Source organism: Bacillus sp. AK031, from assembly GCF_053903065.1.
On sequence record NZ_CP096424.1, the window covers coordinates 690031 to 805373 of the forward strand.

The 115343-nt window shown below is 42.9% G+C and carries 114 protein-coding genes, 2 tRNA genes, 3 rRNA genes, 1 pseudogene and 1 riboswitch (1 of these 121 running past the window's edge); of the genes and pseudogenes, 75 read left to right on the plus strand and 45 right to left on the minus strand.

Translation table 11 applies throughout. The features are described from left to right. The 10 genes from sufB to M1E09_RS03305 form a co-directional block, all read left to right on the plus strand. Positions 1-333, plus strand: the 3' portion of a protein-coding gene (gene sufB, locus M1E09_RS03260; RefSeq protein WP_456273458.1) for a Fe-S cluster assembly protein SufB. It extends 1065 nt beyond the left edge of the window; only the last 333 of its 1398 coding nucleotides appear in the window; the start codon falls outside the window, past its left edge; its stop codon occupies positions 331-333. 283 nt (positions 334-616) lie between these two features. Then, entirely contained in the window at positions 617-1459 is an 843-nt protein-coding gene (locus M1E09_RS03265) for a DUF72 domain-containing protein (RefSeq protein WP_456273459.1), read from the plus strand. Positions 1460-1526: 67 nt separating this feature from the next. Then, complete coding sequence (locus M1E09_RS03270; RefSeq protein WP_456273460.1) at positions 1527-2351, plus strand: sulfite exporter TauE/SafE family protein; 825 nt, start codon at positions 1527-1529, stop codon at positions 2349-2351. 54 nt (positions 2352-2405) lie between these two features. Next, the gene (locus M1E09_RS03275; RefSeq protein WP_456273461.1) at positions 2406-3776 is read left to right on the plus strand and encodes a bifunctional metallophosphatase/5'-nucleotidase; all 1371 of its coding nucleotides are present in this window, start codon (positions 2406-2408) and stop codon (positions 3774-3776) included. Between the two features lie 64 nt (positions 3777-3840). Beyond that, positions 3841-4140, plus strand: a complete 300-nt coding sequence (locus tag M1E09_RS03280) for a YunC family protein (protein WP_456274887.1) — start codon at positions 3841-3843, stop codon at positions 4138-4140. Positions 4141-5260: 1120 nt separating this feature from the next. Further along, positions 5261-6373, plus strand: a complete 1113-nt coding sequence (locus M1E09_RS03285; RefSeq protein ID WP_456273462.1) for an HD-GYP domain-containing protein — start codon at positions 5261-5263, stop codon at positions 6371-6373. Positions 6374-6432: 59 nt separating this feature from the next. Beyond that, complete coding sequence (gene yunB, locus M1E09_RS03290) at positions 6433-7191, plus strand: sporulation protein YunB (protein WP_456273463.1); 759 nt, start codon at positions 6433-6435, stop codon at positions 7189-7191. A 104-nt stretch (positions 7192-7295) separates the two neighbouring features. Continuing rightward, positions 7296-7488, plus strand: a riboswitch (Lysine riboswitch). Positions 7489-7602: 114 nt separating this feature from the next. Continuing rightward, positions 7603-9165 (plus strand): Na+/H+ antiporter NhaC family protein, encoded by a 1563-nt coding sequence (locus M1E09_RS03295; RefSeq protein ID WP_456273464.1) that lies wholly within the window; start codon positions 7603-7605, stop codon positions 9163-9165. 344 nt (positions 9166-9509) lie between these two features. After that, positions 9510-11036, plus strand: a complete 1527-nt coding sequence (locus M1E09_RS03300) for a sodium-dependent transporter (RefSeq protein ID WP_456273465.1) — start codon at positions 9510-9512, stop codon at positions 11034-11036. 1 nt (position 11037) lies between these two features. Beyond that, positions 11038-11136, plus strand: a complete 99-nt coding sequence (locus tag M1E09_RS03305; RefSeq protein WP_456273466.1) for a methionine/alanine import family NSS transporter small subunit — start codon at positions 11038-11040, stop codon at positions 11134-11136. Between the two features lie 120 nt (positions 11137-11256). On the opposite strand, the gene M1E09_RS03310 is transcribed toward M1E09_RS03305, so the two are convergent. Beyond that, positions 11257-12201, minus strand: a complete 945-nt coding sequence (locus tag M1E09_RS03310) for a M23 family metallopeptidase (RefSeq protein ID WP_456274888.1) — start codon at positions 12199-12201, stop codon at positions 11257-11259. Positions 12202-12486: 285 nt separating this feature from the next. Here M1E09_RS03310 and lipA point away from each other — a divergent pair, with 285 nt between their 5' ends. Beyond that, a complete protein-coding gene (lipA, locus tag M1E09_RS03315; protein WP_456273467.1) occupies positions 12487-13404 on the plus strand; it encodes a lipoyl synthase in 918 nt (305 codons plus the stop codon). Positions 13405-13449: 45 nt separating this feature from the next. On the opposite strand, the gene M1E09_RS03320 is transcribed toward lipA, so the two are convergent. Then, entirely contained in the window at positions 13450-14172 is a 723-nt protein-coding gene (locus M1E09_RS03320) for a YhcN/YlaJ family sporulation lipoprotein (protein ID WP_456273468.1), read from the minus strand. A 139-nt stretch (positions 14173-14311) separates the two neighbouring features. On the opposite strand from M1E09_RS03320, the gene M1E09_RS03325 reads away from it, so the two are divergent. Then, positions 14312-14587, plus strand: coding sequence for a YutD family protein (locus M1E09_RS03325; protein WP_456273469.1), 276 nt, complete (start codon positions 14312-14314; stop codon positions 14585-14587). Between the two features lie 93 nt (positions 14588-14680). Here the strand turns inward: M1E09_RS03325 and M1E09_RS03330 are convergent, their stop codons facing one another. Next, positions 14681-14995, minus strand: coding sequence for a cytosolic protein (locus M1E09_RS03330; RefSeq protein WP_456273470.1), 315 nt, complete (start codon positions 14993-14995; stop codon positions 14681-14683). A gap of 132 nt (positions 14996-15127) precedes the next feature. Between M1E09_RS03330 and M1E09_RS03335 the strand changes: the two genes are divergently transcribed. Both M1E09_RS03335 and M1E09_RS03340 read left to right on the plus strand, forming a co-directional pair. Next, complete coding sequence (locus M1E09_RS03335) at positions 15128-15565, plus strand: DUF86 domain-containing protein (protein WP_456273471.1); 438 nt, start codon at positions 15128-15130, stop codon at positions 15563-15565. A 34-nt stretch (positions 15566-15599) separates the two neighbouring features. Then, complete coding sequence (locus M1E09_RS03340) at positions 15600-16364, plus strand: TIGR01457 family HAD-type hydrolase (RefSeq protein ID WP_456273472.1); 765 nt, start codon at positions 15600-15602, stop codon at positions 16362-16364. A 368-nt stretch (positions 16365-16732) separates the two neighbouring features. Here the strand turns inward: M1E09_RS03340 and M1E09_RS03345 are convergent, their stop codons facing one another. Next, complete coding sequence (locus M1E09_RS03345) at positions 16733-17233, minus strand: phosphatidylglycerophosphatase A family protein (protein ID WP_456273473.1); 501 nt, start codon at positions 17231-17233, stop codon at positions 16733-16735. A 283-nt stretch (positions 17234-17516) separates the two neighbouring features. Here M1E09_RS03345 and yutH point away from each other — a divergent pair, with 283 nt between their 5' ends. After that, positions 17517-18518, plus strand: a complete 1002-nt coding sequence (gene yutH, locus M1E09_RS03350) for a spore coat putative kinase YutH (protein ID WP_456273474.1) — start codon at positions 17517-17519, stop codon at positions 18516-18518. A 73-nt stretch (positions 18519-18591) separates the two neighbouring features. After that, positions 18592-19569, plus strand: coding sequence for a 2-hydroxyacid dehydrogenase (locus tag M1E09_RS03355; protein ID WP_456273475.1), 978 nt, complete (start codon positions 18592-18594; stop codon positions 19567-19569). Between the two features lie 38 nt (positions 19570-19607). Here the strand turns inward: M1E09_RS03355 and M1E09_RS03360 are convergent. Further along, positions 19608-19826, minus strand: a pseudogene (locus M1E09_RS03360) (NifU family protein); the annotation flags it as partial. A gap of 231 nt (positions 19827-20057) precedes the next feature. Here M1E09_RS03360 and M1E09_RS03365 point away from each other — a divergent pair. Continuing rightward, on the plus strand, positions 20058-20384 hold the full coding sequence (locus tag M1E09_RS03365; protein WP_456273476.1) for a YuzD family protein: 327 nt from the start codon (positions 20058-20060) through the stop codon (positions 20382-20384). Positions 20385-20686: 302 nt separating this feature from the next. On the opposite strand, the gene M1E09_RS03370 is transcribed toward M1E09_RS03365, so the two are convergent. Further along, positions 20687-21754 carry an NAD(P)/FAD-dependent oxidoreductase gene (locus tag M1E09_RS03370; protein ID WP_456273477.1) on the minus strand — a complete coding sequence of 356 codons (1068 nt, stop codon included), beginning with the start codon at positions 21752-21754 and terminating at the stop codon, positions 20687-20689. Positions 21755-22268: 514 nt separating this feature from the next. Between M1E09_RS03370 and M1E09_RS03375 the strand changes: the two genes are divergently transcribed. Together M1E09_RS03375 and M1E09_RS03380 are read left to right on the plus strand one after the other, a co-directional pair. Continuing rightward, entirely contained in the window at positions 22269-22505 is a 237-nt protein-coding gene (locus tag M1E09_RS03375; RefSeq protein WP_456273478.1) for a YuzB family protein, read from the plus strand. Positions 22506-22993: 488 nt separating this feature from the next. Continuing rightward, positions 22994-23383 carry a VOC family protein gene (locus M1E09_RS03380; RefSeq protein ID WP_456273479.1) on the plus strand — a complete coding sequence of 130 codons (390 nt, stop codon included), beginning with the start codon at positions 22994-22996 and terminating at the stop codon, positions 23381-23383. Between the two features lie 31 nt (positions 23384-23414). On the opposite strand, the gene M1E09_RS03385 is transcribed toward M1E09_RS03380, so the two are convergent. Then, a complete protein-coding gene (locus M1E09_RS03385) occupies positions 23415-24107 on the minus strand; it encodes a DUF2225 domain-containing protein (protein ID WP_456273480.1) in 693 nt (230 codons plus the stop codon). Positions 24108-24325: 218 nt separating this feature from the next. On the opposite strand from M1E09_RS03385, the gene M1E09_RS03390 reads away from it, so the two are divergent. Next, positions 24326-24688: a HesB/IscA family protein gene (locus tag M1E09_RS03390; protein WP_456273481.1), complete on the plus strand. Its 363-nt coding sequence runs from the start codon at positions 24326-24328 to the stop codon at positions 24686-24688. A 131-nt stretch (positions 24689-24819) separates the two neighbouring features. Here M1E09_RS03390 and M1E09_RS03395 read toward each other — a convergent pair whose 3' ends face one another. Both M1E09_RS03395 and M1E09_RS03400 read right to left on the minus strand, forming a co-directional pair. Then, positions 24820-25461 (minus strand): SDR family oxidoreductase, encoded by a 642-nt coding sequence (locus tag M1E09_RS03395; RefSeq protein ID WP_456273482.1) that lies wholly within the window; start codon positions 25459-25461, stop codon positions 24820-24822. Positions 25462-25654: 193 nt separating this feature from the next. Further along, positions 25655-26650: an NAD(P)/FAD-dependent oxidoreductase gene (locus M1E09_RS03400; protein ID WP_456273483.1), complete on the minus strand. Its 996-nt coding sequence runs from the start codon at positions 26648-26650 to the stop codon at positions 25655-25657. 421 nt (positions 26651-27071) lie between these two features. Between M1E09_RS03400 and M1E09_RS03405 the strand changes: the two genes are divergently transcribed. The 5 genes from M1E09_RS03405 to M1E09_RS03425 all read left to right on the plus strand — a co-directional run bounded on the left by M1E09_RS03405 (position 27072) and on the right by M1E09_RS03425 (position 30718). After that, positions 27072-28289: an NAD(P)/FAD-dependent oxidoreductase gene (locus M1E09_RS03405; RefSeq protein WP_456273484.1), complete on the plus strand. Its 1218-nt coding sequence runs from the start codon at positions 27072-27074 to the stop codon at positions 28287-28289. Between the two features lie 109 nt (positions 28290-28398). Then, positions 28399-28899, plus strand: coding sequence for an NUDIX hydrolase (locus M1E09_RS03410; protein ID WP_456273485.1), 501 nt, complete (start codon positions 28399-28401; stop codon positions 28897-28899). A 163-nt stretch (positions 28900-29062) separates the two neighbouring features. Beyond that, positions 29063-29191 carry a YuiA family protein gene (locus tag M1E09_RS03415; RefSeq protein WP_456273486.1) on the plus strand — a complete coding sequence of 43 codons (129 nt, stop codon included), beginning with the start codon at positions 29063-29065 and terminating at the stop codon, positions 29189-29191. Between the two features lie 195 nt (positions 29192-29386). Further along, on the plus strand, positions 29387-29710 hold the full coding sequence (locus M1E09_RS03420) for a YuiB family protein (RefSeq protein WP_456274889.1): 324 nt from the start codon (positions 29387-29389) through the stop codon (positions 29708-29710). Positions 29711-30004: 294 nt separating this feature from the next. Further along, positions 30005-30718: a 3D domain-containing protein gene (locus M1E09_RS03425; protein ID WP_456273487.1), complete on the plus strand. Its 714-nt coding sequence runs from the start codon at positions 30005-30007 to the stop codon at positions 30716-30718. 76 nt (positions 30719-30794) lie between these two features. On the opposite strand, the gene M1E09_RS03430 is transcribed toward M1E09_RS03425, so the two are convergent. Next, positions 30795-31583, minus strand: a complete 789-nt coding sequence (locus M1E09_RS03430) for a cobalamin-binding protein (protein ID WP_456273488.1) — start codon at positions 31581-31583, stop codon at positions 30795-30797. 16 nt (positions 31584-31599) lie between these two features. Then, positions 31600-32073, minus strand: coding sequence for a divergent PAP2 family protein (locus M1E09_RS03435; protein ID WP_456273489.1), 474 nt, complete (start codon positions 32071-32073; stop codon positions 31600-31602). A gap of 189 nt (positions 32074-32262) precedes the next feature. On the opposite strand from M1E09_RS03435, the gene M1E09_RS03440 reads away from it, so the two are divergent. The 3 genes from M1E09_RS03440 to M1E09_RS03450 all read left to right on the plus strand — a co-directional run bounded on the left by M1E09_RS03440 (position 32263) and on the right by M1E09_RS03450 (position 35715). Then, on the plus strand, positions 32263-33768 hold the full coding sequence (locus tag M1E09_RS03440) for a leucyl aminopeptidase (RefSeq protein WP_456273490.1): 1506 nt from the start codon (positions 32263-32265) through the stop codon (positions 33766-33768). Positions 33769-34004: 236 nt separating this feature from the next. Continuing rightward, positions 34005-35321 carry a Na+/H+ antiporter family protein gene (locus M1E09_RS03445; protein WP_456273491.1) on the plus strand — a complete coding sequence of 439 codons (1317 nt, stop codon included), beginning with the start codon at positions 34005-34007 and terminating at the stop codon, positions 35319-35321. Positions 35322-35505: 184 nt separating this feature from the next. Next, entirely contained in the window at positions 35506-35715 is a 210-nt protein-coding gene (locus M1E09_RS03450; protein WP_456273492.1) for a hypothetical protein, read from the plus strand. A 76-nt stretch (positions 35716-35791) separates the two neighbouring features. Here M1E09_RS03450 and M1E09_RS03455 read toward each other — a convergent pair whose 3' ends face one another. Continuing rightward, the gene (locus tag M1E09_RS03455) at positions 35792-36187 is read right to left on the minus strand and encodes a hypothetical protein (RefSeq protein ID WP_456273493.1); all 396 of its coding nucleotides are present in this window, start codon (positions 36185-36187) and stop codon (positions 35792-35794) included. A gap of 259 nt (positions 36188-36446) precedes the next feature. Between M1E09_RS03455 and M1E09_RS03460 the strand changes: the two genes are divergently transcribed. Together M1E09_RS03460 and M1E09_RS03465 are read left to right on the plus strand one after the other, a co-directional pair. Beyond that, a complete protein-coding gene (locus M1E09_RS03460; protein ID WP_456274890.1) occupies positions 36447-36794 on the plus strand; it encodes a PaaI family thioesterase in 348 nt (115 codons plus the stop codon). Positions 36795-36913: 119 nt separating this feature from the next. Beyond that, the gene (locus M1E09_RS03465) at positions 36914-37282 is read left to right on the plus strand and encodes a DUF2188 domain-containing protein (RefSeq protein ID WP_456273494.1); all 369 of its coding nucleotides are present in this window, start codon (positions 36914-36916) and stop codon (positions 37280-37282) included. A 90-nt stretch (positions 37283-37372) separates the two neighbouring features. Here M1E09_RS03465 and mnhG read toward each other — a convergent pair whose 3' ends face one another. From mnhG to M1E09_RS03500, 7 genes are read right to left on the minus strand one after another with little or no spacing between them, the layout of a single operon-like run. Then, the gene (mnhG, locus tag M1E09_RS03470) at positions 37373-37735 is read right to left on the minus strand and encodes a monovalent cation/H(+) antiporter subunit G (RefSeq protein ID WP_456273495.1); all 363 of its coding nucleotides are present in this window, start codon (positions 37733-37735) and stop codon (positions 37373-37375) included. Further along, positions 37719-38003 (minus strand): Na(+)/H(+) antiporter subunit F1, encoded by a 285-nt coding sequence (locus tag M1E09_RS03475; protein WP_456273496.1) that lies wholly within the window; start codon positions 38001-38003, stop codon positions 37719-37721. Before M1E09_RS03475 ends, mnhG begins: the two co-directional genes overlap by 17 nt. Continuing rightward, positions 38003-38479 carry a Na+/H+ antiporter subunit E gene (locus M1E09_RS03480; protein WP_456273497.1) on the minus strand — a complete coding sequence of 159 codons (477 nt, stop codon included), beginning with the start codon at positions 38477-38479 and terminating at the stop codon, positions 38003-38005. Before M1E09_RS03480 ends, M1E09_RS03475 begins: the two co-directional genes overlap by 1 nt. A 6-nt stretch (positions 38480-38485) precedes the next feature. Beyond that, entirely contained in the window at positions 38486-39967 is a 1482-nt protein-coding gene (locus M1E09_RS03485; protein ID WP_456273498.1) for a Na+/H+ antiporter subunit D, read from the minus strand. Further along, on the minus strand, positions 39960-40301 hold the full coding sequence (locus tag M1E09_RS03490; RefSeq protein WP_456273499.1) for a Na(+)/H(+) antiporter subunit C: 342 nt from the start codon (positions 40299-40301) through the stop codon (positions 39960-39962). The genes M1E09_RS03485 and M1E09_RS03490 overlap by 8 nt, the downstream gene beginning before the upstream one ends. Further along, positions 40301-40723, minus strand: a complete 423-nt coding sequence (locus M1E09_RS03495; protein WP_456273500.1) for a Na(+)/H(+) antiporter subunit B — start codon at positions 40721-40723, stop codon at positions 40301-40303. Before M1E09_RS03495 ends, M1E09_RS03490 begins: the two co-directional genes overlap by 1 nt. Beyond that, positions 40720-43110 carry a Na+/H+ antiporter subunit A gene (locus tag M1E09_RS03500; RefSeq protein ID WP_456273501.1) on the minus strand — a complete coding sequence of 797 codons (2391 nt, stop codon included), beginning with the start codon at positions 43108-43110 and terminating at the stop codon, positions 40720-40722. Before M1E09_RS03500 ends, M1E09_RS03495 begins: the two co-directional genes overlap by 4 nt. Before the next feature lie 392 nt (positions 43111-43502). On the opposite strand from M1E09_RS03500, the gene M1E09_RS03505 reads away from it, so the two are divergent. The 4 genes from M1E09_RS03505 (at position 43503) to M1E09_RS03520 (ending at position 47418) form a co-directional block, all read left to right on the plus strand. Further along, positions 43503-43748, plus strand: coding sequence for a hypothetical protein (locus tag M1E09_RS03505; protein WP_456273502.1), 246 nt, complete (start codon positions 43503-43505; stop codon positions 43746-43748). Between the two features lie 118 nt (positions 43749-43866). Next, a complete protein-coding gene (locus M1E09_RS03510) occupies positions 43867-44445 on the plus strand; it encodes a DUF5366 family protein (RefSeq protein ID WP_456273503.1) in 579 nt (192 codons plus the stop codon). A 293-nt stretch (positions 44446-44738) separates the two neighbouring features. Further along, positions 44739-45008 (plus strand): DUF2188 domain-containing protein, encoded by a 270-nt coding sequence (locus M1E09_RS03515; RefSeq protein WP_456273504.1) that lies wholly within the window; start codon positions 44739-44741, stop codon positions 45006-45008. Between the two features lie 328 nt (positions 45009-45336). Further along, positions 45337-47418, plus strand: a complete 2082-nt coding sequence (locus M1E09_RS03520; protein ID WP_456273505.1) for a DUF4179 domain-containing protein — start codon at positions 45337-45339, stop codon at positions 47416-47418. A 749-nt stretch (positions 47419-48167) separates the two neighbouring features. Here the strand turns inward: M1E09_RS03520 and M1E09_RS03525 are convergent. Together M1E09_RS03525 and M1E09_RS03530 are read right to left on the minus strand one after the other, a co-directional pair. Further along, entirely contained in the window at positions 48168-50018 is a 1851-nt protein-coding gene (locus tag M1E09_RS03525) for a transglycosylase domain-containing protein (RefSeq protein WP_456273506.1), read from the minus strand. 33 nt (positions 50019-50051) lie between these two features. Beyond that, positions 50052-51260, minus strand: coding sequence for an MFS transporter (locus M1E09_RS03530; protein WP_456274891.1), 1209 nt, complete (start codon positions 51258-51260; stop codon positions 50052-50054). 324 nt (positions 51261-51584) lie between these two features. Here M1E09_RS03530 and kapD point away from each other — a divergent pair, with 324 nt between their 5' ends. Next, positions 51585-52202, plus strand: coding sequence for a 3'-5' exonuclease KapD (gene kapD / locus M1E09_RS03535; RefSeq protein ID WP_456273507.1), 618 nt, complete (start codon positions 51585-51587; stop codon positions 52200-52202). A 48-nt stretch (positions 52203-52250) separates the two neighbouring features. On the opposite strand, the gene M1E09_RS03540 is transcribed toward kapD, so the two are convergent. After that, positions 52251-52652, minus strand: a complete 402-nt coding sequence (locus M1E09_RS03540; protein ID WP_456273508.1) for a kinase-associated lipoprotein B — start codon at positions 52650-52652, stop codon at positions 52251-52253. A gap of 121 nt (positions 52653-52773) precedes the next feature. Here M1E09_RS03540 and M1E09_RS03545 point away from each other — a divergent pair, with 121 nt between their 5' ends. The 3 genes from M1E09_RS03545 (at position 52774) to M1E09_RS03555 (ending at position 54601) form a co-directional block, all read left to right on the plus strand. Further along, positions 52774-53541, plus strand: coding sequence for a peptidylprolyl isomerase (locus M1E09_RS03545; protein WP_456273509.1), 768 nt, complete (start codon positions 52774-52776; stop codon positions 53539-53541). Positions 53542-53666: 125 nt separating this feature from the next. Next, a complete protein-coding gene (locus M1E09_RS03550) occupies positions 53667-53876 on the plus strand; it encodes a hypothetical protein (RefSeq protein ID WP_456273510.1) in 210 nt (69 codons plus the stop codon). 191 nt (positions 53877-54067) lie between these two features. After that, complete coding sequence (locus tag M1E09_RS03555; protein ID WP_456273511.1) at positions 54068-54601, plus strand: superoxide dismutase family protein; 534 nt, start codon at positions 54068-54070, stop codon at positions 54599-54601. A gap of 39 nt (positions 54602-54640) precedes the next feature. Here M1E09_RS03555 and M1E09_RS03560 read toward each other — a convergent pair whose 3' ends face one another. The 4 genes from M1E09_RS03560 to M1E09_RS03575 form a co-directional block, all read right to left on the minus strand. Then, positions 54641-55804, minus strand: a complete 1164-nt coding sequence (locus tag M1E09_RS03560) for a MalY/PatB family protein (protein WP_456273512.1) — start codon at positions 55802-55804, stop codon at positions 54641-54643. 186 nt (positions 55805-55990) lie between these two features. Further along, positions 55991-56878 carry an alpha/beta fold hydrolase gene (locus M1E09_RS03565; protein ID WP_456273513.1) on the minus strand — a complete coding sequence of 296 codons (888 nt, stop codon included), beginning with the start codon at positions 56876-56878 and terminating at the stop codon, positions 55991-55993. 396 nt (positions 56879-57274) lie between these two features. After that, positions 57275-57646 (minus strand): helix-turn-helix domain-containing protein, encoded by a 372-nt coding sequence (locus M1E09_RS03570; RefSeq protein ID WP_456273514.1) that lies wholly within the window; start codon positions 57644-57646, stop codon positions 57275-57277. A 199-nt stretch (positions 57647-57845) separates the two neighbouring features. Then, on the minus strand, positions 57846-59195 hold the full coding sequence (locus M1E09_RS03575; protein ID WP_456274892.1) for a sodium-dependent transporter: 1350 nt from the start codon (positions 59193-59195) through the stop codon (positions 57846-57848). Between the two features lie 167 nt (positions 59196-59362). On the opposite strand from M1E09_RS03575, the gene M1E09_RS03580 reads away from it, so the two are divergent. The 3 genes from M1E09_RS03580 (at position 59363) to yugI (ending at position 61720) form a co-directional block, all read left to right on the plus strand. Beyond that, positions 59363-59920: an RNA polymerase sigma factor gene (locus M1E09_RS03580; protein ID WP_456273515.1), complete on the plus strand. Its 558-nt coding sequence runs from the start codon at positions 59363-59365 to the stop codon at positions 59918-59920. Continuing rightward, the gene (locus tag M1E09_RS03585) at positions 59913-61148 is read left to right on the plus strand and encodes a hypothetical protein (protein ID WP_456273516.1); all 1236 of its coding nucleotides are present in this window, start codon (positions 59913-59915) and stop codon (positions 61146-61148) included. Before M1E09_RS03580 ends, M1E09_RS03585 begins: the two co-directional genes overlap by 8 nt. A 158-nt stretch (positions 61149-61306) precedes the next feature. After that, positions 61307-61720 carry a S1 domain-containing post-transcriptional regulator GSP13 gene (gene yugI / locus M1E09_RS03590; protein WP_456273517.1) on the plus strand — a complete coding sequence of 138 codons (414 nt, stop codon included), beginning with the start codon at positions 61307-61309 and terminating at the stop codon, positions 61718-61720. Between the two features lie 287 nt (positions 61721-62007). Here yugI and M1E09_RS03595 read toward each other — a convergent pair whose 3' ends face one another. Then, complete coding sequence (locus tag M1E09_RS03595; RefSeq protein WP_456273518.1) at positions 62008-63405, minus strand: sigma-54 interaction domain-containing protein; 1398 nt, start codon at positions 63403-63405, stop codon at positions 62008-62010. Positions 63406-63764: 359 nt separating this feature from the next. Here M1E09_RS03595 and pruA point away from each other — a divergent pair, with 359 nt between their 5' ends. The 4 genes from pruA to M1E09_RS03615 all read left to right on the plus strand — a co-directional run bounded on the left by pruA (position 63765) and on the right by M1E09_RS03615 (position 69808). Further along, positions 63765-65315: an L-glutamate gamma-semialdehyde dehydrogenase gene (gene pruA, locus M1E09_RS03600; protein WP_456273519.1), complete on the plus strand. Its 1551-nt coding sequence runs from the start codon at positions 63765-63767 to the stop codon at positions 65313-65315. Positions 65316-65449: 134 nt separating this feature from the next. Then, entirely contained in the window at positions 65450-66646 is a 1197-nt protein-coding gene (locus M1E09_RS03605) for an ornithine--oxo-acid transaminase (RefSeq protein WP_456273520.1), read from the plus strand. A gap of 92 nt (positions 66647-66738) precedes the next feature. Further along, complete coding sequence (locus tag M1E09_RS03610; protein WP_456273521.1) at positions 66739-67983, plus strand: Glu/Leu/Phe/Val family dehydrogenase; 1245 nt, start codon at positions 66739-66741, stop codon at positions 67981-67983. 424 nt (positions 67984-68407) lie between these two features. Beyond that, the gene (locus M1E09_RS03615) at positions 68408-69808 is read left to right on the plus strand and encodes an aldehyde dehydrogenase (RefSeq protein ID WP_456273522.1); all 1401 of its coding nucleotides are present in this window, start codon (positions 68408-68410) and stop codon (positions 69806-69808) included. 59 nt (positions 69809-69867) lie between these two features. Here the strand turns inward: M1E09_RS03615 and M1E09_RS03620 are convergent, their stop codons facing one another. Next, entirely contained in the window at positions 69868-70101 is a 234-nt protein-coding gene (locus tag M1E09_RS03620) for a DUF378 domain-containing protein (RefSeq protein ID WP_456273523.1), read from the minus strand. A 226-nt stretch (positions 70102-70327) separates the two neighbouring features. Here M1E09_RS03620 and M1E09_RS03625 point away from each other — a divergent pair, with 226 nt between their 5' ends. From M1E09_RS03625 to M1E09_RS03635, 3 genes are all read left to right on the plus strand, one after another. Next, a complete protein-coding gene (locus M1E09_RS03625) occupies positions 70328-71491 on the plus strand; it encodes an iron-containing alcohol dehydrogenase (RefSeq protein ID WP_456273524.1) in 1164 nt (387 codons plus the stop codon). 635 nt (positions 71492-72126) lie between these two features. Beyond that, positions 72127-73476 (plus strand): glucose-6-phosphate isomerase, encoded by a 1350-nt coding sequence (locus M1E09_RS03630; protein WP_456273525.1) that lies wholly within the window; start codon positions 72127-72129, stop codon positions 73474-73476. A gap of 433 nt (positions 73477-73909) precedes the next feature. Continuing rightward, positions 73910-74314: a YugN-like family protein gene (locus M1E09_RS03635; protein WP_456273526.1), complete on the plus strand. Its 405-nt coding sequence runs from the start codon at positions 73910-73912 to the stop codon at positions 74312-74314. Position 74315: 1 nt separating this feature from the next. Here M1E09_RS03635 and M1E09_RS03640 read toward each other — a convergent pair whose 3' ends face one another. From M1E09_RS03640 to M1E09_RS03650, 3 genes are all read right to left on the minus strand, one after another. After that, on the minus strand, positions 74316-75326 hold the full coding sequence (locus M1E09_RS03640) for a potassium channel family protein (RefSeq protein ID WP_456273527.1): 1011 nt from the start codon (positions 75324-75326) through the stop codon (positions 74316-74318). A gap of 88 nt (positions 75327-75414) precedes the next feature. Further along, positions 75415-77625: a beta-propeller domain-containing protein gene (locus M1E09_RS03645; protein ID WP_456273528.1), complete on the minus strand. Its 2211-nt coding sequence runs from the start codon at positions 77623-77625 to the stop codon at positions 75415-75417. A gap of 78 nt (positions 77626-77703) precedes the next feature. Then, positions 77704-78756 (minus strand): class I SAM-dependent methyltransferase, encoded by a 1053-nt coding sequence (locus M1E09_RS03650; RefSeq protein WP_456273529.1) that lies wholly within the window; start codon positions 78754-78756, stop codon positions 77704-77706. A 171-nt stretch (positions 78757-78927) separates the two neighbouring features. On the opposite strand from M1E09_RS03650, the gene M1E09_RS03655 reads away from it, so the two are divergent. From M1E09_RS03655 to M1E09_RS03665, 3 genes are all read left to right on the plus strand, one after another. Continuing rightward, a tRNA-Ala gene (locus M1E09_RS03655) sits at positions 78928-79000 on the plus strand. Positions 79001-79116: 116 nt separating this feature from the next. Next, positions 79117-79296: a hypothetical protein gene (locus M1E09_RS03660; RefSeq protein ID WP_456273530.1), complete on the plus strand. Its 180-nt coding sequence runs from the start codon at positions 79117-79119 to the stop codon at positions 79294-79296. Positions 79297-79490: 194 nt separating this feature from the next. Beyond that, entirely contained in the window at positions 79491-80441 is a 951-nt protein-coding gene (locus M1E09_RS03665; protein WP_456273531.1) for an SGNH/GDSL hydrolase family protein, read from the plus strand. A gap of 149 nt (positions 80442-80590) precedes the next feature. Here M1E09_RS03665 and M1E09_RS03670 read toward each other — a convergent pair whose 3' ends face one another. After that, positions 80591-80785, minus strand: coding sequence for a hypothetical protein (locus tag M1E09_RS03670; RefSeq protein ID WP_456273532.1), 195 nt, complete (start codon positions 80783-80785; stop codon positions 80591-80593). 244 nt (positions 80786-81029) lie between these two features. Between M1E09_RS03670 and M1E09_RS03675 the strand changes: the two genes are divergently transcribed. From M1E09_RS03675 to M1E09_RS03685, 3 genes are all read left to right on the plus strand, one after another. Then, the gene (locus M1E09_RS03675) at positions 81030-81548 is read left to right on the plus strand and encodes an RNA polymerase sigma factor (protein ID WP_456273533.1); all 519 of its coding nucleotides are present in this window, start codon (positions 81030-81032) and stop codon (positions 81546-81548) included. Further along, on the plus strand, positions 81538-82737 hold the full coding sequence (locus M1E09_RS03680; RefSeq protein WP_456273534.1) for a hypothetical protein: 1200 nt from the start codon (positions 81538-81540) through the stop codon (positions 82735-82737). The genes M1E09_RS03675 and M1E09_RS03680 overlap by 11 nt, the downstream gene beginning before the upstream one ends. Positions 82738-82920: 183 nt before the next feature. Beyond that, positions 82921-83757 carry a manganese catalase family protein gene (locus M1E09_RS03685; RefSeq protein ID WP_456273535.1) on the plus strand — a complete coding sequence of 279 codons (837 nt, stop codon included), beginning with the start codon at positions 82921-82923 and terminating at the stop codon, positions 83755-83757. Positions 83758-84242: 485 nt separating this feature from the next. Here M1E09_RS03685 and M1E09_RS03690 read toward each other — a convergent pair whose 3' ends face one another. Beyond that, positions 84243-85118, minus strand: a complete 876-nt coding sequence (locus tag M1E09_RS03690) for a TetR/AcrR family transcriptional regulator (protein WP_456273536.1) — start codon at positions 85116-85118, stop codon at positions 84243-84245. Positions 85119-85299: 181 nt separating this feature from the next. Here M1E09_RS03690 and M1E09_RS03695 point away from each other — a divergent pair, with 181 nt between their 5' ends. Further along, entirely contained in the window at positions 85300-86829 is a 1530-nt protein-coding gene (locus M1E09_RS03695; protein ID WP_456273537.1) for a DHA2 family efflux MFS transporter permease subunit, read from the plus strand. 499 nt (positions 86830-87328) lie between these two features. Here the strand turns inward: M1E09_RS03695 and M1E09_RS03700 are convergent, their stop codons facing one another. The 4 genes from M1E09_RS03700 to M1E09_RS03715 are packed head-to-tail and all read right to left on the minus strand — an operon-like array spanning position 87329 to position 89528. After that, positions 87329-87550, minus strand: a complete 222-nt coding sequence (locus M1E09_RS03700) for a hypothetical protein (protein WP_456273538.1) — start codon at positions 87548-87550, stop codon at positions 87329-87331. A 19-nt stretch (positions 87551-87569) separates the two neighbouring features. After that, a complete protein-coding gene (locus M1E09_RS03705) occupies positions 87570-88277 on the minus strand; it encodes a hypothetical protein (protein WP_456273539.1) in 708 nt (235 codons plus the stop codon). Beyond that, a complete protein-coding gene (locus M1E09_RS03710; RefSeq protein ID WP_456273540.1) occupies positions 88267-89154 on the minus strand; it encodes an ATP-binding cassette domain-containing protein in 888 nt (295 codons plus the stop codon). The genes M1E09_RS03705 and M1E09_RS03710 overlap by 11 nt, the downstream gene beginning before the upstream one ends. Then, complete coding sequence (locus M1E09_RS03715) at positions 89151-89528, minus strand: GntR family transcriptional regulator (protein ID WP_456273541.1); 378 nt, start codon at positions 89526-89528, stop codon at positions 89151-89153. Before M1E09_RS03715 ends, M1E09_RS03710 begins: the two co-directional genes overlap by 4 nt. Positions 89529-90280: 752 nt before the next feature. Between M1E09_RS03715 and M1E09_RS03720 the strand changes: the two genes are divergently transcribed. Together M1E09_RS03720 and M1E09_RS03725 are read left to right on the plus strand one after the other, a co-directional pair. Further along, entirely contained in the window at positions 90281-90877 is a 597-nt protein-coding gene (locus M1E09_RS03720) for a class I SAM-dependent methyltransferase (protein WP_456273542.1), read from the plus strand. Between the two features lie 242 nt (positions 90878-91119). Further along, a complete protein-coding gene (locus tag M1E09_RS03725; RefSeq protein ID WP_456273543.1) occupies positions 91120-91944 on the plus strand; it encodes an aldo/keto reductase in 825 nt (274 codons plus the stop codon). Positions 91945-92023: 79 nt separating this feature from the next. Here M1E09_RS03725 and M1E09_RS03730 read toward each other — a convergent pair whose 3' ends face one another. Beyond that, complete coding sequence (locus tag M1E09_RS03730; protein ID WP_456273544.1) at positions 92024-92701, minus strand: FHA domain-containing protein; 678 nt, start codon at positions 92699-92701, stop codon at positions 92024-92026. Between the two features lie 148 nt (positions 92702-92849). On the opposite strand from M1E09_RS03730, the gene M1E09_RS03735 reads away from it, so the two are divergent. Both M1E09_RS03735 and M1E09_RS03740 read left to right on the plus strand, forming a co-directional pair. Beyond that, on the plus strand, positions 92850-93824 hold the full coding sequence (locus tag M1E09_RS03735; RefSeq protein ID WP_456273545.1) for a glycerophosphodiester phosphodiesterase family protein: 975 nt from the start codon (positions 92850-92852) through the stop codon (positions 93822-93824). A 135-nt stretch (positions 93825-93959) separates the two neighbouring features. Next, complete coding sequence (locus tag M1E09_RS03740; RefSeq protein ID WP_456273546.1) at positions 93960-94271, plus strand: hypothetical protein; 312 nt, start codon at positions 93960-93962, stop codon at positions 94269-94271. Positions 94272-94311: 40 nt separating this feature from the next. Here the strand turns inward: M1E09_RS03740 and M1E09_RS03745 are convergent, their stop codons facing one another. Further along, on the minus strand, positions 94312-94647 hold the full coding sequence (locus M1E09_RS03745; RefSeq protein WP_456273547.1) for a hypothetical protein: 336 nt from the start codon (positions 94645-94647) through the stop codon (positions 94312-94314). A 397-nt stretch (positions 94648-95044) separates the two neighbouring features. Between M1E09_RS03745 and M1E09_RS03750 the strand changes: the two genes are divergently transcribed. Together M1E09_RS03750 and M1E09_RS03755 are read left to right on the plus strand one after the other, a co-directional pair. After that, positions 95045-96433, plus strand: a complete 1389-nt coding sequence (locus M1E09_RS03750) for a bifunctional metallophosphatase/5'-nucleotidase (protein WP_456273548.1) — start codon at positions 95045-95047, stop codon at positions 96431-96433. A gap of 68 nt (positions 96434-96501) precedes the next feature. Continuing rightward, positions 96502-96930 (plus strand): hypothetical protein, encoded by a 429-nt coding sequence (locus M1E09_RS03755; protein WP_456273549.1) that lies wholly within the window; start codon positions 96502-96504, stop codon positions 96928-96930. 123 nt (positions 96931-97053) lie between these two features. Here the strand turns inward: M1E09_RS03755 and M1E09_RS03760 are convergent, their stop codons facing one another. Further along, on the minus strand, positions 97054-97221 hold the full coding sequence (locus M1E09_RS03760) for a hypothetical protein (RefSeq protein ID WP_456273550.1): 168 nt from the start codon (positions 97219-97221) through the stop codon (positions 97054-97056). Between the two features lie 214 nt (positions 97222-97435). On the opposite strand from M1E09_RS03760, the gene M1E09_RS03765 reads away from it, so the two are divergent. Together M1E09_RS03765 and M1E09_RS03770 are read left to right on the plus strand one after the other, a co-directional pair. Then, positions 97436-97705, plus strand: a complete 270-nt coding sequence (locus M1E09_RS03765; RefSeq protein ID WP_456273551.1) for a hypothetical protein — start codon at positions 97436-97438, stop codon at positions 97703-97705. Between the two features lie 219 nt (positions 97706-97924). After that, positions 97925-98977 (plus strand): mechanosensitive ion channel family protein, encoded by a 1053-nt coding sequence (locus tag M1E09_RS03770; RefSeq protein ID WP_456273552.1) that lies wholly within the window; start codon positions 97925-97927, stop codon positions 98975-98977. A gap of 431 nt (positions 98978-99408) precedes the next feature. Here the strand turns inward: M1E09_RS03770 and M1E09_RS03775 are convergent, their stop codons facing one another. Together M1E09_RS03775 and M1E09_RS03780 are read right to left on the minus strand one after the other, a co-directional pair. After that, entirely contained in the window at positions 99409-100284 is an 876-nt protein-coding gene (locus tag M1E09_RS03775; RefSeq protein WP_456274893.1) for an IS3 family transposase, read from the minus strand. 11 nt (positions 100285-100295) lie between these two features. Further along, positions 100296-100580 (minus strand): transposase, encoded by a 285-nt coding sequence (locus tag M1E09_RS03780; protein ID WP_456273553.1) that lies wholly within the window; start codon positions 100578-100580, stop codon positions 100296-100298. Positions 100581-101096: 516 nt separating this feature from the next. Here M1E09_RS03780 and nagE point away from each other — a divergent pair. The 5 genes from nagE (at position 101097) to M1E09_RS03805 (ending at position 106289) form a co-directional block, all read left to right on the plus strand. Next, positions 101097-102473, plus strand: coding sequence for an N-acetylglucosamine-specific PTS transporter subunit IIBC (nagE, locus tag M1E09_RS03785; protein WP_456273554.1), 1377 nt, complete (start codon positions 101097-101099; stop codon positions 102471-102473). A gap of 60 nt (positions 102474-102533) precedes the next feature. After that, positions 102534-103451: a DUF7916 family protein gene (locus tag M1E09_RS03790; RefSeq protein WP_456273555.1), complete on the plus strand. Its 918-nt coding sequence runs from the start codon at positions 102534-102536 to the stop codon at positions 103449-103451. A 144-nt stretch (positions 103452-103595) separates the two neighbouring features. Further along, positions 103596-103685, plus strand: coding sequence for a putative holin-like toxin (locus M1E09_RS03795; protein WP_456273556.1), 90 nt, complete (start codon positions 103596-103598; stop codon positions 103683-103685). 407 nt (positions 103686-104092) lie between these two features. Continuing rightward, complete coding sequence (locus M1E09_RS03800; protein WP_456273557.1) at positions 104093-105418, plus strand: copper amine oxidase; 1326 nt, start codon at positions 104093-104095, stop codon at positions 105416-105418. A 217-nt stretch (positions 105419-105635) separates the two neighbouring features. Further along, a complete protein-coding gene (locus M1E09_RS03805) occupies positions 105636-106289 on the plus strand; it encodes a class F sortase (protein ID WP_456273558.1) in 654 nt (217 codons plus the stop codon). Positions 106290-106326: 37 nt separating this feature from the next. On the opposite strand, the gene M1E09_RS03810 is transcribed toward M1E09_RS03805, so the two are convergent. Beyond that, positions 106327-106524: a cold-shock protein gene (locus M1E09_RS03810; RefSeq protein WP_409251765.1), complete on the minus strand. Its 198-nt coding sequence runs from the start codon at positions 106522-106524 to the stop codon at positions 106327-106329. A gap of 246 nt (positions 106525-106770) precedes the next feature. Further along, the gene (locus tag M1E09_RS03815; RefSeq protein WP_456273559.1) at positions 106771-106989 is read right to left on the minus strand and encodes a hypothetical protein; all 219 of its coding nucleotides are present in this window, start codon (positions 106987-106989) and stop codon (positions 106771-106773) included. A gap of 291 nt (positions 106990-107280) precedes the next feature. Between M1E09_RS03815 and M1E09_RS03820 the strand changes: the two genes are divergently transcribed. The 3 genes from M1E09_RS03820 (at position 107281) to M1E09_RS03830 (ending at position 109610) form a co-directional block, all read left to right on the plus strand. Further along, complete coding sequence (locus tag M1E09_RS03820) at positions 107281-108000, plus strand: MgtC/SapB family protein (protein ID WP_456273560.1); 720 nt, start codon at positions 107281-107283, stop codon at positions 107998-108000. 139 nt (positions 108001-108139) lie between these two features. Further along, the gene (locus tag M1E09_RS03825) at positions 108140-109048 is read left to right on the plus strand and encodes a DMT family transporter (protein ID WP_456273561.1); all 909 of its coding nucleotides are present in this window, start codon (positions 108140-108142) and stop codon (positions 109046-109048) included. 4 nt (positions 109049-109052) lie between these two features. After that, positions 109053-109610 carry a GNAT family N-acetyltransferase gene (locus M1E09_RS03830; RefSeq protein ID WP_456273562.1) on the plus strand — a complete coding sequence of 186 codons (558 nt, stop codon included), beginning with the start codon at positions 109053-109055 and terminating at the stop codon, positions 109608-109610. Positions 109611-109676: 66 nt separating this feature from the next. Here the strand turns inward: M1E09_RS03830 and M1E09_RS03835 are convergent, their stop codons facing one another. Beyond that, a complete protein-coding gene (locus tag M1E09_RS03835; RefSeq protein WP_456273563.1) occupies positions 109677-109853 on the minus strand; it encodes a hypothetical protein in 177 nt (58 codons plus the stop codon). A 394-nt stretch (positions 109854-110247) separates the two neighbouring features. Here M1E09_RS03835 and M1E09_RS03840 point away from each other — a divergent pair. The 4 genes from M1E09_RS03840 to M1E09_RS03855 all read left to right on the plus strand — a co-directional run bounded on the left by M1E09_RS03840 (position 110248) and on the right by M1E09_RS03855 (position 115326). Next, positions 110248-111799 (plus strand): 16S ribosomal RNA (locus M1E09_RS03840). Between the two features lie 257 nt (positions 111800-112056). Next, positions 112057-114992: ribosomal RNA gene (locus tag M1E09_RS03845) — 23S ribosomal RNA — on the plus strand. Positions 114993-115125: 133 nt separating this feature from the next. Next, positions 115126-115242 (plus strand): 5S ribosomal RNA (rrf, locus tag M1E09_RS03850). Together the 16S, 23S and 5S rRNA genes with 1 tRNA gene alongside form the textbook arrangement of a ribosomal RNA operon. 8 nt (positions 115243-115250) lie before the next feature. Next, positions 115251-115326 (plus strand) — tRNA-Val (locus tag M1E09_RS03855). Positions 115327-115343 lie beyond the last annotated feature (17 nt).

A 115343-nucleotide genomic window follows, 5' to 3' on the forward strand; every position in this document is an offset into this window, starting at 1 on the left:
TACCGCGGAATCGTTCATTTTGGGCGCAAAGCTGAAGGAGCACGTTCAAACATCGAGTGTGACACGCTGATCATGGATAACCAGTCCACTTCTGATACAATTCCTTACAATGAAATCCTTAATGACAACATTTCATTGGAGCACGAAGCGAAAGTTTCGAAAGTATCTGAAGAGCAGTTATTCTACTTGATGAGCCGCGGTATTTCTGAAGAAGAAGCGACAGAAATGATCGTAATGGGCTTCATCGAGCCGTTCACAAAAGAACTTCCTATGGAGTACGCGGTTGAAATGAACCGTCTGATCAAGTTCGAAATGGAAGGTTCAATCGGTTAATAAAGCAAATCCCGCATGTATTACGCATGCGGGATTTTTTTGTGGCATTCGGGTGGTGACTGTCACACCCCGGGATTTGTCGAATGGCCGATAAGAAGCTGGAAAGCGCCGATAAAACGATGATTTCCGCCGATAGATCTCGAAATACCGCCGATAACACCCGGAATTCCGCTGATATCCAAGAGCCACTCCAGAAGCGCACCCCAATTGTGCAAGGCGTTTGCCCAATCCTCGCAATCAGTGGTATGTTAAAGTAAATGACAGTAGAAACGGGGTGCTGTTTTTGATATATATCGGCTTGACTGGCTGGGGAGACCATGATTCGCTGTATAACACTACATCACAAAAGGATAAGCTGAAAGAGTACTCAGCCCACTTTCCCATTGTTGAAGTGGACTCGACTTTTTATGCTGTCCAGCCGCTTAGAAATGCAGAAAAATGGGTAAAAGAGACGCCGTCAGAATTTCAGTTCATTGTGAAAGCCTATCAGGGGATGACCGGGCATAGCCGCGGAGACATCCCGTTTGAAAACAAAGAGGCAATGTTTCAAGCATATCGGGATTCCTTGGCACCCTATCTGGAAGCTAACAAGCTGGGAATGGTGCTTCTGCAGTTTCCGCCATGGTTTGACTGCAGGAAAGAAAATGTAGACTATTTGCGTTACTGTAAAAAAAACTTGGCAGATTTGCCGCTTGCATTGGAATTCAGGCATCAGTCGTGGTTTTACCCGCAATACAAAGAGAGAACTCTTTCCTTTATGAAAGAAGAAGGCTGGATACATAGTATTTGTGATGAACCCCAGTCAGGAGAAGGATCTGTTCCAACGGTACTTCAAGCTACTCGGGAGGACATGACGTTGATCAGGTTTCACGGAAGGAATGTTCATGGCTGGCAGAAGCCCAATGGAGACAACTGGCGGGAGGTTCGCTACTTATACCGTTATAATGAGAAAGAGCTGTTGGAATGGAAAGAAAAGCTGCTTTCTTTAAAAGAACAAACAGAAGATATCTATATTGTATTCAATAATAATTCCGGCGGGGATGCAGCGGATAATGCAAAACAGTTTTTAGATTTGCTTGACATCCAGTATGAAAACCTTGCACCCAGACAACTGGACCTATTTTGAAATAGGCTGTTTTTAAACTTTGCTGCTATTTAAAAAGGCGGTATATTCATGATTTGGAGATGACAAGATGGAGTGGATACTTTTAGTGCTGATCGGCCTTTTTGCAGGTGCGCTTGGTTCATTGGTCGGCCTTGGCGGCGGCGTGATCATCGTCCCTGCATTGGTTTTCTTTGGGGGATATACAAGTCTCCTTGAGGATTTAGGCCCTCAGGTTGCTGTCGGTACTTCTTTGGTGATTATGATTTTTACCGGCCTTTCCTCAACTCTCTCTTATGTTAAGCATAAGACGGTTGATTACAAGAGCGGTTTGTTGTTTTTTGCCGGGGCAGGTCCGGGTTCCATCATTGGTGCCCTGGTAAATAAATCTTTTGATATGGATTCATTTAATATGTACTTCGGGGTTTTTATGATTATGGTTTCGGTCGTTTTGATGATCAGAAATAAGATCAAACCCATAGAGGCTTTCAAAGAGAGCAGATATCAAAGAAGCTTCACTGATTCACAAGGCAGATCTTATACATATGGTTTTCCTCCCATCCTGGGAGTGGCGATCGCTTTTATCGTGGGATTTACTTCAGGATTATTCGGAATCGGCGGCGGTTCGCTGATGGTGCCGGCGATGATATTGATTTTTCTTTTTCCACCGCATGTGGCAGTGGCAACGTCAATGTTCATGGTGTTTTTATCGGCATTGGTCAGTTCAGCGACACATATCTATTTAGATAATGTTAATTGGCTTTACGCTCTGGCGATCATTCCGGGTGCCTGGTTCGGAGCGAAAGCGGGTGCTTATTTAAACTCAAGGCTTCAATCCGCTGCCTTGGTTAACATTCTGAGAATTATCCTGGTATTGATCGGCATCAGGCTTGTTTATCAGGGGTTGACCGGTTGAAATTGATGCTAAGAATGAGGCGCTTGCGCTTTTAAAATGGAAGAAGGTGAAAGAGTGAAAGAAACAATGCATATTTATCATACGAATGACTTGCACAGCCACTTTGAAAACTGGCCAAGAATTCGGGATTTTCTTAAGGTAAGAAAGCAATGGCATCTTGATGAAAAGGATGAAGTTTTTTTATTTGATATAGGCGACCACGTTGACCGATGGCACCCATTTTCTGAAGGCACGCTGGGGAAAGGGAATGTGCAACTGCTGAATGAGGTCGGCTATGATGCCGTTACAATAGGCAATAACGAAGGTATTACGTTCTCCTACGATGAATTGAATGACTTATATGGAGAAGCGGGATTCGATATCCTGCTGGCAAACCTTTATACAGAGGAAGGAGAAATCCCATTATGGGCTAAGCCTCATCATATATATGTGACGAAAGCAGGCGTAAGGGTTGGAGTACTGGGATTAACAGCTCCTTTTACTCCTTTTTATAAACCGCTGGGGTGGAACATCGTATCTCCGATTGACCAGTTGGCTAAAAGCCTTGAAGAGCTTTCTGATAAGACGGATATGATTATCCTGCTTTCCCATCTTGGCATAAGGGATGATGAGTGGATAGCGGACCAATTTCCCAATGTGGACATTATCCTGGGTGCCCATACCCATCATATCTTTCATGAAGGCAAGGAGATGAACGGAACTTTGATGGGGGCTGCAGGGAAGCATGGCCACTATGTTGGGCATATCATTCTGGAGTTTGATACGGAAACAAAAACGGTTACTTCACGAAAGGCACAGCTTTATGAACAGGATCATCTTCCGGCTTCCCCAAATGAAGAGGAACAGATCCGGGGCTGGCACACCAAGGGGCGAGCCTTGTTAAATGAAACAGTTGCCGAACTAAATACGAGCTTGGAAGCGGATTGGTTTATGCCTTCAGCTCTGCCTCAAATTCTCTGTGATGGGCTGCTCGAATGGTGTAAGGAAGCGGACTGCGCTTTTATTAATTCCGGTTTGGTATTAGAAGGGTTAAAGGAAGGGCCGGTCACCCGCTTTGACTTGCATCGAATCCTGCCGCATCCCATCAATCCATGTGTCATTGAATTGAAAGGATCGGAATTAAAGGAAGTTATTAAAGCTACACGTGACGAAAAGCTGCACCATCTTCAGGTAAAAGGACTGGGATTCCGCGGGAAAGTGATGGGTGATTTTATCTACAGCAATATTTCTTTTGGAAAAGATGTTCAGCATATTTTTATAAACAATGCCGAGATTAATTCACAGCAGACTTATAAGCTGGCAACGACCGATATGTTTACATTCGGCCATTTCTTCCCGGAACTTCAACGGGCAGAAAAGCATTATTACATGCCTGAATTCCTGAGAGATGTGCTGTCCTGGAAGTTAAAGCACATTAAAGCCTGACACGCTGTCACCTCTTCTCCCTTCTTCTCATAAAATAGGAGTTGAAAGGAGAGGATTGACAGTGATGAATCTTTCCCCTGTGGAGATCGACGGCCACACTTTTCTTGCGGTTTCTGTCCAGCTTCCCAAAACCAATCTGCTTGTCGTAACCAGTGATAAAGGATATATAATGTGCGGTGCCCTGGATGTAGGTTTGCTGAACGCAAAGCTCAAAGACAGGAAGATTATCGCCGGCAGAGCAGTAGGAGTAAAAACAATAGAGCAGCTGATTGAAGCGCCGCTTGAATCTGTCACCCATGAAGCCGAACAAAGAGGCATTACCCCGGGGATGACCGGCAGAGACGCTCTGCTTAAAATGATATAAGGTAAAAGGCCTGGACATTGGTTCAGGCTTTTTTTGTTGGCTGGTGAAGGTCATTAAGGGATATGAAGGAGTAATTGGATTCGGATGGCAGAATCTAAGGAGGCAGCTGGTGGATAACCGGGGCCTAAAGACCATCTAAGGTTTATTAGAAAGTGCTGGGTGGTGGATAACTGTGGATATAGGCCATCTACGCAGCTTGAAAAAGAGGTAGCTGGTAGATAACCGGGGCCTAAAGACCATCTAGGGTTTATCAGAACGTGCCAGGTGTTGTATAACCGGTGGATATAGGCCATCTGCGCAACTTGAAAAAGAGGCAGCTGGTAGATAACCGGGGCCAAAAGACCATCTAGGGTTTATCAGAACGTGCCAGGTGTTGTATAACCGGTAGATAAAAGCCATCTACGGAGCTTGAAAAAGAGGCAGCTGGTAGATAACCGGGGCCAAAAGACCATCTAGGGTTTATCAGAACGTGTCAGGTGGTGTATAACCAGTGAATATAAGCCATCTACGCAGCTTGAAAAAGAGGCAGCTGGTAGATAACCGGGGCCAAAAGACCATCTAGGGTTTATCAGAACGTGCCAGGTGGTGTATAACCGGTGGATAAAAGTCATCTACGCAACTTGAAAAAGAGGCAGCTGGTAGATAACCGGGGCCAAAAGACCATCTAGGGTTTATCAAAACGTGTCAGGTGGTGTATAACCAGTGAATATAAGCCATCTATGCAGCTTGAAAAAGAGGCAGCTGGTAGATAACCGGGGCCTAAAGACCATCTAGGGTTTATCAGGATGTGCCAGGTGTTGTATAACCAGTGAATAAAAGCCATCTACGCAGCTTGAAAAAAGGCAGCTGGTGTATAACCGGTAATATAGACCATCTACGTAACCACAAAAAGAGCCAGCTGGTAGATAACGGAGAAATAAAGACCAATGTCTTAAGGGACAACCAGACATACAAAAAAACAAAATACAGCGAACTGGGAATAAAGAACCATTTTCGCTAATCAAAGTAAGAATGCACACAAAAACAAAATCAGTTCGGTTGAAAATACCTTTAAATGCTTTATAATGAAGATATTACTAAAAATTGTCGAAAAATGATGGGTCATGCATAGGAGAATTCGATGAGATTTATATCAACCAAAACTCTAAAACCAGGAATGACCATGGCTTCAACTGTCTATAATGGAAACGGCCAGGCACTGATTAAGTCAGGTGTCTCCGTGACCGGACGGATGATTCAAAGGCTGGTCGACTTAAATATCCAGTATGTTTATATTGAAGACAGCTTATCTGCCGGTATTGAAACATCGGATTCCATTCCTGCAAAAGTCAGGCAGGATGCTGTTAATAAAATCGATTCTACCTTTACTCATTTAGAAGGGAATTCTATAACCAATAACATTGTCGCTCTTGAGCAAAGTGCTGCAAGCTTCAAAGAGGTTGTTGATACGATTCTAAAAGAAATAAAAGGGAGCAACGATTTATTAACCTTGCTGACAGATGTGTTTACCTATGATTCTTATGTATTTCATCATTCCTTCAATGTCACTCTGTATACTTTGGCGATTGGCATTGAACTTGGGATGCCGCCTAAACAACTCGATATGCTTGGCCTTGGAGCCATCCTGCATGATATCGGAAAGATGAAAGTCCCGGAAGAGATATTGATGAAACCCGACAAGCTTACATATGATGAGTTCACGGAAGTTCAAAAGCATTCAGAGTATGGTTTTGATATACTCAGGCAGCTGCATAATGTTTCGCTGCTGGTTGCCCATTGCGCTTTTCAGCATCATGAGCGTCTGGATGGGTCCGGTTATCCGCGCGGACTAAAGGGAGACGAAATACACCCCTATGCCAAAATCATCGCAGTTGCCGATGTGTTTGATGCCTTGACTTCCAATAGAGTGTATCGCGAGGCTATGCTGCCGCACGAAGCTCTTGAAATCCTTTATGCAGGTTCCGGTACCCTTTTTGATTCTAACGTCATTCAGGCTTTCCGGAAGTCTGTGGCCATTTACCCGAACGGCATGGTTGTCGTCCTTAATGACGGCCGCAGAGGAATCGTTGAAAAACAAAATAAAAGTCTCACACACAGGCCGCTAATCCGTATCATTGCAGATAAGGAGGGGGACCTTGAACAGCCATATACTTTGGATTTGGCTGTCAGGCTTGATGTTCTCATTACTGATTTTGATCCGGAATATGAGGCAGGCCTGCTGGAAGTTAAATAAATTTTTTGCGTTAATCCTCTGCTTACAAGCATACATATAGCTTGTAAGGGGGGATTTTTTTGATTAAAAATAAAAAATATAAACCCCGAAGAGGACCATTGCCTTTTCGATATGTATTTTTATTAACATTTGTATTTTTTATGTTTTCCACTGCGGGAGGCTTGTGGATTATCAATGAAGGGTTAAAACCTACATTAGTCAGTTACGCTGAGACCCAGACCAGCAGAATCGGAACCTTGGTTATTAATAAAGCGGTCAGTAAAAAAATTGCAAATGTCATGGATATAAATGAAGTAACGCAGGAATCGGATTCGGCCGATGGTGACAGAGGATACAGGCAATTTAACACAGAAATCATCACCCGTGTCCAAAATGAGATTGTAAACCTTGTACAATTGAATTTGCAGGAGGCTGAAAGGGGAAATTTAAAAGACCTCGAATTCCTGACCGAAGTGGAAATAGAGAATGAAGCAGCAGAAGGAGACGAAGGGATCGTCTTCTCTGTTCCAATCGGGCAGGCAACGAATAATGCTCTTTTAGGTAACTTAGGGCCTAAAATTCCGGTGAGATTCAATGCTATCGGTGATGTGGAATCAGATGTCATAACGGAGGTTGAAGAGTTTGGAATTAATAATGCTCTTGTGAAGGTATACATTCACATCAAGGTTAATGTCCAAATCATTATTCCCTTCGCAACAAAAACGAAAACCATCGAACAGAATGTCCTTGTGGCAATGGGATTGATGGAAGGGGAAGTACCTCAATTTTTTAACAGCGGGGGTGATTCTGCTCCTTCGATTGAAGTACCTTTGAATTAGTTTGGACATAAATCCAGGAGAAGAAAAAAATTCTTCTTGTCATCCCCTTGCAATGCTGATATATTAATTTAGTAAATTGAATATTTACTACAATCATCTAAATCCGATGGGGTAGAGGCTGCACCTGTTCATTACTAAACCAAGTGAGGATGACAACTGTGATCTTGGTTGAAAGGGGATATGTGCCGAAGCAGATGAAGATTGGTCTGAATCTTTTCTGCTGGGGTTACCTTGAATAAGGGTAACACTGTCATTGTTTGGCTGTCGAAGCCATTATAATGGGGAGCTACAGATCGTGATGGAGAAATGACTATATTACAAAAGGTAATGATAGGATTCTCTATTGTTGCCTTTTTTATTTTCTTCTATCATTTTCGATTGTTCCCTCCCTGTCTTTATAGGAGGAGAAAAATGGAAAACACTATTTATTCTTTATTACCACCCCTTTTAGCCATCCTGATGGTTATCCTGACAAGAAGAGTGCTTTTGTCACTTGGGGTCGGCATTGTCACTGCGGCATTGCTTCTTGCAGAATTCTCTATTGGCGAAACGGTTTCAATCATCTGGGATGCATTTAAAGGCATCTTTGTCGATGGTGGGGAACTGAACACCTGGAACGTCTACATCATTTTATTTTTACTGCTTCTTGGAGTCATTACTGCTTTTGTCAACATTTCCGGTGGAAGCAGAGCGTTTGGCGAATGGGCAATGAAGCGTGTGAAAACAAGAGCCGGCGCACAGATTTTAACTGCAGTATTGGGAATTATTATTTTTATCGATGACTATTTTAATGCTTTGGCAGTCGGGCAGGTCTCAAGGCCGATAACAGACCGCCATAAAATTTCGCGTGCCAAACTGGCATATATCATCGACTCGACATCGGCACCGATTTGTGTGGTGTCACCCATTTCAAGCTGGGGAGCCTTTATCATTGCTCTTATCGGCGGAATTTTAGCGGACCATGCCATCACTGGCTATACGGCATTTTCTGCATTTATTCAAATTGTTCCTATGAATCTTTACGTATGGGCAGCAATCGGCCTTGTATTCATTACTTCTTACAGAGGGATCGACTTTGGGAAAATGCGCGAACACGAACAGCGCGCGATGACTACTGGAGAAGTTTATGACCCAAACAAGGAAATTCCCGGTGAACTTAAAAATGACCTGCCGGTTAGCGAAAAAGGGACAGTCGGAGACTTGATCTGGCCTATCGCTGCATTGGTCGCTGGAACTGTTGGGGCCATGCTTTGGACAGGATATAATGCACTCGAAGGAGATGCCTCACTTCTGGTCATCCTGGAAAATACAGATGTTGCCACTTCATTAGTGTATGGAGGATTGATCGGCCTTGCAGCGGCATTGATTTTCTTCTTCAGACAATATTCCTCTTCTTCAGCTATTGGAGGTAAAGCTCTGGCAGCCGGTTTTGCAGAAGGAATCAAATCCATGCTTCCAGCTGTATACATCCTCGTGTTTGCCTGGACGATCGTTACATTGATTGGTTCATTGCAAACGGGAGAATACCTGGCAGGACTTGTGGAACAGTCCAACCTTAACATCGGGCTGCTTCCGGTAATCCTGTTCCTTGTAGCAGGTGTTATGGCGTTCTCAACAGGAACTTCTTGGGGTTCATTCGGTATCCTGCTTCCAATTGCAGGGGAAATCGCTGCTGCTACAGACGTGAGCATCCTTCTTCCTGCTATGGCAGCTGTTCTTGCTGGATCTGTGTTCGGTGATCATTGTTCACCGATTTCCGATACAACGATTCTTTCATCGACAGGGGCAGGAAGCAACCATATCGACCACGTCATCACCCAGCTTCCTTATGCCATCACAGGAGCGGTTATCGCTTCGGTTGGTTTCCTGGCACTGGGACTGACTGGCAGCACGTTGGTTGGACTAGCTGTTACAATCATACTGCTTGTGCTGTTTGCTGTAATTGCGAAAAGAACTGTGAGTGCAACACATTAAATAGTATTAAGAGGAGAGACAACTTCGTTATGCGATGTTGTCTCTCTTTTTTTGGTGAAATCAGGAGAAAGACAAGCACATTTAATGATGTTTTTTGTGTTTTCAAGCCATATGCACAAAAGCCTTCTACAAATTCCTCATCACAAGTTATTTGTTATCTCGAAATAGCTTCCATGTGGTTTCGACCCTATCGGCATGCATGATTAAAAGCATCTGAAAAAATGATTTGCAAAAATCAAATAATACTTTGACATTCGTCCTAATACTAGCTATACTGATTTTAGATTATCTAAATAATCTGAAAATACTAAAGATTATTAAATTGTATTCAGGGGGGAGTTATCATGGAAAATCGTGCACAATGGGGTACGAGAGCCGGATTTATTCTGGCAGCGGTCGGTTCCGCAATCGGCCTCGGGAACATTTGGCGTTTCCCTGCAGTAGCTTATGAGAACGGCGGAGGGGCATTTTTCATTCCTTATTTATTTGCTTTGCTAACTGCGGGTATTCCACTTTTGGTCCTTGAGTTCACTCTTGGCCATAAGTACAGAGGTTCTGCACCGCTTTCATTTTTCAGAATGAGCAGAAAATCAGAATGGATCGGCTGGTGGGCAGTCTTTGTATCATTTGTCATCTCCACCTACTATGCAGTTATCATTGCGTGGGCAATGTCTTACAGTGTGTTTTCGTTCAACCTCAGCTGGGGAAGCGACACGGAAGGATTCCTTTTTGGCGATTACTTAAAACTAGCTGAAACACCGGGGACGACTGGAAGCCTGGTGCCGGGAGTATTCATTCCGTTAATTCTTGTTTGGGCCATTACACTTGGAGTCCTGTTCAAAGGGGTTAAAAAAGGAATCGAAGTGGCAAACAAAATTTTCATCCCTGCACTTGTGGTCTTGTTCCTGATCATTGTTGTCCGCGCTCTTACATTACCTGGGGCAATGGACGGTTTGGATGCATTCTTCAAGCCTAATTTTGATATGATTATGGAGCCAAGCGTATGGATGGCTGCTTATGGACAGATTTTCTTCAGCTTATCCATTGCATTCGCTATCATGATTACGTATTCAAGTTATCTTCCTAAGAAATCAGATATCACAAACAATGCCTTCATCACTGGATTCAGTAACTCCGGTTTTGAATTGCTTGCCGGTATCGGGGTATTCGCTGCTCTGGGCTTCATGGCCAACCAGCAGGGAATGACAGTGCAAGATGTAGTAAGCGGCGGTGTCGGACTTGCGTTCGTTGTATTCCCGCAAATCATCAACGAGTTCCCGGCACTTAACGGCCTGTTTGGATTCTTGTTCTTTGCATCACTTGTGTTAGCCGGATTATCTTCATTAATCTCTATCACAGAAACATATGTGGCAGGATTCTCGGAGAAATTTGGAATTTCCCGTAATAAAGCAATTGCTTTTGGAGGAGGAGCTTCAGCTCTTATCTCAATTCTTTTTGCTACACAAGGAGGGCTTTTCTTCCTGGATGCAGCAGATTACTTCATCAATCAGTTTGGTGTAGCTTTCGTAGGACTTGTGGAAGTTGTGGCCATTGCCTGGTTCCTTCGCAAGCTTAACAGCTTCCAGGAACATGCGAATATCGCTTCTGACATTCGTCTTGGCGGCTGGTGGAAAGTCTGCCTTGGTGTAATCACGCCAATCGTACTTGGCTACATGATGTTTGGTTTGTTCAAGCAGAACCTTCTTCAAGAGTTTGATACAGAGACAGGAAACTACGAAGGGTATTCAGATATGTTTATCCTGTTTGGTGGATGGTTTGTAGCAGGTTTTGCACTCCTTGCGGGTGTAGGGTTGATGTTCAAACGCTGGCATGCTAAAACTGAAGCTGAGAGCTACAAGGAGGTAAGCTAATATGTCAGGAAGCGCAATTTTTATGATGATTGTCGGTATGCTGATTATTTGGGGCGGCTTGGCTGGAAGCATTCTTAATGCGGTGAAAAAATCAAAATAACAGACAGAGAGCTCCGGGATACCCGGGGCTCTTTTTTAGATTATTTATTCTCGTTTGTTGTTATCATTCTTGAGCCTGATATAAAAACGTTGATCTCGGCCAGCCGCTGCTCAAGAAAGACTACCGCTTCTTCTGCCTCTCCTGTCTTTCCCACACTCTCAGGTATGGATACGGATCAAAAGACCACTCTGTATATCCATTGTCCTTGTACATTCCATAATGAAGGTGAGGAGGGAACTTCCCTGAAGTACCCGGAGGACCGTAGCCTGAGCTGCCGACTCCGCCGATCAGCATGCCGGGTTCTACGGCTTGCCCGACCTGGATGTCTTTTGCAAATCCGCTTAAATGAGCAAAGTAGTGATAGGTATTATTGATGTCACGGATTCCGATCCGCCACCCGCCAAACCGATTCCAGCCTTTCATCTCAATTATGCCGTAACAAGTAGACCGGACGGGAACGCCATAGTCGGCGAATAAATCGGTCCCTTCGTGTATCCTTCTGCCGCCCCACCCACGGGCATCTCCCCAAGTGTTTTTGTAGCTGTAGTTAAACCGTAAAGGAAGTGGAAATGCTTTTCCGCCTAAATCAAGATGGCCATAAGTTTTATACAGCTTGGCTTTTCCCATGATGATGCTGACGGTTTTATCTCGCTTATAGTAATTCCACAGGGCGATCTTAAAATTATCCTCATCGATCCCATAATCTAATATATAACCGGCAAAAGCAGCCAATATATCTTCATCGTTGGTGTGGTCGGCAATTCCATCGCCATTCCCGTCTTTCCCGATTCCATCGAAAAAGGTGATGGTCTTTGGATTCTGATCCTCGGTGTTTGGATTGAGAGGACCAGCCCATTCTGATGGGGGAAAATATATTGAAATAGGATTTTCGGGCTTCGGCAAATCTTTTCTGGAAAAGCGCAGACTGCGTTCATATTGATCGACTGCAGCAAGGTAATACCAGGGAATCTGGGTTGCAGCTTCCATCTTTCTGAACAGTTCCATTCTTTCCGGCAAGTGTTCTTCCTCTCCGGCTGCCTGAACATCTATAGTGAAGGATGCTATAAAAAAGCTGCATATAATAAGAGCGATGATTTTTTTATACAAAGTCGTTTCCACCTTTCCTTAAAGTCCTACCATTATTGTGTTACAGTCTTACGTTTTCATAAATATCAATTACTGGTAATCCTCATATTGAAGGCTTGTCTAAAGAATTTTAGTGTGATAAAGTGTCTAAGGAACGCGTTATTTTACTTTTTGATATTTTTTTACATATATAAAGCGTTGTTGATAAATAGCGTTTTACTCTGTTTGCTTTAGACAGTGACTTCATTGAATGGAGATGAAATTATGAGTAAAAAAGAAGAACATATCCGCAAACCCGATTGGCTTAAAATCAAGCTGAATACGAACGATAATTATATGGGCCTTAAGAAAATGATGCGTGAAAAGAATCTTCATACGGTTTGTGAAGAAGCACGGTGCCCTAATATCCATGAGTGCTGGGGAACAAGGCGTACGGCAACTTTCATGATCCTTGGGGATGTCTGTACACGTGCATGCCGTTTCTGTGCTGTTAAAACAGGTCTTCCGAATGAGTTGGATTTGCAGGAACCGGAACGTGTTGCTGATTCTGTTCAGTTAATGAACCTTAAGCATGTCGTTGTTACGGCGGTAGCCCGCGACGATCTGAAAGACGGAGGTTCTGCTGTATTTGCCGAAACGGTAAGAGCGATCCGCAGAAAAAATCCATTTACGACAATTGAAGTACTTCCATCCGATATGGGCGGTGTGTTCGACAATATTAAGACATTGATGGACTCAAAACCGGATATCATGAACTATAACATCGAAACGGTTCGCCGCCTGACTCCAAGAGTTAGAGCGCGTGCAACCTATGAGCGTACGCTGGAATTCCTGGCTCGTGCGAAAGAACTTCAGCCTGAAATCCCAACGAAATCAAGCATCATGGTCGGCCTTGGTGAAACAAAGGAAGAAATCATCGAAACAATGGATGATCTGAGAGCCAGCAACGTGGATATCATGGCGATAGGCCAATATTTGCAGCCGACAAAGAAACATTTGAAGGTACAGAAGTATTACCATCCGGATGAGTTCGCCGAGCTTCGCAAAATTGCGATTGAAAAAGGCTTCAGCCACTGTGAAGCAGGTCCTCTTGTACGTTCTTCTTACCATGCTGATGAGCAAGTTAATGCCGCTGCTAAAGCCAAGCAGGAAATGGGAGAGGCAGAAGCCCAAAAGGCATAAATTTAACAAAGGACTGACCCGCTATGAGGGATCAGTCCTTTTTCATTAATCAGTCAGGCTATCTTGATCGGTATTATCATATCGTTTTTGTCTGTCACGTTTAATTCGGTGTACGTCATCCTCATTCATGTCATTCATTTCATCATTCATTACACCATTTGGGTCTTCACCCTCATCAATTCTGCGTCCCTGGGGTGAGGCTTGCAGCATCTGGTTGATGGTATCATCAATGGCCGTGTTTACATTGGCCATGTCTGTATCCATGGAAGCGAGGTTCTCGACATTTTGCATTAAGTTAGCGTCATCCGTGACATAAACGTGGTACCAGCGCGGCACGACAGACAAGGCTGTTTTTTTGACCTGATCGGCAACTTCAAAACGCAGGTCTTTATCTTTTGCATCCGTTTTATAGGATACGAGTACTTCTTCATCCGTCACAAGCGTAGCAGCATCCTGTACCTTTGGAAGCGTGACACTCATTCTGCTGATGGAGTCCGCTACTTTTTCGCGGTCAATCGTATACATGTCGTCTGTTGATATTGTTCTTCCTGCGATAGGGCTTTTCTGCTGGCGAACGTAACCAAACTGTTCTCCTCGGGCGTGTTCATTGTCTGCTACTTTATTGAAGATATCTTCATCTTCAGTGACGTTAATCGTGTTGCCGTTATCATGAAAAATCTCATCGCCATCTGAGGCAAGATCATCGGCACATCCCGCTCCCAGAAGCGAAAAACTGATTACTCCTGCGGCTAGCATTTTTTTCTTCAATTAAAACACCTCCTCATTTGTTATGATGACCCTGATAAATGTATTTTTCTCTTAGTAATTAATGGACAATCAGTTATAATTTAATTAAGTGATTTTTTATCATCGGAAAAGATGTAATGTGGAAAGTAGGTGAAGGAACATGGTGTGCATCAATAATGTGTGTTACGAAGTAGTGGAAGAGTTCCGTGACGGCTTCAATGAAGAGGCTTTCCGAACCCGATACAGTGAAATTCTGAACAAGTATGATTATATTCTTGGTGACTGGGGCTATGGCCAGCTCCGTCTGAAAGGCTTCTTTGATGATCAAAATCAAAAAGCGACATTTGATACCAAGATCACGACAATTAAGGATTACTTATACGAATACTGTAACTTTGGCTGTCCATACTTTATCGTCAAGAAAACGAAACAGTGACTTTAATGCTTTAACGTGTTAAGAGGGACTGTCCCTTTTAGTGCTTTAAAGTGATAAAGCCGGCGCTGCCCAATAGGGGGTGCCGGCTTTTGTTTATTTATTTTCTGTATAAGGTGGCTCTTCGTTACGGTCAGGGTCGGCATGGACAGGGTGGGAGCCCGGGTCCTGCCTTGGTATATCCTGATGGAGCGACTTGAATTCATAGTTGAACGCGCTGTAGTAACGCTGGCCCTCACGCCAAGGTGTTGACTTGTTTTCTACAGGAGTATATTTACCCCTCGGAGCGCCATAAGGACCCTCCGGAGTTTGTTCAGGTACGATGAAATTTCGCTGTGTTTCCACATTTGAAAAGTCACTATACACTTCTTCTTCTTTATCGAGAGTGCGATCTTTTTTGTTGAAAAACATATTGCCACCTCCGATTGTCTTTAGTATATGGAGGTGGCGGGATATCATGCAGGACGACGAAGGAAGAAGAATTTTGAAGGAATATGTTACACTATAAGTTGAAAACTAGACATAAGAGACGAGGTGCTGCAGATGTATTTTGTTGACCGTGAAAAAATTGAAGAGATTCTGAAATATATGGAAAAACAGCTTCACCTATTTCAAGAAAAGGACAGCTGGAAGACTGATGTTGAAATGCTCGCTTTGGAGCGGGTTTGCCATACAGTGATTGAATCGATCCTCGATACAGGGAACGCAATGATTGATGGTTTCATTATGAGGGACCCGGGAAGTTATGAGGATATTATTGATATTTTACTGGATGAAAAGGTCATTACAAAGGAAATGGAAGTCAGCCTGAAGAATGTTATTTCCTACCGTAAAATGGTTGTCCAGGAATATACACAAATCAATCATGAGGCAGTGGCAAAAAGCATGAGCGAAAATATCGAATCACTGCGCCTGTTTCCGGTATATGTGAGAAATTACCTGACGAATGAGCTGGGCCCGGTTTCAGCTTTTAAAAACTAACATAACAGACATACTTGAATTGCTGGAGGTTACCATGAAAGATTATCAAGGATACTTAATCGATCTCGATGGGACGATGTACAAAGGGAAAGAGAAAATAGAGGAAGCTGGTGATTTTGTAAACCGCTTGATTGAAAAAGGGCTGCCATACCTTTTTGTCACAAATAATTCATCCAGGACACCTGAGCAGGTTTCAGCAAAATTAAGGGACTTTGATATTCCGGCTGAGCCTCATCAGGTATTTACCACTTCCATGGCCACAGCAAGTTTTATAGCCGAAAAGAAAAAGAATGCCACCGCCTATGTAATCGGAGAAGAAGGAATCCGTTCTGCATTGGAAGAAAAAGGTCTTCGAATTGTTGAGGAAAAACCTGACTTTGTGATTGTCGGCATCGACCGGTCGATTAATTATGAGAAGCTGGCACTGGCATGCCTTGGGGTCAGAAATGGTGCAACCTTCATTTCAACGAATGGAGATATTGCCATCCCGACAGAGAGGGGGCTGCTTCCAGGCAACGGTTCACTGACGTCTGTCATCACCGTATCTACCCAGACACAGCCCATCTTTATTGGAAAGCCTGAATCCATCATCATGGAACAGGCCCAGGAAGTGCTCGGTGTGCCAAAAGAGAAAACACTCATGGTCGGCGACAACTATGATACGGACATACTTGCGGGTATCAATGCCGGACTGGATACATTGCTTGTCCATACAGGTGTGACAACGAAAGAAATCCTTCGTGAAAAAGAAATACAGCCGACATATACGATCAACTCGCTTGATGAGTGGGATATATAATCCAAAAAAGAGGTTGGGACAAAACAATAATAAAAGGCTCTTTTCGCAATGATTGTGGCTGTTTAAAAGTAATGGCTTTCCGCTCCAGCCGTACGACTCCGCGGGGCGGGCGGTGAGCCTCCTCGGCTTTGCCTGCGGGGTCTCACCTGTCCCGCTAGTCCCGCAGGAGGTCGCACGACTTCCGCTCCAAGCCTCCTACGTAAAAGGGTATGGGGTAAAATAGCATTTAAAGTTACACTCTTTTAAAAAGAGCCTGATAAAATGAATAAAACCTTATGAAGTCAAGTAAATAATCTTGAACTCATACGGTTTTATTTTCGTTATTTCACCTTAAATTAAATAGTTTTCAACTTATGTCCCGTCCTCTTTTAATCTGTTTCCTCATAACGATGAGCCAGCCTTGATGAAGCCGCCGCAGCGATTGCGCCGACAATATCATCCAGGAAGGTATGGCACTTATCTGATGATTTATCATTCAATTTTTCCAGGATGCCCGGCTTTTGTTTATCGATATATCCATAGTTAGTAAACCCGATTGAACCATATACATTGACGATGGAAAATGCCAGGATTTCATCTACTCCGTACAATCCTTCATCCACTTCAATAATTGATTGAAGAGGTTCTTCAAGCATTCCTTTTTCAGCAAGCCGGTCTAACTGGATTCCGGTCAGGATCGCATTTTGCACTTCGCGTTTTGATAGTACCCGTTCAATGTTGTTGCGGCACTCTTCCAACTCCAGGTTTGGATGATACTTCTTCTGGAGGAACAAGACAAGCTCTGCGATATCATCAATTTCAACTCCACGTTCATGAAGCCATCTGCGAGCAGTTTCTTCGGATAATTTTCTTGAAGCTTTATCTTTCATCTCAGTCACCTTTTCCTGTAATTTTTTTTGCGTCTGCCGGTGAACCAGTATTCTTTCATTAGACCCGTCCCATTCACTTATCTATTATTGCCACCGGCCGGTAAGTATAGTAATGAATCCCCAAAAAAGTGTGGTATTTAAGTGTGTACTTATAGATATATGTTTGCGGGTGCCCTTTTAGAAGTTATATTCTCTTTTTGTCCCCAAACCGTTTTCTTATTCATGAATGCTCCTTTTTCTTACATATACTTGATGTAAAAGGACGTTCGGGAGGAGAAGCAGGATGGAAGATATTCTGACAAAGCATTATGGATTGCAGCCGGAGAGGTCGTTTAAGGATGGCAGAGAAGAGAGATATATGGCAGATGGGTCAATATATACTATTGTCAATGTTACGAACATGGAACAGGAGAATCTTGTCGAGCTGTATAAAATTACAGAGCATATGAAAAAGTACGGAGACCGCTATGTTTCCTCATTTGTTCCTACAAAAGAAGGCAGATTTCTTGTCTCGGAAAATGAGCAGGATTATACTGTGCTCAAAAATGAAAACCACAGGAGCAGCAATGGCGCAAAGGTGGGAAGGAAGCTGGGAAAATTCCACCAGCGCGGCCGGGCGGTTGAGGAAAAGATCACGAACATCAGCAGAATCGGGCAGTGGAAAACTCTTTGGGAAAAAAGAATAGAGCAAATGGAAAAAGCTTATCAAGGGGTGTTGCAAAACCATCCAGGTGATGAATTTGAACGGATTTTCATTGACAGCTGTCCATACTATATAGGCATGGCGGAAAATGCTGTTCAATATCTTGTAGATACGGAAATGGATGATAATCCTGTTTACACGGATGCGGGAACCGTTTGTCATGAGAGGTTTTTAGATGGAGTCTGGGGAAATGAAGTCAGCATTCATAATCCATTTGACTGGGTATTCGATCACTGTGGCAGGGACATTGCTGAACATGTCCGCGAACGATATTTTAAAAGGCAAAATACTCATCAGCCGGAAATTCTTCAATTTCTTCGTGAATATCAATCCGTCACGCCGCTGTCTTCTTTTTCATGGAGATTGGTTTACGCAAGGCTGTTGTTTCCGCTTCATTACTTTGAAGTCATTGAAAACTATTACCTCTCAGATTCAGAGGGACAGCATTTCAGGCTGGGCGAACAACTGCAGAGCCATCTTAACACAACCCGCCAATATGAAAGGTTTCTGGGAGGCTTTTATCAGATGGCGGAAGTGCCGGTAAAGAAATATTCCATTCCCGGAGTAGCCTGGCTGTTTTGATTCTAGCTGCTTTGCATCAATCCCTGATATTGCTAAAATAGAAAAAAGTAAGCAGAAAGCAGGGATTGGATTAATGAAACCATATATTTATGTCACAAGGAAATTGCCTGAAGAGGTTTTAGCACCCCTTCAGGATACATATGAAGTGGAAATGTGGGAGGATGAAAATAATTCTGTACCTCGCGAGACATTGCTGGCTAACGCTGAAAAAGCTGCAGGAATACTGTCCATGCTGTCTGACCCGATCGACAGGGAATTGTTTGAACAATCGCCACATTTAAAGGTTGTTGCAAACCTTGCAGTCGGATTTGACAATATCGATGTGGCAGCCGCAACAGAAAAAGGGATAGCTGTCTGCAACACACCGGATGTCCTGACCGATACAACCGCAGACCTTACGTTCGGCCTGATGATGGCAACGGCACGCCGGTTGATAGAAGCGGATGCCTATATTAGAGAAGGAAAGTGGAAGAGCTGGTCTCCTTTGTTGATGGCAGGGAGTGATATCCATCATAAGACTGTTGGAATTATCGGCATGGGAAGCATCGGAGAAGCTTTTGCGAGACGAGCTAAAGGATTTGACATGAATATTCTCTACCATAACCGTTCCAGGAAACCAAATGCAGAAGAGGCGTTAGGGGCAGAATACGCGAGCCTGGAACAACTCCTGGTGAATTCCGATTATGTCGTCTGTCTCGCACCGTTGACACCGGAAACGAAGGGTCTTTTCCAAAAGGAGCAATTTGATATGATGAAATCCTCCGCCATTTTCATTAATGCCGCCAGGGGACCGATCGTCAATGAAGGTGCTTTGTACGAAGCGCTGGTAAATAGGGAAATCGCAGCAGCTGGTCTCGATGTTTTTGAAAAAGAACCAATCGATGAGAGACACCCATTGTTGTCATTGAAAAATGTGGTCGCCCTTCCTCATATCGGCAGTTCCTCCGTGGAAACAAGAATGGAAATGATGGAACTGTGTGTGAGCAATATCAAATCAGTCCTGGAAGGCAGCAAGCCGAAAACACTTGTCAATAAAGAAGTTGAACAATAAAAAAGGATGACCTGCCTGTGCGGGTCATCCTTTAATCATTAAAATACTTGTTCTACTTCTACAATCCCTGGAACTTCTTCCAAAAGTGCACGTTCAATACCGGCTTTCAACGTAATCGTTGAGCTCGGGCAGCTTCCGCAAGCGCCAAGAAGACGAAGCTTTACAATGCCATCCTCGACATCGACCAATTCACAGTCCCCGCCGTCACGAAGCAAGAAGGGACGCAATTTATCTAACACCTCTTGTACTTGAGGTACTAATTCTTGTTGTGTCATGTAAAATCGACTCCTTTCCTTACTCTCTATTATAATAATATATGAGGAAAAAATCTATTGGTTGAACCAATTTTACGTGTTAAATTTTCCCTTGTGAAATAATCATGAAAGCGGTGTATCATGAAGGTGGAAAGAAAATTTTAGGCACCTGACAGTTTTGCAAAAATCGAAAGTTTTGTAAAATAGGAGATAGGAAGATAAAGGGGTGGAGAAATGGAAAGAAAAGAAGTGGAAATCATCGTTTATGGAGCAGAGACCGTCTGTGCAAGCTGTGTCAACCTGCCGACATCCAAGGAAACATATGAGTGGCTGGATGCAGCAATAGCGAGGAAGTTCCCTGAACAAACATTTACAATCAAGTATGTCGATATATATAACCCGCCGGCTGAACAGGATCTGCAGGAGTTCGCATCCCGTGTCATAGAAGAAGACATGTTCTATCCTGTCGTCTCCATTTATGGAAAAGTAGTTGGAGAAGGAAATCCAAAGCTGAAAACTGTTTTCTCCGAGCTTGAAAAATACGGTTATCAAGCAGGATAAGAAATCCCCGTACGCCTGAGTTGGTGTGCGGGGATTTTTTAAAAAAAAGGAGAGAATGCTCATAAAAATGAAATTTGGCTCATAAATTCAAAATTATGCTCATAAAAAAGATTTTTGGCTCATATATGAAAAATTTGGCTCATAAAAGCTGAATCTGGCTCATAAGTGAGATTTTACTGGATTGGATCCCCTCTATTGATTGCGATTTCGTCTAATTTGACATAATTTCATCAAGTCCGCATCCGGTTACACTCAGGATACAAAAAAACAACGGCACCAGGGCCGTTGTTTTTTCAATTTCATCATCCGTTATGGTATTTATACATCCAAAGTACGCCGGATTTAAGCAATCTTGCCACACGCCCGGTAATGGAACGTTCGTTTACTAATCCGAATCCATGTTTTTTCCCGAGTGATCCAAGGATGCCTTTCAATTTAATGCGTGGCAGTTCTTCCGGAAGCTCTTCGCCTTTCCATCGCTTCAGTAGAACCTGGACAATCTGCTCAGCTTGTCCCTCAGCCAGTTGTGCACTCGGTGCCTGAGGAAGGGCAGCGCAATCCCCGACTACATAGACGTTTTCGTCGGTTGGAAGGTTGTGATACTTTGTCAGCACTACTCTTCCTTGCTTATCTTTTTCCACATCCCATTCACGTACGATGCGAACCGGCTGGATTCCTGCCGTCCAGACAATGGCATCACAATGGATGCTTTCTTCGTGGTTAAAAAGAGTATTTGGTTCAACCTTTGTAATGCTCGAATTATTGACGATGTCCACATTGTTCTCTTCAAACCACTTGTGGACATAAGAACTTAATCTTTCCGGGAAAGTCCCCAGGATGCGGGAGCCGCGGTCGAAAAGCTTAATGTTTAAATCTGTCCGGCTCTCTCTAAGCTCACTGGCAAGCTCAATCCCGCTCAAACCAGCACCGACTATTCCGACTACAGAGCCGGCCGGTAAATTACAAAGGGCTTCGTACGTTTTGCGGGACTTCTCGATCGATTGAATGCTGTAAGTGAATTCATCTGCACCCGGCACTCCATGGTATTTGTCTTCACAGCCAAGGCCGATGACGAGATCATCATAGCTTACCGTCTCCCCGCCGTTTAAGTGAACAAGTTTATTGGAAGAATCTATTTCCGTAACTTCCCCATACTTAACCGAAAGCCGGGAATGCTCTGGAAAGTCAACGCGCACATGCTGATCGGAAATCGTTCCGGCAGCCAATGCATAATATTCAGTCTTTAAACAATGATAAGGAACCCGGTCAATCAGGGTGATGGATACATCTTCAGGAAGCTGGTTGGGCAGCAGGCGAAGCAGCACCCGCATGTTACCATAGCCGCCACCGAGCAGGACTAAATTTTTCATAAAGTAATTTCCCCTTTTTGCACTTTAATAATGAACTCATTTTCGTCTTCACTATGCAGAAAGCCCTGCTGATAGAATGCGGGGAGATGCAAAGCTTACGAAATGAGGGACAGGTTAGGTAAGCACTTTCAATAATAGACATTTATTTTTATTTATATAGTTAATAACAAAACGTAATCATTAAAAAGTATATCGAAATAATAGCTTTTTCACAACTGAATAAGACAAATTATTCACAATGGAACAGGGCTTTTACCTATTAAAGTGAATTTATGAATGTATTGGAGCAGAAGGCCCGCGCCTTGTCTGGAGATTTGTGGAATATTAGGGTTCAGGATAGGGATCGTTCCTCTGGAAAGAATCCTTCTGTTCGAGGAAGTCACTATCCGCTCCCGGGCAGGGAAAAAAGCAGCCCCAAACTCTTTTATCTATACGACTCTTTTAGTGCACTATTCGTTGACGTTATCGGGGAAAAAAGGTAGCATAAGCATGTAGTATTAGCGAGGTGAAGAAAGTGAAACCTATCATTGAGTTTTGCATTAGCAATCTTGCAAGCGGGTCGCAAAAAGCGCTGGAAGCATTGGAAAGAGACCCGAATCTTGATGTAGTCGAATACGGCTGTCTTGGATACTGTGGAAAGTGTGCTTCATCCTTTTTCGCTCTCGTTAATGGAGATGTCGTGCAGGGAAACAGTCCGGATGAGCTTGTGGAAAATATCTATCAATTTTTAGAAGAGAATCCAATGTTTTAACAATAAATCCATTCAACTTGAACAGGCAGAGAAGAAAGCTTCTTTCGCCTGTTTTTTTATTTTTATGCTCTGTTAGTTGATGATGTTGTTATTCCACTTAAAATGCGGAACATCTTATTTATTAACTGCATTAGTTTTGTGCCTACTTTTGTTATTAGTGAATTGGTTTTCTTGGAGCTTATTATTGAAGTAGAAGTTTTTCATTTCTAAATCTTAATCTTTCAGTAAAATATTGAAACAACAGCTGATTGGAGCGGAAGGTGTACGACCTCCTGCGGGACTAGCGGGACAGGTGTGACCAAGGTTACGTACCCACTGGAACGTAACCCCGCAGGCGCAGCCGAGGAGGCTCACCGCCCGCCCCGCGGAGTCGTACACCTGGAGCGGAAATCATGCAGGACCACCTCCAATGGATCCATTTAAACTGAATAACAACATCATTAACTAACAAAACCATTTTTAAAAAATAAATTTGGGAGGAATTTGATATGTCATTTTTCACAGGGCTTTTACAGACAAACTTATATGTAAGGAACATCAATGAAGCAGCAAAATGGTATGTGGATACTTTGAGGTTGAATGTTGCAGCGGATTATGGAACGACGGTTGTTTTGGCCTTTGGGGAGTCTCCTACTTATGATGAAGGAAATGGCGGAAGTCCTGTACTCTGCCTGATAGAAAACAATGAGCTTGCTGGAGGACATAACACAACCCATCCGGTACTCGGCATCTCCGGGGAGTACTGTCAGGATCTATACGGGGTTCTTAAAACTCAAGGGGCAGAGGTAGAGGAAAATCCTTCACACAAAGGTCACTTCAAATTTTTTGACCCTGACGGTAACATGCTGGAAGCTTATTGTCCCGGAATTTATGATTGAATTATAAAAAGCTGGATTGCTCCAGCTTTTTTTACTTAGCATTCTTATAATCTTCCCGGAGGTCTTCCCAGCGGTTCCTAGCCATTTCTATGATTCTTGGTTCTTTGGCATGTTTTTGCAGCCGAAGGACTTTTGAAAAATAGATCGATGCCTGTGAGTAATTTCCAAGGCGGTAATACAGCTCTGCTATCACGTAGAGCAGACGGGCATTGGACATTTGCGTATCTATAAAGTCTTCATTACTGTATGATGAGCAATAAGCTTCTACTGCAAGGTTCATGAAGCGAAACTCCTGTTCAGCATTGGAGATTGACCGGTACAGCCAAGCTGTTCTCAAGTATAAGCCGGCTTTTACAATCGACTTTTCTCTTTTTATGTTGGCGCTTAAAATCGCGAGTTTATATGTCTTAATACCTTCATCAATGGTTCGGTAACCGCCAAGGTCCTGTTTGCTCCAATGATTTGTTATGTGTTCCCTGATTTCATTTCTAATGACCGGAACGATATGCTTGGAAAAACTGTCGGTAAAAGAGAAACCGCAATGAGGACACACATTTACATTATATAGAAGCGGATTCAATTCAGCTGATTGATAATCTGGACAAAAATCGGTGTCAAGCTGATGATATTTAATGAACCTGGAGCGGATTTTTGTTGTCTTGAATCCTTTTTGACATGAATAGCATGTCAAATTGCGGTGATAAAAAGGAGTAACCTCTGCCATGTATATTCACTCCGATTCTTATAGGTAATTATGCTTATATTATACATCAAAATAGTTTAAAAGCACTATATAAATTTCCATTTTTTATAAAATGTTCTTATTATGTTCATATTGCAGATTGGTTGAGGATAGGGCGAAAAAAGTATATACTGTACACTAAATAGACATAAACTATAGTGAGAAGATAGATGTTTAAAGGTAAAGCGGAGGTGAGAAACATGGAAGAAGTAGTCATCATTACAGAAGCAGCAGCCCTGCAAATCAAGGATATGATGAAGCAGAATGAGGAAGAAGGTGCATTCATTCGTGTATCCATTAAAGGCGGCGGATGCAGCGGTCTCTCTTACGGCATGGGATTCGAACATGAAGCAGGGGAAGATGACATGCAGCTTGAACTGCACGGAATCAAAGTGGTTGTCGACAAAAAAGATGCCCCAATCCTTAACGGTACCAAAATCGATTACAAGCAATCGATGATGGGCGGCGGCTTCACCATCGATAATCCCAATGCAATCGCGAATTGCGGATGTGGATCCTCGTTCAGAACTGCTAAGGTTGCAGGTACGCCTGAGAATTGTTAATCGATAATGAAGTATCAACCTTTTGGAGTCAGTTGAGACTGATTCCGAAAGGTTTTTTTGTTTGTCAAAATGAGGACAGGCATCAATAAAACCAGCTGACCTGCAAATCAGATCAGCTGGTTCCCATATATTCAAACACTCTTAAGTGCTTCATCAATAGGCGTATCGCCATTGAGGATTTCAAATGTTTTGTGATAGGTTTCCGGCATGGTAAGGCAGGCAGTCAGTACTTCAGCCACGTCTTCCCGTGTAATGCTGCCGCTCTTATCTTCAATGGAAGAAGACGCAATGATTTTTCCGGCAGGATCACCATCGACAAGAGCTCCCGGACGGACAATCGTATAGTTCAATCCGCTTTCAACCAGGTGCTGGTCCGCTTTTCCTTTTGCTTCAAGGTAGTGCTGCAGGCCGTGGGGACCCATTGAAGGCTGGTTCGCTCCCATGGAACTTAACATGATGAAGCGGTCCAAGCCTTTTTCTTTTGCATAATTGATAGCTTTGATGGCTCCCTGTTCATCGACTGCGGTTGTCTTATCCTCACCTGTAGAGCCTCCGGAGCCTGCTGCAAAGATGACGGCATTAACTTCATCAAACACATAAGAAAAATCCTCTTCCAGATCGCCTACAAGCGGCTTTGCCCCCAGCTCTTCCATGGTATCGATCTGCTCCGCTTTGCGGATCATCGCCTTGGCGAAATGCTGGTTGCTGTTTACTAATGAGGAAATGGTCAGTTTTCCAGTTTTTCCGTTGGCGCCTATTACTAATACGTTCATGAGAATCATCCTCTTAATTAAAGATTTCTTAGTATTTTTCTCTACCCGTACAGGCTGTCGTTAAACTATGTCTCTAAGCACTCTGTTAGAATTGCTCCGCTGAAAAATTTTATTCTGGGGGAACGCATACAAAAAAACAGCCGGTACCGAGAACATGAAGTGTCTGCGGTACCGGGCTGATATTAGGAAAGATTTAGCTGAACAGTGAAGTACTGTGCAGCGGCTGAACGCGGGCATCAGGATCCATGTATGCCTTTGCGTTATTGACAGCAGTCGGTGCCTCACCAAATCCGCTGGCAATCAATTTAACTTTTCCTTCATAAGTTGAAACATCTCCGGCTGCGTAAATTCCAGGAATGTTTGTTTCCATTTTGGAGTTCACGACAATCGAGTTTTTCTCAATGTTAAGTCCCCAGTCTTTGATCGGGCCAAGAGAGGATACGAAACCGAAGTTTACGATCAGTTCATCAAGGTCTAAGGCCTCTTTAGCCTCTCCGCGAACTTCTTCCAACACCAATTGGTTCACTTGTTCTCCGTCGCCAATCACTTCAGTTGGAACGAAAGGTGTTTTGATCTCAACGGATGAATTGTGCAGCTCATCTACACTATGCTCATGGGCGCGGAACTTATCGCGTCTGTGAACAAGCGTTACTTTTTCAGCAATCGGCTCAAGCATTAATGCCCAGTCGACTGCAGAGTCCCCGCCGCCGCAGATAACAACTTTTTTGCCAGCGAAATATTGCATATCATCTATGAAATAATGAAGATTTTTTCCTTCATATGTAGAAGCACCTTCTAGATCAAGTCTTCTTGGCTGGAATGCACCGTTTCCGGCTGTAATAATAATGGTTTTGGAATAGTGGACTTCTTTATCTGTCGTCATCTTAAAGACGCCGTCAGCTTGCTTCTCAACATTTTCCACCGCTTGCTCAAGGCAGATAGTAGGTTCAAACTGATTCATTTGTGCTTTTAAGTTATTGACAAGATCTTGCGCTTTCACCTTTGGAAAGCCGGCCACGTCATAAATATATTTTTCAGGGTATAATGTGGACAGTTGTCCGCCAAGCTGCGGCAAGCTTTCAATGATTTTGACGCTGGCTTTTCTCATCCCTCCGTAGAAAGCAGTGAACAGGCCGGTCGGGCCTCCACCGATAATTGTAATATCATATACTTTTTGATCCTCTTTCAAATGATATCCCTCCATTTTGTTTTGCACTATAGTTTCTATTCTACCATATGAGTTCACTACTTCACAAAATATGTATCAAGATTTTGAATAGTCAGTCTTCTTTGGAATCGCTTCCAATCTGATTAGGAAGATACTTGTAGCTTTTTTAGTTTTTTAGTCTTTTTTCAAAATTTTCTTAAGTTTTATTCTTTAAGGATATATCTTGAAAAACAAAAGTAAAAAGAATAATATGTAATGTAGGGCATAATGTTAAGATTTTATGACATTTTTCATCTTTTTATATATTGTTTCGTGAAATCTGTCACATACTTATTTATTTTCTTTATTTATTTCATATTTTTTCAAATAAAAATCTTGCCTGCGGTGGATGCTAATCTTAAAATTCATCGTAAATTCTAAGAAAAAGGTGGATGTGATTTAGTTGAGAAAGCCAAAAATAGTTGTATTAGGTGCTGGATATGGCGGTTTGATGACAGTAACTCGCCTGCAAAAACAGTTCAGTAAAGATCAAGCTGAAATCGTATTGATCAATAAGAATGATTACCATTATGAAACAACATGGTTGCACGAGGCTTCCGCAGGAACAATGCATCATGATAAAGTCCGCTATGATATCAAAGATGTCATTGACAGCCACAAAGTGAATTTCATGCAAACGACAGTAGAAGACATCAAAACGGATGCCAAGAAAGTCATTACGGCAGACGGCGAAGTGGAATATGACTATTTAGTTGTCGCGCTTGGTGCTGTATCGGAAACGTTCGGGATCAAAGGCCTTCATGAACATGCTTTCATGATCGCTAACATCAACTCTGCGCGTCAGCTTCGTGAACATATCGAATATCAATTTGCTACTTATAAAAATGAAGAAGACAAAAAAGACGAGCGCTTGACGATTATTGTCGGAGGAGCAGGCTTCACGGGAATCGAATTCCTCGGCGAATTAGGCAACCGTGTTCCTGAGCTATGCAAAGAATACGATGTAGACTTTAAAAAGGTGAGAATTGTTTGCGTTGAAGCTGCACCAATGATCCTTCCTGGTTTCGATCCTGAGCTGGTTAAATATGCTCGTGCAAAACTGGAGAAAAAAGGTGTGGAATTCCGCATCGGAACGCCGCTTAAGGAAGCTACTCCTAATTCCGTCATCATCTCCAAAGGTGAAGATGAAGTAGAAGAAATTCAAGCTGGAACGATTGTATGGGCTGCGGGTGTCCGTGGAAACCCGGTAATCGAAAAGTCAGGCATCGAAAACATGAGAGCGCGTGTTAAAGTAGGAAAAGACTTGAGAGCTCCTGGCCATGACGATATCTTCATCGTTGGTGACTGTTCACTGATGATCAATGAAGAGACTGATCGTCCATATCCGCCGACTGCTCAAATCGCGATGCAGCAAGGTGAAACATGTGCACGCAACATCACTGCCCTGATCAAAGGCAATGATGCTCTTGAGCAATTCACTCCGGATATCAAAGGAACTGTATGTTCTCTTGGTGAAGACGATGCGATCGGACTTGTGTTTGGCAAGAAACTAATGGGTTCTAAAGCTTCATTCATGAAGAAAATGGTCGACAACCGTGCACTTTACATGGTTGGTGGCGCAGGACTTGTAATGAAAAAAGGTAAATTCAAGTTCTTTTAATTGATAAAGCATCACAAGCAGAGCGAATAATTCGTTCTGCTTTTTTGATTTAAGAAATACATTTGAGTGTATTTGAGCCTGGCTCAATCACTGGCAAATTACTCACTGAATGATAGGAGGAAATAATGTGAAACGGGGAAATGTCTGGCTTGCAGCAGCAGGTCTGCTCATAGATGAACAAGGACGCTGGCTGGTGGTCAAAAAGAAATACGGAGGATTAAAAGGCATGTGGTCATTGCCGGCAGGCTTTGTGGATGAAGGGGAGAACCTGGAGCAGGCAGCACAACGTGAAGTGAAGGAAGAGACTGGACTTGATACTGAGGTGGCGGGAGTAATCGGAATCAGGTCAGGCGTCATAAAAGATAAAATCAGTGACAATATGGTTTTGTTTTTACTTACTCAGAAAAAGGCATCACAAGCCCCTGTTCCATGTGAAGATGAAATTGAAGAAGTCCGATGGATGACGAAGCAAGAACTGCTCCAATGTAACGAGACATCGGTCATGATCCATGAGATGATCAAGAATGATTTCAGCTTGCTGAAGTCAGGATTAGAGCCAATTAATCCTGGAGATCAGTTCGGCTATACAAGTTATAAATTATTTTTTTAATTTTCTGAAATTTAACGAAAGAACGAGATATCGCGCGAAAAAACAGGATGTATTCGTTTTCTTCGAGGTACACGCATTTTTTTGTCCCTTTTCTAAAGATTCAAACGGTGTTATATTATCAGAAATCACCAAAAAACACTTTAAGTGAAGGGGAGAGAGAACGATGAGATCAACGCTTGATAGTGCAACAAAAAAATGTGTGTATTGCTCAGGAAAAGGGTATTTCCAGCTCGTTCTTGGCGGCTCTGAAACATGTCCATGCTGCAGCGGCAGCGGAAAAAATAATAAATAAAAGCAATTATTCTCGATTATACGGGGTCAGCCAATGGCTGGCCTTTTTTGTTGTGGGTGACTAAGGCTTTCAGTTATCCCTTTGCCTGTAAATATGTTGATTTTGTGAAGAACCTCTATTATTAGCCAATGTTTGTTGACGGCGGAATAAACATTGAGTACACTAAACTTTAGTGTCTATGGAGGTGCTGCAGGAATGCAAATGGGAATCCCGGTTGTTATTATATCAATGTTATTATTTTTCGTTTTGTTCTTTGGTATCGGCTTTTTGCTGAACATGCTGCTTAGAATGACATGGATTATGGCTGTTATTTATCCTCTCATCACCATTTTGATTGTGGATGAAGTGAGGTTCATACAATATTTCAGAGAGTCTGGAGAGTCCTTCACAGCGTTGGGCAATAAGTTTACAGCTCTTACAGCTGTTGATCTTCTGATTCTATCATGCGGACTGGCTGGTGCTATTGTATCCGGAATTACAATGAAGATCCTAAGAAAAAAAGGATACCAAATGTTTTAAGAGAATTCTTATATATTTCACAAAACTCTTTGCCTGCGGGCAGAGAGTTTTTTTATTGGTTTTTAATGAAAAAAGAGCAATTTAAATAATGTGGTTTTTTCTATATAATTCCTGCTGAATTTTACATTAGCCGATTGGAATCACATGCCTGGAGCGGAATTCACTATCAACCTGTTGAATAGCAACAATAACTCTCTCAATTCAGAAAGTTTAAACTTTTAGACTTTTTAACTAATTCCTGAATATATTTTTTCCTTTTGGGAAAGTAATAGTGTTGGGAGGAGTGATTCTTACATGAATAATTTTAAAAAGTGGTCTAAGAGGCTGGCGATGGCTCTCTTGTTTACAGCAGCATTGTTTGTAACATTCCAATCAATCTCTGGTGTCAAAGCACAGACCTTTTCCGGCTGGCTGTCAGAACAAATAGACGCACAAGATAAAGAAAACAGCGTTTATAAAGAACATTCAAATAAAAAGTTATCGTTAAAAGAAAAGTTTCTTAAAAGAGCAAAGAGCCTTCGTACACTGATTTCAGCAGTTGAGCCGGTAGTGGCTAAACCGAAGACGCTTGAGGACGCAATTGACTGGTCCAAATACCCGAAGTCCATTGTGACAGCAACGGGTTATACGGCAGGGGTGGAGTCAACAGGCAAACACCCGGATGACCCGGCCTATGGCATTACATATTCAGGAGTAAAAGTGAAAAGAGATTTATATTCGACTGTGGCTGCCGACCCGGATATCTTTCCGATCGGAACGGTCCTGTTCATACCGGGTTATGGATATGGTGTAGTCGCCGATACGGGCAGTGCCATTAAAGGGAATAAGCTTGATTTGTATTATGAAACGGTAGACGAAGTGTATGAGCACTGGGGTAAAAAACAACTCGAGGTCTATATCATCACAAAAGGAACCGGCAAGCTTACTGAAGATGAATTAACCGCATTGAATGAAAATGAGGATATGCAGGTATTCAGGCAGCAATATATTCAGAAGATAGAAGAATAAATGATAAAAGGGAAGTGCATTTTCTGCACTTCCCTTTTATCTTTGAACATTCATCTGTCAGACCGCTTGCGCTTTTTTATTTAATGGATTGAAATTGCTCTGGATGAAGCAGCTTTCCGAGTTTCAAAGCTCCGTCTAAAAGCCTTGGGGATGGCCTGCAATAAAGTTCTTCCTCAAGTACGAGGATTCGCTCCCCGGCAACAGCATCAAGGCTGTCCCAGCCCGGCCGTTTTTTGACGATCTTCGGGTTCACTTTTTCGCGGCGTACCCCGACCCATGCCAGGCAGATATAATCAGGATTTCTGTTGTAGACATCCTCCCAATCGGTCTGGATGCTAGCGAGGTCAACATCTCTATAGATATTCTTAGCTCCTGCCAGCTCGCTTAATTCAGTAAGCCAATTGATTTTTCCAGGAGTAAAAACAGGCTTAGGCCACCATTCCCAATAGAGTTCAGGGAGTGATGTGACCTTATACGCAGCTTCTTTAAGAGACTGTACTTTTGCCTTGAAATCCTGCTTCATCTCTTCCGCTTTATGTTCGATGCCGCACGCCTTTCCAATCGTCAGCAAGTCCTCGGCTATGTCGTCGAAGCTTTGGGGATTGGTGACGATGTATGGAAGGTTTCGTTTATTTAGTTCTTCTATATTTTTTTCCATTCCGGGCACACTTAAAGAGGCAAGTATCAAATCAGGAGAAAGTTCCTCAACCTTATCCATATTGATGGAAAGGTCGGGACCGAGCCGGGGGAGCGAATTGACTTCCTCTGGATAGTCAGAGAAGTCATCCACCCCGATTAAGAAGGAGGTCAATCCCAAGTAGTCCACGACCTCGGTATTACTTGGACATAACGAAACGATTCTCATCACGGTTCCTCCAATCTTAGGCGAAATAATAAATGACAAGGGTCAGAAGAATGCCGGAAAGCCCGCCGAAGAAGACTTCTATCGGTTTATGGCCGAGCAATTCTTTTAACTCTTTTCGTTTTACTTCTTCAGGCTTATTCTGCCAGCCTTTTGCCTCACCGACAAATCGCTGGAAGTCGCCGACAAGCTTGTTCAGTACAATCGCCTGTTCACCTGCCTGCCTTCTAACGCCTGTTGCATCGAACATGGTAATGATGGCGAAAATCGCTGCCACGGCGAAAACAGGAGAGTCAAGGCCGGTTTCAAGCGCTACTCCTGTGGACAGAGCCGTAACGGCTGCAGAGTGTGAACTCGGCATTCCGCCCGTAGAGGTGATTAATGACCAATCAAGCGTTCTCGTTGCCATAAATTGAATCGGCACTTTGATGAATTGGGCGAAGAATATCGCAAACAAAGCTGCCCATAATGGGAAATTTGTGAGTAATTCCATGCTGTCTGTAAACACCCTTTCTAGCGAAGAATTTAGTCGAATATCCGATCATGTCTTATTAAAATGTATTTCCAATTATACCATAGGCACTTATGTAATTAGAAATCATTGGCATAATCGAATTTCAGAAATGCTCTCATTCGAAATATGCGGAAAACTTTTATATAATTACCTTGGAGGTGTTTTTAAATGAAATTCACAGTTGATAATAATGGTTTCTTTAACAATGAACAAGAATGTATTCTCGTTGGATTGTTCAATGCTCCTGAATTTTCAGGTGAACTGGCTGAACTGGATGAAAAGTTTGAAGGCCAATTAACGGAGTTAGTAAAAGCAGGGGATCTTTCCTCTAAGCTGAAAACTGTTTCAAAAGTACATACTTTCGGTAAAATTCCTGCGAAACGTTTGGTGTTTGTAGGGCTTGGAAAACAAAAGGAATTGTCATTCGACGAATTGAGAGAGGCAATCGGTGCGGCTTCTAAAGCCATCCAGGGCATGAGGATTTCTTCATTTGTTGTCGCTCTTGATACAATGACGACAGACCAGCTTGATGCTTCCGATATTGCTCACGCAGTCAGTGAAGCATTCACAATGGCGACTTATGTATTCCCGGGCTACAAGCATAAAGGGAATGTTCCTGAAACATTCATTAAGAGTATAACAGCATTTTCTAAGGAAGACAGTGCTGAAGTAGAGGCTGCCCTTCAAGTCGGTTATGCCCATGGAAGAGGAACTAACTCTGCGCGTGCATTGGTCAATGCACCAGGTAATATCCTGACTTCGACCAAGCTTGCAGACTATGCTGCAGAAATCGGGAAGAAGTATGAATTTGAAGTGGAAATCCTTGATAAGGAAGAAATGGAGAAGCTCGGCATGGGTGCCTTGCTGGCAGTCAACCAAGGTTCAACAGAGCCCCCGAAAATGATTGTATTAAAATATCAAGGCAAAGATGAATGGGATGATGTCATCGGCTTGGTCGGAAAAGGTATCACCTTTGATACAGGGGGTTATTCCCTTAAGCCGAAAGATGGCATTGTCGGCATGAAAACCGACATGGGAGGAGCTGCAGCTGTTCTTGGCGCAATGGAAATCATCGGTGAATTGAAACCTGAACAAAACGTTGTAGCGGTCATTCCTTCAACTGATAACATGATCAGCGGTAATGCATTCAAGCCGGATGACGTTATCACAGCAATGAACGGTAAAACCATCGAGGTGCTGAATACAGATGCCGAAGGAAGACTCGCTCTTGCAGACGGCATGACGTATGCAAAACACCACGGAGCAAACTACCTGGTAGACGTAGCAACCCTGACAGGCGGTGTAATCGTCGCTCTCGGCCTTGATAAAACAGGTGCCATGACAAATGACGAAGCATTGTTCGAACAGGTTCTAGAAGCATCCTCAGAAGCTGGTGAGTTCATCTGGAGACTTCCTTACACTGAGAATGACAAGAAACGAGTAAGAGGCAGTAAAATCGCCGATCTCAACAACTCTCCAGGAAGAGAAGGACATGCCATCATGGCAGGAGCTTTCGTTGGGGAATTTGCAGAAGGGACTCCATGGGTTCACCTGGATATCGCAGGAACAGCGACATCCAAGTCTGACCATGACCTGGGGCCTTCCGGAGCAACAGGCGCAATGGCTCGTACCCTTGCCCTGCTGGTTGAACGCTTTGAAGCATCATCTAAATAATATTCTACCTAAGGCTTGTCTCTTATGAGGCAGGCTTTTTTGTTGTTTTTGAAAGCAAGGGGCAAAAAATGATTTTGGGCTGGTTCCTGGGACCTTGCAATTAACATTTTAGTAATTTACCAGACTAAAGCATTGACACAAAAACAGCCATCTGATAGATTAGTAAAAGTAATTTAACGCTCTACCAATTTAGCGAACTAAAGTATATTAAATAAACACGTAAAGGAGATTTCATCATGAATGCAGTCATCATAGCGGTCTTGATCATGCTGGTCCTGAGTTTGCTGCGGGTCAATGTCGTATTCGCCTTGATAGCCGGAGCTCTTGCCGGCGGAATTAAAGGTGGATTGGGATTAAATGAAACAGTCATTGTGTTTACAGAAGGATTGGGCGGCGGTGCGAATATTGCCATCAGTTACGCCTTATTGGGAGGATTTGCAGTTGCCATATCCTATACGGGCATACCAAGTCTTTTGGTTGATTTTGTTATCAAGCTGGTCGGTAAGGAAAAGGATTCCAGAAAAAAAGCATTATCTAAAGCACTTATTGTATTCTCTATTTTATTAATGGCTTGTTTTTCCCAGAATCTGATTCCGATTCATATAGCTTTTATCCCGATTCTGATCCCTCCATTATTGAAGGTTATGGCTGAGCTGGAGATGGACCGCAGGCTGATTGCGTCTGTTTTGACATTTGGCCTTACGGCGCCATATATTTTATTGCCATACGGTTTCGGGTTCATGTTCCATGAAATCATTGCGCAGAACATGGAGGCAAGCGGGCTTGCCATTTCTATGTCTGATATCCCTAAAGCAATGCTTCTTCCGTCAGCAGGTCTTGTCACCGGTCTCATAGTAGCTGTATTTTTCAGCTACAGAAAACCTCGTCAATATAAAAATATTGAAGTCACCGAAGCTGAGCCGAAGACCGTTTATTCTAGAAAGGCGGTTTCATTTGCAATCATTTCGATTATTGCTGCATTGTATGTTCAGCTTGCGTTGAATTCGATGATTTTCGGAGCGCTGGCGGGAATAGCCATTCTGTATATTTCAGGATCTGTCAAATGGAATGAAGCAGATGGTCTTATGACTGAAGGAATGAAAATGATGGCTTTCATCGGCTTCGTGATGATCGCTGCGAATGGATTTGCTGAAGTAGTGCAAGCAACGGGGCATGTTGATACATTGGTTGAGGCAACTTCAGACATCATTGGCGGGAATAAAGCGCTCGCTGCCTTGCTTATGCTTATTGTCGGATTGCTGGTTACAATGGGGATAGGATCTTCTTTTGCTACAATCCCAATTATTGCGGCCATTTTTGTTCCGCTCGCACTGGAACTTGGCTTCAGTCCTTTGGCTGCCATTGCAATTGTTGGTACGGCAGGGGCTTTGGGGGATGCAGGGTCTCCAGCCTCAGATTCGACGCTCGGTCCGACAGCAGGGTTGAATGCTGACGGACAGCATAACCATATCTGGGATACATGTGTACCGACCTTCCTGCACTTCAATATTCCGATGATTATTTTCGGCTGGATTGCAGCTGTTATTTTATAAAAGCTCTTATCTTAAACTTAGTTGCTATTTTAAAATAGACGGACACTTCCTGGGAGGTGTCCGTTTTTTTTCTGGACATACAACCAGAAAAACCCCTGTTTCATAGGGGATTGCCCATGCGGCATGGGTCTTTTTCGCATACATAGATAGTGAAGCCTTAAATAAATTAGGAGGTATGCTTTTTATGAATGATTTCAGAATTTATGGCAGACGGCGTTTCTATGGAAACCGATTCGGCTGGGGATTCGGCCTTCCGTTTCTTGGTGGTGTTTTAGGCGGCGTCCTTGGCGGCGCATTGGTTAGGCCGCCATACTATCGCCCGCCGTATTATGGTTATGGCTACGGTTATGGTTACCCAGGGTATTATGGACCTTCTCCATACCCGTATTACTAAGAAAAAGGAGCTGCTCACAAGCGGCTCCTTTTAATTCTATGGAACATTTCGATATGCACACATAACAATCCTCTTTCTAACTCCATCTCAATATTATCTTTAAATGGCAGCAATCGAGTTCTCCGGTTTTGTTGCTGAATTCCAAAGTGAAGCCATCTGGATTGAAATGGATGTCAGGTCTGCTTTTGATGCCGGCACCATTGATAATTTGGTGAAGTTGATTCATGTTTGACGTTTGGGCTGCAGCCATTAACTTGGATGAAAACTCTTTGGAGTTTTTTACCCTTTCCATGATGGTTTGGGCATCATCCAGCAGGGGAATCATTTTATCGGCGGATTCCATAAATTGTTTGGGCTGGACCGGCGGATAATCATATGGATGGCGCTGCATCGCATAGTACGGGTTTACCGGTGGCCACCTGGGTGTTTGCGGACGCTGTATTGGAGTATAGAAAGGATGGTATCTATTCATCTTTTGACCCCTTTCAATGAACTGGTAAGGATGTGTAACCCTTTTTTTGCATGCTTCAGGTTTCCTACACAAACATATGCATCAGCCGTCGTCCATATTCTCACTCGTTGTTTTTATACATTTAACGAACAAGCTAATAATTAAATAATTCAGTGCGAAAAGAGGATTTTTGGGCTTAAGTCGAGAAAGTTAGCTTAAGCAATCAATAGAAGAGGTGGACATATTGAATAGAGAAAACACACTGATCAGTGCATTGGGAATGGAATTTATCGAACTGGGAAAAGGCAGGGTAGTGGCGACGATGCCGGTGGATGAACGAACAAGGCAGCCTTTTGGATTCCTACATGGGGGTGCTTCTGTAGCTTTAGCTGAAACCGTTGCAAGTGTAGGTGCGGTTGAACTGATTGACTTGGAAAAAGAAATTTGTTTTGGGCTTGAAATCAACGCCAACCATATAAAGGCTAAAAAAGATGGGGTCGTTACAGCAACTGCGACGGTCATTCATCAGGGGAAGAGCACGATGGTATGGGATATCCGTATTACAGATGAAGAGGACAGCCTGATCTGTGTATCCCGTTGTACAATGGCGGTCGTTCCAAAAAAATAATAGCTTTAGCGCGGTGAAGGGGACTGTCCCTTTCACCGCTTTACTCTGTTAAAGGACATGTTTACCTTCTCTGGAACAGGGAATTTTAAAAGTAAAATATGTTTTAAGGAGAGGATCTCATGCCTTGGTCAAAAAATGATTATCCTGCTTCCATGAAGAACCTTTCGTCAGACGTCCGAAATAAGGCGATTGAAATCGGTAATGCGTTGCTGCGTGAGGGCTATGAGGAAGGAAGAGCGATTGCGATTGCCACGGACCGAGCAGAAAAATACGTAGATGGTGATTCAGAAGATAAACTAAAATTCCACGTTCAATCCAATGGAGATGGCTGGGAATTGAAGAAGGAAGGCAGCGACAAGCCGATCTATACCGAAGGCACGAAAGAAGACTTGCTTGAGAAAGCCAAACCTTATGTGAATGACCATGATGGCGTACTGATCGTCCACAAGTCGGATGGAGAAGTATCTGATCGTTTATATGATAATTGATAAAAAAGGACAGCAGAATCGGAGTACCGGTTCTGCTGTCCTTTTTTTATGGCTATTTTGGTAAATATGATTTCCACTCCTGCCAGAGCCTTACTGCATATTTTTTTCTTCGTACTTTTGCTTACCTTTTAAATCATCACGTACACTTTTATCCCAAAGGGGGACACCGCTGTTATAGGCAGCTCTTGAAATTAAATGGCCTGCAACAGGGGCGGTGATGAAAATGAAGATGATCCCAAGAATCAACCTTGAGTTGAAATGCCCTTCTTCCAAGAAGAAAAATAAGAAGGTACCGAGCAGGATGCACATCACTCCGAGCGTGGCGCTCTTGGAGGCCGCATGGTTACGCGTATAAACATCCGGAAGGCGGATTAAGCCGAAAGCGGTGACCAAGGTAAGGAATGAGCCGGCAATCAGGAAAAATCCAATGATGAATCTAATTATTTCGGTCATGCTCGATGATCTCCCCTTTCTCTAAGAATTTGGAGAAGGCCACTGTCCCAATGAAGGCCAGAATCCCAATCAACAAAATGACTTCAAGAAATGACTTTGAATGCAGCACCATGGATGCCAGGGCGACAATGGCAATCAAGTTGATCCCCAGGGCATCCAAGGCAACCACCCTATCCGGAGTTGTCGGACCGACAATGACACGGTAAACAAGTCCGAGCATGGAAATGGAAACGGCGAGCAGTGAAATCTGGATGATTGTATGAAGCATCAGCGGCTCACCTCCATAATAGCTTTTTCAAAAGTACTCTTGATATCGTCGATAGCTTCATCTACATCCGGGATATCAAGTGTATGGATATAAAGGATCTTATTATCATAAGAGATATCCACAACCAGTGTTCCCGGTGTAAGAGTGATCAAATTGGCAAGGAGGGTGATTTCCCAGTCCTTTTTAAGATCTGTCGGTAATGCGAAGATTCCTGGTTTAATATCCAACTTCGGTTTGAGAAGTGTTTTTAATACTGAGATATTAGAGAGAATCAGCTCTTTTAGAAATAATAGAATCAAGCTGATGACCGCAAAGACGCGCTCCATATAGAATCGGGAGTTAAAGAATCTTCTGAAGGCAAACGTAACGATCAACCCAAGAATATACCCGATGATAAAGGATGTTGATGTAAAGGATACTTGCAAAAACATCCAAAGAAAAGCTAGAAAGAAATTCAATAAAATTTGAAAGGCCATTCTACATTACTCCTTTAGTACTGCTTGTATATAGATTCCCGGATCTGACAGGGCCTCTGACGCCTGCGATATGAGCGGACGGACAGCTTCGGCACCTACTCCATAGCTAACAGCAAGGATGACCAGGAAGACGGCGGAGCCCCATAGATAAAAGGCATTTTGCTTGTTTCTTCCGTCATATTCCTTGGGAACCCCCCATACTCCATTCAAGAAAATTTTGATGACCGAATAAAGGACAAACAGACTGGAGAGAAGAATAAGGCCGCCGCCAATATAGGCTTCTGCCGCAAAGCTTCCTCTCACTAATAGAACTTTTCCGATAAAACCGCTGAAGGGAGGAATCCCTGCCAGTGTCAAAGTAGCAATCAGGAATGTCCATCCAAGCCATGGGTAATCTTTGATCAGGCCGCCCATCTTCCTTAAGTTGCTCGTTCCGGTTATGGCAATCATGACACCCACAAGCAGGAACAGGGCCGCCTTGATGATCATGTCATGAATTAAATAATAGACAGATCCTTCAAGAGATTCAGGAGACATGACGGAAACACCAAAGAGAATGACACCCACAGCAATGATGATGTTGTAAATAAGGATTTTTTTAACATCCCAGTAGGCAATGGCACCGATGCAGCCCACCACAATGGTAAGGATCGCAAGCCAAGCCAGGATGGTATGTGTATAGCCTGTGTCATGATAGAAGAACAGGGTGTATGTCCTGATGATGGAGTAAACTCCAACCTTGGTGAGCAGTGCACCGAATAATGCCAGTACCGGTGTCGGGGGGGCATAATACGAACCGGGGAGCCAGAAATATAACGGAAAAATGGCTCCTTTCAGTCCGTAGACTACCAGGAACATAACGGCAATGACGGTAAGAATTCCGGGCTGGTCGAACTCTGCTATTTTCACCGAGATATCGGCCATGTTCAAGGAGCCGATCACCGAGTACAGATAGGCGACCATCACAACGAATAGTGCTGATGAAATGATATTCACCAGGATGTACTTGATGGATTCCCTCAGCTGTACTTTTGTACCTCCCAATACGAGAAGAACATATGAAGACATCAGCATGACTTCAAAGAATACGAACAAGTTGAATATATCTCCGGTTGTGAAAGCCCCGTTTACCCCGACGAGCAGGAACTGGACGACGGGATAAAAGTAAAATCTTTCTCTGTCTCTCCCGATGGAACGGAAAGAGTATAGAAGGACAAAGAACGTAATGATGCTTGATGTGGTAACAAGCAGGGCTGACAGCATATCAGAGACCATTGTAATGCCGAATGGAGCCTGCCAGCTTCCGAGATCGACGGTCTGTATTCCTTCTGTATGCACAACATTCACCAAAATGATAGAGGCGGCTATCGTTCCTACTGTTGCAATAGCCCCGATCCATTTTTGCAGGGTGATGCTCTTTCCAAAAAACATAAGGATAATCGCAGTAAATAACGGGATTAAAATTGGTAATATCGGTAAATTAATCATTTCCTTCGTTTCCTCTCATTTGATCCATGTTATCAGTCCCAAGTTCCTGATAGGCACGGTAGGCTAGTACAAGAAAAAAGGACGTGACACCGAAACTGATAACGATTGCCGTCAATATTAAAGCCTGCGGCAGAGGATCTGCATATGATTCGGCATGTTCACCCAAAAGAGGGGGCGCACCGGCTTTCAGGCCACTGATGGAAAGGAGCAGCAGATGTGCTCCGTGGCTGAGCAGTGCTGTGCCGATGATGATGCGCAAAAGGCTCTTAGAAAGCATCAGATAAACAGCACTTGTAAATAAAATGCCAATGACTATGGCCATTAAAATCTCCATTATTCGCTCACTCCAATCGTTTGAATAATGGTCATCGTTACTCCGATAACAACTAAATAAACACCTGTATCAAAAATTACGGCAGTATGCAGTGACGTTTTCCCCAGCAAAGGAAGATGGAAATAGTTGTATGCATGTGTCAGGAACGGTACATCAAATAGTAATGCCCCCGCTCCAGTCCCGACCGCCAGCAGCAAGCCGATAGCGGTCAGCAGCTTATAATCAATAGGCAGGATAGTGCTCACTGTTTTGATATCATAGGCGAGCAGCAGAAGCACCAGGGCTCCGGCCGTCATGAGTCCGCCTATGAATCCTCCTCCAGGTGTATAGTGTCCTGCGAAGAAAAGCTGGATTGAAAACAGGATAATGATAAAACTCACAATAGTTGTTACGGTTTGGAGGATTACATCGTTGGTTTTCATCCTTCTTTCCTCCTTGTCATCCTCAGTTTAATCATTGAGAAGATTCCTAATGCAGCAATAGCGAGTACACAGATTTCAAATAAGGTATCAAATCCGCGGAAGTCAACCAGGATTACGTTGACCATATTCTTTCCTGCAGCTTCTTCATAAACATTTTCAATATAATATTCCGAAATGGAACTGGACAGTTTTGTGCTGTAGGCAGCAATAGTGATTAGTGTTACAACCACTCCGACCCCGATTGCTACCAGTGCATTCCCCAACTTAAAGGTCATTCTTTCTTCATGCCTGCTTAAAGGAGGCAGATGATAGAAGCACAGCAAGAACAGCGCAACAGAAACGGTTTCTATTACGAGCTGTGTCAACGCCAGATCCGGAGCACGGAAAAGGACGAAGAACAATGCAACAGAATAACCGACAGCCCCCAATGCAATGATGGAAGTCAGACGGGATTTTGCGAATAGTATCGTTACAGCACTGATCACCATCACCAGGGCAATCAGGACTTCATATACTCCAATGGATGCAAGGTCCGATGTATCAATGACAAAAGCATCTTTGACAATCATCGTGACGGTAAGAATCCCAATAAAGAACGTGAATATATATACAAGATAGGTCCTAATAAAACCTGTCATATAGGAACTGGTCAACTTAAATGCACCGCGTTCACCATTGACCAGGCCTTTGTCATAGAACGAATTCAAGGCCAGCTTTTCCGGGAACTTGCTGTAGATGCCCTTCCATTTTGGAAGAAGGGTGTACAGCAGGACACCGAACAGAATGACACCCAGGGTCATGAACAGTTCGATGGTGAAACCGTGCCAGAAGTAAATCCCGGACTTCCCCACTTTCATCTTTGTAATAGCTGAAACAGCGGGTTTGATCATTGTATTCGTAAGGATATTCGGGAAAAATCCGAATACGATGACAAGCGATGCCAGGATGACGGGCGAAATCAGCATTCCAAGTGGTGCTTCATGCGGTGTCTTGTCAAGCTTTTCAGGATGGTGCTTACCTGTGAACGGCTTGAATACAACGATCATACTGTAGATGAACGTGAAGACACTTCCGACCCATGCTAATACAGGGAACAAAAAGCCCCATGTTTGCAGGTTGAATATATCCATTTCAAGAACCTGGACCATTCCTGTAAAGAACATTTCCTTACTAAGGAAACCGTTGAACGGAGGAAGTCCTGCCATCGAGAAAGCTCCGATAATGGAGACGGTAAAGGTAATCGGCATAAAATTCATCAAGCCGCCAAGTTTGCGGATATCCCTTGTGCCTGTTTCATGATCAATAATCCCTACCACCATGAAGAGGCTTCCCTTGAAGGTCGCATGGTTAATCAGATGGAAGACTGCTGCCATTGTGGCAACACCAAAAATATTGTTATCCAGGTGATCGTAATGTAAAGCGGCTGCACCGATGCCTAACAGTGACATAATCAGTCCAAGCTGGCTGACGGTTGAAAAAGCGAGAATGCCTTTTAGATCCGTTTGCTTAACAGCATTGAACGAGCCCCAGAAAAGGGTTACGATTCCGAAGCTTGCGACAAGCCAGAGCCAGACACCGGATTCGGCAAATACAGGACTCATGCGGGCAACAAGGTATATCCCCGCTTTAACCATTGTGGCTGAATGCAGGTAAGCACTGACAGGTGTCGGTGCTTCCATTGCATCAGGCAGCCAGATATGGAATGGGAATTGAGCAGACTTTGTAAAGGCTCCAAGGAGCACCAGGAGCAAGGCCGCAAGGAAAAGAGGCTCATTGATAAGTTCTCCTGCAATCCCTGCCAATTCCCGTATACTGAATGTGCCTGCCATCAAATAGAGGAGCAAGAACCCTCCAAGCATGGAAAGCCCGCCAAAGACAGTGATTAACATCGATTTTTGTGCTCCATAGCGGGAACGTTCACGATGGTACCAATAGCCGATCAGCAGAAAGGATGAAATGGAAGTGAACTCCCAAAACATATAAAGGACAATCAGGTTATCAGAGAGAACAACCCCGAGCATGGCTCCCATAAATAGAAGCAAGTATACATAGAAATTGTGAAGCTGTTCTTTCTCTTTTGATAAATAGTAAATGGAGTAAAGAACAACAAGTGATCCAATTCCCGTAATCAGCAACGCAAACAGCAAGCTTAATCCATCTACATATGCTGTGAAGTTGATACCAAAGGAAGGCATCCACTCAGCAGTTTCTTTAATCGCTTTTCCATCTGATGTCAGTGAGAGAAATTGAAAAAAGTAAAGAAAAAGCACTGCGGGAAGAATGAGGACAAACCAGCCGGTATGTATGGAACGCAGTTTTTTATATAACAGCGGAATCAGTAATGCCGCCAAAAATGGTGAAATGATGGCCCAATGTAATAATGTCACCGAAAAACCCCCTTATCAATTTGTGTATATGAATACCCTTATATGTATAGAATGTAACTCTTCTTGGTCCTCCTGCCTTTGAAGTCAAACCTAAAATGAATTATAACGTAAAAAAAACATGCTTGCATTTATGAAAGTCTGCAGTGCTGTTAGGGTTCTCAAAAAGATATTAAATATGAAAGAACACGGCAAAACCCTGCTGAAATTTTTTTTGTTTCCATAGCTTTTCTGCTATTTAAACTGATTTTTTGTTTAATCTTAAGGTAGACCATTTGGCTTAAAAATCTTCAATTTCTCATGTGATTCAAATTTGTATTCTCTTATAAAATGTCCATCTCTGCGAATAGTATGAGTGAAAAACGCACATGCTATCGTTAGGTGGTGATGTATCCATGCGAATGAAAAAAACGGTGTCAGTAATGATTTTCTCCAGTCTGTTCCTAGGGGCATGGTATATACAGGAGCAGGAAGAGAAGAAAAATACGTGGACGAGCAAAAATCTGCAGGAGCCGACAAGAATGAATAATGAAGTGGCTGAAGTTGAAGCCCCGATTGAAGCAGAGCCAGTTGCAGATTTCCAAGAAGAAATGGGACAAGAGCCTTTAGGGCCGAGAGAGTACATTCGATTTGCAAAATGACTGAAATTGCAAATCAGTGTTTGTGCTGTCTCTTTTTTTGCTATAAACCTCCCCTTTTCATTCCTGTCATAAAAGATTATGATGGAAATGCATTAAATTTATACTAGGGGAGAACCGTGTGAGAAATACATATTTAACAGGTTATTTACCTTTATTTTCGATTCTTTTGTTCAGTTTGACTTTTTCTGTATATGGCGTCGATATCTGCGTCGACCTTTTGAAAAGCATAGGAGTATACCCGGGGATGCGGGAATTCTTATCAGATATTGAGTTGAAATTCATTCTTCTTATCCTCTTGATGATCGTCTGTTTCATGGTATTTGCTGCATTGAAGTTGATCGCTGAAACCATCAACGAAGTTTCGCTGCTGTTTTTTTCACAGGATAATGAAGGAGAAATTCTACATAGAGTCAGGTCAGGGTCCATGGTTTACTTTGCAGGAGCGCTGCTTTCGGTTGTCAGCCTCCAATCATTCCTTGGACTGCTGCTCATTTTTGCTGTTACATCCATTGCCTATTTTGTCTATTTCATATATAAAATCAGTTCATCACTCACCAAGGCAGGATTAATCGGAGTCATCTTCTTTCAAGTGATTACTTGGTCTTCATTATTTTTGATCGTCTTTTTAGTCGTTTTAAAGCTTTACAATGGACTGATGGCCAGCCTGCCGATCATTTCTGAAGTGAAATTAAAATAATGACGCTCTTTTAGTTTATTTATTTTGCTCAAATCCTCCATTTGTAATAAACAGAATTAAAATAGTTAAAAAAATAAATATCTAGTAGATAGTAATAAATAAAGAAGATAAATGGTACCGCTTTGAGTGTAATCCAGTAGTTGTATGCAAAGTTGATTGGAGCGGAGTCGCGCACCTGGAGCGGAAATCAGGCTACACTCTTTAACAATGCTCTTTCTTTAGATGGTTTTCCATATATTTAATCGGGTATTTAAATTGAAGAAAGGCAAAAAATTCAGGATGGAGGTTTTATCATGGAAAATAACAATGATCAAAACAACCGCAATGAATACTTTGAAGACCGCGCAGGCACAGATGAAGCCAGATATCATGTGGTTCCGGATGATGAAGAAGGCTGGGCAGTGAAAGAAGAAGGAAATGATGATCCGGTATATACGGCGGACACTAAATCAGATGCAGTGAGTGAAGCGAAACAAATGGCAGAAGAATCAGGCACGATGGCATACGTCCATAGTGAGCATGGAAAGATTGAAGAGCAATATAACTATATGGATGATAAATAATCAAAACCCGGGAGAAAGTTTCCCGGGTTTTTTTATGGTGTGCTCTCAATATTTCCTGTAAAAAATAGTAGAATATTCTGTGAATATACCTGTGAAAGGTTAAATTAAAAGGGTTTATATGGTAACATAGACTCATAGAGTACGTTGCTTGAGCTTTTTAATTCATGAATTACTTTCCACTTTATCCACGCACTACGTTTTTTGGCATTCCCTTGTATACTTTGACCAATTATATTGATTCCTTCACTCAAAAGAACAGCAAGTGATTCACTTTTTTTAATGAAAACCTGTTAGCAAAATAAACACATAAATGGGAGGAAAGACAGTTGTGAGCACCGTGAAAACAGATGCCGTAATATTAAGCAAGATTAAAGATAGACAATGGAATTCCATAATAGATTGGTTTGAAAGCCGAAAAGCTTCATTTTACAGACTTGGCAGGACCTATTTGACAAGCGGGCAGGGAATGGAAGAGGTGTTTTATCAAACGATTATTAACGTGCACGATGATATTCATCAGCTAAAGGAGGATGAATACTTTGAAGCATGGGTGACCTCTTTGTTTGCTGCCAATTGCAAGAGAATTTTCAATAAAGGGTACTCAGAAAAAAAAGATAATGAGGAGACACCCGATTTATATCATGCTTTAGAGTATCTCGAAAATAACGATAAAGAGGTAATTGCCTTAAGGTTTCTGAAGGGGCTGACACAGGATGAAGCCGCCCATGTCCTTCAGGTTTCTGGTGAAACCATAAAGTCCCGTATGAGTTCGGGCCTTCACCACCTTGTTGAAATTCTGGAAGGCGGTGAATTTCTTGGTGGCTGCAGGGAATACCGGGGAACGTTCATCAATTATCTGGAACGGACTTTACCAAGGAATGAAAAGATCTCATTGGAAATACATATACATGACTGTCCAAGCTGCCAGAAGGAGTTATCAGCTTTTCAAAATGTACTGTTAATCCTGACCGAAGATAATGAATCAATCCCTATTCCATCCGGCCTCACGAAGGATGCCGCAGCAAAAGTAAAAGAAACAGAAAGATTCAGAAATAAGAAGAAGAAGAAACGAAACAAAATCGGTCTTGGTGCAGCTGTACTCGTCATTTTCGCCATTTGTACCGGGTTTGCCACAAACGGCTTCACGAGCATTTATTATTCCTGGATAGGCTGGACGCAGCAGGAAGATGAGGAACTGATCGGTTACCTGAAATCAGGTTTGGGTGAACCTTTGGATCTGGAAGACACGAATGGTGGAATAAAGGTGAAAATCAGGACAGCAGTAGCAGATGATGTTCAGACACTCATCTATTATGAAATTGAAGATTTGAATGAAGACAACCGGTACATTATGGGCTTGCATGAAGGAGTTGCAATTGAGGAAGAATACAAGGTTTTGAATCAGGAGCGACACCCAAGGTATTTCCCGCCTGGTGCCGCCCAATCTGAAGAAGATATAGAAGAAAAGAATATCTTCAAAGGCAAACTCAGCCTGCCTCCAATAAGGGAAGACAGCGCGACTCTTAAAATGAATGTCGCCCGCCTGATGAAATTGGTGGAACAGCCTGAGGACGTGTCTGCAGGGGCAGGATTCAATGAAATTGAATTCAAAGAAGGCGACTGGAGCTTCGAGATACCTGTTACAAAGCATCCTTCCATCGTCCACGAACTGGACCAGGAAACGGAGATAGAGGGGGTACCTGTTAAATTTGAAACATTGACCCTGGCTCCGACAGCAACGATGCTTGAATTCAGCTATAAGAATTTTGTGAGCGACCAGTCTAAACGGATAGAATTTGTTAACTTTGAAAGCATTGAGACAAAGAAAAGGAAAGCAGCCGCAGACTTATACGGGGGCACCTCGTTTTCAAGTTCATCTGATGGCTGGAATACAATGGAGACAAGCTTTGAAACTGTGTATTTTGAAAAACCAAAAGAATTGGCTTTGCATTTTGGGGCCATCCAATTGTTTGTAGAAGACCAAAAAGAAGTGGATATTGATCTTACCAAAGGCTTTCCGCAAGCATTTGAATATGCAGGAAGCGAAATCTCTATTGACCGGGTGACCATCGGGGATCCTACCAAGGTAGAAATTACTACTGAATATACAAAAGGCAGGGCCTATGAAAATCTTCACATGCAAGTCATTACGGACAGTGACTATGAGATGCATTCCATAGGAGGCATGGGTGATGGCGTCGTGGTTGATAGAGAGGGGAAAGAATATAAGATGGGGGAATACCCTCATCAGTTTGATATGAATGATCAGCCCCGCTATTTTCAAACCAAGGAAAATTTTGAGCTAGTTAATGATTACTCTGATGAAGAAGTCATTCCTAAAGGCGTGAAGATCCACGGATACAATACCACTGTTTATAGTGATGAGGTTGTAGAGCTGGTGGTGGATTGATAGTTTAATATAAAAAAGCAGGATTCAAGTTTTTCGTAACGGGTTTGGACTTCGAATACAAAAAACTAAATTAGCACACCAATTAGCAGTCCAATTCGCAACTGAATTAGACTGCTTCTTTTTGTTGATATATATAAGGGTTAATAATATGAAGGCTAAATCCTCCCTGAATTTCGACCCCCTTTTTACATGGTGTCATAGGTTTTTGTCAACATGAAAATACGCATGCTAATCGTTATGCCAATTGATGTGTTACAAACTTGCAGGGGGGTGTTGATTTTGAGTGGCAGATAATTGAAGGGGATATTTTTTTTAAAATTTCTAAGTAACCTCTGATTATATAAATAAGGGTAGTTTTTCCCGTTATTCTGCAAAATCGAGGAAAATTTTGAGGAAATAAGGGGAATTTTTCCCCTTAAGGTAAAGTCAAATGGTCCCTTTTTATGCTTTTGGAGCAAATAGGGGGAATTCTTCCCTCTATTTACTCTATTCTTCGAGCTGTTTCCTCAATAAGGGGAATTTCTCCTCTTATTTTACGGGGATACTTGAATAATCAGAAATCACTAACCAGTACTTATCTGGGGATAAAAAATGCTTCAGCATATTTCTCCAAGCCCCAAGCATATTTCTACCGATTTTCTTGCCAAATTGCTTTTTAATTTTAGTTAGAAATACTATACAAAAAGCAATTTTAATTCATATTTTGTATTTTACAACAGAACCCCTTAAGTTTTTCGAATCCTGCTTTTTTATTTCATTATATCTTTCCAAATCAAATGGCTGGCACGGTCTGTTTCAATGCTTGCCATACTCTTCGGAATATCATATCCCATCCAAACCCCTGTCGTATAGCGGTCTGTCAAGCCGAGAACCCAATAGTCGTTATAATTATTGGTCGTACCTGTTTTTACGCCGGCATAGGGAGCGTTCACTTTGGCCCATTTTCCGGTTCCGTTTTGGATCGAACTGGAGAGCATGTCCCTGATTTTTTTAGTCGTTTCCGGTGACCATACTGTTTCTTGAGGATGCTGCCATTGATATAGAATATTCCCTTTGTGATCAGTCACCTTTGAAATCGCATGTGCCTGCTTATAGGTTCCGTCAATGAAAGAAGTATACGCATCGGTCATCTCAAGAGGAGACATCCCATAGGTGAAGCCGCCAATCGAAGCGGCATACGTATAATCCTTTTCTTGAATGTTTTCAAACGAGAATTTGGACAGCTTGTCAAAAGCATTCGCTATTCCCACTTTTTCAAACAGACGGAGAGCCGGGGTATTGTAGGACTGAGAAAAAGCGGTATTGATTGAAACAATGCCGTACTGTCTGCCGCCATAGTTGATCGGGCAGTAGTTGCCGATACAATAATTATCGGCACTGACTCTGTCGCTTATTGACGCTTGGAACTGCTCAATGTAAGGACCGTAAACCAGAAGCGGTTTGATGGCAGAGCCCGGCTGCCTGAATGCCTGGTAAGCGTGGTGGAAATTGTATTTCTTATATTGTTTTCCGCCGACCATAGCGACAATCCGGCGGGACTTGTTGTCAATCGTGATGCTTGCGCCTTCAATGTCTTTGTAAGTCAGCCTTCGTTGAAAGGCTTTAATGCTTTTTTCCTGCATGTCCCGGTCAAGGGATGTGTGAATGATGATGCCTGAGTTGATGACTTCAGCGATACGCTTGTCAAAATCAGCATAAATCTTTTGTTTTTCTTCCTCATTCTGAGTGCCTTCAAGCCTTTTAAGGTAGCCTTCCTTTTCAGCAACGAGCTCTCTTAATTCAGACTCTGCATACACTGCGTAATCAGGATAGTTATCAAGTTTCTTGCGGATGTTCAGCGATATCGGAACTTTTTTCATCTGGGCGGCTTCCTGCTCAGACAGCTTTCCTGTCTGCTGCATAATATCGATCAGCCTTTCCTGCCTGATTTTCGTTTGTTCGAAACCTGTGACAGGGTCATACTTTTTCGGGTTATTCGGAATCGCCGTGATGAAGGTGAGCTCAGCTTTATTCAGCTCTCCAAGGCTTTTTTGGAAATAATACTGTGAAGCCGTTTCAATTCCATACACCCCATTGCTGAAGTAGATGACATTCAAATACAGTTCCATAATTTCATCCTTGCTCAGTGACTTCTCGATTTCATGGGCATAAAAAAGTTCAGTCAGCTTGCGGTTATACGTTTTTTCCTGGCCGAGATAGAGGTTCCTCGCCAGCTGCTGCGTAATGGTACTTCCACCCTGCTGGATATGAGTGAAAACAAGGTTTTTAACGAGAGCCCTTATGATTGCTCCTGCATCGAATCCGACATGTTCGTAGAAGTGCTGATCTTCTGACGCCACCAGGACTTCTTTGACATAGTCAGGTATTTCTTGATCTGATACATAGAGACGGAAGGGCCTGTTCATTTCGGAAAAAACATTGCCTTCCTTGTCCGTCAGCAGGCTTGTTTTGGTGATGTTAAATTGATCTTCCCCAACGGCTTCTTCCAAGGCGTTATGAAAACCTTGTACTTTATGAACTTCATCGGCAGTGGAAAAAAGCACGAAAAGGAAAATAGGAATCAATGATATTACTAATATATATCCTGCAGTGGTTCTCATGATTTCAACTCATCTCTTGCTTTATCAATTAGCTTAATATGGCTCGTTAACGTAATTTTCGGAATGCCGCATACTCCACCATAATAATCCAAAAGCCGCCAAGAATAAAGCACCGGTTATATAGAAAATAGAGGAAATCCCGGCAAAGCCGGATAGAACCCCGCCGAACACAGGTCCTGCAACATTCCCGAGGAAGCGGAAGCTCTGGTTATAACCAAGTACTTCGCCCTGCATGGACAGCGGGGCTTCCTGTCTGATGTAGGCAGTGACGCTTGGAATCATTCCGCCGATTGCGATTCCAAATAAGAAACGGAAGAGCACGAGCTGCCACAGCTGTTCAGCAAGTGCCTGGGGAATGATGAAAATGCAGGCCAGCACAAGCAAGATAGATAGGACCTTTTCATAACCGACTTCATCCCCAAGCTTGCCCCATTTTCTTGTTGCAAGCAGGTTGCCGATCCCGGTTGCGGAGAACGCGAGACCGGCTAAAAAGGCAATATTGCTGGTGGAAGTCAATTCATCCACATAAAGGGCTAGAAGCGGCTGTACACTGAAGTTCGCTACCTGGATTAAAAACGAGATGATCATGACGGTAAACAGCAGCTTATGGCTCACGATATGCTTCAGAACCTGCTTGCTTGAGTAGCGAGTCCTGTTTTTGGTTTGTGATGTTTTGCGTATCTCCTTAATACCAAAAAGAACACCGGTTGCTGCCAATGCAATTGCAATGGAAGTAATGATGAATGTATAGGAAAAACCGAACGAATCAGCCATTATTCCGCCCAGAACAGGTCCGAACAATCCACCTGATACTGTTCCCATCTGCAGTGTTCCGAGTGTTCTTCCGGCGATTTCTTTTGGGGTCTGAGCTGAAATCAGGGCAAGGGAGGTAGGGATGAATCCTGTAACGGCACCCATGGCCATCCTCAGTAAAAATAAACCAATAACGGAGTCGACAAACCCCATCATGAAAATGGATAGGGATATACCGTAGCCGGTCACTAACAGGATCGGCTTGAAACCGAAGCGGTCCCCGATTCTGCCCCATAAAGGTGAAAAGAAGAACGCAACCAGAAAGGTAATGCCAAAGACATAACCGGACCAGCGCTGCACAAATGCACTGTCATACTGGCCGAAAGTCTCTAAATATAAAGACAGAAAGGGCAAGACCATTGTCGCGCTGGCGGCTACCAGAAGGTTTGCAAACCACATGATCGTCAAATTTCTTTTTTCTATAGAGATAAATAACACCTTCTTATTCTGAATGAAATATATTTCGGTTTACTAAATATTAATTTTATAAAACAATTGCCTGTATCCGCAACCGTTAATTCTTCAAGCTGGTAAAAACGGCTGCGATTCGCCCGAAACGGGTCGTAACAGTCACCTGTCAGATACCCGAATCAAGAGATGGCCAACCATCTTACCTTTTAATCCCAAAAAAAAATAAATTGTCATAATTTTTAGTTCATTCGTGATATAATAAATAGAATAAAGACGTATAGGATTTTTTGACGGGGAGCCTTAGTATAATGGAGTTTGTAAGAATGTTGGGAGGGGATTCAGATGAAAGGCCAACAACTGATCATTATTGATTTTGAATTTTCCATGCCGGAAAGGCACCAGAACCCGAGAGGCTTTTATCCTGAAATCATTGAAACAGGATTGGTCGCCGTTCACAACGGGAAAGTGACAGAAAAGTTTTCTTCCTATGTTAAGCCGTCAGCCTTTCCAGTGCTGACCAAGCGCTGTAAACAGTTTTTGTCGATATCCCAGTCGGATGTGGATAACGGTATACCGTTTCAGTCATTGATCCACTACTTGAGTGAGTTGAACAGAAGAGGGAAGAACAAAATCATTACATGGGGCAATATGGATATGAAGGTCCTGCGCAATAACTGCCATAAGGCGGGGATTGAGTTTCCATTTGCAGGGGATTTCATTGATTTATCGATGGAATACAAACGATTCTTTGGAGACCAGAACCAGACAGGATTGTGGAAAGCTGTACAGGAGTATGGGCGAGACGGTGTTGGGAAGCATCATAAGGCACTCGATGATGCGCTGACAACCTACCATATTTATAAACTTGTAGAAAAGGATAAAAAATACCTCGAGAAAGCGGAGCCGACGACGATCGGTGACCGGATCGACCTTTCCAAGCTTTTTAATCAGATGGCATGAAAAACCCAAATCTTTAAATGATTTGGGTTTTGTTGTTGGTATGGAATTTTAGTCAAATTTAATGGAATACATCAGCTCATATTCCCGTTTTACACTATCCAGCGTTTCCAGGCTTTTAACAGCAAAATCTGAGTCTTCTTCCTTCAGCTGTGCTTTTAATTCGTTAAAGGCAGTAATCAGTGACTCATTATACTCAGGCAGATCTCCTTCATAGGGCTTAACCATCTTTTCCGGTATATTGGCCCTCTCCCGGAAGGCAAGTGCCTTTCTTTCGTGAAAAAGAGCGACATCGACATCTTTAGGATTATGAAGGTCACCCTGGCGCGGATGCTTCAATACTGCAAGGACCTTTACGACATAAACACCTGGGCGTGAATCTGTTACTTCACCTATATATTTCCCTGTTTTATAAAGTGCGGTTACGATTTCACCGTTTTTGAATTCTGCCATTTTATTTCCCCCTGTTCTTTTTTAAACTTCCCACTATTCAAAACTAGTAAAAAAGAGTGTTGCTATTTAAAGTGTCTATCATCTATTATACATACAAAGACGACTATAAAAAAATGGAGGAATGGCAGTGAAGAAATACATGGGATATTTAGCTGCGGCCCTGCTGGTACTAGTATTGGCAGCATGCGGAACAGCTGGCGAAGAACAGAGCCAGAATGAAGGGCAAAATCAGGCAGAAGAAAATTCTCAAGGTGCAGAAACACCGGATACAGCAGAAGCAGCAGACGATAGCGGCATAACTTATCCGCAGTTAACGGATGAAATACAAGAGAATGAGAAAGCGGTTAAGATGGTCACCAATATGGGGGATATCACAATCAAATTATTCCCTGAACAAGCCCCTAAGGCAGTAGAAAACTTTATGACACATAGCAAGGACGGCTACTACGATGGCGTAACATTCCACAGGGTCATCAACGATTTCATGATCCAAGGCGGAGACCCGGAAGGCAGCGGCGCTGGCGGGGAAAGCATCTGGGGAGAATCTTTTGAGGATGAATTTTCAAAAGAACTGTTGAACATCCGTGGAGCGCTTTCGATGGCAAACGCAGGTCCTGGTACGAATGGAAGCCAGTTCTTCATTGTCCAAAACTCAGGTATCGCACCGGAGTTAGAGCAGCAGATGGTGCAGGCCGGATTCGGTAAAAGAGCGATCGAAATGTATATGGAGCGCGGAGGAACACCTCATCTTGATAACAAACACACTGTATTCGGACAAGTCATTGAAGGCATGGATGTAGTTGATGAAATTGCTTCAGTCGAAACTGGAGCAAATGACAAGCCGGCAGAAGACGTTGTAATCGAAAAAATTGAGATTGTAAAAGAATAATTATCGTTTTAGGGCAGCTGATCCGGATGAAGGAACAGCTGCTTTTTGTTTTAATTTTAGACATGGTTTTAGGCGTCTGCTATTGATATAATAGCTACAGTTTGAAAGTTCGAAAGGAGATCATTATGCTTGATGCATTTATTTTAAATCTGTTTTTATATTTCCCTGAAGACAAAACAGAATATATTCCTGCAGCCTTCTGGATGATTCTATTTGGTACGGCAGCTGTCCTTACCTTCCGCTGGATCATGAAGGTTTCCAAAAGAGAAGAAGAGAAAACAAAGCAGGCAGAAGAAGAAGCGAGAAGAGCAGCTGAGGAAGATCAGCGCAAATAGAATTGCAATATGCGGCTGATAGGCTCTTATGACGATTGATAGACGCCAAAGGCTTATCTTTTATCCTATGAAGAGCGATTGCTTTACAACATCTGTTCTCGAAAACCCATTTGCAGATTTCGGCCATAAGAATATTTTTTTCCAACAAAGGCAACAATGGAAGAGACCATTTTGTTGTTGGAGGAGATATCATGCGTTCTAAGTTAGTGACAGGACTTCTGGCGTCCGCAATGCTGCTGCAAGGCTGTGCACTTCAAAACCCAAAGAAAACGGAAGTCGATATAAAAAATCCTGTCGGAGATTCCTTAGGGACGATCACCATGCAGGAAGTGACGGCCGGAGTGGAGTTGGATATTGACCTGGAAGGACTGCCGCCTGGTGACCATGCAATCCATATCCATGAGAAAGGAAAGTGTGAACCACCTGACTTTGAATCGGCGGGGAACCACTTCAATCCTGAAGATAAAGAACATGGGCTGCTGCACCCTGAAGGCGCTCATGCAGGAGACCTGCCCAACTTGATTGTAAAAGACGATGGTACGTTCAAAGGAAAAGTAATGGCCCCTCTTGTGACGCTTACCAAGGGAAGGACATCGCTTTTCACGAAAGAAGGAACATCTGTCGTCATACATGAAGGCAAGGATGACGGAATGTCCCAGCCGGCTGGTGATGCTGGAAAAAGAATTGCCTGCGGAGAAATCACGAATAAAAAGAAGAAAGAATAGAAGCTGATGACCGATGGTCGTCGGCTTCTATTCTTTCCTCTAAGTAAGTGCCGTCTTCAATCTCGACAGCCCATCCATGAGCGTCTCCCTCGAACAAGCGACATTCATCCTTACGAATCCTTCCCCTCCCTGGCCAAATTTACTGCCTGGCTCAAGGGCCAGTTTTCCTTTGTTTAATAAAAGGCTGGTAAGCTCCTCTTCTGATTTCCCCAGCTTTCTGCAGTCGATCCAAATCAGGTAGGTAGCCTGGGGGTCCATAACTGTCAGCTCCGGAAGTTCCTTTTCAACGAATGATTGAACCTCGTTTATATTATCAGAGAGATAGTTCAGCAGGCTGTCCAGCCAGTTTGCTCCATGGGAGTAGGCGGCTGCCATGCCGATTACTCCAAAGGTATTAAGTGTGAAGATTCCTTGCTTTTGATGTTCTTCGGATATTATTTCACGAAGCTTCCGGTTGGGTATGATCATTGCAGAAGCCTGCAAGCCGGCAATGTTAAATGTTTTGCTGGGAGCTGTAAGCGTCAGCACAAAGTCTTCATATTCTTCCTTTATGGAGGCGACCGGGATATGTTCGTTAGGTTTATGGACGAGATCGGCATGTATCTCGTCAGAAACGATAAGGACTTCATATTTTTGACAAAGGTCTGCGATTCTTGTTAATTCTTCTTTGGTCCAGACCCGCCCGCCGGGATTATGCGGACTGCAGAGCAGGAACAGTTTCACGCCTTGCTTTAATGTTTCCTCAAAGGCTGCAAAATCAATTTGATACTGTGCGTTCGCTAATTCAAGAGGACAGTTTTTAACGGTGCGCTCATTTTTCTCAGCAATACTGAAGAAAGGTGTGTAAACGGGGGATTGGACAAGGATATTGTCTCCTTTTTCCGTCAATGCCCGAATCATTGTTGCAATGGCGGGTACCACACCAGAGCTGTATAGAAGCCAGCTTTCTTTGATTTCCCATCCGTGGCGGTCTTTCAGCCAGCCGCTGACAGACTTCGATAAAGAGTCACCGGTAAAGGTATAACCGAATATCCCATGTTTCAAGCGCTCCTCTAATGATTCAATGACTTCATGGGGAGGCGGGAAGTCCATATCGGCCACCCACATGGGCAGGACATCGTCACGACCGAAAACGGTTTTTGTCAGGTCCCACTTTACTGAAGAAGTTCCTTTGCGGTTGGGAGAAAGGTCAAAATGATGCATTAGTGTCACATCCTTCTAGAGAATTAATAATTTCAAAAACAGTCTGTTTGATAATATGTTAAAAGATGATGGCTGAAGAATAAAAATATATGCTTAAAGACTGCGGAGAAAAAGTAATTGACTAAAAAAAGGATGTTCAGTCGAAAGGAATTGGTGATTTCTTTCGGGGAACATCCTTTTTCTATCTCAGGTAACCGGAAGTGAATTGGAAATTGTATTCTGGCTTTTGGGTTCAACCTTTTGTTCTTCGAAACCCTGTTCAGCAAAAGAATGGATGTAATCATAGACATCCTGCGGCCTTTCTTCCGGTACAAGGTGGCCTGTTTTTTCCAGAACAAGCAGTTTGGAATTTGGCAAATCTTTATTCAGCCTCTTTCCGACGTGAAGGGGGACGACTCTGTCATGCTTGCCCCAGATGAGGAGACAGGGTGTTTCGATTTTATTTAAATCCTGGACACTTAAATCCCCTTCCCGATGGCGGATCATTCTCGTAAGTGCCCGAAAAATGTCATCGTCCAAAAAAGGCTTCAAATATCCAAACATCATCTCATCATTGATCATTTTCGAATCATGAACGACATTTTCAAGGTTCTGCCTGACGCCGGACTTGGAGAGCCAGAGTTTTACATACAGATGGAAAAATGGGATATAACTTAACATCGTTAGCGGCCAGTTCATCTTTTTCAGGTAGCCTGAACTGCAAAGGAGAATTCCTTTTTCCACTAATGAGGGCTTTTGTTTCATGACATTGAGAGCGATTTGCCCTCCCATTGAATGGCCGATGAGGTGAACATTCTGAATGCCGAGCTCTTCCAATAGGGTGATAACGGTTTTGGCAAGGTTTTCGTAAGAATAGATGAAGTTCGTATTTTTTCCGCTTTGTCCGAAGGGAGGCAGATCAACCGAAATGACATTGTATTGTTCTTTCAACAAGGGGGTTAAGTGACGAAAGCTGAAGGTAGATGATAGAAAGCCGTGAAGAAGCACAAACGTTTCCCGGGCAGACGGGTGTCGGTGGTGTTCGTAAAATACCTCTGCTCCATTAATTGTTGCCTTGTAAGTAATATCGTTCATTTTGTTCTCACTCCTGATTAGGTACGTAGTTGTATTTTACCCTGCCTGAGTAAAAAAACACCAATTCATCTAAATATGTTGGAGTGAGTTTTGAATGTGATAAAGTGGGCTTGGGGAGTTGTAGGGGGATAGAGTTTATCGACGGAATAGCCAGTTTTATCGGCGGAAACAGGTTATTTATCGACGCTTTTTGGAATTTTATCGGCGCAATAGCCAACTTTATCGGCGAAAAACAGGATTTATCGACCAAGCGGCAAAATTCGACGATTCCGCAGCAAAAAAAATAGGACGATAATTGAATATCGTCCACAATGAAAACAAAAGGGGGAATACTTAGAAAGCTTAGTACAAGCATAGCCCTTACTTTTGGATTTTATACACTTATTTGAGAAAAAACTATTCTACAGAAGAACCGTATTTAATTTCATAAAGCATCTGCATTACTCTTAGAAAGTCTTCTTCAGAAAACTCTTTCGCTTTTCTTAAAATCAGCTTTGCTTTCTTCGTTCCGATTTCACTGATCAGCTGTTCGATTTCCTGGTCGATTCCCTGAGAATGATTTTCCATCAGTTCCTTCTCCAGCATTTCTGAAGCAGGGACATCAAGTACAGTAGACAGCTTCAAAATCGTTTGTGTATCGGGAATTTGAGTTCCGCTTTCATACTTTTCAATTGTTTTCTTTCCGAGACGCGCCCGCATGGCTAATTCCTCTTGGCTGATATTTCGCTCTTCGCGCAATAACTTTAAATTCTGACCAAAATGAGACATATGAATCCCTCCATCAAATTAACCTTTATACCATTATAATACCATGTACACAAATTAAGACATCAAATCCATGAACAAAATGTGAGGAAATGATCCGGTCTCGCTTTAACGCTTCACCGTGCTAAGGGGGACAGTCCCTTTTAGTGCGTCAGCGCGTTAATCCGCCATAAGGGACTGTCCCTCTTTGTGCTTTAAAGTGTTAAAGGATTTCCAGTGAGTTCAGAAATACAATGACGATGGCGACAGGCACGATGAAACGGATCAGGAAGTACCAGCTTTCGAAAAAGAGACCTGAGACTGCAGACCCTTTTTGCAATTCCTCCCTGACGGCTGATTTCTTCAAGGCGTAGGCAGTAAATAAACTGATCAGCAGCGCGCCGGCAGGAAGCCCGATGTTGCTTGCGATAAAGTCGGCAAAGTCAAAGAACGACTTGCCGATTATGGTAAAGTCCGTTAACACTCCGAATGACAAAGCGCTTGGAATCCCGACAACAAAAACCAGGATGCCTGCAAACCAGGAATATTTACCGCGTTTCCGTTCATCCCCTTTTTCCATGACAGCTACAATGATCTCGAGGATCGAAAACGCCGAGGTCAACGTAGCAAACAACAGCAGGATGAGAAAAATCGTCAGAAACAGCCCTCCAAAGGCAAGCTCGTTAAATACAGCAGGAATCACAACGAACACCAGTCCGGGACCGGCATCAGGCTGGAATCCGAGTGCAAATACCGATGGGAAAATGACGAGGCCAGCCAATAACGAGATGAATATATTCAGTCCCGCTACACTGAAAGCCGAGTAAGGGATATTTTCTGATTTGGGAAGATAAGAAGCATAGGTGACCATGACCGATACACCAACGCTCAAAGCGAAAAAGGCTTGTCCCAATGCAAGAAGCGCTGTTTCAGCGGTCAGATATCTCCAGTCAGGCTGCAGCAGGAAACGTACTCCCTCCAAAGCTCCTTCAAGAGTGAGTGAACGAATAACCAATATAAGGAAAAGAACGAATAAAGCAGGCATCATCAACTTGCTTGCCCGTTCAATCCCCGCTTTAATGCCGCCTTTCACGACCATGATCGTCATCACCATAAAAACAAACTGGGCACCTAAGACTTCCCAAGGGTTGCTGATGATGCTTTCAAATAACCCTCCGTATTCTTCTTGTGTCCTTCCGGTCAGCACGCCTGAAAAACTGCGGACCAAATAAGAAAGAATCCATCCTCCAACCACACTGTAAAATGATAAAATAACCAAAGAGATGAATGTGCCGAGATATCCGACAATCGGCCAAAGGGAAGACGGTGCCAGAACCCGGTATGATGTGACTGCGTCTCCACCGCCCCTTCTGCCTATAACAAATTCAGCAAGCAGGATAGGAGTTCCAATTAATAATGTAAAGATAATGAAAAGCAAAAAGAAGACTCCGCCTCCATTCGTTCCTGCCATATAAGGGAATTTCCATATTGCCCCCAGCCCGATTGCAGAACCGGCAGCCGCGAGAATAAATCCAATTTTGGAAGACCATTGGTCACCTTTTCCCATACTAATTCTCTCCCTTCTCAAGATGATTTCACCATCTTACTATGAATCCCGGCCGGTGTGTATAGTAAATTAAAAATTATCAGATAAATTTTTAAAAATAATCATTTAGTCTGAAACAAAATATGTATACGGTGAGTTACATTAGTACTTACACAGGTAAAGGAGGACCGATCGTGGAAAATGATTATTTTATTGAAGAGGCGCAGAAAGGAAATCTTTCCGCCTACGCTGAGCTGGTCAAAAAATATTCGCCTGTAGTGGAAAGGTTTGCGTTTCAAATGGGCGCTTCAAGCGGAGACATTCAGGATATATCGCAAGAAGTTTTTATAAGGGTGTACAGGTTTCTGCACCAGTTTTCCCATTCTAAGTTCACTACCTGGCTCTATAAAATAACCCTGAATGTCACCAGGGACTTTGCCAGAAGGGAGAGCAGCCAGCTTCGGAAATCGGAGATGCTTGCCAGCCATACTTTATCAGAGGCAATGCTTCCTGAAGAAGCCTTCTTCAGGGAAGAAGAGGACCGCGTTTTGCATGAGTGCATTCAAAAACTCGATGAAAAGTATCGCATTCCAATTATTTTATATTACTTTCATGAAAAGAAATATGAAGACATCCAAGAAATCCTTTCCCTTAATCTCTCAACAGTTAAAACAAGACTCTTGCGAGGGAAAAGCCAGCTGAAAAAAGCCATCATGAAAGCTGAAAAAGAGGAGGGGAAAAACCATGGATGATAAAATGCTGAAAAAGCGAATGGAGCTTTTAAATAAAAATTATGAGAAACTGCCCAACAAAACGGATGCTTCTGCTGTCATCAAAGCCATCGAGAATGAAAAAAAGCCGCCAAAACCAAAGCGCCCGATAGTGCACTGGCCTTATGCTGCCAGCTTCATCGGTGTATTGCTGATCGCTTCTGTGCTTGTATTGCAGTTTGTCGGAGGAGATGGCAATCCAGCACCAAATGGAGAGAACAATCAAGCTGAAATGACAGAGAAAGAACCGGCGGCTGCAGCAGGTGAAATCAAGAGCCATTATAACGTCCGCACCGCCCAGGCTGCCGGGAGTCTTGGGGTGAGCAAGGCGGTTTTTGCTGAAACACCAATGGCAAAAGAGGCAGAAGAATATGTATCCTATGTCCTTCGATTGATCGAGGAGGATAAAACGAAGGTGAGTACGGAACGGCAAAAAGACATAGAAGAAAATCTCAATGACATACTGATGACCCCACAGCAGATGGTGAACGGTTTGACAGGGAAGCAGCTGGCTGGAGAAGAAGCCGAAGCCTGGGTCATGAAATATACAGAGACACACGATAACCTCCTGCCTGTTTATAATACGGAAATGGAGAACTATCAAGGTGAGTGGAAGGAAGATATTGTCAATGGTGAGTTGGACGGACGCGACATCCTTTTGGAAAGGGAAAAGGAGTATTCAGAGGAACTGATTACGCTGGTCGAAGGGGCAACCGCCAATGGCATTTCGCTGGCTTATTCTCAGACAGCGGATCAATTTCAAGCGGCCTCTGATATGCAGTACCTATCGATGATGCTTTCTTCTTCTGAACTGCCTGAGGCTTATATGGATGTTCTCAGATTGGAAAGCTATCCTGCGGTTCTCCATGGCGGAATCATCACAACCAATTGGGTGAGAGCAGGGGGAGACCTGCTATTGTATGAAAGAGCGATTGAAAACCTTCCACTTGACTCGGAATTCAGGGAGCAGTTCCTATTGGAATACACCACCCTTTTTACAGCCTTTGTAAAAGGCTCTTCATCTCAGTCGATTTTTAACGAAGAAGGGATCCTCAAGCCTGAAATAAAGGAAGCGTTCGAGAATTTAATGAAAAAACACCCGGAAACTAAAACAGCTGAGAGAGTGGGACTCTATTTTGAGAAGCTGAAAGAGCATGAATTTGCCAAGCCTGAGGACTGGGAACAATTCAACCTCAAATTGGAAATGTAACGTCTTGTAAAATTCTGCTGTGACCATGTTTTATATGTACATGAAAGGGAAAACTGTCTAATAAGATAGAGAGAACTTTTGCGTAAGCTTGTCAACTGTGATATAATCTATAATTGCGTAAAAAGGCGAAAATTTATATATAATTAGGAGTTGTTCCCATGAGTACAAAATACGAAACAGGAAACGTTGTAACAGGTAAAGTAACAGGCATCCAGCCTTATGGTGCGTTTGTTGCTCTTGACGAAAATACACAAGGACTTGTTCATATTTCTGAGATCACACACGGATTTGTTAAAGACGTTAACGAACATTTAAGTGTAGGAGATGAAGTGAACGTAAAAGTATTATCTGTTGATGAAGCTGCTGGAAAAATCAGCCTTAGCATCCGTGCGACGGAAGAGCCTCCTGCAGAAGAGCCAAAAGCTGCCGCTAAAAAGCCTAAGCAGCGCCGTCAAGGCAGTGTTAAGCCTGCTGCAGCAGCAACAGAAGCACCAACTGGCTTCAATACACTTAAAGACAAGCTTGAAGAGTGGATTGAGCAATCTGAGCGTGAAGATCTAATCAAGAAATAATTTTTCAAATGAGAATCGGCTTTTGAAGCCGGTTCTTTTTTTATGCCGTTTTTTAGAAAGAAAAGTCTGCGAGCGCGATTCTAGGTGTGAGTTATAAGAAAAAGAAAAGTCGCACCCTGAAAGAGTCGTGAACGAGGTGTGAGTTGAAAGAAAAAGAAAAGTCGCGCCCTGAAAAAACGTGAATGAGTGACGAGTTGTTTGAAAATGAAACCGCCCCTTTTTCAGGAGCGGTTTCAGAACGATAAGAGTGAACAATAGATGTCGCTACACTACTAAATTTGAATGATTCACTCCGGCCGCCCAATTTCAAACTTCTTGATGCGGTACTGCAAATTCTGCCTGCTCATGCCAAGGGCTTTTGCGGTTTTGGTGATATTAAAATCATGATGTAAAAGGGCCTTCTGAATATAATAGATTTCTGCTTCGGCCATATAGTCCTCCAGCGGTTTGATCTCTCTTTCCCCATCAAAAAGGAAGTCTTCCGCATTGCTGTCGAGTTCTTTCTCGCCGGCCAGCTGAGTCCTTTGCCTGAACTGCAGGGGCAGGTGGCTGTAGCCGATCTTTTCTTCAAATTCCATGAGGTTGAATGCGCCTTCGATGACATGCTCCAGCTCGCGTACGTTTCCGGGCCATTCATAGTGTTTGAATCGTTCAAGGACAGGCTGTTCAAGTCCTTTGACATTCATCCCGAAAAGCCCGTTGTACTTTTCGATGAAAAATTGGATTAACGGCTCCAAGTCTTCCATTCTCTCTCTTAGAGGAGGGATAAAGATAGATACGACACTCAATTGGTAATAAAGCTCTTTGCGGAGTCTGCCTTCTGAGATGGCATCTATCGGATCTTCATTTATCGTGCAGACCATCCGGCACTCTATCGGCCTTTCGTCATCAGATCCCATCCTGCTGATTTTCCTCTCCCGAAGGGCTCTCAGTAATCTCGTCTGCAGGGAAAGGCTTAAACTGTTGATCTCATCAAGGATCAGGGTTCCGCCTGCAGCCTGCTCGAACAATCCGTTCTTTTCAATGTCGCCTTCATCAGTCCCGAATAAGAGCTCTTCCATGACAGGTTCCGGCAGTGCTGAACAGTTCTGGTTGATCAAGGGTTCTTTTGCACGGGGGCTGCCGTTATGGATGCTTTGTGCAAAAAGCTCTTTCCCTGTACCGGTTTCGCCAACGATTAAAACAGGCGATGATGTTCTGGCAGCCCTTTTGCTGTTTTCCATGACTTCCTTAAAGCGCAAATCGCCTCCGATGATATGGTCAAATGTATAGGACGCCTCATCTTTCTTTGTCACATTTTCGCGGATTAATTTTTCGAGTTTCGTGACATCCCGTGCGATCTCCATTGCGCCGACCAGGGCACCTTCATGGAAAACCGGATACGTATTATTGATTGTGGTGATTTCATGTCCCTTAACGTTAAAGTACGTCTGTTTGACATTCAAGGCCGGTTTGCCTGTTCTGAGGACATCCAGCAAGGTGCTTTCTTCGCCGTAGTTGAATTGAAATACTTCAAGAAGGTTTTTATCAAGGACATCGTCAATATCCATTCCTTCTATATTCATCATCTTTTTATTGTAGATGATGGTCTTTCCATCTGAGTTAATAACATGAACGCCTGCATCTATAGAGTCTAAAACTTTCTCATAGAGATATACTAACTCTTGCATTCCGTTCACAAGCATTTGAATTCTCCCCTTTTGTGTACTGCTTCTGGATTAAATGAAAGAAAAATTTCAAAGAATCAGGTTTATAAGTTTGAAAGCCTGTTTCACAGTGTAATAGTGTAGTGTGCAAGTTAGTTTTTTAGTTAGCACTCAAGCCTTGGATGTGTTTTATGTATGATTGGAATCTTCATTACATACACATGGTGTCGGGAATTTTTTTAAAAGAATGAAAAAAAAATTAAGCAAAAGGCTTGAAAAATGCAATTATCTTTTGCATTATTATATATGTAAGGGTTTTCGGATTGCAAATATTTTTTGCGCTCGTTATCCTGCATTATAACGAAAATACTGAATTTTTATTCTAAATAAAGGGGGAAATGAAATTGATTCCGTACAAACATGAACCATTCACAGATTTTTCGAAAGAAGAAAATCAGCAAGCATTTAAAGAGGGCCTTAAGCTGGTGGACAGCTACCTGGGCCAGGATTATCCGTTAACAATCGGCGGAGAAAAAATTACGACTGAAGATAAGATCGTTTCTGTGAACCCGGCAAACAAAGAACAGGTTGTTGGACGTGTTTCTAAAGCAAGCCGTGAGTTAGCTGAAAAAGCAATGAACGAAGCGTATGAAACATTCCAGACTTGGAGAAAAGTAAAGCCTGAAACTCGTGCAGACATTCTTTTCAAAGCTGCTGCGATTGTTCGCCGCCGCAAACATGAATTCTCAGCAATCCTTGTAAGAGAAGCAGGTAAGCCGTGGAACGAAGCAGATGCTGATACAGCTGAAGCAATTGACTTCATGGAATATTACGGTCGCCAAATGCTTCGCATCGCAGAAGGCTTCAAGGTAGAAAGCCGTCCTGGCGAATACAATCAATTCAACTACATTCCATTGGGAGTAGGTGTAGTCATTTCCCCTTGGAACTTTGCATTCGCAATCATGGCTGGTACAGCTGTTGCGGCAATCGTGTCCGGTAACACTGTACTTCTAAAACCAGCTTCAACGACTCCTGTAGTTGCAGCGAAATTCATCGAAGTTCTTGAAGAAGCCGGCCTTCCGAAAGGCGTTATCAACTTCATTCCTGGAAGCGGATCTGAAATGGGAGATTATATAGTGGATCATCCGAAAACTCGCTTCGTATCTTTCACAGGCTCCCGCGATGTAGGTACACGCATCTATGAGCGTGCTTCGAAAGTGCACGACGGCCAAATCTGGCTGAAGCGTGTTATCGCCGAGATGGGCGGTAAAGATACAATCGTTGTTGATAAGGAAGCTGACCTTGAGTTGGCGGCAAAATCAATTGTTGCATCTGCATTCGGTTTCTCAGGGCAAAAATGTTCTGCATGTTCCCGAGCAATCATCGTTGAAGACGTGTACGATCAAGTACTTGAGCGCGCAGTAGAGTTGACAAAAGAATTGTCAGTCGGCGATACAACGGACCGTGAAACATTCATGGGACCTGTTAATGACCAGGCTGCATTCGATAAAATCATGAGCTACATTGAAATTGGTAAAGAAGAAGGCGAATTGATGATCGGCGGAGAAGGAGACGACTCTAAAGGTTACTTCATCAAGCCAACAATCTTTGCTCACTTAGATCCAGAAGCACGCATCATGAAAGAAGAAATCTTCGGACCTGTAGTAGCATTCTCTAAAGCGAAGGATTTCGATCAAGCTATTGAAATTGCAAACAATACAGATTACGGTTTGACTGGTGCTGTTATCACGAACAACCGTGCACATATCGAGCAAGCCCGTGAAGATTTCCATGTTGGTAACCTTTACTTCAACCGCGGCTGTACTGGAGCAATCGTTGGATACCAGCCATTCGGCGGATTCAACATGTCAGGTACTGACTCTAAAGCAGGCGGACCGGACTACTTGCTTCTTCACATGCAAGCAAAAACAACATCTGAAATGCTGTAAGCATAACTACACAATGGAGCCTTCAACAGGAGGCTCCATTGATTATAGATAAAGAAGGTTTCATCTTTTTTAAAAACGGCTTTACATTTCAACTATGGGATAATCCCGCCAAATGATGAGGAGGAAGATTAGGAATGTCAAGAAATTCTCAGTCTATTATCGAGCAAACACAAGAGTACGGTGCAAATAACTATCATCCGCTTCCGATCGTAATTTCTGAAGCTGAAGGGGTATGGGTAAAGGATCCTGAAGGAACGAAATACATGGATATGCTTAGTGCTTATTCTGCAGTAAACCAGGGTCACCGCCATCCGAAAATCATCCAGTCCTTAAAAGATCAGGCAGACCGTGTAACGTTGACTTCACGTGCGTTTCATAATGATCAGCTTGGCCCTTGGTATGAAAAAATCTGTAAAATGACCAATAAAGATATGGCGCTTCCGATGAACACAGGTGCTGAGGCGGTTGAAACAGCAATCAAAACAGCACGCCGCTGGGCGTACGACAAAAAAGGCGTGGCAGATAACCAGGCAGAAATCATTGCTTGCGAAGGCAATTTCCACGGACGTACAATGTCTGCAGTCTCTCTTTCATCAGAAGAAGAGTATAAGCGTGGATTCGGCCCGATGCTTCCGGGAATCAACCTGGTTCCTTATGGTGACATTGACGCATTGAAGGAAGCCATTACACCGAACACGGCTGCTTTCTTAATTGAGCCAATTCAAGGAGAAGCAGGAATCGTTATCCCTCCTGAAGGTTTCCTCAAGGCTGCATATGAGTTATGTAAAGAAAACAACGTACTGTTCATTGCAGATGAAATCCAGGCTGGCCTTGCCCGTTCAGGAAAAATGTTTGCATGCGAATGGGAAGATGTTGAGCCTGATATGTATATCCTTGGTAAAGCCCTGGGCGGCGGAGTTTTCCCGATCTCTTGTGTGGTAGCTGACGAAGATATTCTTGGCGTCTTCAACCCTGGTTCACATGGCTCCACTTTCGGAGGCAACCCGATGGCATGTGCTGTATCCGTTGCTTCATTGGAAGTATTGGAAGACGAAAAGCTTGCGGAGCGCTCTCTTGAGTTAGGAAAATACTTTATGGATAAGTTGAAAGAAATCGACAATCCAATGATTAAAGAGGTTAGAGGACGAGGTCTGTTTATCGGTGTTGAACTGACCGAACCGGCACGAAAATACTGTGAGCAGCTGAAAGAAGAAGGCTTGCTTTGTAAAGAAACACATGAAACAGTTATCAGGTTTGCTCCTCCACTGATCATCAGTCAAGAGGACCTGGATTGGGCTATTGAGCGCATCCAAAAAGTTCTTTCGAAGTAATAATATTAATTCCTGTAAATCATTAAGGTTTTATAAGGTTGTATGTTACAATAACAACGGTTTAGACTACACAATAAAGAGGCGAATTTTTAATGGGAGAAAACCTGAATCTGTTTACATCTACTCAACACGTAATCAATGATGCTCTAGGCAAGCTTGGCTATAATGAAGAAATGTTTGAGCTTCTGAAAGAGCCGATTCGTATGCTGACCGTACGTATTCCTGTACGTATGGATGATGGAAGCATTAAAGTTTTTACAGGTTATAGAGCTCAACATAATGATGCAGTCGGTCCAACCAAAGGCGGAGTGCGTTTTCACCCGGAAGTCGATGAAGAAGAAGTCAAAGCATTGTCCATGTGGATGAGCTTGAAATGCGGAATTGTCGACTTACCATACGGCGGCGGAAAAGGCGGAATCATTTGTGATCCAAGAACGATGTCCTTTACTGAGCTCGAAAGGCTCAGCCGCGGATATGTTCGCGCAATCAGCCAGATTGTCGGACCTACAAAAGATATTCCTGCTCCGGACGTATATACAAACTCACAAATCATGGCGTGGATGATGGATGAATACAGCCGGCTGCGTGAAAATGACTCGCCTGGATTCATTACAGGAAAGCCGTTGGTATTGGGTGGCTCACAAGGCCGTGAAAAAGCAACCGCGCAAGGTGTAACGATTTGTATCGAAGAGGCCGCCAAGAAAAAAGGCATTGATATCAATGGTGCTCGCGTTGTGATCCAAGGCTTTGGAAACGCTGGTAGCTTCCTGGCGAAATTCATGCATGATGCCGGTGCAATAGTCATTGCGATATCTGATGCTCATGGTGCTCTTCATGATCCTAAAGGTCTCGACATTGACTATCTGTTAGATCGCCGTGACAGCTTTGGAACCGTGACAACTTTATTTGAAAACACCCTCTCGAACAAAGAACTGCTTGAGCTGGATTGTGATATCCTTGTCCCTGCTGCAATTTCCAACCAAATCACAGAGGACAATGCTCACAACATCAAAGCTTCCATAGTCGTTGAAGCTGCGAATGGCCCAACTACATTTGAAGCCACAAGAATTTTGTCTGAAAGAGACATTCTGCTGGTTCCGGATGTACTTGCCAGTGCCGGTGGAGTAACCGTTTCCTACTTCGAATGGGTTCAGAATAACCAGGGTTATTACTGGACAGAAGAAGAGGTAAATGAGAAGCTTCATGAAAAACTCGTAGACGCATTCAATAATGTGTATGAGACGTCAATGAACCGCCGAGTCAACATGCGATTGGCTGCCTACATGGTAGGCGCCCGCAAAATGGCAGAGGCATCCCGCTTCAGAGGCTGGGTGTAAGATAAGGAAGCCGACCAGGTTAGTGAACCTGGTCGGCTTTTTTGTATTGAGATTTTCAGTAAGGTAATTTCTAATGGCGGCTTAGGAACGGATAAAAATCAAACCTGAGTATGAAATGCCTTTTGAGAGAGCTTAGGGACAGATAGAAATAAAAGTAGAAGGTTAACTGTCTTTAGAGCCTGCCTAAGGACAGATAGAAATGAAACTAGAAGATTAATACGGAGGCAAAGCTGAGGGATACTCACCGCCCGCCCCGCGGAGTCGTGACCCTGGAGAGGAAATCCATTCTTTTTATTCAGCCACAATCATTGCGAAAAGAGCCTTTATAAAACCAAGAACCCCATACCTGAAGCACTAATAGAAGTATAACCCGGCAAAAATGTATATAATGAAATTAATACGTCGGTACAAGGAGAGTTCAGAAATGAGCGCAATCACGATAAGGGAAAAATCACGACCAGAAATTGAAGAGGCTCTTGCTCTTCAGAAAACCTACTTTGCCTCAGGAAAAACAAGACCATTGGAATCAAGAAAAAACAGTTTAAAGAAATTGGCGCAGGTCCTTCGTGACAATGAAGCCCAAATTCTTAAAGCATTGCATGATGATCTTAATAAGTCCGAAAGGGAAGCGTACACAACCGAAATAGGCATCCTTCTCGAGGAGATCAGGTTCACCTTAAAGCATCTTGATCACTGGGCAAAACCGAAAAAGGTAAAGACAGCCCTTACTCATTTTGGGTCAAAAGGATACCGCATTCCTGAACCCTATGGTGTTTCTCTGATAATAGCTCCATGGAACTATCCGATTCAGCTGGCTTTATCTCCGCTGATAGGAGCATTGGCAGCAGGAAACACAGCTATTGTGAAACCATCTGAATTAACACCTCACACTTCACGCGTCTTGTTCCAATTGTTTGAAGAGAATTTCGACAGCAGTTTAATTTGCATTGTGGAAGGTGGAATAGAAACCAACCAAATTCTTTTGGATCAGGAGTTCGATTATATCTTTTTCACGGGCAGCGTTCCTGTCGGGAAAATTGTCATGGAGGCTGCATCAAAACGGTTAATTCCCGTTACTCTTGAATTGGGTGGAAAAAGTCCCTGCATTGTCCATGAAGATGCAGATCTTAATCTCGCTGCCAAAAGAATTGCCTTTGGCAAATTTGCAAACTCTGGGCAAACCTGCATTGCACCAGATTACCTGTTTGTTCATGAACGGGCAAGGGAGCCTTTCATCAATGAATTTAATGAAGCAGTTAAGGAATTTTATGGAGAGAAACCTTTGGAAAGTGATCAGTATGGAAGAATTGTCAATCAGCGCCACTACTCACGCCTGAAAAGTTACCTTGAAGATGGAGAGGTCATCTTTGGGGGAGGGTATAATGACGATACTCTGCAAATTCAGCCTACACTACTTAAACCGCATAACAATGAGGTTTCGGTTATGGCAGAAGAGATCTTCGGGCCCATATTCCCCATGCTGACTTATCAGCGGTTAGAAGAAGTGAAAACCTTTGTAACAAGCCGCCCTAAACCATTGGCTCTGTATCTTTTTACAGGAAATAGTGATGTAGAGAAAGACATAACACAGAATCTCTCCTATGGGGGCGGCTGCATAAATGACACGCTTATGCACATTGCAACACCCCATCTTCCGTTTGGAGGGGTGGGAGAGAGTGGAATCGGCAGCTATCATGGAGAGAGCAGTTTTTCTACTTTTTCACATTACAAGAGTGTCTTGAAGCAAACGAATCTGTTCGACTTCTCGTTTAAATACCCTAACTCGAAAAATGGCATGAAAATCTTGCGGAAGCTTCTGCGTTGATTGAGATTTTATGCGAACTTAAAAGACAAACCCGGAGTCCGGGTTTGTCTTTGTGTTTTTTATCGAGTTGGACGTGCTTCAGGAGAACTCTCTGCTTCTTCCGAAGGAGCAAACAGAAGGCCGATATTGATCAAGCCGGCGATGCCGACTAAACCATAAACAAGGCGAGCTAGTGCTGAGTCTTGTCCACCGAAGATAGCGGCAACAAGATCGAATTGGAAGAATCCTACAAGTCCCCAGTTGATTGCTCCAATAATAGTAAGGACCAGTGCGATGCGTTGAATTGTGCTCATGTTGAACCTCCTTATTGGTTAAGTACCGGTTTTTGGACAGGTACTTTTATTGAATGTTTCATTCATAGCTTGTTGTTTTTTGAAGATAATTATGCATGGCACTAAAAAAATCAGTGGGCATTATCTTTGCAAAAAGGGAACATTATATTCGATAATGAAAAGGCATATTAAAGCAAACCCGACTGTTACATACGGGGAATCAGCCAAATTGAAGGAGGGACCATGCATGAACAGTTTTACTTTTTATAATCCAACGAAATTAATCTTCGGTAAAGATGAAGTTCAGCAGTTAAAGGAAGAAATTCCTCAATACGGAAAAAAGGTACTTCTCGTTTATGGAGGAGGAAGCATAAAGCGCAATGGCCTTTATGACCAGGTAACAGGCCTGTTAAAAGAAATCGATGCAGAAGTCCATGAGCTTGCAGGGGTTGAGCCAAACCCTCGTATTCCTACTGTCAGAAAAGGCGTGGAAATCTGTAAAAATGAAGGGATTGACGTTCTGCTTGCTGTCGGCGGAGGAAGTGTCATTGATTGCACGAAAGCCGTGGCTGCCGGAGCGAAGTATGATGGAGATGCATGGGATCTTGTCACAAAGAAAGCTGTCGCAGAAGAAGCGCTTCCGTTTGGGACGGTGCTCACATTAGCGGCAACAGGTTCGGAAATGAATGCAGGCTCTGTCATCACGAACTGGGAAACACATGAGAAATACGGGTGGGGAAGCCCTGCAGTGTTCCCGAAATTTTCTATACTAGACCCACAAAACACATTTACAGTTCCAAAGGACCAAACAATCTACGGTATGGTGGATATGATGTCACATGTGTTCGAACAATATTTCCATAACGCAGAGCATACTCCTCTGCAGGACCGTCTATGTGAATCAACGTTGAAAACAGTGATTGAGACGGCGCCAAAACTACTTGGAAATCTGGAGAGCTATGAGCATAGAGAAACGATCCTGTATTCAGGAACGATTGCCTTGAATGGCATGCTGCAAATGGGCTATCGCGGCGACTGGGCAACTCATAATATTGAGCATGCTGTTTCTGCTGTGTATGATATCCCTCATGCTGGCGGCCTGGCAATCCTATTTCCTAACTGGATGAGACATAATATCGATGTTAAGCCTGAACGTTTTGCACAAATGGCTGTTCGTGTATTTGAGGTAGATCCGGAAGGGAAATCAGCAAAAGAAATCGGGCTGGAGGGTATCGACAAACTGTCTGAGTTCTGGAGCAGCATCGGAGCCCCTTCACGTCTGGCTGATTATGACATCACCGATGAAAAAATCGATGAGATGGCTGATAAGGCGATGGCAAATGGAGAGTTCGGAAATTTCAATTCTTTAAAACATGAAGATGTAAAAGCAATTCTTAAAGCTTCACTATAAAGTGAAAAGGCTGATTCCTGTGGGGATCAGTCTTTTTGTTTGGTTCTTAGGAAGGATTTCCGCTCCAGGCGTGCGACTCCGCGGGGCGTGCGGTGAGCCTCCTCGGCTTCATAAAAAGCGGAAGCGGCCGTTCAGCACCGTACGGATTGGAGGGCTCCTGCATGAGATAAAGGAAACACGACGAACATAGTGAGTCGATGTTGACTTATTGCAAGGAAGGAGACCGAAATCCGCTAGGTGCTGGCCGCTGGAGCTGGATTTGCCTGCGGGGTTACGTTCCGGTGGGTACGTAACCTTGGTCTCACCTGTCACGCTAGTCCCGCAGGAGGTCGCACGCCTTCCGCTCCAAACCAATAAATTTTAAAAATCAAGTAGGGGAAAAAAGCTTAAAACCACAATCTTTTAGAAAATAGTCTTTTTTGTTTGACCTGTTTTAAACTTTTTGTAATTGTATTCGCTTTCAATTTAGTCCTTTCTTGATTCTCTCTCCCTGTTTAGGTAAAGTTGTACTGAAGGCTGGCTGATGAGTAATCAGCTGCTGAAAGAAACATGTTTTTCTTTTAGATTTACCTGGTTTAAGAATTGAAGCAACAATAACAGAACCGATAGAAAAACAGTCAATGGAGGAATTGAATATGACACATGTACGTTTTGATTATTCAAAAGCACTTACTTTTTTCGGAGAGCATGAACTTACATACCTTAAAGATGCAGTGAAAACTGCACATACTTCTTTGCATGAGGGAACTGGAGCGGGAAGCGACTTCCTGGGTTGGATTGACCTTCCTGCCAACTATGACAAAGAGGAATTTTCCAGAATCCAAAAATCCGCAGCTAAAATTCAAAATGACTCTGATGTTCTGCTTGTCATCGGAATCGGCGGATCGTACCTGGGAGCGAGAGCGGCACTAGAAATGCTCAACCACAGTTTTTATAATGAACTGTCAGGCGACCAGCGCAAAACACCGCAAGTCCTTTTCTTGGGGAACAACATCAGTTCGACTTATATGACGGATCTAATGGATCTGCTCGATAAGAAAGACTTCTCGATTAATGTAATTTCTAAGTCCGGTACAACAACAGAGCCGGCTATTGCTTTCCGTATTTTCCGTAAAAAGCTTGAGGAGAAGTATGGTGTCGAGGAAGCGAAAACACGTATTTATGCTACAACAGATAAAGAAAAAGGCGCTCTTAAAACTTTATCAAATGACGAAGGCTATGAAACATTCGTTGTACCTGATGATGTAGGAGGCCGTTACTCTGTACTGACGGCAGTTGGCCTGCTGCCTATCGCTGTCAGCGGAACAGACATTGAAGCAATGATGGATGGTGCAGCTAAAGCACGACTCGACTTCAATACACCTGACTTGGAAGCGAACCCAGCGTATCAATATGCGGCGGTAAGAAATGTACTTTACAATAAAGGCAAAACGATTGAAATGCTGATCAACTATGAGCCTGGCTTGCAATATTTCTCTGAATGGTGGAAGCAGCTGTTCGGTGAAAGTGAAGGAAAAGACCAGAAAGGAATTTTCCCTGCGTCTGCGAACTTTTCAACAGATCTTCATTCTATGGGACAATATGTCCAAGAAGGAAGAAGAGACTTGTTTGAAACAGTCATTAAAGTATCTGAACCTCGTCATGAGCTGACAATTGAAAAAGCAGAAAGTGACCTGGACGGGCTAAATTACCTTGCCGGGCAGACAGTAGACTTTGTGAATAACAAAGCCTTCGAAGGAACCTTGCTTGCCCATACAGATGGCGGAGTGCCAAATTTAATCATTGAAATTCCTGCAATGGATGCTTACACATTTGGATACCTTGTGTATTTCTTTGAAAAAGCGTGCGCGATTAGCGGATACCTTCTTGGTGTAAATCCGTTCGACCAGCCGGGTGTCGAAGCATATAAAGTGAATATGTTTGCCCTTCTTGGAAAACCTGGGTTTGAAGAGAAGAAGGCAGAGCTTGAGAAACGTTTGAAATAATAGCAGGAAAAGCTGACATCTAAATCAGATGTCAGCTTTTTTATTACTACTTGTTCCTCCGGTGGGAATACGAGTTACCGGCCCAGTGGAAAAGGGAAACGCAAAAAACTCACTGGCCCGAAAAGCGAGTAATCGGCCCAATGAAAAAGGGAAACGGCAAACTCACTGGTCCGAAAAGCGAGTTACCGGCCCAATGAAAAAAGAAAACGGCAAACTCACTGGCCCGAATAGGGAGTAATCGGCCCAATGAAAAAGGGAAACGGCAAACTCACTGGTCCGAAAAGCGAGTAATCGGCCCAATGAAAAAGGAGAACGGCAATCTCACTGGCCCGAAAAACGAGTTATTTTATCAAACGAATAAGGAAATGAAGAATTTATGATTTATCCCGCCCACTCTGGGAAAAACTAACCGAAAAGAAAGGAGTGGGTTGGGATGATTGAACTTCCTTCTAAATTGGAGGGGCAGCATTTTCAGCTGTATAAGCTGGAGCAGCAGCTAAAGCCGTTGGGATATGACATTGGCGGTAACTGGGATTATGACCATGGTTACTTTGACTATAAAATCGATGATGAGGTCGGATATCAATTCCTGCGCCTGCCGTTTGCCGCGGTGGACGGCCAGCTCGATTCCAGAGGAGCCACTGTAGAATTCGGCAGACCTTTTTTACTCTCTCATAAATATCAGCGGGGACTTGATGACCATGCATCAACCGGCACTTTCTCCGGGACGACAAACCAGTTCTCTGAACCCCAGGACCCGGACGCAAGCTTCCCGGAAGAGTATGTTTCTGTTGGGGTTGAGCTTGTTAAAGAACTCGAAGATCAATTGCTGACTTGATTCATGAACCATTGCCTTTTTCGGTTGATATTACAAGAAGGCCATCATCTGAATTAATAATCGTTTCCAATGGAGGGTTCACTGTCGTGTTCTCTCCTTTTTTTATCCCCAATAGGATGATGTTTCTGCTCAGAAGGTTGCTGCTCAGCTCATTAAAGGTTTTGTTTATCCATTCGTCAGCTGCTGGAATGACTTTCAGGTTGTTCCCTTTTAAGTGGTTTAACAGTTCTAATATAGTCGCACTCATCCCTTTTGATAAAATGCTGTCCATAATGATATAACTGGTTTGTTTATTTGTTTGAATTACTTCATCAGCGCCAGCTCTTTCGGCGTTGGCGATATGGTCGCTGGTCAATATTTCAGCAACGCAATAAAGTGAAGGATTAATCCCTTTCATCGCCAGCAGCGTCATCACTGAATTCATGTCAGCATCGATTTCATTCTTGTTTTGGTCGGCGGTAACGACAGCAATGGAGGCTGATTTTACCCCTGCTTTCACCAAAACTTCGTCCCGGAACGCTTCTCCTTTTATAAAATGGATATAATGATTTTTATATGGATTTTCCTTTAAGGTATTGTCAACCAATGTTATATAATGCTTGCTGTCCAATGCAGACAGCTGTTCAATAATTTCCCTTGAACGCTCATTCCATCCGACGATAATCGTGTGGTCCTTCCCGTTGAAGGTTGCCCGTCCTTCTATGTAGGCGTTCTGGTTTGTAACTGTCGAGGTGGCCAATGTAATGAAATATGTAGTCAGGAACCCAGCTCCTAAAAGAATTAATAGTATTGCCATAACTCTGCCGGTTGTCGTCAATGGAACATAATCCCCGTATCCGACAGTGGAAGTGGTGATGATCGCCCACCAGATTCCATCAAAAACAGTCGGGAAATTTTCGGGTTCAATCAAATGGATAAGGACTCCAAAAGCAGAAATAGCCCCGAGTGCAATTATTAAGGTCCTGGCCAGAATCGGCCATCTCAAAAATCGCTGATAAAAAGATACACTCATATGAAAACTCCTTTCCCACATTCCTATACATTATTCCCCATTTACATAAAAATAAAAGGAACTCCCCGAAGAAGAGAGTTCCATAAGCTTATTGTATTTCAAGTTCCTTTATCTTTTTAAAATCATCCAAGTTGTACGCATGGATTTTCTCAGGAGACAGAGTATAGAGACTGTCATTAATATAAAGGATTCGCTGGATCTGCTTTTCCCAGCGTTCATAAATCTCATTTTCTTCTTTTGGATTGGTCAATTTAGCTTTTTGGACGATCCCATTCTCAGGAGTGATTTCATAAAAAAGTGCACCCTGGTAATCGAAAACCTGCTCATACATACTGCCTTCTTTTTCATGGTAGACGGAAACCGGGAAACCGTACAAGTTTTTCTCTTTATGCTGAAATAGTGCTTTATGGTCATCTAGCAGATAAGAATGGGTACCTCTTCCTCCGATAATCTCGGTATCCTGTTCTTTTGGATTGGTGAAATCGGTAATGTCAAAAAGCGATATTTTCATGCCGGCAGTCAGAACACGCGGTTCACTATTCGGCATTTTATCATCTTTGACAAGCTTGGTGTCAAAGCCGAAGCCGATCAAATGGTTTTCATCCAAAGGATGGAGGTAGCTGCTGAAACCGGGTATTTTCAGTTCGCCGAGAACCTCCGGTGAATAAGGGTCGCTCGTATCAATCACAAACAGCGGATCCACCTGTTTAAAGGTGACCATGTAGGCTTTGTCGCCCATGAAGCGCACTGAATAGATTCGCTCGCCCTTGGCAAGGTCTTCAACTTGGCCGATATGCTTTAAGTTTTCATCGAGAATATACAAGTTGTTAGTGGATGGAGTGTTTTCATCACCCCAGCTATTCCCTTTCGTTGTCGCAATTCTGAAGTTTCCTTGATGCTCATCCATGGAAAATTGATTTAAGATCGTTCCATTGACAGACGCCATAGAAACAAAATGGATGTCCGTATTGTTGATATTGAACTTATATACTTCTGTATCAGCGGAATTCCAAGCCATTTCGGTTGTGTAATTGTACTTGGAAACAGCCATATAGAGATTTTCTTTAGACATATAAATCTGATGGCCGCTACCAAGATAGGATTCTACATTGATTTGTGCCGAGGGCTCTTCAAGATCAATCGCCGCAAAAAGCGAAAAATTTGTTTCTGTCGATTGAGGCATATATTTAATATCACCATAATTTATCGCCACGGGCTCATCGTCTCCCATGCTGTCGGTGATGCGCGGGCGAAGGTCAGCCGTATCTTTGTTTTCGAGAATCCAGTAGTCAGGGAAGTGATTGGCAACAAGATAGACGAAAGAACCGACTTTTCTGGCAGCAACATAACTGCCTTCCATACCGAATTCCCTTAAGAGTTCTGGATCTTTTTTATCCTTAACATCATAAATGAAAGTCTTCATTAGCCCATGGATCGGCATAATGGATTCCTGTACAGACTTTGTTTCTTTTTCAAATGTCCTTTTACGATCGTCATACCAGCTGTTTCCGATGACAACCAATTTATTATCCTGTAAAAATAAATGTTGGGGTGAAAAATTATGTTCAAAAGAGATAGAAGAGACTACTTCGATGTCATCGACAGGGTTGGCTTTCGTAATGACAAGCTTCTGTGAGGCAATCTGATAGATGTACGTTCCGTCGGTTTTTACGATATCCGCTTCATCCACTCCCTGCACCTGATTATTGGTTGTGCTATGGTCAGAGTTTGAAGTACCAGCAGACTCTGTCGCCATTTCCGCGTCATTGGACATCGCTCCGTCTTCAGCAGATTCCGTTCTCGCCCCATCAAAAATTCCAGAGAACTTCGGCCTGTTTTCCTTTTCCCGTTTAATTGCCGACTTGAAATACTCAGTCAATTCTTTATGGGACTGAACTTCCGGCAGGGTCGGCACAACTGCGAATTCAACGGTCTTATCTCCACGGACCGGAAAGCCCAGCGTTGACTTGACCTCTGAAGAGATATACAGGGTGAAGTATTCCGTATCGGTTGAATATCCTTCTTCAGGAGGGTGAATGGTTACGTTTTTCCGGTCATCACTGATATCCACCTCAACCGGAATTCTGTCCCCCTCATTATTTTTGATATAAAAGGAATCGTCACTTATCTCATTCAATGGCTCTGAGAAACTCAAATTCCAGGTTTTATCTGATAGGACTATACTTCTTTCGTTGCCTTGTACTCCGGTTTCGACAGCGGGCTGTTTCCAGTAAACAAATACAGCGGCTGTAAGGACTATCAAGAAACCTATGGCAGCGTACCACCTCTTTTTCATCATCTTCACTCCATTCCTTTTACTGTTATGGAAGTAGACGAAGATGAAACAAGAATGTTACAACATAGGAAAAATAACCCTCTAACGGACTTTGGCGATGATTCCATTATGAACTTTAATATAGCCGGACTTCAGTATATCGAGTCCATTTTCATACATATACATGCCCATTTGTTCCACGGTCATTAATTCACGGTAAGTATGGTTCATGACATCGGCAAAGATATTGTAGTATATTCGCGACCTGACTTGATTTCTCGGAGTGGTCATAATCACATAGCCATTGGGCTTAAGAAACTTCCGATGCCACTCCACTACCTCCGGCTTATATTCATCAGGGAAATGTTCCAACAGCCCGACTGACAAGACAATATCAAATTCCTTGCCATAAGAAAGATTGCGGATATCATCGACTACATATTCAACATGAAGGTCATCTTTATAGTAGACCTTAGCTTGTCCGGTGTGGGGGTTTTCTCCGAGAAATGGGTAAGAGTCAGGGAAGTGTTCAAACCTTGTTGTTTTGCAGTATTCATCGTAATCGACCATCACGACTTTGGCACCAGGATACATTGCTGCAAGCTGCATCGCTTCGTACCCTTCTGCCGCACCGAGGAAAAGAATTTTGGGTTGAGAAACCTCCAGGCCTTCAAACAGGGCGCGTTTTCCGCGTGGATCCCAGATGCCGTCCTGAATCCGGTGAACATAATTCCATAATTGAATCCGCACAACATCCCCAATTGCAGACTTGATCTCAACAGGTTTAAACGATTTGAGGCTGTCCATGAATTTCTCTTTTTCTTTCTCTTTCTCAAGCGGGACATCCTTTGAGAACCATTCATGAAACGATTTATTGAAGTATTGCCACGAAGTATTGGCACTCATCGGCTTGCCATGCTCTTCTTCGTACCGCTGCCTGTCACTCGAGTAGTTTTTCACTTCAAACGGACGCCCGACATCCTTCCAGGATAGCAAAGACCAATCACTCACTGTGTTCACTTTTACAAATTTGTTATATTCCTTTTCTGAAAAACGGCGCAAATCCATTCTGAAATTCTTTTGTAATTCACTTGTCCCGATATGGGACTCATCAAAAGGCTTCGGTTTTTCTGGCAATGCTTCTGCTTGCAGCATAAATCCTCCTTCTTATTAAAAATCAGAATTTTCTTTCATTATAAGAGGTGGAGAAAGCGTTTTCAATAGGGGGTTCAGTAAACCTTAAATTAAAGATAGAATTTTTTAAAAAACTACTTGATAAAATAATCTAAACTTTATATAATAAAAAGCATCGCAACATCATATTATGGGGCATTAGCTCAGCTGGGAGAGCGTTTGGCTGGCAGCCAAAAGGTCAGCGGTTCGATCCCGCTATGCTCCATACCTAACAAAAAAGCTCAATCTCTTTATTTAAGAGATTGGGCTTTTTTTATACAATGTTAACGGACTGACAGTTGGAGTCATAGATTAATGGATTAATCATTGAGGGGGTTATTAATGAAAAAAGAAATGATGATTGAAAGGCTGATAACAATTGACGAAAGCCTAGAAGACCTTACTGACCTGTTAATCAGAGCAGTAAACGACGGGGCAGCCATTGGATTTTTACCTCCGCTTGATTTTCCCTTGATTTTGCCGCTAAAGCGGTTGTATTTTCCAGGATATTTGGAAGCATAACTAAAAGGGCTGTTATTAATATTAAATAGTGTATTTTCTTTAATTTGTCACTAATCAGATGGAGGAAGATATTACTATACTTGTCTGTCTTACTCTATGCCTTATTAAATGCTAAAATAGAGATACTAATAATATTTTAGAATAGTTTGAAATCTAAGTATAAATTAATCTTTAATGGCAGGTGTAGCATCAACGTGTATAGACAAAAAAAGGCTTATTTTATCATACCTGCTCTTCTGGCTGCAGGATTCCTTCTGATTTTATTGTTCAATTCAAGTCAACCTATACAAGAGAGTGTAAAGGCGCAAACGTCTGTAAAGGAACAGGTCGAGGAGACAGACATGGAAAAGGCAGCTGAAGAAGAGGTACAACCAGAGACAGAGAAAGTAGAGGAAAGTGAAGAAAAGGCAGCCTCTTTCACAGAAGAAATTAAGTTGAACGTCAGAGAAGTACTCGAGGTTGCCGTCAATTTATTTAAAAAGGATCTTAAGATTGTGTCAATCGGTGATTCCCTTACCCAAGGGGTTGGTGATGAGACCGAGAGCGGGGGCTATGTCGGAATACTAAACCACACGTTTCAAGACAGTAACCTTAAAATATCTATAGAAAACTTCGGAAAAAGAGGAAACCGTACAGATCAATTGCTGAAAAGGCTGGACAATAGTGACATTGCCTCTTCCGTTAAACAGGCTGATGTCGTCTTAATCACCATCGGCGCCAACGATATAATGAAAATTGTTAAAAATAATTTCACTGATCTTAAATTAGAAACCTTTCAACAGGAACGAGAGGGATATATAGAAAGGTTAAGAACCATCTTATATAAAATAAATGAACTCAATCCTGATACAAAAGTCTATTTAATAGGGTTTTATAATCCATTTGAAGGTTACTTTGGCGATATAAAAGAGTTGGGCATGATCATGGACAACTGGAATGATGCGGGTAAATCCGTTACAGAGGAATTTGATAATGTGGATTATATACCAATTGCTGACGTGTTCCAGGATACCAAACTGCAATTATTAGCAGAAGATTATTTTCATCCCAACACCAGCGGCTATAAACTGATGGCAAAGCGCATCATCGATTATGTTGAAGAAATCGGTATTGAAAAAGATGCTGCTGAAGTAGGTAACCAATAAAATACAAATTCAAAAAGTTCAATCTCTTAAGGGGATGGGGCTTTTTTTATGCTGAAAAAGGTTTCTGTGTGAACGATGTGCTTTGAAAATAGATATATTATTCAACTTTTGTTATCCCCTTTTTCAAACAATGACAATGGACTCCAAGATCAATGCAAGTTTTTGATCCTGTTACTGCATTTGTCACAAGTAATTTCATGAACACTTCGAAAATGTATCTTTTTCATCATTTTCTTTTCGGAATCATAGAAATGGCTGTATTTATATCCGCATTCAGCAGATGTTTTATCTTTTATGGCATGAATGACTTTTTGGACTTCGCTTGCAACGGTTGGAAATAACATATTGTCTTTCCCCTTTCCATTTAAAAGAGAATTTGAGTCCTTTTTTTGAAACTCTAATGAAAGTATGATCTATATATTGGTGCAATTCATCATCATGATCTGTAAGTCCTGTCTGGGTTATTCCTTCTTCTGACAGTCTGCCCCGTCTCATACATATTCTTTCAGCCTGAGAAATTTTTAGCGAAGTGTCATAAACTCTAACAATAAGCGTCTAATAAGCGAGAACGAATACGGGGGATAAAAAATGTTTAACAGAGCCGCGATTATTTCCGAATGGTTCCGCCAGTACAGTCATGATGTCTTTGACTTTCTGGTTTATTACACAGGTTCACTTGATGTGGAAGACCTTGTTCAGGAAGTTTTTATAAAAGCATTTAAGGGGTTGAAATCCTATAAGGGCCAATCCAAACCAAAGACGTGGTTATTCAGTATTGCACGCAACGTAGCAATCGATGAGGCCAGGAAACGAAAAAAGAAATTCTGGCAAGCAACTGTGCCGTTTGATGAACGGCTTGGACCCAATGATGGAGAGACGCCGGAGAAAATTCTCCATCAAAATGAGGAAAAACAAGAATTATACAGATCAATCCGAAAGCTGAAAAGCAGCTATCGTGATGTAGTGCTATTAAGAGGGATTCAGAATCTTTCTGTTGCGGAGACAGCTGAAGTACTAAATTGGAAAGAAGGCAAAGTCAGAACAAACTATCATCGAGCCTTAAAATCATTAAGGAAACAGGAAGGGGGGACAGCAGATGACGAATAAGGATATCAATCGGGTGGAGAGAAATCTCCGTGATTTCCCATCTCATAAATTGAGCCAGTCAAGCGAGCAAACCATTTATAAAGGATTGATGGAAAATGTTGCTGAAATTGAACGCCGGGAGAGAAAAGCATACACCAGGAAAAAGGCGGCTGCAGGTTTTGCGGGAGTGGCAGTTCTTGCGTTATTTGTAGTATTGGGGCTCACAACAAATTTGGCGGATCCGCCATCTGATAGCAATAACATAGAGAGCATGGAAGAAGCGGTACCGGAGCAGCCAATTCAGGAGACCGCCGAGTTTAATAAAGAAACAGCAAAAGAAGTAATGGCGGATTATAAACAAGCATATCTAACCGTAGTCGAAGCAGCTGACCCTTCCGGAGACATTACAAGTTTTGCTGAAAAAGAAGATATCATCAGCCATTTATCAGAAGCAATGTCTGATGAACATGCCTCAGAACTAGTGGATTCCTATTTTAAAGAAGCGGATGGGAAACTGCACTTGGTTTCCAAAGACAGTCCTGTGTGGCTTTTGGAGGAGAAGGATTTTCAGATTAAGAGAGTAGATGACAGACACTACATGATCATCCAGGAGCGGGAGAATGAACTGTTGGGGCATAGACGGATGGTTTATCATTCACAGATAAGGCAGGGAAAATGGGTCATTACCAGTGTCGAATCCTTACAGGAGCCGGAAGCATCCATTCAGGAACAGGCGCTGACAGTGATTCAGGCTATAGCTGAAAAAAATATGGATATAGTAGCAGAGCATGTTCATTCAGATAAAGGACTGCTGTTTTCACCTTCCGTTAATATTAATGAAAATCCGGTCATCTTTGAGAAAGGTGATATAGGAAGTCTTCTTAATGCTGACAGTGTGTATACTTGGGGACATTATGATGGAAGTGGGGAGCGAATGGCTCTGACCCCCGGGGCGTATTTTGAAGAAGTGCTTTATGCCAAACCATATCAGGACTATGATGAAGTCCTTGTTGACACGTTTGAGCCACGGGGTAACACCAGAAACAATCTTAAAGATGTTTTTCCTGATGCTAAAGTAGTTGAATTCTATTTGTCAGGATCAGAGGAATATGATGGGATGGACTGGGCAAGTTTGAATCTTATCTTCGAGAAGGATGAAAATGGAGTTTGGAAACTTACGGGGCTTGTGAATGACAAGTGGTCGATTTAGGGTGATAGTGAGAGAACTTCTGAGTGATGGAAGTTCTTTTTAATCATATCAAAATTTCCGTTCGATTAAAAATCAGAATGAGCGTTGGAGGCGGCTTTATACATTGGTATATGAAAAAGGTACCCATAACACCCAATTGTGCATAAGGTATTGAGTACTAAACTTAAACCGAGGTGGATGTGTATGTTCTATCATATTAAAGAGTTGCAGTATGAAGCCAAGCCTTCAGCCCCTAACCCGATATATGCAAAACAGGTTCAGGAAATCCTAGGCGGCCAATATGGAGAAATTTCTGTTATGATGCAATACTTATTTCAAGGTTTCAATGGAAGGGCAGATAAGAAATTCAGAGATCTTTGCTTAGATATAGGAACAGAGGAAATCGCTCATGTTGAACTGCTTGCGACCTTAATTGCACGGCTTTTGGACGGCGCACCATTGTGCGAACAGGAAGCAGCCTATAACAATGATCCGGTTTTAGCAGCTGTCATGGGCGGCGGGAACCCGCAGCATGTCATTGTCAGCGGGTTGGGTGCGATGCCGGTGGACTCTGTAGGAAACAAGTGGACGGCAGCGTATATTGGTTCAAGCGGCAATCTGTTGGCCGACTTCCGTGCAAACTTGACGGCAGAATCAATGGGAAGGCTGCAAGCAGTACGCTTATATGAGACGATTGATGATCCGGGCGTAAGGGATACCCTGTCTTTCCTGATTGCCAGAGACACCGCCCATCAGAATCAGTGGGCTGCAGCCATCGCTGAGTTGGAAGCAAGAGAGGGAGATATCGTTGTTCCGACAACGTTCCCTAGAGAGCTTGAAAAACAGGCCGTCTCTTATGATTTTTACAATCTGTCCAGAGGAGAGGCCAGCAAGACAGGCAGATGGGCACAAGGCCAAAGCATGGATGGGAGATCGTTTTTCAATTATGTAGCTGAGCCTGGACCATTCGGAAGGAAGGCAAAGCTAACGCCAGCGCCTCCGTTTGTTCATGACACGATGCCTAAGCCAAGTATGATGTAGGCGCGAAAGCAGCGTCAGCCAAACAGAAAGCTTAGTGAAAGTGTAAATCAGATATGTAAAAATGGCTGAAAGGTATAAGAAAGAGGCTGGGACATAAGTTGAAAACTAATTGATTTAAGCAGAAATAATCGAAAAAAACCGCATGAGATCAAGGTTATATACTCTTGATTTCATGCGGTTCATTCATGTTATTAGGCTCTTATCTTAAAGAGGTTACTTATAAGGTTATTTACCGCTGCTTCCTGAACGTAAGCGGATTGGAGCGGAAGGTGCGCGATCTCCTGCGGGACTACCGGGACAGGTGAGACCAAGGTTACGTACCCACCGGAACGTAACCCCGCAGGCAAAGCCGAGGAGGCTCACCGCCCGCCCCGCGGAGTCGTGCACCTGGAGCGGAAATCCATTCTTTTTATTCAGACACATTCTTTGCGAAAAGAGCCTTTTTTTAAGGTTTTGTCCCAGCCTCTTTCATATTTATTTAGACACTATAAATTTTTAATCAAGTTTTCCAGCTTCTCAAAATGAGTTTCCTCAAATAATTCTTCTCCCACTTTTAAAGAAGAAAAAGCACTCTCGATAAGAAACCTCCGTGGAGTCTTTGAGTGAAGAAATTCCTCCTGGATAAAATCCAATAATTCCAGATACTTTGCCTGGTCTTCCCGCTCAATAAGCTGTTGTTTCAAGAATAATACAGTATGATAGAGTTCCTGTCTTTCATCCTGGTTGTCCGTTTGATGTTCAGGAAACCAGACCTGCAGGAGTTCCGGCTGAAATAATGGCTTCCTGCCTTTACCCAGTTCCTCCGCGATATTGACGATGCGGTCGACGCTGTAGTGGACAACCCTGTGCAGCCCTGCGTTTGTGTTATTAACCAATGAATAATAGCGAAGGTTATGATGCAGAATGCCGAGAAATGTAATGGCGCAATCCAAAAGATAAGGTCTTTTGCTTTCGCCAAAGATGTCCAGGAACCGCCCGTGCAGCCAGTAAATCATCTTCAGCTGCCCTCTTTTGACCGAGTTCTTTAAATCTTCGTCTTTTGACATCATCACTTCCTCATAAAGAGGAATCAATTTATTTTCTTTATTTTCAATCATTTGTATTTCGATTTGTTTGATGAAAATTTCTATATCAGAAGGATCCTGGCTTATCAGCAGATCATTTCTTTTCTTTTCGATTTCACTGTATATGGACTTGAACAGTTCGATCAACAATTCATTCTTCGAGGAAAAATAATTGTAAAATGTCCCTTTTGAGATGCCGCTTAAATCCAAAATGTCCTGTATGGACGTTTGCTGAAATCCCTTTTCGATAAACAGACCATGTGCTTGTGTGATCACATGCTCCTTCCTCTTATTCATTATTTTGCCCCCTGACTATACCGCCTGTATAAATCTGATAATAACCTAGTATCCTTGAATCTACAAACCTTTATGAAAAAAATAAAATTTCCAATTGAATTTTTTGAACTGATGGTATATGATAAATCTTGTTTAAAATGACAGTATAAAAAAATGAACTAACGGTATAGGAGGAGAACGAATGAAAGGTACAACAAAAAATGTCCGTCCTCAATATGGGATATTGGCTGTTCTGATGGTTGGAGCTTTTATCGCATTTTTAAATAATACATTACTTAATATTGCCCTCCCGTCCATCATGATGGAGCTGGAGGTCGAAGCATCCACGGTACAGTGGTTGACAACCGGCTTCATGCTGGTGAACGGAGTATTGATTCCGACAACCGCTTTTCTTATTGAAAAATATTCGGTCCGCCGGCTGTTCTTAGTGGCGATGACTTTGTTTACAATCGGTACATTGCTTGCTGGGATTGCACATGTATTCCCGGTTCTGCTGGCAGGACGCATGGTTCAGGCATCTGGAACTGCAATTATGATGCCGCTCTTGATGAATGTTATGTTGGTCAGCTTCCCGGTTGAAAAACGAGGAGCGGCTATGGGTGTATTCGGATTGATCATGATGGCTGCGCCTGCCACTGGCCCGACTTTATCCGGCTGGATCGTCGAAAACTATGATTGGAGAATGTTGTTCCACTTTGTAACACCGATTGCTGTGATTGTGCTTTTACTTGGATTCTTCTTATTAAAGGATAAAAAAGAGAAAGTGGACCTGCGCTTGGATTTCTTGTCAGTGATCCTTTCCAGCGTCGGTTTTGGAAGTTTATTATATGGTTTCAGTTCTGCCGGTACAAAAGGTTGGGACAGTCCCTGGGTTTACGGAATGATTGCGTTGGGTGTTGTCTCTTTGGTGACATTCATTCTGCGCCAATCTAAATTGGAAAGGCCGATGCTAAACTTCCAGGTGTTCAAATATCCGATGTTTGCCTTGTCTTCCTCGATTACGATGGTCGTCAATATGGCCTTGTTCTCCGGGATGTTGATGATTCCGATTTACGTGCAGACAATCCGTGGGATTTCCCCGTTGGATGCCGGGTTGTTAATGCTGCCGGGTGCATTGGTGATGGCCTTTATGTCACCTATCACTGGAAGGCTGTTTGATAAGTTCGGCGGACGTGTGCTGGCTACAAGCGGGTTGATGATTACGGTCGTAACAACTTATTTATTCAGTAAGTTGACACAGGATACGTCTTATACCAACCTGGTCATCTTGAACTCTATCCGGATGTTCGGTATGTCGATGGTTATGATGCCGGTTTCGACAAATGGTTTGAACCAGCTTCCAGCACGTTACTATCCTCATGGTACTGCGATGAATAACACATTGAATCAGGTTTCCGGTGCAATTGGAACGGCATTGCTCATTACGGTAATGTCCAATCGCACGGTAACACATACGAAGGAACTCATGCAGGGTGCGATGGAAAATCTAACAGGCCAGCCTTCAGAAGCAGCCATGGCTCAAATGCAGCAGCAGGTTGCTATGGAAGGGATGCTTAAAGGCATTAATGATGCCTTCCTTGCAGCATCAGCTATTGCAGCTGTAGCGCTGGTATTGTCATTCTTTATTAAGAGGGCAGTCCAAGCGGAAGATCCGGTTGAAGAGATGCCTGTTAATAAAAAAGTTGCCGCTGAATTGGCTGCAGGGAAATAACAGAATTGTAAGAAGAGGGACGATCTTTAGGTCTCTCAGGTTACACTGTCTGGGTACTGAGACTACATTGTGAAATAAAAAAGAGGCTGGGACATAAGTTGAAAACTAATTGATTTAAGCAGAAATAATCAAAAAAAAACCGCATGAGATCAAGGGGTTATATACTCTTGATTTCATGCGGTTCTTTCATGTTATTAGGCTCTTATCTTAAAGAGGTTACTTATAAGGTTATTTACCGCTGCTTCCTGAACGTAAGCGGATTGGAGAGGAAGGTGCACGACCTCCTGCGGGACTAGCGGGACAGGTGAGACCAAGGTTACGTACCCACCGGAACGTAACCCCGCAGGCAAAGCCGAGGAGGCTCACCGCCCGCCCCGCGGAGTCGTGCACCTGGAGCGGAAATCCATTCTTTTTACTCAGACACATTCTTTGCGAAAAGAGCCTTTTTTTAAGGTTTTGTCCCAGCCTCTTTTTGTTGAAATATAGGCACCGTCTATGTCTATTCACCTGTTCCGTATGATTTATCCTTATTAATCCCTTTTACGATGTTCGAACCAATGGCACCGATGATCAGCACGATTATTGGTAGAGGGTTGTAGTCGACAAAGAAGGTGGTAAATGGAAGATCCATCGATCTAAATACCAACGTTAAAACCCTGCCAAACATAAAGATGAGGCCGATGACAAGCAGCCAGTTAAATACTTTTTCCAAGAAATTCATTGTGTTCTCCTTTACTCCATTATTTAAGTTTAATCCGTACCCTTTTGGTTGTACTCTTTATGATCCATAGAGTCATAGCCAGCAGAAATGCTGTTAAAATAAACGATGTAAATAAGGAGAAATCCTGCTGGCTGCTTAAATCTAAAAGAAACTTAAGAGGCTCCCTCAACTCAGACTCCCAAAGAAAATCTGAAAGTGAAATGATGACAATAGCCAAGAGAATATACATCATGCCGCCAATCCCGCCAAAACGGTAAAATCCAGCACCAATCAACCATCCAGCAGCATAATACATCAGTATATTTACACTGAAGACCAGCATGGTCAGTAGTAAGGGTGCATCTGATCCGATAAATGAATTAGTTTCAATCCCAGAGTCTATCACTTTCTCAATGGCTGTAATAATGCCGGCCGACAGCATGAGCACTAATGATACGACAAAAGACGAAACAGCCGCCCCTTTAAAGTAATCCCTTCTTGTAATGCCGCTTCTAACGTAAAAAGTCAGAAAAGCATGGACTGATAAGATTCCAATCACCAGCATGTAAATTTTAGAAGGTCCATATGCAAACGTCAGGAAGCTTTGCTCATTAACAGCATCATTATTAACGAATCTCTGTAAAATCACATAAGCAATGAATACAAAAGACATAAACCATGCAGACCAAATTAACTGCAATACAGACATATCAGCGGCGACTTTGACGGCTTGTTGATTATTTGCCATTTTCGTTAACCTCCTCGCCTGTTAAATGGATGAACAGGTCCTGCAGTGAAACAGGTCCGACTTCCAATCCTTTCTGTTGGGCAACCTGCCGTTTCTCTTCTGAGATTTCTCCATAAACCATTGTTGACTTTGTCCCTCCAAGTTTCTGAGAACTTAATTGTTTCATGTCACGGACAAATGCATCTACATCTTCGACTGAACCTGTAATGGAAGCTCCCCGCTCCATTAACACGTCGACTGGTTCTTTGAGGAGCACTTTTCCATTATGGAGGAAAATGGCCTCTTCAAATAAATAGTCCATTTCCGAAACTAAATGGGTCGAAAGAATGATGGTCCGTGGGGATTCTTCATAATCCTCTAGTACTTTTTGATAAAATAATTCCCGGGTAGGTGCATCCATGCCGTTATAGGTTTCATCAAATATCGTGATGGGAGATCTGTTAGCCAGTCCCATCGTTACATTTAATGCCGACTGCATACCCGTCGAAAGGTGCTTCACCTGTTTATGGAGAGGTATATTGAAAAGCTCAACCAACTCAGCTGCCAATTCTTTATTGAAGTTAGGACGGTATCTTTCACAGGCTTCCAGCATCCCTTTTACTTTTTCTGTTTCATCACTGTAATCCGTGTTATAGGCAAACGTGACTTGAGACATTATTTCTGCATTTTCAAAAGGTTCTTTTCCGCCGATTTTGATTGTTCCCTCGTCTGGTTCCAAAAAAGAGGCCAAAAATGAAAGAAGGGTGGACTTACCTGCACCATTCCTTCCGATAAGGCCGTAAATCTTTCCGCTTTCAAGCTGCAAATTGATATTCTTTAAGGCCTCTGTCTTTCCAAATTTCACAGTTGCGTTTGTAATAGCTATATCAAAACTCATTCTTTATCACGTCCTTTCAATTGTTTCAGGAGATCAACAATTTCACCTTCTGATATTCCTAACTTCTCTGCTTCCTGGATCAATGGCAGCATATACTGGTCAACGAATCCTTCTCTTCGCTGTTCCAAAAGCATTGCTTTTGCACCCTCGGCCACAAACATCCCCACACCTCTTTTTTTATAAATGATTCCGGCATCCACTAGTAAGTTAATCCCTTTGGCTATAGTTAAGTGATTGATTTTATAAAACTTCACAAGCTGGGTAGTTGACGGAATTTGATCATGTTCTGTTAACTGATCATTTACAATCTGATCTTCTATCCTTTCTTTGATCTGGATGAAGATTGGCCTGTTATCATCGAATGGCTGGCTCAATAGTCCATCACCACAACATTCACTCCTTAGTGTTATATGGTTATATAGTTATGTATATAACCATATATGAGATTGGGTTATTCGTCAATAAAAAATTTTCGGATTGGCAAGGTGATGTTTCGTTGGGGAAGAGGTAAGCTGGATGTTCTAGTGGCATGTTTAAGTTTGAGCGGTGAGAGAACACTTCTGCTTGTGGTCCAGATTGCTGTGTTGCTCTTTTTTTAAAGATTAATATCATTGGTGCTATGGTCATGCACTCTTATACGCAAGGATGGTATTATAGGTTGTTTCAATTTCTCAGAAACAGCAATCGATCTTGGTGATTTCATTCGTTAATTCTCTCATGCATTTGATACCATTTTAGCCTAAAGCTTTCATATTCATCACTATCCTTACTGTTGTTCGTCCCCTGATTCACATTAAGAAGGACAACCTTAACTTAACCTGAAAATTGAAATTATTAGGAAAAAGATCCAAGTGGAGAAACAGTTACCGGGGGAAGGGTGGAAGTTCTACTATCGGCTATAAAAAAAGCCCTGCAGAATGAGAGAGTTTTTACAATACGATGATTAAGGAGGAAACACCCTATTACAAAGAAAGAAGTAATTTATAATATAATGATTAGGAAGAAACATCCTATATAGGACAAGTACAACAGTAGAATAGGATGATTAAGAGAACCAAACTTAAAAAGTATCCGGCATGGCAGCTGGAGGGCCACACACAACAAAGTAAGGTCAAGGGGGATGGAGATGGAAAACAACGTTTTTGAACAGATGGCAAACAGATATGATACGGAAGAAAGAATTGAATTGGCTAAGGTAATCGTTAAGGAAGTAAGGAAGGAATTACAAAACAGTCAATCTAAATCTTTAATTGACTATGGAAGTGGTACTGGTTTAATTAGTTTAGAATTAGCAGATTTAGTGAAATCTATTTTACTGGTCGACTCATCAGAACAAATGGTAGAGGCAGCGAAAGCTAAAATTTCGCGGAGGGGTATGGACAACGCAAAAGTACTTTACTCAGATTTCACTGCAGATAGTACGGACCTTAAGGCAGACATCATTTTAATGTCCCTGGTTCTACTTCATATTCCGGATACTCATAAAATCTTACAAGAGTTGTTCAACATCTTAAATAAAGACGGCAAGCTGATTATTGTTGATTTTAATAAAAATGAAAGTATCAATCATCCGAAAGTTCACAACGGTTTTTCGCATGAAGAGCTAATTGGGAAATTATCTGAAGTTGGTTTCAAATCAAATGAAATGAAGACATTCTATCATGGTAAAAACATATTTATGAAACAAGATGCTTCAATGTTTATATCCAGAAGCATCAAGTGATGTGCTTTTTAAATTCAATTAGAACGGTGAAGAGCTTGAGACTTCGACCGTTTTTGTGTGAGCCGTACTCACGTGAAAACGGGCATGAACAGTAAGATCTTCAAGCCTCTTTACTTTATCAAATTACCAATGCTTTTATATAATTGATTTACCGGCCAGGTGGAATGATATAAGAGCATGCCGTAAATCCTTATCGGTGTGTTTCACACGGCAAGGAAATAAAAACTAAAGGAGAATGCCAGATGAATTTCGTGACTCTAAATAATGGGTTGAAAATGCCTCAGCTTGGTTTTGGTGTATGGCAGGTTGAAGATGATCAAGCGACTGCAGCTGTTTCAAAAGCAATCGAAGCCGGCTATACTTCTATTGATACTGCAATGATTTACAAAAATGAAGAAGGCGTGGGGAAAGCAATTAAAGAAGCTTCTGTTTCACGTGAAGAACTCTTCATTACAACAAAAGTCTGGAACACTGATCAAGGCTATGATAATACTTTGCGTGCCTTTGATGAAAGTTTGGAAAGATTAGGACTTGATTACGTTGACTTGTATCTGATTCACTGGCCGACTCCTGAATTTGATGAATATGTTGATACATATAAAGCTTTAGAGAAGCTATATCAAGACGGGAAAGTGAAGGCGATCGGCGTATGTAACTTTGAAATCGAGCATTTGGAACGCCTGCTGAAAGAATGTGATGTCAAGCCTGTATTGAACCAGGTTGAATGCCATCCGCATTTGGCTCAAAATGAATTAAAAGAGTTCTGTGCTAAACATGATATCTTTGTTGAAGCATGGAGCCCTCTTGAACAGGGTGGAGAAGTACTGCAAAATGATATAATCAAAAGCATTGCTGGAACACATGGGAAAACACCTGCTCAGGTTGTGCTTCGCTGGCACTTGCAAAATAACACGATTGTCATTCCAAAATCCGTGACTCCTTCCAGGATTGAAGAAAACATCAATGTATTTGATTTTGAACTGTCTGAAGAGGAAATGAACAAAATCAATGAACTGAACCTGGACAGACGTAAAGGCCCGCACCCGAATGAGATGAATGTCAGATAATAAAGATATAAAAAGGCGCGCTCAAGTACTTTGAGCGTGCCTTTTTTGAACCAAGCAGCAGAGTCGTCGCTTTTGCCACTCATTTAAAGGATAAAACGTATCCTTTTCCCCTTATATTTTCAATATGAATAAGGTCCTGTGTTTTTTTGCGTATGCGGTAAATCAAGGCATTGACTTCTTCCATGCTTACATCAGGAAACTCTTCATTGGAATGAAGCCTCTCGGGCCATACCGATTTTTTTATCTCCTCAACAGAAACAAAATGTCCTCTTTGCTGCAGGAGCAGTTCGATCCCTTTATATTCTTTTTCAGAGAAGGAGTAAATGTTACCTGAGACTGTTAATTCCTGTTTCAGTGAATCTAAGGTGAATTCATCATATGTATCAGTCTCCAGAAATATTGGTTCAAGGTCTGCGGTCAACTCGAGGCTGGAAGTAGAAAAGGATAATTTAATACAGCCATCAGCAAGTACCAGCTTATCTGAATGTTTCAGAAGAATCTCTTTTTCGTGGGATAACGGTTTGTTATTCAACAAGGTACCATGCTTACTGCCGAGGTCTTTAACAAAATATTGCCCTTGATCATTACAATGAATTTCCAAGTGTTCCCTGGATACATGGATGTTGTCGAAAGAAATATCAGGCGCTGTGTTTTTGGACTTTCTGCCAATTATCAGTTTTGGATGGTGCAAGGCTATAAAGGCGCCTTTCTCATAAGGAGTGCCTTGTTCAACGATTATATATGAGGGTGTGTTCATTGTATTCTCCTAAAATCATTTTCTATTTATCAGAGTCCTGTTATACAATTATTATGGTTTACCTATTGAGTATAGAATGCAAGGTTTAATATGATTCATTTATACTAAAGACTATATATATCTTATAACTTAATAGGAGGTAAGCAAAGTGAAATTCAAGAAAATTTTAATAAGAACTCTGATCATTATTCTCTTATTCTCTTTATTTGTTATTTTCAATAACAGTTCTCTTTTTACCAAGCAACGGGACGGAGAACCTTTTCTCCTTGCACATCGCGGGCTTGCACAAACGTTCAGTATGGAAGGAATTCAGGGAGATACCTGTACGGCGGAGAGAATATTCGAACCGGAACACCCATATCTGGAGAATACAATCCCATCCATGGAAGCGGCATTTAAGGCGGGAGCCGATATGGTTGAGTTTGATATCAGGCCGACCAAGGATGGACAGTTTGCGGTATTCCACGACTGGACGCTGGATTGCCGGACAAATCTAAGCGGCGAACCGAAAGAATATACGATGGAACAGCTAAAGGAAGCGGATATCGGCTACGGCTACACAGCGGATGACGGAGAAACATATCCTTTCAGAGGAGAAGGAATCGGATTAATGCCTTCCTTGGATGAAGTGTTATCCGCTTTTCCTGGCAAAACATTTCTCATTCATATCAAAAGCAATGAACCAATTGAAGGTGTGCAGCTTGCAGAAACGCTGTCCAAACTCCCGGAATCACAACGAAGTTTGATCACTGTTTATGGAGGAGATGCCCCGGTTACAGCCTTTAAAGCAGAGCTTCCTGAGATGAAAGTCATGTCCAAAGAATCATTGAAAAGCTGCCTGTTTTCATACCTGGGTCTAGGATGGTCCGGAAAGGTCCCTTCTTCCTGCACCAATACTCAATTACATATTCCGGAGAAATACGTCTCCCTGCTATGGGGCTGGCCGGATAAATTTCTGAACAGGATGGAATCAGTGGACACGCGAGTGATTATCGTTGCGGGAGACGGGGGTTGGTCGGAAGGCTTTGATTCAGATGAAGATCTCACGAGGCTTCCATCGGACTATAGTGGGGGAATATGGACGAATCGGATAGACATAGTTGCTCCATTTTTTGAAAAATAAGGAAGGAATTTCAATCTGCTAAGCGAATAGAACTATAAGTCTGAAAAAATAAGGAAATTCCAAGACTGAAAGTTTTAAAGATAGATAGCGGAGTCTGTACATCGCTGGAAATCCTTAAACAAAGGAGAGAAGGATATGAAATCGCTGAATAAGTCATTTTTATCCATTTGTGGAGGCATCTTGGCTGCCGGCATTTTAGGAGGAGGGATGGTTTCCGCCGAAGAGTCGGATAAAGGGATTGTAAGCAAAGCAGAAGAGGCAAGTCCGCTTTATGTACCGGTCGGTAATGGAGGCCATACTTGGACTTTCGTCAAAACCGAATATACAACAACCGGGTATATTAAAGTCTATAGTGACAAGGATTCTTATTGGTATTATGTAAAAGAAGTATACTATACCAACAGCAGCAATTATGTTAAGACCGTCTACAGCAAATTTGCTATTTGATTATGAAAAAAGAGGGCCAATAGTAAACAGGCCCTCTTTCTTAGTGTAATTCTTCAAATAATATATATTTATCTTCTTCCGTCTTAGCAACCAGAAAATGTTCATGATTTTTGACGGTGAATAGGTCAGTGCCTTCAGCCAGGCTGTTGGAGGACAACTCTTCAACGGGATGAAGGCTGGGGTCAATTTTAACAAGTATTTCTCCAATAGGCTGATCCAGCGTTAACTCCTGTTTCTCATGCAATCTCAAGTATTCTTTGCCGCCTACGGTCATCATCTCACCATAACCGCATAGTTCATTTGCAGGTGATGCTTCTTCTGCACCGCATGCGCTCAGGAATATCAGGGACAATCCAAATATGCCGATTTTCTTCATATATTTCCTCCTTATACTACAGGTATATATGAAAGATATTCAGGCTTGTCTGTAAAAATGTATTTCAATTAATATGTGGGTGGTTCAATACGGATTAATAATTTTTGTAAGAAATAAGATATCCTCTTGAATCATAGTTTTAATCGTTTCATCTGTACATCTTTTGTAATCCTCAAGGAGTCTTCCCAGCTCCTTAATGAACATAAGTATTTCCAAGTCCTTTAACATACATAACATCTCCGTTCTTATAGGTAATATTGCCTATAAGACAGTGGGTTAAACCTTCTTTGTAAAAAATGGAATCAATTTGTATGCGAAGTCATATTAAAGAAGGATATTGCGAAAGTTGTTCGAAGTAGTACCAGCAGGCTATTAATCTTAAATTTTGAGGTGAACCATGAAGTTAAAAATCATACATACAAATGACCTTCACAGCCACTTTGAAAATTTTTCAAGAGCGGCTTCCGTAATAAAAGAATTGAAAGATGAGGATACCCTTGTCCTTGATGGCGGGGATTTTGCAGATTTTAAAAGTATTGAGCTGCAGGGAACGCGGGGCCTGGCAGCAGTGGAGTTGCTGAATTCTGTTGGCTATGACGCTCTGACAATAGGGAATAATGAAACCTTCAATGGTGTGGACACACTTGCATATATGGCTGCGGCAAGTCCTCTTCCGTTCATTAGCAATAACCTGCGCAGAAAAGACCATACAGCCGTACAAGGGGTTGTATCATCTACGATCATCGAGAAAAATGGCCTGCGCATTTTCATCACAGGCTCTTCACCAAATCTAGGTGATTTCAATGATGGCCTTGGTGTGCATATCCGTTCCTATAAGGAAGCTCTCATTGATGAAATCAAGGAAAATCAGGGACAATATGATGTTTGTCTTGTGTTAAATCATGTGGGAACATTAGCTGATGATGATCTTGCAGAGGAAGTGGATGGAATTGATATCATAATATCTTCCCACGATCACCAGCTATATCCGAAAGCAAAAATCATTAATGGTACCATCCTGAACAGTGCGGGCTGTTACGGAGAGTACGTCGGTATCCTTGAATTGTATGTTAAAAACGGAAAAGTGGAGCTTGTACATTCTGAAACAATCGCAACGAAGGATGCTTCCGAAGATGAACAGATACTGTCAATTTTAAAACGAAATAAAGAAAAAGCTGTCAATGCGTTGAGCCAGCCACTTTATCCTTTGAGAGTATCCTTATGGCATGATGTCGTACAGGAAAATCCAATAAGCAACTTGATTGCAGACGGGTTGAAAGACATGCTGAATGCAGACATCGGCCTGATTAACGGTGGAATCGTAAATGCTGGAGCATTCGATTATCTTTCCAACAAAAAACTTATTGAAATCTGTCCTTCCCCTTTAAACCCCACTTTATTTGAAATCCGGGGAAAAGACTTACGGAAAGCACTTGTAGAATCGCTGGATGCCCAAGTATGCCTTGCAGATGGCCGGGGACCTGGTTTCAGAGGAAGATTTGTGGGAAGGCTCCATATTTCAGGAGTCAAAGTTGTGTATAAAGGGAACGCCATCACTCATATATCCGTAGGAGATGATCCTCTTGAAGAGGAAAAGTGGTATAAGGTGGCAAGCTCTGATTATTTACAGCGGGGGTCGGGATATCCATCTCTCGCCAATAATAAAAATGTAAAGTACCTTCCTGAAGAAATAAAAGATGTCATTCGTCTATACGCTGACAATCCTGGGTTTGTAGAACAAGCATTGATTAACAGGTGGACTGCAGCCAGTGCCATTTCAATCTGATAGTATATCCTTCTGTTTTTCAGATTGTTATAATAGTTGAATACTATGAATGGAAAGAGTGAAGCCTTATGAAAGAAGGCATAAAGCTGCTGGCAGAAGCAGTAAACCAGTTACATGACGTGTTAATCACGGTTTCAAATGACGTTTTAGGAATGAATCTGACTGACAAAGACCTGCATTTTTGGATTATGGGGGTCATTGGCATTGCCGTCTTCTTTTTCATCTTTGCAGTCACCAAGTGGTTTTCTAAATTGCCTTTTGGTATTACAATGATTGCTTTTTTGTATACATTGACTTTTATGTTCGTTCTGGTATTTGCGATAGAGATCCAGCAGGCTATTACGAACCGGGGAAATATGGAATTTGCCGATGCTGTCGTTGGTATGTGGGGCTTTTTGGTTCTGTTTTTCCTGTATGCAGGGGTTGCCATTCTGATCATTGGAGGGAAATTCCTTTATAAAAGATATACTGAGAAAAGCACAGAAATAAAAATGTAGCCTTCCTGATTTATTGAAAAGGCCTTGAGAGTCAAAAGGGGTCTAATAGAAGAAAAAGGTGCATTATGAAAGGACTCATGATGCACCTGAACTGATCTGGAATACAGGGCTCCTAGCTATAGGTTAAACGATTTTCGTTTTGCCGCACTCCCGGCATTTCCTGTAAAACATTCCGTCTTTTACGGTAGATTTAAACAATTTGTTTCCGCATTCGCATCTCCCGCTGATTTCATCTGGTTCATCTTTATAATAAACAATGTTTTCGTTACTGTTATCCTCATTGCTTGCCATTTCACAACTTCCTTTCGTTGCTTTTACTTCCATTATAAATATAGCAAGAATCTCTATGAAATTCCATTGCACTCTTGCCAGGAATACAATCAAATTGGATGCTGATACAGGTTAAGTGATTGAGCATGTGCTGCGATAAATATTATTACTCATAAAATCCGTTTCCGCTCATAGGATTAGTTATGTATCCTACATCAAAGGGGGAACATAATTAATGACTGAAAAAAATTCAAACAATCCCAAAGATTTGTTGAAAAACACTTCGAAACAGGCCAGTGATCTTGTGAACCAGACTGCTGATACAGCTAACGGAATCGTAAAGTCGATAAGTGGAGAAGGCGGTCTTGTTGGCAAGGTTTCTGACACGTCCACTGATCTTGTCAAAGGAGTTTCCAAGACAGGGAATAAGGCTGTTGAAAAAACAGTCGATACAGCTTCCGGCCTTCTTAAGGGAGCATCAGGTAAAGTATTTAAGAAAAAATAGAGTGAAATGAAGGATGCGCGGGGTTAGCGCTCCTTCTTTTTTTATGTATTTCCCCCGGTTATTCCCGTAAAAGATATGTTTCTTGAAAAAGGTGAAGTGGTCTCACAAACGTGGTGCACCTTTCCATGTGGGTAAGCCTCGAACACCTTGTGATTTAAACATAAATCGAAATTTAGCTTATAATGAAGATAGAAAACATAGCTCAAAGGAGATGAAAAATTGGATTTTTCTACATATAATGATTGGCTTGGGGAACTGGATTTAGGTGACATACTGATTACCATTGCTGTGGTCGCCGGAATCCTTATTGTCAGATCAGTGGCTTTATGGAGCTCCAAGAAACTTTCCCGGTTTCATGAAGTGACAAGGAGCCTTGTGAACTGGATCAGCTTTTATGGGATTCTGTTGTTCCTATTGATTTATTATGGGGATTCCAGATGGATGTTTGCGGAATTGTTTTCTGCCGGACAAATGAAAGTAACCGTATTTCTTATCGTCATAGCGGTGTTGATCATCTCGTTGGCCAGCAGGTTTTCTAAAGTCGTCACAAAAGCGATTCTGCCTGCAATGTACAATCACTATAATCTGGATAAAGGCCTGCGGTTTACTTTTGACCGGATTGCCCACTATACCATTATGGTGCTGGCGTTCATCATCAGTTTGACGACTGTCGGTATCGACCTGAGTGCATTGACTGTTTTTGCCGGTATCATAAGTGTGGGAATCGGGTTCGGGCTGCAAAATATTGCTTCCAATTTTATCTCAGGAATCATTCTTTTATTTGAAAGGCCGATTAAGGTGGGCGACCGCGTGATTGTAGATGAAATCATTGGCGATGTCGAAGAGATTAAGATGAGGGCGACGGTGATCAAGACGCTCGATAACGAGCATATAATCGTTCCCAATTCTTATTTCCTGGAGGAGAAAGTGGTTAACAGGTCTTTCAGCGATCCTCGTCTTCGCCTTGTTCTGCCGATAGGAGTAGCCTATGGTACGGATGTAGAGAAAGTAAGGGAACTTCTATTACAGGTTGCGAAAGATGAAAGTGAAGCTTCGCTGACAGTCCTTGATTCACCAGAGCCATTTGTGAATTTTGTCGGGTTTGGGGAATCCTCTCTCGATTTTGAACTGTTCCTCTGGATATCCGACCCTAACCAGTTCGTTGTCATAAAAAGCAATGTTAATTTCCGGATTAACCGTATTCTTTCTGATAACGGTATTGAAATTCCATTCCCGCAGAGAGATCTGCATATCCGCAGTTTTGATGTTTAAATAAGAGTGCTTCCTCAAAAAGAAGCGGGTTCGGATTTCGAATACAAAAACTAAATTAGCACACCAATTAGCAGTCCGATTCGCAACTGAATTAGACTGCTTCTTTTTTTTGATATATATAGGGGTTAATAAAATGAAGGCGAAATTCGCCCTGAATTTCGCCCCCCTTTTAACACAGATAAATTAAGCGCACATTTTTTTCCTTAATTATGAGTAACCTTTGATTGTTTAAATAAGGGTAGTTTTTCCCGTTATCTTGCAGAATAGGGGTAGGTTCGGGGGAAATAAGGGGATTTTTGGACTTCTGTCAAGAAAATGGACAATCTAAAAAGGTATTTTGTAACCCTTAATGGCTACCGCACTTCGTTTGGTGGGCCTGAGTAATGAGTGATTCAAAATTGAATCACTCATTACTCAGGCAAATGGTACATTTATGAGATTTTTTCTAAGGAATTCTGTTGGTATTTTCTTTCAAAGTTGTTAGGGGAACAATAGCCCAAAGTGGAATGTTTTCGCTTCTCATTATACCGGGCAGAGATATAGAAATTAATGGCCTTGGCAGCCTGTTCCCTTGTGTCAAAACGGAATCGGTAGATTAGCTCCTTCTTAATGGTGGCGTGGAAGGATTCAATACAAGCATTGTCGTATGGATCTCCTTTCCGGCTCATACATATTTGAATGTCTCTTTCCTTTAAACAATCGATGTAGTCATTCGAACAATACTGGGATCCACGGTCGGAATGGTGAATGAGTCCTTCTTCAGGATTCCTTGAATCTAAAGCCATTTTTAAAGCCTCCAGGGTTAGTTCCTTTTTCATTGTCTTTCCATGGCTCCAACCCACAATTTTTCTTGAGAATAAGTCCATGATTGATGACAGATAAAGCCAGCCTTCAAGTGTCCAGACATACGTTATATCGGCGACCCACACCTTGTTTGGTGTATCGACAGTAAATTCTCGATTCACCACGTTTGGATATAGAGGCAGAGAGTGATTGGAATCCGTCGTAACCACAAACTTCGTTTCTGGAATGGCTCTCAGTCCAAGTTCCTGCATGTAACGCGCAACTGTCTTCAAGGAAACCGTATAGTTCCACTCAACTAAATCATCATGTACTCTGGGGCTTCCATAAGTCCCCAAGCTTTCATGATAGGACTTACTAATTTTCTGAAGCAATTCCTTCTTGCGTTTCTCTCTTTCCGTCTCGCCAATCGCCTGTCTTTCCAGCCATTTATAGAAGCCGCTAGATGATACCTTCAACACTTCACACATCTTCACTACCGTATGTTCATCTCTATGGGCTTCAATAAACTCGAACTTTAATCGGTTTTTTTCGTGAAGATGTGCATGGCCTTTTTTAGGATCTCATTCTCCTCCTGTAGGGCTTTCATCTCTTTTTCATGTTGCTTTTTTAGCTTCTCAAACTCAGAAGGCGTAACATAGTCATGCTTACTGTTCTTAGCTTGTTTATACTTTTGTACCCATTTAGTCATCGTGGTGTAGGGGATCTCCAGCTCATAAGCTACCTCTGACGCTTTCCTTCCTTCCTCCACGACCATTTTACATACATACTCTTTATATTCGGATGAATAATGTTTTCCCATGTGAACACGTCCTTATAAATGATAGTTATATTCTAACTCACTACCTTTTTCTTGTGTCCACTTTTTAGACTAACTTAATTTTTTCCCCTTAAGGCAGAGTCAAATGCTCCATTTTCATGCTTTTGGAGCAAATAGGGGGAATTCTTCCCTCTATTTACGCTATTTTTCGTGCTGTTTCCACAATAAGGGGAATTTCTCCTCTTATTTTTGCAGTTTACTTTTTGGGATTTGTCGCTGACCAGTGCTTTCTTGGGATGAAAATGCTTTGAGCATATGTCTCCAAGCATTTCTCTTCAGACTTTCTTTCCAAATTGCTTTTTAATTTTGGAGAGAATTACTATACGAAAAGCAATGTTAATTCATATTTTGCATTTCAAAAAAGAACCCCTTCCTCAACAAGGAAGCGCTCTTATTTTTTTCTTAATGTGTTCTATCATCAAGTCCCTTTCTCATATTTTAGAGTACGAGCCTTTATGTAAGCGGTACTACTACTTCTAAAAGAGAGAAGGGATCAGTATGTTAGGATTTTTGCAACGTATCGGTAAAGCTTTGATGCTGCCGATCGCTGTCCTCCCTGCTGCAGCATTGCTGCTCAGGATTGGCCAGCCGGACTTATTGGATATTGCCTTCATTTCTGCTGCCGGTAAAGCGATTTTTGACCACCTTGCATTATTATTTGCCATAGGTGTCGCCATCGGACTTTCCAAGGATGGAAATGGTGCTGCAGGATTGGCGGGAGCCATAGGGTTTCTCGTCTTGGGTGAGGGCACACAGGCGATTAATGAAGAAATCAATATGGGGGTTCTTGGAGGTATCTTATCCGGGGGGATTGCGGGTCTGCTTTATAACCGCTATCACGACAAGAAACTGCCGGATTATCTTGGTTTCTTCGGGGGGCGCCGGTTCGTTCCGATCATCACGTCCCTTGTCATGATTTTACTGGCAGGTGTATTCGGATATGTCTGGCCGCCGATCCAGGAAGCCATCAATGCAGTCGGTGAGTGGATTGTCGGAGCCGGAGCATTGGGAGTTGGTGTCTTCGGTTTCTTAAACAGGCTGTTAATTCCGCTTGGACTTCACCATGTATTAAATACTTTAGTATGGTTTGAATTTGGAGAATTTACAAACACAGCCGGGGAAATTGTCAAAGGTGATCTCACTCGATTTTTTGCAAAAGATCCAGATGCCGGGATATTCATGACCGGGTTCTTCCCTGTCATGATGTTCGGCCTTCCAGCCGCTGCTTTGGCCATGATAGCAGCAGCGAAAAAGGAAAGGAGGAAACTGATCAGCGGTGCAATGATCGGTATTGCGTTCACCTCTTTCTTGACAGGTATTACAGAACCGATTGAATTTCTGTTTATGTTCTTGTCGCCTGTCCTGTATTTGGCTCACGCTATTTTGACCGGCTTGGCGATGTCCCTTACGTATGTTCTCGATATCCACCACGGATTCGGTTTCTCCGCGGGTGTGATTGATTATGTTTTAAATTATAATATCGCCCAAAAACCGCTTTTCCTGCTGTTGATAGGATTGATATATGGAGCGTTGTACTTTGTGATTTTCTACTTTATGATCATTAAGTTCAATCTGAAAACTCCTGGCCGTGAAGATGAGGTGGAAGGCGAGTTCTCGCAAAGCATTGGAAATGGTGGAGATTATAAACAACTTGCTGAAAAGTACCTTACTGCTCTGGGAGGGAAAGAAAATATCGTCTCAATTGATAACTGTGTGACCCGTCTCCGCTTAGTGGTTAAGAATACAGATTTAGTGGAAGAGCCAGAATTGAAGCGGCTTGGGGCTAAAGGGGTCATTAAGCTGAATCAAAAAGATCTGCAAGTCGTGGTCGGAACGGATGTTGAATTTCTTGCGAATGAATTAAAAAAATTGTGAAGATAGGAAAGCGGAGGTATTCAACAGCCTCTGCTTTCGTTCTTTAAAAGGAGACCTGGCATGAAAAGGCTATTGGATTGTACTGCGTCAGATTTTTTGCAAATGAATGGAATCCAGCTCAAGAAATCGATCATTGCCAGTGAGGGAAGGGTCATATTAGCAGAAGTCATAGCGAGCTGCACACCATACTATCCGACAATTACTAATGCAGAGCTGGCAAGTGCATTCGGGGCAGACATGATACTGCTTAATTTTTTTGATGTTTTTCACCCTTGTATTGAGGGGTTATCTTCCGGGCCTTCAGAGACGATTATTTATCAGTTGAAAGAATTGACAGGGTGTCCGATTGGGGTGAATCTGGAGCCGGTTGATCCCTCTGCAGAAAAACTTGAAGCCTTATCCTCAATTTCAAAGGGCAGGATTGCAACAAAGGAAACCCTGACTAAAGCAAAAAAACTCGGGTTCGACTTTGTTTGTTTGACAGGCAACCCTAAGACAGGAGTTTCAAACCTTGAAATCAACAAATCGATTACTTTGGCAAGGGGAATCCTTGGCAATGATGGTCTTATATTCGCAGGGAAGATGCATGGAGCGGGGGTAGCGGGAGAGACCGGGAGAAGGGTGATGACGGAGGAAGTTGTCACTTCTTTCATCGATTCGGGGGCAGACGTAGTGCTTGTCCCATCACCTGGCACTGTTCCTGGATTTTCAGTGGAAAAGTCCGCTTCACTTATAGAAACGATCCATCACCATGGAGGATTGGCGATTACAACAATAGGAACGAGCCAGGAAGGAGCTGACCCTGATACAATCAAAACACTCGCCCTCTCAAGTAAAATGGCTGGAGCAGATCTATTCCACATCGGCGATGCCGGTATAGCAGGGATGGCTGATCCGGAAAATATCCTGGCTTTTTCCGTTGCTGTAAGAGGGAAGAGGCATACGTATGTACGAATGGCACAATCTGTTTTGAGATGACAGGACTTTTAGCCTGTTCAAATTTTTTGAAGGGGTCCTTTCTGCTGAGATAATAAAGAGTGTCCAAATGATATAATAGAAATACAGCATAATGCAGGATGGGGCAGCGGCTCGTACTCCCGGATGAAGGGAGGTGATACGCTTATGGTTGCGATTGAAGATGTTCTTCAAATCATGATTGCGTTTGGAACGCTCGTTGTCGCGATTATCGCGGTAACGGAAAAAAAGAAGTAACCATCCCATCCCCGGCCAAAGGTATAAGATGATTACTTCTGATTCTTTGCTGTTTTTGAGCCGCTGCATACCATGCAGGCTATTTGCTGTAAGAGAGTCCTGATTGCCGTCGGGGCTCTCTTTTTATTTTATGATTCTATGTTCATTATATACTTACCTTCTTTTTGCGTAAAGAAAACAGTGTAAACATAAACATTCTTAATAAATACAGAAAAATTTTCGCGCTTACATACATAGCGGTTTGTCTAGTTAATTTATCCTGCTAATCCATGTTCAGCACATTCAATATGTTTGAAAGGGATTAAAGGTGGAATAGTCCCTATGTAGGATAAACACTTTAACAACTTCCGTACAACAATGTTACATAACATCTACGCGGGGAGTTAAAAAATCATAGGAGGTAGAAGATGAATTTTAAAAAAGCATTAGTTGCAGTACCATTAAGTTTATCACTATTAGTTCCGGGAGTAGCATCAGCAAATAGTTCTTCAGACATGCCAACGGTGGAAACTCCTGCGGTTGAATTAAGGGCAGATTTGGACAGGCTCTTCTCTGAACACGCTTATCTTGCCATGACGTCCATGAGAAAAGCAGCAAACGGAGATGAAGACTACGCTCAAGTGGCAGAAGCTTTGAGGGGGAATACTGAAGACCTTACAGCAGCCATCACAAGCGTATATGGTGAAGCTGCAGGTGAACAGTTCAATGAATTTTGGAGCAATCATATCGGATATTTCGTCGATTATGTAAAAGCTTCTGTTAATGGAGATGAAGCAGGAAAACAAGCTGCCTTGGACGAGTTGAACATGTACAAACAGGACTTTTCAACATTTATCTCTGAAGCTACAAATGGAAAAGTTCCGGCAGATGTGCTGGCTTCAGGCCTGCAAACACACATCGATCAGCTGATTTCAGGGTTTGATGCATACATGGCAAAAAATTATGATGAGGCGTATATGACTCAAAGCAATGCGATGGAACATCTTTATATGACAAGCAAGGCGTTGTCCAGCGCGATTGTAAACCAATTCCCGGAAAAGTTCAATAATACGAAAGCTGTAACGAATGCTGCCAATCTTCGTTCTGATTTGAACTTCCTTCTTTCCGAACACTTTGCACTGGCACAGCAGGCTATGCAGAATGGAATTCAAGGAGCACCTGAATTTGATGCTAATGTAAAAGTTCTAAGTGAAAATACGGATGAACTTTCTGCGGCAATCGGCTCTGTATATGGAGAAGAAGCGGCTGCTAAATTTAAAGAAATGTGGAGTAACCATATCTCTTACTTCGTAGATTATGTGAAAGCTACTGGTGCCGAGGATGAAGCTGCCAAAGAAGAGGCTTTAAATGAATTGAATCAGTATCGCCAGGATTTCTCAGCATTCATCAGTACTGCAACCGAAAACCGTGTGGAAGCTGAAGCACTTGCTGCAGGCCTTCAAACACATGTCGATCAATTAGTTGGTACGTTCAACAGTTATGATGAAGGTGACTATGCAGCTGCATGGGATACTGCAAGAGAAGGGTACGGCCATATGTTTACACCTGCTAAACTGTTCAGTTCCGCATTTGTAAACCAGTTTCCTGAAAAATTTGAGGGTATGCCTGAAATGCCAAATACCGGTATGGGCGGCATGAGCCAAACAGCAAACAGCACTTGGATTCTATGGGCACTTCCAGGAGTTCTGTTTGCAGGGTTAGCTTTATTCCGACGCAAGACAGCAGCAGAATAATAATAATTGAGGGAGAGGGGGCCATCCCTCTCTCTTTCTGTATTTATAGTTCTTTTCGTAAAGGTTGTTGCTTTAGGGGCGTTACTACAGGTAACTGACTTTTCTACATACAATCAATTCTTTTGTTTCAAAGAACAATTATGCGTAAAACGTATACCTGTAATCATCGTTATGGAAAGCTTTTAGAGAATATCTTGTCTATTTAGGAGGAAGAGAAATGGATTCCTGGCTGAAAAAAGGGATGTTAATATACTGGATATTGCTTATTGCCACTATAGGATCGAATACAGCAGCGAGCACTCATGAAAATGAAGTTAGTTTAACAGCTATCTCACCTGTTAACACTTCCCAGACAGTCCTCGAGCCAAGTCCTGAATTAGAGCTGAATTATCAACCAGATACCAGCTTTTCCAAGAACGTGGAAGTCACTCCTAAAAAGATCACTATACCTGCCATTGAAATGACAGCGCAAGTCATGAAGGTCGGTGTGAAAGAAAATGGTGAGATGGAAGTGCCGGAGAATATCAATGAAGTTGGCTGGTATGAGCCGGGAGCAAAGCCAGGAGGCAGCGGCAATGCCGTTTTAGCAGGACACCTTGATGGCAAGGGCATGCCAGGAGCTTTTTACCGGCTAAGTGATCTGAAGAGAGGAGATTCTGTAGTAATTGAAGGGGAAAAAGGAGAAAAACTGACCTTTCAGGTGTTGGGCGTGCAATCATATTTTACGAATGATGCACCGCTCGAGAGCATCTTTGGATATCAAGCTGACTCGAGACTAAACCTTATTACATGCAGCGGGAATTTTGATGAAGGGGCCCACGAGTATGAAGAGCGGCTCGTTGTATATACCCAATTGGTTAAAACAGAATAAAAAAAGGACTCCCTTGGTGGGAGTCCTTCTTCACTAATTACTTAGTTACGTTAGCAGCTTGAGGTCCACGAGCGCCTTCTTCGATTTCGAAAGAAACTGTTTGACCTTCTTCTAAAGTTTTGAAACCTTCGCCTTGGATAGCAGAGAAGTGAACGAATACATCTTCTTGACCTTCAACTTCGATGAAACCGAAACCTTTTTCTGCGTTGAACCATTTAACTTTACCTTGTAACATATATATTTCCTCCTGCGTGGCATGTGCCACAATGTATTACCATTCTTGCTCAAAATAATCTATCAAGACGAATCTATCAGCGTTACCGAACAAAAACAATTAACCTTATATTATCACCCTTAAACCGTTTCGTCAATAGAATTAATGTTTACCGAAAAACGCTCTTTCAATGTGCAGAATGCTGATAGAATAACCTTTTATGAGCGTATATTATCTAAATAAAGTGAACACCCAAAAGTTTCCACGTCATGACCATTCATCAGAAATGTTTTCAATCTGATTTAAAGAAAGAGTTTGGACAGATTTCAGGTCATCTACATAAAAAATGAGTGTCTGAGTATCGGCATTGTATTGAAGCAGTCTGCCCGATAACGAAAATTTTCCCTTCTTTTCTATCAGGTATTCCACTGTCAATAGCTTGTTTTCGCTTTTCCACCTTTGAAACTGATATTGCCAATCTTCCATATAGCCCCCTTGGATGCAAAGTGATATTTTTTCGAATAATCCTTAATGATGGCATGAAAAATGCATATAAATAATAAAAAGCTGTTTTATTGAGATTACTGTTAAGTTGTTAATGATATTTTTGCAAAGAGTTTTCGACAGAAGGCTTGCTGAACGCCGGAAAACAGATCTGTATTTGCGAGTATACCCTCGAGGCCTGCTGTTTAACCTGCTCCATTTTGGGTTAAATAGTAGAAAAATAAAAAGACCTTTAATAAATCAGGATTGTGAAAGGGAGAGGCAGGGGAAGAGATGTCATTTTTTACAGATGAAATGCTTACTTCTACTATTAGAATCTTTGTCATCGTGCTTCTTAGCGGAATCATCGGGATAGAAAGGGAAGCCAAGAACCATCCGGCAGGGTTGAGAACCCACATTGTAGTGGGGGTGGGATCGTGTATGCTGATGCTTGTTTCCATTTTTGGATTTGAGGATTATCTTAAGCAGCATCAAGACTTAAGAGGATTTGATCCGAGCAGGATTCCTTCATATGTCATTTCGGGTATCGGTTTTCTTGGTGCTGGAACAATCCTTGTTCAAGGAGGAATCACTGTAAAGGGACTCACTACTGCAGCCAGCATTTGGGTAGTTGCGGGACTGGGGATAGTGGTGGGCATCGGAATGTACTATGAAGCCGTACTGGCAACGGTCATCATTATTACAACATTATTTTTCTTGAACAGGTTTGAAAGATTATATAAGAAAAAAATAGATAATCAGGTGAATCTGCTGCTGACGCTGTCGGTGAAAAGAGGAGAAGGGAATATCACTAAAATTAAAGAAGAGTTGAGTGCCAAGGGCGCAGAAATAACGCAATTTAACATAGAAGAAGATGATATGCTAAAGAAGGAGCCTCTATTGAAATATACCCTTTCCCTATCTTCCAGTCACCCTGAGAACTTCACTGATATACTGGAAACATTGCAGCAAATGTCTTTTGTACAATCGGCAAAGATGAATAAGAGAGGTTGACGGAAATCGGCTGGATAAATGGCCGGTTTTCTTTATGTTTTAACATTGGAAGTGAAAAAAGATTTATAGAAATAAAATTTTTGGGGAGATACAATAGGGATTGAGTGAGTGAATTTTTTGGCAAAAGGGGACTTATAAAATGCAGGACATCCGCATGAATCCATATTTCATTCTTGTCATTGGAGTGATTTCTGTATCCACATCCGCCATCCTGGTCAAAGTGTCCAGTGCAGATGCAGGGGTTATTGCTTTTTACAGGCTTTTATTTACGATTTTACTAATGGCTCCTGTTTTTCTTCTTAAAAATATAAAAGAACTGAAAAAGATAACAGCGAAGGACTGGGCGTATGCCGGAGCAGCAGGATTTTTTCTGGCATTTCACTTCATCCTCTGGTTTGAGTCACTTAATTATACTTCTGTTGCCAGTTCTACAGTGCTGGTGACATTGCAGCCGTTGTTTGCTTTTTTAGGTACATACATATTTTTCAAGGAAAAGTACAGCAGCACTGCTCTTCTGTCTGCTGTATTGGCAATCGGAGGAAGTTTTGTGATCAGCTGGGGCGATTTCAAAGTCAGTGGAATGGCATTATGGGGAGACTTGCTTGCTCTAATGGCATGCGCATTGGTGACAGCTTATCTACTCTTCGGCCAGAATGTAAGAAAAAGGCTGTCGTTGGTTACCTATACATTCATTGTATATCTGATCAGTACGGTTGTGCTCTTTTTTTATGTTCTATTAAAAGGAGAAAGCCTTGGGCCTTATCCTAAAGAGGAGTGGGTTTACTTTCTGCTTCTCGCCATCGTCCCCACTTTGCTCGGACACACTCTGTTCAATTGGTCATTAAAATGGTTGAGTACCACAACCATCTCGATGGCAATATTGTTTGAACCGATTGGAGCATCCGTCCTGGCTTATACACTGCTGGGGGAAAGTTTAATGTTATCGCAAATTATTGGCGGCGGGATTATCTTACTGGGAATCTTTTTATTTGTTAAAGAGGAAAGAAAAACAAGAAAGCTTTTAGCTCTCCAAATGAAGGGTGGGTAACATAGTGGAAAATACATTTAACCAATTTCCCGTTTTGGAAACGGAGAGGTTAATACTAAGAGAAATTAAGCGTGATGATGCAAAATCGATTTTTAAAAACTTTTCTGATGACAGAGTGACAGAGTATTATGATTTAGAAACATTTAAAAATCTATCGCAGGCCGAAGCGTTAATCGAAAAGCTGGCCGATGGATATCACACAACTAATCAAATACGCTGGGCGATTACAATTAAATCTTCCGACGAACTTATCGGGACATGCGGATTTCATGCAATAGAAAAAGAACACTATAAAGTAGAGACAGGGTATGAACTGAATCCGGAATATTGGGGCAGAGGTATAATGAGTGAAGCCCTCAAGGCGATATTTTCTTTTGCATTCAGGGAGATGGAGGTCAATAGAATTGAGGCGTTCTATGATCCGGAGAATGATAAATCCAAAAACGTCCTTGAAAAATGCGGCTTCCTATATGAAGGAACACAGCGGAAGCGTTTTTTTGAAAAAGGAAAGTTTGTCGATGCTTCAATTTCGGCTTTATTAAAGGAAGACTATGAAAGATAATATTATTGTCGAGAGAATAATTAAGAAGGAAGGACCTGGTGTCGGTCCTTCCTTCTGTTGGTTCTATCAAATAAATATATAGGTCATCCCCGAAAAGACAAATGCCATGATGACGGAGAAGATAAAGGTTCCGCCCTTGACTTCAGTTTGTGACTCGCTGATATGGATGGCTTGTACAAAAGAGATGGCAAACAGGTATACAGCCATGATGAATGAAAGAATGAGTGCTGCGTTTATTATCATAAATAGTGGTGCTCCTCTCATACAAAGTTGGTTGTGCTAAATATATGCACTATCTAAAAGGTTTATGATTTTTTAAAAGAAATCTAAAAAAAGTATTGCGCAAAAAAAATTATCATGATATATTATTATTCGTCGCTGCAAACGACATAACTTAATTCACTTCACATCAAAAAAAGGTTTTAAAAAAAGTGTTTGACACCAACTTGATGAAGTGTTATGATAGTAAAGTCGCTTCTGAGACAAGCGAAAGAAAAGATTGAACCTTGAAAACTGAACAAAACAAGACAAAACGTCAACGTTAATTCTAGTAAGAACACTGTTCTTACAAAGTTGCTAACACTTTAAAATTAGCAGGCTGAAACACAGTTTCAGCATCAATGAGCAAGTCAAACTTCTATCGGAGAGTTTGATCCTGGCTCAGGACGAACGCTGGCGGCGTGCCTAATACATGCAAGTCGAGCGGACTGATGGGAGCTTGCTCCCTGAAGTCAGCGGCGGACGGGTGAGTAACACGTGGGTAACCTGCCTGTAAGACTGGGATAACTCCGGGAAACCGGGGCTAATACCGGATATTTCTTTTCCTCGCATGAGGAAAAGTGGAAAGGTGGCTTTTAGCTACCACTTACAGATGGACCCGCGGCGCATTAGCTAGTTGGTGAGGTAACGGCTCACCAAGGCGACGATGCGTAGCCGACCTGAGAGGGTGATCGGCCACACTGGGACTGAGACACGGCCCAGACTCCTACGGGAGGCAGCAGTAGGGAATCTTCCGCAATGGACGAAAGTCTGACGGAGCAACGCCGCGTGAGTGATGAAGGTTTTCGGATCGTAAAGCTCTGTTGTTAGGGAAGAACAAGTACCGTTCGAATAGGGCGGTACCTTGACGGTACCTAACCAGAAAGCCACGGCTAACTACGTGCCAGCAGCCGCGGTAATACGTAGGTGGCAAGCGTTGTCCGGAATTATTGGGCGTAAAGCGCGCGCAGGCGGTCTCTTAAGTCTGATGTGAAAGCCCACGGCTCAACCGTGGAGGGTCATTGGAAACTGGGGGACTTGAGTACAGAAGAGGAAAGTGGAATTCCACGTGTAGCGGTGAAATGCGTAGATATGTGGAGGAACACCAGTGGCGAAGGCGACTTTCTGGTCTGTAACTGACGCTGAGGCGCGAAAGCGTGGGGAGCAAACAGGATTAGATACCCTGGTAGTCCACGCCGTAAACGATGAGTGCTAAGTGTTAGAGGGTTTCCGCCCTTTAGTGCTGCAGCTAACGCATTAAGCACTCCGCCTGGGGAGTACGGTCGCAAGACTGAAACTCAAAGGAATTGACGGGGGCCCGCACAAGCGGTGGAGCATGTGGTTTAATTCGAAGCAACGCGAAGAACCTTACCAGGTCTTGACATCCTCTGACAACCCTAGAGATAGGGCTTTCCCCTTCGGGGGACAGAGTGACAGGTGGTGCATGGTTGTCGTCAGCTCGTGTCGTGAGATGTTGGGTTAAGTCCCGCAACGAGCGCAACCCTTGATCTTAGTTGCCAGCATTCAGTTGGGCACTCTAAGATGACTGCCGGTGACAAACCGGAGGAAGGTGGGGATGACGTCAAATCATCATGCCCCTTATGACCTGGGCTACACACGTGCTACAATGGACGGTACAAAGGGCAGCAAGACCGCGAGGTTTAGCAAATCCCATAAAACCGTTCTCAGTTCGGATTGCAGGCTGCAACTCGCCTGCATGAAGCTGGAATCGCTAGTAATCGCGGATCAGCATGCCGCGGTGAATACGTTCCCGGGCCTTGTACACACCGCCCGTCACACCACGAGAGTTTGTAACACCCGAAGTCGGTGAGGTAACCTTTTGGAGCCAGCCGCCTAAGGTGGGACAGATGATTGGGGTGAAGTCGTAACAAGGTAGCCGTATCGGAAGGTGCGGCTGGATCACCTCCTTTCTAAGGATATATGAGACGTGACGATTTGATTTTGTTTTGTTCAGTTTTGATGGTTTAATTAGGTTTTTTGCGACAGCAAAATAACCCTCATTAACATCGCGCAGCGAAGCGAAGCTTTAAAAGCTCCTTTGATAAGTGATGACCATCAAACATTGTTCTTTGAAAACTAGATAAAGATATATGAAGAAAGTCAAGAAAGAACCGAGAATTCGCCATTTTAGGATATCTCTTATGAGATATTGTTTGATTAACCGTTTGGTTAAGTTAGAAAGGGCGCACGGTGGATGCCTTGGCACTAGGAGCCGATGAAGGACGGGACTAACACCGATATGCTTCGGGGAGCTGTAAGTAAGCTTTGATCCGGAGATTTCCGAATGGGGGAACCCACTGCACGTAATGGTGCAGTATCCATACTTGAATACATAGAGTATGGAAGGCAGACCCGGGGAACTGAAACATCTAAGTACCCGGAGGAAGAGAAAGCAAACGCGATTCCCTGAGTAGCGGCGAGCGAAACGGGATTAGCCCAAACCAAGAGGCTTGCCTCTTGGGGTTGTAGGACACTCTATACGGAGTTACAAAGGAACGAAGTAGACGAAGAAGTCTGGAAAGGCTCGTCACAGAAGGTAATAACCCTGTAGTCGAAACTTCGTTCCCTCTTGAGTGGATCCTGAGTACGGCGGGACACGTGAAATCCCGTCGGAAGCTGGGAGGACCATCTCCCAAGGCTAAATACTCCCTAGTGACCGATAGTGAACCAGTACCGTGAGGGAAAGGTGAAAAGCACCCCGGAAGGGGAGTGAAATAGAACCTGAAACCGTGTGCCTACAAGTAGTCAGAGCCCGTTAACGGGTGATGGCGTGCCTTTTGTAGAATGAACCGGCGAGTTACGATCCCATGCAAGGTTAAGTCGGAAAGACGGAGCCGCAGCGAAAGCGAGTCTGAATAGGGCGAATGAGTATGTGGTCGTAGACCCGAAACCAGGTGATCTACCCATGTCCAGGGTGAAGTTCAGGTAACACTGAATGGAGGCCCGAACCCACGCACGTTGAAAAGTGCGGGGATGAGGTGTGGGTAGCGGAGAAATTCCAATCGAACTTGGAGATAGCTGGTTCTCTCCGAAATAGCTTTAGGGCTAGCCTCATGTAGTAAGAGTCTTGGAGGTAGAGCACTGTTTGGACTAGGGGCCCTCATCGGGTTACCGAATTCAGACAAACTCCGAATGCCAAAGACTTATCCATGGGAGTCAGACTGCGAGTGATAAGATCCGTAGTCGAAAGGGAAACAGCCCAGACCACCAGCTAAGGTCCCAAAGTATACGTTAAGTGGAAAAGGATGTGGAGTTGCTTAGACAACCAGGATGTTGGCTTAGAAGCAGCCACCATTTAAAGAGTGCGTAATAGCTCACTGGTCGAGTGACTCTGCGCCGAAAATGTACCGGGGCTAAACGTATCACCGAAGCTGTGGATTGACACCATTTGGTGTCAGTGGTAGGAGAGCGTTCTAAGGGCTGAGAAGCTGGACCGTAAGGACTGGTGGAGCGCTTAGAAGTGAGAATGCCGGTATGAGTAGCGAAAGACAGGTGAGAATCCTGTCCACCGAATGCCTAAGGTTTCCTGAGGAAGGCTCGTCCGCTCAGGGTTAGTCGGGACCTAAGCCGAGGCCGAAAGGCGTAGGCGATGGACAACAGGTTGATATTCCTGTACCACCTCTTTTCCGTTTGAGCAATGGGGGGACGCAGGAGGATAGGGTAAGCGCGCTGCTGGATATGCGCGTCTAAGCAGTTAGGCTGGTGATGAGGCAAATCCCGTCACCGTGAAGGCTGAGCTGTGATAGCGAGGGAAATATAGTACCGAAGTTCCTGATTCCACACTGCCAAGAAAAGCCTCTAGCGAGGAAAAAGGTGCCCGTACCGCAAACCGACACAGGTAGGCGAGGAGAGAATCCTAAGGTGAGCGAGAGAACTCTCGTTAAGGAACTCGGCAAAATGACCCCGTAACTTCGGGAGAAGGGGTGCTCTGTTAGGGTGCAAGCCCGAGAGAGCCGCAGTGAATAGGCCCAGGCGACTGTTTAGCAAAAACACAGGTCTCTGCGAAGCCGTAAGGCGAAGTATAGGGGCTGACGCCTGCCCGGTGCTGGAAGGTTAAGGGGAGTGCTTAGCGCAAGCGAAGGTGCGAACCGAAGCCCCAGTAAACGGCGGCCGTAACTATAACGGTCCTAAGGTAGCGAAATTCCTTGTCGGGTAAGTTCCGACCCGCACGAAAGGCGCAACGATCTGGGCACTGTCTCAACGAGAGACTCGGTGAAATTATAGTACCTGTGAAGATGCAGGTTACCCGCGACAGGACGGAAAGACCCCGTGGAGCTTTACTGTAGCCTGATATTGAATTTTGGCACAGCTTGTACAGGATAGGTAGGAGCCTTGGAAACCGGAGCGCCAGCTTCGGTGGAGGCGCTGGTGGGATACTACCCTGGCTGTGTTGAACTTCTAACCCTCGCCCCTGATCGGGGTGGGAGACAGTGTCAGGTGGGCAGTTTGACTGGGGCGGTCGCCTCCTAAAGAGTAACGGAGGCGCCCAAAGGTTCCCTCAGAATGGTTGGAAATCATTCGCAGAGTGTAAAGGCACAAGGGAGCTTGACTGCGAGACCTACAAGTCGAGCAGGGACGAAAGTCGGGCTTAGTGATCCGGTGGTTCCGCATGGAAGGGCCATCGCTCAACGGATAAAAGCTACCCCGGGGATAACAGGCTTATCTCCCCCAAGAGTCCACATCGACGGGGAGGTTTGGCACCTCGATGTCGGCTCATCGCATCCTGGGGCTGTAGTCGGTCCCAAGGGTTGGGCTGTTCGCCCATTAAAGCGGTACGCGAGCTGGGTTCAGAACGTCGTGAGACAGTTCGGTCCCTATCCGTCGTGGGCGCAGGAAATTTGAGAGGAGCTGTCCTTAGTACGAGAGGACCGGGATGGACGCACCGCTGGTGTACCAGTTGTCTTGCCAAAGGCATCGCTGGGTAGCTATGTGCGGAAGGGATAAGTGCTGAAAGCATCTAAGCATGAAGCCCCCCTCGAGATGAGATTTCCCATCACTTTATGTGAGTAAGATCCCTGAAAGATGATCAGGTAGATAGGTCTGAGGTGGAAGCGTGGCGACACGTGCAGCTGACAGATACTAATCGATCGAGGACTTAACCACAATTATAGCGAAACTCGGAATACTTTCTTTTCTTCATAACTTTATCTAGTTTTGAGTGAATAATTTTTTTCAAAAAACACTTGAAAAAAATAAATAACTCGTTATAATAATACTTGTCCTTAAAAAGACAATGTCTGGTGATTAAGGCGAAGAGGTCACACCCGTTCCCATGCCGAACACGGAAGTTAAGCTCTTCAGCGCCGATGGTAGTTGGGGGATCTCCCCCTGTGAGAGTAGGACGTCGCCAGGCTTTATAATGGAGGATTAGCTCAGCTGGGAGAGCATCTGCCTTACAAGCAGAGGGTCGGCGGTTCGATCCCGTCATCCTCCACCATGATTTTTTTACGAAGC

Excerpts from the sequence above, each read along its gene's own strand:
- M1E09_RS03270 (WP_456273460.1), top strand. The coding sequence starts at position 1,527 with ATGGAGTGGATACTTTTAGTGCTGATCGGCCTTTTTGCAGGTGCGCTT.
- M1E09_RS03280 (WP_456274887.1), top strand. The coding sequence starts at position 3,841 with ATGAATCTTTCCCCTGTGGAGATCGACGGCCACACTTTTCTTGCGGTT.
- M1E09_RS03285 (WP_456273462.1), top strand. The coding sequence starts at position 5,261 with ATGAGATTTATATCAACCAAAACTCTAAAACCAGGAATGACCATGGCT.
- M1E09_RS03295 (WP_456273464.1), top strand. The coding sequence starts at position 7,603 with ATGGAAAACACTATTTATTCTTTATTACCACCCCTTTTAGCCATCCTG.
- M1E09_RS03300 (WP_456273465.1), top strand. The coding sequence starts at position 9,510 with ATGGAAAATCGTGCACAATGGGGTACGAGAGCCGGATTTATTCTGGCA.
- M1E09_RS03305 (WP_456273466.1), top strand. The coding sequence starts at position 11,038 with ATGTCAGGAAGCGCAATTTTTATGATGATTGTCGGTATGCTGATTATT.
- lipA (WP_456273467.1), top strand. The coding sequence starts at position 12,487 with ATGAGTAAAAAAGAAGAACATATCCGCAAACCCGATTGGCTTAAAATC.
- M1E09_RS03325 (WP_456273469.1), top strand. The coding sequence starts at position 14,312 with ATGGTGTGCATCAATAATGTGTGTTACGAAGTAGTGGAAGAGTTCCGT.
- M1E09_RS03330 (WP_456273470.1), bottom strand. The coding sequence starts at position 14,995 with ATGTTTTTCAACAAAAAAGATCGCACTCTCGATAAAGAAGAAGAAGTG.
- M1E09_RS03335 (WP_456273471.1), top strand. The coding sequence starts at position 15,128 with ATGTATTTTGTTGACCGTGAAAAAATTGAAGAGATTCTGAAATATATG.
- M1E09_RS03340 (WP_456273472.1), top strand. The coding sequence starts at position 15,600 with ATGAAAGATTATCAAGGATACTTAATCGATCTCGATGGGACGATGTAC.
- M1E09_RS03345 (WP_456273473.1), bottom strand. The coding sequence starts at position 17,233 with ATGAAAGATAAAGCTTCAAGAAAATTATCCGAAGAAACTGCTCGCAGA.
- yutH (WP_456273474.1), top strand. The coding sequence starts at position 17,517 with ATGGAAGATATTCTGACAAAGCATTATGGATTGCAGCCGGAGAGGTCG.
- M1E09_RS03355 (WP_456273475.1), top strand. The coding sequence starts at position 18,592 with ATGAAACCATATATTTATGTCACAAGGAAATTGCCTGAAGAGGTTTTA.
- M1E09_RS03365 (WP_456273476.1), top strand. The coding sequence starts at position 20,058 with ATGGAAAGAAAAGAAGTGGAAATCATCGTTTATGGAGCAGAGACCGTC.
- M1E09_RS03370 (WP_456273477.1), bottom strand. The coding sequence starts at position 21,754 with ATGAAAAATTTAGTCCTGCTCGGTGGCGGCTATGGTAACATGCGGGTG.
- M1E09_RS03380 (WP_456273479.1), top strand. The coding sequence starts at position 22,994 with ATGTCATTTTTCACAGGGCTTTTACAGACAAACTTATATGTAAGGAAC.
- M1E09_RS03385 (WP_456273480.1), bottom strand. The coding sequence starts at position 24,107 with ATGGCAGAGGTTACTCCTTTTTATCACCGCAATTTGACATGCTATTCA.
- M1E09_RS03390 (WP_456273481.1), top strand. The coding sequence starts at position 24,326 with ATGGAAGAAGTAGTCATCATTACAGAAGCAGCAGCCCTGCAAATCAAG.
- M1E09_RS03395 (WP_456273482.1), bottom strand. The coding sequence starts at position 25,461 with ATGAACGTATTAGTAATAGGCGCCAACGGAAAAACTGGAAAACTGACC.
- M1E09_RS03410 (WP_456273485.1), top strand. The coding sequence starts at position 28,399 with ATGATAGGAGGAAATAATGTGAAACGGGGAAATGTCTGGCTTGCAGCA.
- M1E09_RS03415 (WP_456273486.1), top strand. The coding sequence starts at position 29,063 with ATGAGATCAACGCTTGATAGTGCAACAAAAAAATGTGTGTATTGCTCA.
- M1E09_RS03420 (WP_456274889.1), top strand. The coding sequence starts at position 29,387 with ATGCAAATGGGAATCCCGGTTGTTATTATATCAATGTTATTATTTTTC.
- M1E09_RS03425 (WP_456273487.1), top strand. The coding sequence starts at position 30,005 with ATGAATAATTTTAAAAAGTGGTCTAAGAGGCTGGCGATGGCTCTCTTG.
- M1E09_RS03430 (WP_456273488.1), bottom strand. The coding sequence starts at position 31,583 with ATGAGAATCGTTTCGTTATGTCCAAGTAATACCGAGGTCGTGGACTAC.
- M1E09_RS03435 (WP_456273489.1), bottom strand. The coding sequence starts at position 32,073 with ATGGAATTACTCACAAATTTCCCATTATGGGCAGCTTTGTTTGCGATA.
- M1E09_RS03440 (WP_456273490.1), top strand. The coding sequence starts at position 32,263 with ATGAAATTCACAGTTGATAATAATGGTTTCTTTAACAATGAACAAGAA.
- M1E09_RS03445 (WP_456273491.1), top strand. The coding sequence starts at position 34,005 with ATGAATGCAGTCATCATAGCGGTCTTGATCATGCTGGTCCTGAGTTTG.
- M1E09_RS03450 (WP_456273492.1), top strand. The coding sequence starts at position 35,506 with ATGAATGATTTCAGAATTTATGGCAGACGGCGTTTCTATGGAAACCGA.
- M1E09_RS03455 (WP_456273493.1), bottom strand. The coding sequence starts at position 36,187 with ATGAATAGATACCATCCTTTCTATACTCCAATACAGCGTCCGCAAACA.
- M1E09_RS03460 (WP_456274890.1), top strand. The coding sequence starts at position 36,447 with ATGGAATTTATCGAACTGGGAAAAGGCAGGGTAGTGGCGACGATGCCG.
- M1E09_RS03465 (WP_456273494.1), top strand. The coding sequence starts at position 36,914 with ATGCCTTGGTCAAAAAATGATTATCCTGCTTCCATGAAGAACCTTTCG.
- mnhG (WP_456273495.1), bottom strand. The coding sequence starts at position 37,735 with ATGACCGAAATAATTAGATTCATCATTGGATTTTTCCTGATTGCCGGC.
- M1E09_RS03475 (WP_456273496.1), bottom strand. The coding sequence starts at position 38,003 with ATGCTTCATACAATCATCCAGATTTCACTGCTCGCCGTTTCCATTTCC.
- M1E09_RS03480 (WP_456273497.1), bottom strand. The coding sequence starts at position 38,479 with ATGGCCTTTCAAATTTTATTGAATTTCTTTCTAGCTTTTCTTTGGATG.
- M1E09_RS03485 (WP_456273498.1), bottom strand. The coding sequence starts at position 39,967 with ATGATTAATTTACCGATATTACCAATTTTAATCCCGTTATTTACTGCG.
- M1E09_RS03490 (WP_456273499.1), bottom strand. The coding sequence starts at position 40,301 with ATGGAGATTTTAATGGCCATAGTCATTGGCATTTTATTTACAAGTGCT.
- M1E09_RS03495 (WP_456273500.1), bottom strand. The coding sequence starts at position 40,723 with ATGAAAACCAACGATGTAATCCTCCAAACCGTAACAACTATTGTGAGT.
- M1E09_RS03505 (WP_456273502.1), top strand. The coding sequence starts at position 43,503 with ATGCGAATGAAAAAAACGGTGTCAGTAATGATTTTCTCCAGTCTGTTC.
- M1E09_RS03515 (WP_456273504.1), top strand. The coding sequence starts at position 44,739 with ATGGAAAATAACAATGATCAAAACAACCGCAATGAATACTTTGAAGAC.
- M1E09_RS03525 (WP_456273506.1), bottom strand. The coding sequence starts at position 50,018 with ATGAGAACCACTGCAGGATATATATTAGTAATATCATTGATTCCTATT.
- kapD (WP_456273507.1), top strand. The coding sequence starts at position 51,585 with ATGAAAGGCCAACAACTGATCATTATTGATTTTGAATTTTCCATGCCG.
- M1E09_RS03540 (WP_456273508.1), bottom strand. The coding sequence starts at position 52,652 with ATGGCAGAATTCAAAAACGGTGAAATCGTAACCGCACTTTATAAAACA.
- M1E09_RS03545 (WP_456273509.1), top strand. The coding sequence starts at position 52,774 with ATGGCAGTGAAGAAATACATGGGATATTTAGCTGCGGCCCTGCTGGTA.
- M1E09_RS03550 (WP_456273510.1), top strand. The coding sequence starts at position 53,667 with ATGCTTGATGCATTTATTTTAAATCTGTTTTTATATTTCCCTGAAGAC.
- M1E09_RS03555 (WP_456273511.1), top strand. The coding sequence starts at position 54,068 with ATGCGTTCTAAGTTAGTGACAGGACTTCTGGCGTCCGCAATGCTGCTG.
- M1E09_RS03560 (WP_456273512.1), bottom strand. The coding sequence starts at position 55,804 with ATGCATCATTTTGACCTTTCTCCCAACCGCAAAGGAACTTCTTCAGTA.
- M1E09_RS03565 (WP_456273513.1), bottom strand. The coding sequence starts at position 56,878 with ATGAACGATATTACTTACAAGGCAACAATTAATGGAGCAGAGGTATTT.
- M1E09_RS03570 (WP_456273514.1), bottom strand. The coding sequence starts at position 57,646 with ATGTCTCATTTTGGTCAGAATTTAAAGTTATTGCGCGAAGAGCGAAAT.
- M1E09_RS03585 (WP_456273516.1), top strand. The coding sequence starts at position 59,913 with ATGGATGATAAAATGCTGAAAAAGCGAATGGAGCTTTTAAATAAAAAT.
- yugI (WP_456273517.1), top strand. The coding sequence starts at position 61,307 with ATGAGTACAAAATACGAAACAGGAAACGTTGTAACAGGTAAAGTAACA.
- M1E09_RS03595 (WP_456273518.1), bottom strand. The coding sequence starts at position 63,405 with ATGCTTGTGAACGGAATGCAAGAGTTAGTATATCTCTATGAGAAAGTT.
- pruA (WP_456273519.1), top strand. The coding sequence starts at position 63,765 with ATGAAATTGATTCCGTACAAACATGAACCATTCACAGATTTTTCGAAA.
- M1E09_RS03605 (WP_456273520.1), top strand. The coding sequence starts at position 65,450 with ATGTCAAGAAATTCTCAGTCTATTATCGAGCAAACACAAGAGTACGGT.
- M1E09_RS03610 (WP_456273521.1), top strand. The coding sequence starts at position 66,739 with ATGGGAGAAAACCTGAATCTGTTTACATCTACTCAACACGTAATCAAT.
- M1E09_RS03615 (WP_456273522.1), top strand. The coding sequence starts at position 68,408 with ATGAGCGCAATCACGATAAGGGAAAAATCACGACCAGAAATTGAAGAG.
- M1E09_RS03620 (WP_456273523.1), bottom strand. The coding sequence starts at position 70,101 with ATGAGCACAATTCAACGCATCGCACTGGTCCTTACTATTATTGGAGCA.
- M1E09_RS03625 (WP_456273524.1), top strand. The coding sequence starts at position 70,328 with ATGAACAGTTTTACTTTTTATAATCCAACGAAATTAATCTTCGGTAAA.
- M1E09_RS03630 (WP_456273525.1), top strand. The coding sequence starts at position 72,127 with ATGACACATGTACGTTTTGATTATTCAAAAGCACTTACTTTTTTCGGA.
- M1E09_RS03635 (WP_456273526.1), top strand. The coding sequence starts at position 73,910 with ATGATTGAACTTCCTTCTAAATTGGAGGGGCAGCATTTTCAGCTGTAT.
- M1E09_RS03640 (WP_456273527.1), bottom strand. The coding sequence starts at position 75,326 with ATGAGTGTATCTTTTTATCAGCGATTTTTGAGATGGCCGATTCTGGCC.
- M1E09_RS03645 (WP_456273528.1), bottom strand. The coding sequence starts at position 77,625 with ATGATGAAAAAGAGGTGGTACGCTGCCATAGGTTTCTTGATAGTCCTT.
- M1E09_RS03650 (WP_456273529.1), bottom strand. The coding sequence starts at position 78,756 with ATGCTGCAAGCAGAAGCATTGCCAGAAAAACCGAAGCCTTTTGATGAG.
- M1E09_RS03660 (WP_456273530.1), top strand. The coding sequence starts at position 79,117 with ATGAAAAAAGAAATGATGATTGAAAGGCTGATAACAATTGACGAAAGC.
- M1E09_RS03670 (WP_456273532.1), bottom strand. The coding sequence starts at position 80,785 with ATGTTATTTCCAACCGTTGCAAGCGAAGTCCAAAAAGTCATTCATGCC.
- M1E09_RS03675 (WP_456273533.1), top strand. The coding sequence starts at position 81,030 with ATGTTTAACAGAGCCGCGATTATTTCCGAATGGTTCCGCCAGTACAGT.
- M1E09_RS03680 (WP_456273534.1), top strand. The coding sequence starts at position 81,538 with ATGACGAATAAGGATATCAATCGGGTGGAGAGAAATCTCCGTGATTTC.
- M1E09_RS03685 (WP_456273535.1), top strand. The coding sequence starts at position 82,921 with ATGTTCTATCATATTAAAGAGTTGCAGTATGAAGCCAAGCCTTCAGCC.
- M1E09_RS03690 (WP_456273536.1), bottom strand. The coding sequence starts at position 85,118 with ATGAATAAGAGGAAGGAGCATGTGATCACACAAGCACATGGTCTGTTT.
- M1E09_RS03695 (WP_456273537.1), top strand. The coding sequence starts at position 85,300 with ATGAAAGGTACAACAAAAAATGTCCGTCCTCAATATGGGATATTGGCT.
- M1E09_RS03700 (WP_456273538.1), bottom strand. The coding sequence starts at position 87,550 with ATGAATTTCTTGGAAAAAGTATTTAACTGGCTGCTTGTCATCGGCCTC.
- M1E09_RS03705 (WP_456273539.1), bottom strand. The coding sequence starts at position 88,277 with ATGGCAAATAATCAACAAGCCGTCAAAGTCGCCGCTGATATGTCTGTA.
- M1E09_RS03710 (WP_456273540.1), bottom strand. The coding sequence starts at position 89,154 with ATGAGTTTTGATATAGCTATTACAAACGCAACTGTGAAATTTGGAAAG.
- M1E09_RS03720 (WP_456273542.1), top strand. The coding sequence starts at position 90,281 with ATGGAAAACAACGTTTTTGAACAGATGGCAAACAGATATGATACGGAA.
- M1E09_RS03725 (WP_456273543.1), top strand. The coding sequence starts at position 91,120 with ATGAATTTCGTGACTCTAAATAATGGGTTGAAAATGCCTCAGCTTGGT.
- M1E09_RS03730 (WP_456273544.1), bottom strand. The coding sequence starts at position 92,701 with ATGAACACACCCTCATATATAATCGTTGAACAAGGCACTCCTTATGAG.
- M1E09_RS03740 (WP_456273546.1), top strand. The coding sequence starts at position 93,960 with ATGAAATCGCTGAATAAGTCATTTTTATCCATTTGTGGAGGCATCTTG.
- M1E09_RS03745 (WP_456273547.1), bottom strand. The coding sequence starts at position 94,647 with ATGAAGAAAATCGGCATATTTGGATTGTCCCTGATATTCCTGAGCGCA.
- M1E09_RS03750 (WP_456273548.1), top strand. The coding sequence starts at position 95,045 with ATGAAGTTAAAAATCATACATACAAATGACCTTCACAGCCACTTTGAA.
- M1E09_RS03755 (WP_456273549.1), top strand. The coding sequence starts at position 96,502 with ATGAAAGAAGGCATAAAGCTGCTGGCAGAAGCAGTAAACCAGTTACAT.
- M1E09_RS03760 (WP_456273550.1), bottom strand. The coding sequence starts at position 97,221 with ATGGCAAGCAATGAGGATAACAGTAACGAAAACATTGTTTATTATAAA.
- M1E09_RS03765 (WP_456273551.1), top strand. The coding sequence starts at position 97,436 with ATGACTGAAAAAAATTCAAACAATCCCAAAGATTTGTTGAAAAACACT.
- M1E09_RS03780 (WP_456273553.1), bottom strand. The coding sequence starts at position 100,580 with ATGGGAAAACATTATTCATCCGAATATAAAGAGTATGTATGTAAAATG.
- nagE (WP_456273554.1), top strand. The coding sequence starts at position 101,097 with ATGTTAGGATTTTTGCAACGTATCGGTAAAGCTTTGATGCTGCCGATC.
- M1E09_RS03790 (WP_456273555.1), top strand. The coding sequence starts at position 102,534 with ATGAAAAGGCTATTGGATTGTACTGCGTCAGATTTTTTGCAAATGAAT.
- M1E09_RS03795 (WP_456273556.1), top strand. The coding sequence starts at position 103,596 with ATGGTTGCGATTGAAGATGTTCTTCAAATCATGATTGCGTTTGGAACG.
- M1E09_RS03800 (WP_456273557.1), top strand. The coding sequence starts at position 104,093 with ATGAATTTTAAAAAAGCATTAGTTGCAGTACCATTAAGTTTATCACTA.
- M1E09_RS03805 (WP_456273558.1), top strand. The coding sequence starts at position 105,636 with ATGGATTCCTGGCTGAAAAAAGGGATGTTAATATACTGGATATTGCTT.
- M1E09_RS03810 (WP_409251765.1), bottom strand. The coding sequence starts at position 106,524 with ATGTTACAAGGTAAAGTTAAATGGTTCAACGCAGAAAAAGGTTTCGGT.
- M1E09_RS03815 (WP_456273559.1), bottom strand. The coding sequence starts at position 106,989 with ATGGAAGATTGGCAATATCAGTTTCAAAGGTGGAAAAGCGAAAACAAG.
- M1E09_RS03820 (WP_456273560.1), top strand. The coding sequence starts at position 107,281 with ATGTCATTTTTTACAGATGAAATGCTTACTTCTACTATTAGAATCTTT.
- M1E09_RS03825 (WP_456273561.1), top strand. The coding sequence starts at position 108,140 with ATGCAGGACATCCGCATGAATCCATATTTCATTCTTGTCATTGGAGTG.
- M1E09_RS03835 (WP_456273563.1), bottom strand. The coding sequence starts at position 109,853 with ATGATAATAAACGCAGCACTCATTCTTTCATTCATCATGGCTGTATAC.